This window comes from Mycobacterium kiyosense (assembly GCA_021654635.1).
GTDB classification, from domain to species: Bacteria; Actinomycetota; Actinomycetes; order Mycobacteriales; family Mycobacteriaceae; genus Mycobacterium; species Mycobacterium kiyosense.
Window position 1 is genome coordinate 2532431 of record AP025179.1, and the last position, 115343, is coordinate 2647773.

Sequence of the window (115343 nt, forward strand, 5' to 3'; positions counted from 1 at the left end):
CGTCGTGGCCGCAGGTGCTGGGCTGCCTGACCGGCGGGCGCAACCTGACGCGCCGGCAGGCCGCGTGGGCCATGGACCAGATCATGGCTGGCCAGGCGCGGCCGGTCCAGATCGCCGCGTTCGCCGTGGCGCTGACGATGAAAGGCCCGACGGCCGACGAAGTCAGCGAACTGGCCGGGGTGATGCTGCACCACGCCCGCCCGATGCCCGCGCTGCCCGAGGACGCCGTGGACGTCGTCGGGACCGGTGGCGACGGCGTCAACACCGTCAACCTGTCGACCATGGCGTCGATCGTGGTGGCGGCCGCCGGGGTGCCGGTGGTCAAACACGGCAACCGCGCGGCCTCCTCGCTGTCCGGCGGTGCCGACACGCTGGAGGCGCTCGGCGTGCGCATCGACCTGGGTCCCGAACAGGTCGCGAGCAGTCTGCGCGAGATCGGGATCGGGTTTTGCTTCGCCCCGCAGTTCCATCCGTCATATCGGCACGCAGCGCAGGTGCGCCGCGATATGGGCGTGCCCACGGTGTTCAATCTGCTTGGGCCACTTACCAATCCGGCCCAACCGCGGGCCGGATTGATCGGCTGCGCCTTCGCCGAGCTCGCCGAGGTGATGGCGGGCGTGTTTGCTGCGCGCCGGTCCAGCGTGCTGGTGGTGCACGGCGACGACGGGCTCGACGAGCTGACCACCACCACCACGAGCACTATCTGGCGGGTACAGGCGGGCACCGTGGACAGGCTGAAGTTCGACCCCGCGGGCTTCGGGTTCGCCCGAGCCGACCTCGACGAATTGCGCGGCGGCGACGCCGAGACGAACGCCGCGGAGGTGCGCGCGGTGCTGGCCGGGGAGCACGGGCCGGTGCGCGACGCGGTGGTGCTCAACGCCGCGGGCGCGCTGGTGGCGCACGCCGGGTTATCCAGCCGCGCTGAGTGGTTGCCGGCGTGGGAGGACGGTTTGCGCCGGGCCGTCACCGCGATCGACAGCGGGGCGGCCGAACAGTTGCTCGCGCGTTGGGTGCGGTTCAGTCAGCAGGTGTGAGTCCAATTGCTCGGCAGCCAGTTTCGCCGAACGGGCCGCTGCCGCCCATCGGGCCCACGGGCCGGCCGACCGCAGCGGTGAGGCCCAGCCGGCGTCCTGCGCGCCGGTGACGCGGACGATCCGCACCCCCGGCGCGGCCAGCCAGCGGGCGATCAGCGCGGTCTCCTCGACCAGCGCACCACCGAGCGGGGCGGCGGACGGCAGGATCGTCTGGGCGCCGGCGGCGATGGCCTCGACCACGGGCATCGGCGGCACCCCGCGCCGCGCCACGCCGGCAGCGGCGAGTTGGCCGTGGCGGATGACGACGAGTTCGTACCCCTTATCCCCGTCTGGTGCTGCGGCGATCAGCTCGGGCAGCGCGGCCAGGGCGCGCAGCCGCTGACCGCGCCACAGCACCTCGACGGCGGTGCAGATGTGGTCGCGCAACCGTGCCGCGCTCTCGTAGTGGCGGCGCTCGGCCAGTGCCGAGACCTGGTCGACGGCCGCGGCCAGCGCGGTGTTGTCGGTGCCGTCGATCAGCGTTTCGACGCGCCGCGCCGCCGCGGCGTACTGCTCGGCCGTCGCGTCCCGGGCCGCCGGGCAGGGCGACACCTCGAGTTCGGGACAGGCCGGCCCGTGCCGGGCCGACCGCGCCAGCCGTTTGGTGCAGGTCCGCACGCCGGTGAAGCGGGCGAGCAGGGCAGCGGTGTCCGCGGCGTCCGTCCGGGACCGGAACGGGCCGATGGCACGGTCGTGGCGCGGGTTGCGCACCACCGAGAGCCGCGGGAACGCCTCGTCGGTGAGCACCACCCACCACCACCGGTGCGGAAACCGCGACCGGCGGTTGTAGGGCGGGGCGTGGGCGGCCAGCAACCGAAGTTCCCGCACTCCGGCCTCCAGCGGGTGTGCGCATTCGACGTGGTCGACCGCAGCGGCGAGGCTGACCATCTCTTTCATCCTGCCGCGCGGATCGGCGCCGGTGAAGTACTGGCTGACCCGCCGTCGCAGGTCGACCGCGGTGCCGATATAGAGCACCTCGCCCGACGGGCCACGGAACAGATAGACACCCGGCCGGCGCGGCAGCCCGTCGGCCAGCACCCGCTTGCGGCGCTGGGCGGGGGTCACGTCGGGCAGGTAGGACCGCAGGTCGGTATAGGTGTGGATGCCCTGGTTGCCCACCCGCTCGATCAGGGCATGCAGCACGTCGACGGTGGCGCGGGCGTCGTCGAGGGCACGGTGCGTCGGTTGCGTCGCCACCGCGAACAGCCGCGCCAACTCGGCCAGTCGCACGCTGGGCGCCTCCTCCCGGCTCAGCACCCGCCGGGCCAGCCGGACGGTGCACAGCACCTTCGGGCGCGGCCAGTGCAGCTGGCACCGCTCGGCCGCGGCGCGCAGGAAGCCGACGTCGAAGCCGGCGTTGTGGGCGACCAGCACCGCGTCGCCGGCGAACTCGAAGAACATCGGCAGGACCGCATCGATGGTGGGGGCGTCGCAGACCATCGCCGTGGTGATTCCGGTCAGTCGGACGATCTGGGGCGGGATGCTGCGCCCGGGGTCGACGAGGGTGGCGAATTCGCCCAGGACGGCGCCGCCGCGCACCTTGACCGCGCCGATCTCGGTGATGGCGTCCGGCGCGGCCGCGGTGTTGCCGACGGCGCGCCCGCCGGTGGTCTCCAGGTCGACCACGACGAACGTGGTCTCGCGCAGCGGGCGCTCCTGGGGCTGTTGCCATGCCTCGAGTCCGTCGCAGAGCCCGGTGAAGCTGAGCTGAGTCGCACCGGTCGCAGCACCCATGCCGGTGACGTTAGGCAGGCGCACCGACAACCGTCGGCTCCCGCGCCGGACGGCCCGCGCCCGCGGATCCGGAATTGTCCGATGGAGCCAGTTGTCGGTGCCCACCGCTAGCGTGCGGTGCAGCCTGACTTTGCGAGGGAAAGCCGACGGAGAGGACCGACTCAGATGGCACTCAACGGTGCAGCCGGAAGTGAGGGTGCTGCCGGGCCCAGGCCGGGGGAACCGGTGGTCATCGACTGCGACGATTGCGCGGTGCGTGGCTCCGGCTGCCGCGACTGCGTGGTCAGCGTCTTACTCGGCGTGCCCGAAACCCTTTCGTACGACGAGCAAGTCGCGTTGGAGGCGCTGGCCGAGGTGGGTTTGGCGCCGCGGTTACGGCTGGTGCCGATCCGCGGCGGCCGGGTGGTGTCGCCTAAAGGGGTCGCGTGATCGGGTCGTGTAGGGTCGTCGACGGCAAGATCCTTCAATCACATAGAAATGACAGAAATCTTCCCATTTTCTTAACGCCCCCCTTTGGACAAACGTCGATATCGTTTCGTAACCTGTTTGAGACCTAAACCAGCTCGGCGGATAAACGTCGATGGCAGTTTAAGGAAGCAATCTTGAGGCTCGACTGTAGGCATTCGATCGCGCGCGCAATCAAGCGGTCCGCCATCGGTTCGTTAGCGAGCTTCGTCGTGTTGTCCGGCATCACCGCGGGTATTGCGATGGCCGATCCCGCCCAGGACGCAGTGGCGAAGCTGAACGAGCTTTCCCGGCAGGCCGAGCAGACCACCGAAGCGATGCACAGCGCGCAGCTCGACTTGAACGAAAAGCTGGCCGCCCAGCGGGCCGCCGAGAGCAAACTGAACGAAGCCCAAACCGCCGTGCAGGCGTCGAAGGCCCGATTGGCCGCGCTGCAGAACACGGTCAACAAGGTCGCCGCCGCGGTCTACATGGGCGGCCGGACCAACGGTCTGGATGCCATCTTGACCGCGGAGTCGCCGCAGCTGCTGATCGACGGGCTGGCGGTGCAGCGGGTGATGGCGGGTCAGATGTCAGCGCAGATGGCCAGCTTCAAGGCCGCGAACGCAGAGGCCACCAAGGCTGAGCAGGCCGCCGCCAAGTCGGCCGCGGACGCCAAGGCCGCCGCCGAGCAAGCCGCGGCGGTGCGGGCCAACCTGCAACACAAGCAGAGTCAGCTGCAGGTGCAGATCGCCGTGGTCAAGTCGCAGTACGCGGCGCTGACACCGGACCAGCGCACCGCGCTGGCCCAGCCCGGCCCGGTTCCGCAAGGGGCTCCGGGCGCGCCGGGCGCTCCCGGTCCCGAGGCGTTGCCGCCGGGTGCGCCGCCCGCGCCGGAGGGCGCGCCGGCTCCCGAGGCTCCCGCTCCCGGTGGCGCCGGCGGGGTGACCGGAGCGCCGTTCACCGCACCCGAGGGTGGCAGCGGTGATCGCGCGATGGTGGTGCAAGCCGCGTTGACGCAGATCGGCTCGCCCTACGTGTGGGGCGGCGCCGCGCCCGGTGGCTTCGACTGCTCGGGATTGGTGATGTGGGCTTTCCAGCAGGCCGGCATCTCGCTGCCGCACTCCAGCCAGGCGCTGGCCCACGGTGGGCAGCCGGTGTCGCTCGGCGAGCTGCAGCCCGGAGACGTGCTGACCTTCTACTCCGACGCATCGCACGCCGGCATCTACGTCGGTGACGGAATGATGATCCATTCCTCCACCTACGGCCAGCCGGTTCGCGTGGTGCCGATGGACTCCTCCGGCCCGATCTACGACGCGCGCCGCTACTGACGGAATCCTCGCACCGTTGCCGTTCGGCGCGCCTGCTGTTGGCGTGTGCACTGATCGCTGAGTTGGCCACGGCATTCGCGATGTCGATCCATCCGGTGCCGTTGCGACACGCGGCAACTGACTCCGCAGCGGCCCGCGGCGCCCAGACCATGTCAGTCGCCGGTGACCGCGCCGTGCGATTGATCGGCCGGGGCGGACCGAGCACCGACCCGCTGCTGTCGCGGGTGGCCGCGGACATGCCCTCGGCGGTGAATGCCGTCGTCGGCTTCTGGGGAACCGACTGGTCGCCCGAGATCACCGTGGTGGCCACCGATTCCGGCGAACAGTTTCGCGCCGCGGCCGCCGACGACCCCGCCGCGCAGCGTGCCGACATCGCGGCCGTCACAGTCGCCCAGCGGGTCGATCCGGCGCGTCGCACAGTGGTCGGTGCCCGGATCGTGCTGGCGCCGGGCGCGGCCGCAATGAGTGCCGGTGCGTTGCGAATTGTGTTGACACACGAGCTGTTTCACTATGCCGCCCGCGCGGACACCGCGCTGGACGCCCCACGCTGGCTGACCGAGGGGGTGGCCGACTTCGTCGCGCGGCCGCACATCGGGGTGCCTGCCGCGGCGCTGCCCGCGCTGCAATCGCTACCCGCCGACGCCGAGTTGGACACCGGTGAGCCGGAGCTGTCGTTGGCATACGACCGGGCCTGGTGGTTCGCGCGGTTTGTCGCGGATGCCTACGGCGCCGCGAAATTGCGCGAACTCTACCTGGCCGCCTGCGGCGTACGGCACGCCGATTTGCCCACCGCGGTCCGCGACGTGCTGGGCATCGACACGGCCGGCCTGCTGACCCACTGGCAGCGGTGGGCCGCCGAGCCGGCACGCTAACGTAGCCGGGTGAGCCGGGTCCTGCTGGTAACCAACGACTTTCCCCCGCGCCGCGGCGGCATCCAGTCCTACCTGGGGGAATTCGTCGGCCGGCTGGTCGAGTCGGGAGCACACACCGTCACCGTGTATGCGCCGAAGTGGAAGGGCGACAACGCTTTCGACGGATCCGCCGGCTACCGGGTGGTGCGCCATCCCAGCACGCTGATGTTGCCCGTCCCGTCGGTCGACACCAGGATGCGCCGACTGATCGAAGAGCACCACATCGACACGGTCTGGTTCGGGGCCGCCGCGCCACTGGCGCTGTTGGCGCCGCGGGCCCGCCAAGCCGGCGCCACCAGGGTGCTGGCCAGTACCCACGGGCACGAAGTGGGGTGGTCGATGCTTCCGGTGGCGCGATCGGTGCTGCGCCGCATCGGTGACGCAACCGACGTGGTGACATTCGTGAGCCGCTACACCCGGTCCCGGTTCGCCCCCGCCTTCGGGCCGGGCGCGTCGCTGGAGTACCTGCCGCCCGGCGTGGACAGCGACCGGTTCCGGCCCGACCCTGCCGCCCGCGCCGAACTGCGCAGCCGGTACCGGATCGGTCAGCGGCCGACGGTGGTATGCGTGTCGCGACTTGTCCCGCGCAAGGGGCAGGACATGCTGATCAAGGCGCTGCCGTCGATTCGGCGCCGGGTCCGGGACGCCGCGCTGGTGATCGTCGGAGGCGGCCCCTACCTCGAGACATTGCGCAGGCTGGCGCGCGACAGCGGCGTCGCCGAGCATGTGACGTTCACCGGCGGTGTGCCAGCCGAGGAGCTGCCCGCCCATCATGCGATGGCCGACGTGTTCGCGATGCCGTGCCGCACCCGCGGCGCCGGGATGGACGTCGAAGGCCTCGGGATCGTGTTCCTGGAGGCATCGGCCACCGGTGTTCCGGTGATCGCCGGCGACTCCGGCGGGGCTCCGGAAGCCGTGCAGCACAACAAAACTGGCCTGGTGGTAGATGGCAATTCGGTGGCTCAGGTCGCCGATGCGGTCGCCGGGTTGCTGACCGATCCGGACCGGGCGGCGGCGATGGGCGCGGCCGGCCGGGACTGGGTGATGACGCAGTGGCGCTGGGACACGTTGGCGGCCCGGCTCGCCGAACTGCTGCGCGGCGAGGCGGCTGGTCAGTCCTTCTGGTAGATCGCCTCGATCTCGGAGGCGAACTTCTCGGCCACCACGTTGCGCTTCACCTTCATGGTGGGTGTCAGCTCACCGGACTCCTCGGTGAAGTCGACGGGCAGAATCCGGAACTTGCGGATTGCCTCGGCGTGGGACACCTGCAGGTTGGCTTGCTTGATGGCCGCCTCGACCTCGGCGACCAGATCGGGGTCGGTGGCCAACTCACCCACCGTGGCACCGACGGCTTTATGGTGATGGCTCTTCCAACTGTCGAATGCCTCGGGGTCGATGGTGATCAAGGCGCCGATGAACGGTTTGTTGTCCCCAACCACCATCGCCTGGCTGATCAGCGCGTGCGCCCGCAACTGGTCCTCGAGTACCGCCGGTGCCACGTTCTTGCCGCCGGCGGTGACGATGAGTTCCTTCTTGCGGCCCACGATGCTGACGAAGCCGTCCTCGTCGACCGAGCCCAGATCGCCGGTGTGGAACCAGCCGTCGCTGAACGCTTCTTCGGTGGCCTGCTCGTTGTGCCAGTAACCGCCGAACACCACGCCGCCGCGTACCAGCACCTCTTTGTCTTCGGCGAGCTTGAGGCTGTTGCCGGGCACCAGCTTTCCCACCGTCCCGATCTTGAGGCCGTTGATCTGGTTGACGGTGATCGCGGCGCTGGTCTCGGTCAGGCCGTAGCCCTCGTAGATGGTCAGTCCGACACCGCGGTAGAAGTGGCCTAACCGGGCGCCGAGCGGCGCGCCGCCGGACACCGCGGCGCGGCATTCGCCGCCCAGTGCCGTGCGCAGCTTGTGGTAGACGAGCCGGTCGAACAGGGCGTGCTTGGCGCGCAGCACCGGACCCGGTTTGCCCTCGTCCAGGGCGCGACTCCAGTCGACCGCGGCTTTCGCCGCAGCCTTGAAGATCGGGCCTTTGCCATCGTTGAAGGCGTTCTGTTCTGCGGTGTTGTACACCTTCTCGAACACACGCGGAACCGACACCACCACAGTCGGTTTGAATACCGCGAACATCGGCAGCAGGTTCTTGATGTCGCTGGTGAACCCGACAGTGACTTTGCTGGTGAACGCCGACAAGGTCAGTGCCCGGGCCAGAACGTGGGCCAGGGGCAAGAACACCAGCAACTTCTGCCCCTCGCAGAGCAGCGTCGGCAGGCATTCCCGGGTGCCGCGGATCTCGTGCAGCAGGTTGGAATGGGTGAGCTGGCAACCCTTGGGGCGTCCGGTGGTGCCCGAGGTGTAGATCAGCGTCGCGGGGTGATCGCACCGCAACGCCTCCTGGCGGGCGGTGAGTTCGCCCGGATCGACCGATTCGCCGGCCTCCACCAGCACGTCGATCGCCTTGGGTCCCGAGCCGTCGATGTGCAGCACCCGGCGCAGCGCGGGTAGTTCGCCGGTGAGTTGGGTGACGATGGCCGCGTGCGCGTCGGTCTCTGCGAAGGCCAGCACCGCCTCGGAGTTCTGCAGCACCCACCGCACCTGCTCGGCGGAGGAGGTTTCATAGATCGGCACGATGACCCCACCGATGGCAAGGACGGCCAGATCCAGGATCGCCCACTCGTAGCGGGTCGCCGAGAAAATGGACACCCGGTCGCCTGCCTGCACGCCGAGCCCGATCAAACCCAGTGCCACGGAACGGATTTGGGCCGCGGCCTCGGCACAGGTGACGTCGGTCCAGGCGCTGTCTACCTGACGTTGATAGATCACGTAGTCGGGATCGTCGCGTTCGTGTTCGAATACCACGGCGGCGACGTTGTCGTGCTCGTCGACGGTGAAGCGGGCCGGGACACTGTACTGACGCACTTCTTACCTCGCTTGACATCGGGTGGCACCTATTGCTGTCACCCAGCCTAGTGGGCCATTGTCGCAGCGTGGCCGAGGTCGACCAAGGCCGGTCACGGGGGATCATCCGATCGCCGAGCGGGGGATGGGGGCACGCCGAGAGCGCGGTATGTGAAGCTGAGGCGGTGAACAGTATCCAGATCGCCGACGAAACGTACGTCGCCGCCGACGGCGCCCTGGTCGGTGCCGCGATTGCGGACGAATCGAAGTGGCGCCGCTGGTGGCCCGACCTGCGGCTGCAGGTCACCGAAGACCGGGCCGAAAAGGGCATCCGGTGGTCGGTCGCCGGCGCCCTGACCGGAACCATGGAGGTGTGGCTGGAACCGTCGCTGGACGGGGTGATACTGCACTATTTCCTGCACGCCGAGCCGACCGGCGTTTCGGCCGCGGAGTTGGCCAAGCTGAACCTGGCGAAGATGACGCACCGCCGCCGGGTGGCGGGTAAGAAAATGGCGTTCGAGGTGAAGACGACGCTGGAACAGTCACGTCCGGTGGGGGTATCTCCGGTAGTTTAACCGGGTCAATATCGAGCGTTGGAGAGTACCGTTTCTGCCGGGAGACCCGGGGCACTCCCGCGAATGAACGGGGTCGACCCGGGTACGGGGAAAGGGAAGTAGCCAGGTGGCGGACAAGACGGAGCAGACAATCCACATCGACGCGGATCCGGCTGAGGTGATGAAGGCGATCGCCGACCTCGAGTCCTACCCGGAATGGATCAACGAGTACAAAGAGGTCGAAGTTCTCGAGGCCGACGCCGACGGCTACGCCAAGAAGGCGCGCATGTTGATGGACGCGACCATTTTCCGCGACACCTTGATCATGAATTACCAGTGGCCGGCTGACCGCAAATCGCTGAGCTGGAGCCTGGAATCCAGTTCGCTGCTCAAGTCGCTGGAAGGCACATATATCTTGGCGCCCAAGGGTTCTGGCACCGATGTCACCTATCAGCTGTCGGTCGACCTGGCCGTCCCGATGATCGGGATGCTCAAGCGTAAGGCCGAGCGCAGGATCATCGACGGCGCGCTGAAGGATCTGAAGAAACGAGTCGAGGGCTGAGCGATTCCGCCGCGCCCGCCCCGGCCCGGATCAGTCTTTTCGTCGGTAAGGGCGGGGTGGGAAAATCCACCCTGGCATCGGCTACCGCGGTAGCTGATGCCAGCGCTGGTCAGCGCGTGCTCGTCGTGTCGACCGACCAGGCGCACTCGCTCGGCGACGTGTTGGGCGTTCCCGTCCCGCCCACCGGTAGCGGTGAAACGGTGCGGGTGCTCACCGATCTGGAGACCGGAGGCGAGCAGGGCAGCGGCGGATTCCTCGACGCCCTGGCGCTGGACACACTGGCGTTGCTGGAGCACAGGTGGCGTGAAGTCGTCGACGCCCTCGACGCGCAATTTCCCGACTCCGAGTTGAGCAGCATTGCCCCCGAAGAACTCTCGGCGCTGCCCGGCATCCAGGAAGTGCTCGGCTTGCACGCCGTCGGCGAACTCGCCGCCTCCGGGCGGTGGGACCGGGTGGTGGTCGACTGCGCTTCGACCGCCGACGCGCTGCGCATGTTGACCCTGCCCGCGACGTTCGGGCTCTACGTCGAACGCGCGTGGCCACGGCACCGCAGGCTGACCGACGACGGCCGCTCCGGCGCGCTGGTCAACCTGCTGGAACGCATCAGCGTCAGCGTCGACGAGCTCAATTCGCTGCTGGCCGACGGTGATTCGGTCAGTGCGCACCTGGTGCTGACCCCTGAGCGGGTGGTCGCCGCCGAGGCCGCCCGGACCTTGGGTTCGCTGGCGCTGATGGGGGTGCGGGTGGAGGAACTGCTCGTCAATCAGGTCCTGGTCCGGGACGAGACATATGAATACACCAGCCTGCCCGACCATCCCGCGTTCTACTGGTACGCCGAACGCATCTCCGAGCAACGCGCGGTCCTGGACGAACTCGACGCCACCATCGGCGACGTGGCCCTGGTCCTGGTGCCGCACCAGCCCGGCGAGCCGATCGGACCCAAAGCGCTCGGCGGGCTGCTGGACGGTGCTCGTCGTCGCCGCGGCGGGGACCCACCCGGGCCGCTGCGCCCCGCCGTCGACCTGGAATCGGGGTCGGGACTGGAATCGGTGTACCGACTGCGGCTAGCGTTGCCGCAACTCGATCCCGGATCGCTGACATTGGGACGATCGGACGACGACTTGATCATCAGCGCAGGTGGCGTGCGGCGCCGGGTTCGGTTGGCCTCGGTGCTGCGGCGGTGTACGGTGCTGGACGCACAGCTGCGGGGCAGTGAGCTGACAGTGCGTTTCAGACCAGATCCGGAGGTATGGCCGAAGTGAGTAGGTCTCATACTGACGTCGGATCCGAACTGCGCCGGCTGGCGCAGGCCATTCTGGACGGGATCGACCCGAAAGTGCGGGCAGCCGCCCTGCTGGCCTCCAGCGGTGGAACCGGCAAGTGCCAGCAGGTGTGGTGTCCGGTGTGCGCGCTGGCCGCGGTGGTGACCGGCGAACAGCATCCGTTGGTGACGGTCATCGCCAGCCACAGCGTCGCGCTGCTGGAAGTGGTCCGCGCCATCGTCGACGATATCGGCGACGCCGCCGCCTCGCCGGCGCCGGACGACGACCCGCCGGGCGGCGGTGCGGACACCGAATCCACCACGGTGAAAACCAACGGCAACGGCGGTGCCAAGACGCGCTACCAGGCCATCCCGGTGACGCTGCAGGAATGACCCACCGGTTGCGAGGTGGTCCCACACATGCTCGGTGGGTACAGTTGGCGCAGACACCGTCCGGTGCGGGGTGAGAGGGAGGGCCATGTGGTACTACCTTTTTTAAGTACGTACTCCTCGGTCCCTTGCTGTCCGTGATCGGTCGCCCCAAAGGTCGAAGGGCTGGAACACGTTCCGAGTTCGGGGCCGGTGATCCTGGCCAGTAACCACCTGGCGGTGATGGACAGCTTCTTCCTGCCGCTGGTGGTGCGGCGTCGAATCACCTTCCTGGCCAAGTCCGAATATTTCACCGGCACCGGCCTCAAGGGCTGGTTCAACCGCTGGTTCTACACCGCCGTCGGGCAGGTGCCCATCGACCGCACCGACTCCGAGGCAGCGCAGGCCGCGCTGGAAACCGCCAAGCAGGTGCTGGCCCAGGGCAAGCTGCTCGGCATGTACCCCGAGGGCACCCGCTCACCCGACGGCCGGCTGTACAAGGGCAAGACCGGGCTGGCCCGGCTCGCCCTGCAGACCGGAGTTCCGGTTATCCCGGTCGCGATGATCGGTACCAACGTCGTCAACCCGCCCGGCACCTCGATGCTGCGGTTCGGCCGCGTCACCGTCCGGTTCGGCAAGCCGATGGACTTCTCCCGGTTCGACGGGCTGGCCGGCAACCACTTCATCGAGCGTGCCGTCATCGACGAGGTGATGTACGAGCTGATGGGCCTCTCCGAGCAGGAGTACGTCGACATCTACGCCGCCAGCGTCAAGGACGGCAGCGCCGCCGACGAGGACGCGGACGGTTCCGAGTCGACGTCGTCAGATGCCGCGCGAATCCCCGAGACGCAAGCCGGTTAGCGGCCCGATAAGCCGGAGGTGCCTGGTTAGGCGGCCGGGACCGGTACGGGTTGCCGTTGCGCCGCACGCGCGGTGCCCACTCGCGCGGTGACGGTGGCGCCGGCGACGACGATCACCGCCAGCGCCCACCACACGTAGGACATGCCGAGCAGCTGCCGCCACCACGAGGCGCTGGTCTCGTGGTGTTTAGGCAGCAGGTCGATCGGAGTCCACCTCATCAACGCCATCCCCGCCGCGGTGACCACGGCCAGCGCGACATTGCGGCGACGCCAGGCCAGCACACCGGTCACCAGCACCGTGGGCAGCATCCAGACCCAGTGATGTGACCAGGAGACCGGTGACACCACCAGCCCGAACAGGGCGACGCATACGATCGCCAGCGTCGGCTCGTCGGCCCGCAGCACGCGGCGCATCGCCCAGACGGTCAGCGCCAGCACGGCCACGCACGCCAGCATCCACAACGGCATGCGGGCGTGTTCGTCGAGCCCGAGCCGGGCCAGCGCGCCGGCGATGTTCTGATCGGTGTTCAGCGCCGCCTCGCCGATGCGGTCGGTGTGGCGCAGCGTGTGCGTCCAGTACTCCCACGAGTCGCGCCAGGCCAGCGCGAACCCGAGCAGCGTCGCGGCGGCGAAGCTGGCCAGCGCCACGCACGCGGCCCGGGTGTCCCGGCGCAGCAGCAAATACAGCAGGAACACCGCCGGAGTCAGTTTCAGCGCGATGCCCAGCCCCAGCAGCAGCCCCCGCGGCCACGGGGTGCGGCGGGGAACAGTCGGCGACCACCAGCGTCATCAACACGGCGTTGATCTGACCGAACGCGAAGTTCGAGCTGATCGGCTCCGCCCAGATCGACGCGGGCGTCACCACGATCACCGCCAACCAGGCGCGCCGCAGCCACGCCGGGCCGGGCAGCAACGCCGAGGTCTCCCACACGTCGAGGCGGGTCAGCACGATCGTCGTCGACACCAACAGCACCACCAGCGTCACCGCCGTGATCACAACACTGGCGGTCGGCATGCCCAGCCAGGCGAACGGGCTGAACACGACCGCAGCCAGCGGGGGATAGGTGAACGGCAGATCCACGATGGGTGTGTGGAACAACACATTGCCGTGATACAGCGGCCGCCCGTCCAGCCAGGCCTGGCCGCCCATCTGATAGACGTCGATGTCGATGCGGTACGGGATGTGCCCGAACAGCTCCCAGCACGTGTAACCCAGCGCCGAGGCGGCCAGCAGCCAGAGCAGGCACCACAGGCAGACCCGCCCGAGTCGACTGCCCAGCTCGGGCGACCGCCATCTTGTCATGTCGGTGACAGCCTAATCGTTACCGCGCGGTGCTTTCCCCGGCCAGCGCGGCTTTCGGCGTCCGACGGGCCGGCGGGCGTAACTTTTTAGGGTGCATCGTTGGCTGCAGCACGACATCATCGACCGCGGCCACCTGCCGTTGCTGTGCTGCCTGGTCGCGTTCATCCTGACCTTCTTCGTCACCAGGACCTTCGTGCGGGTCATCCGCCACCGCGCCGACCGCGGCCGCCCGGTGCGCTGGTGGCAGCCGCGCAACATCTACGTCGGATCGGTGCACATCCACCACGTCGCCGTCGGGGTGGTGCTGGTGATGCTGTCCGGGCTGACCCTGGTGACCTTGACGATCAACGGTCAGGAACCGCAGGTCAGCTTGGCGGCCATCCTGTTCGGGATCGGCGCCGCGCTGGTGCTCGACGAGTACGCGCTGATCCTGCACCTGTCCGACGTGTACTGGGAGGAGGACGGGCGCACCTCGGTGGACGCGGTGTTCGCCGCGGTGGCGGTGGCCGGACTGCTGATCCTGGGCCTGCACCCGTTGATGTTCCTGCTGCCGATCCGCTACGGCGGCGAGTGGGTGGTGCTGCGCAGCACGCTGGCCGTGGCGTTGGTGTTCACCCTGCCGCTGGCGGTGGTGGTGGTGCTCAAGGGCAAGGTGTGGACGGGGCTGCTCGGTATGTTCCTGGTGGTGCTGCTGGTGGTCGGGGCGGTCCGGTTGTCGCGGCCGCACGCGCCGTGGGCCCGCTGGCGCTACACCAGCCGACCCAACAAGATGCGTCGCGCGCTGCAGCGCGAACGCCGGCTGCGCCGGCCGGTGGTGCGGGTCAAACTGCTGCTGCAGGGCGCCATTGCGGGCACGCCGCACCTGCCCGACGAGCGGGAGGTCGACGCCCAGCTCGACCTGGATGTGCATCCCGCCCCACCGCCCGACGGCATCGAGCCCACCCTGGTCGCCGAGCCCGCCGCAGGCACGCCCGGGGCGCGCCGCGCCGGCTGACTCGATAAGCTGCGACGTGCGGTATTTCTATGACACCGAGTTCATCGAGGACGGCCGCACCATCGAGTTGATCTCGATCGGCGTCGTCGCCGAAGACGGCCGCGAATACTACGCAGTCTCCACCGAATTCGATCCCGAACGGGCCGGCAGCTGGGTGCGGGCCAACGTGTTGCCCAAGCTGCCGCCGCCGGCCTCGGCGCTGTGGCGCTCCCGCAACCGGATCCGCGCCGACCTGGAAGAGTTCTTCCGGGTCGGCGGCTCGGACCCCATCGAGCTGTGGGCCTGGATCGCGGCTTACGACCACGTGGCGCTGTGTCAGCTGTGGGGGGCGATGCCCGCGCTGCCCCGGGCCATCCCGCGATTCACACGGTAGCTGCGCTGAACGCCAACTGTGGGAAGAACGCGGCAGTCCGCGGCTGCCGCCACGGTCGCGCGACGCGCACGACGCGCTGGTGGACGCGCGGGATCACTTGCGGCGCTTCCGGATAATCACCGCTGAGCAGCGTTCGCCCTGATCAGCCCGGCCGAGTGGCCACAGCTACGATGGACCGATGAACTGGACCGTCGATATTCCGATCGACCAGCTGCCGCCGCTGCCGCCGCTGCCCGCTGACCTGCGCGCACAGCTGGACACCGCGCTGGCCAAGCCGGCCGCCCAGCAACCCAGCTGGGACGCCGACCAGGCGGCGGCGATGCGCACGGTGCTCGAAAGCGTTCCGCCGGTGACGGTGGCCTCCGAGATCGTCCGGCTGCAGGAACAGCTGGCGCAGGTTGCCCGCGGCGAGGCCTTCCTGCTGCAGGGCGGCGACTGCGCCGAGACGTTCACCGACAACACCGAACCGCACATTCGGGGCAACATCCGCACCCTGTTGCAGATGGCGGTGGTGCTGACCTACGGCGCCAGCATGCCGGTGGTCAAGGTGGCCCGCATCGCGGGCCAGTACGCCAAGCCGCGGTCGGCCGACATCGACGCGCTCGGGCTGAAGTCCTACCGCGGCGACATGATCAACGGGTTCGCCCCGGATGCCGCGGCGCGCGCGCACACGACCCGTCGCGGCTGGTGCGGGCCTACGCCAACGCCAGCGCCGCGATGAACCTGGTGCGGGCGCTGACGTCGTCGGGCTTCTCCTCCCTGCACCTGGCGCACGACTGGAACCGAGAGTTCGTCCGCACCTCCCCGGCCGGCGCCCGCTACGAGGCGCTGGCCGCCGAGATCGACCGGGCGCTGCACTTCATGAGCGCCTGCGGGGGTGGCCGACCGTAACCTGCAGACGGCCGAGATCTACGCCAGCCACGAGGCGCTGGTGCTGGACTACGAGCGGTCCATGCTGCGGTTGTCCGATGTGGAAGACGGCGAGCCGCAGCTGTACGACCTGTCGGCGCACACCGTGTGGATCGGCGAGCGGACTCGTCAGCTCGACGGCGCGCACGTCGCGTTCGCCGAGGTGATCGCCAACCCGATCGGCGTCAAGATCGGCCCGACGATGACGCCGGAGCTGGCCGTCGAATACGTCGAGCGGCTCGACCCGCACAACAAGCCGGGCCGGCTGACCCTGGTGAGCCGGCTGGGCAACAACAAGGTGCGCGACGTGTTGCCGCCGATCATCGAGAAAGTGCAGGCCGCGGGTCACCAGGTGATCTGGCAGTGCGACCCGATGCACGGCAACACCCACGAGTCCTCGACCGGGTACAAGACGCGGCACTTCGACCGGATCGTCGACGAGGTGCAGGGCTTCTTCGAGGTGCACCGGGCGCTGGGCACCCACCCGGGCGGCATCCACGTCGAGATCACCGGCGAGAACGTCACCGAATGTCTCGGCGGGGCGCAGGACATCTCGGACACCGACCTGGCGGGCCGCTACGAGACGGCCTGCGACCCGCGGCTGAACACCCAGCAGTCGCTGGAGCTGGCCTTCCTGGTCGCGGAGATGCTGCGCGACTGACCCGGTTCGTCGTGCGTCCTCGCGCGGGGGCCACCGCACGGCGAAATTCCGGCCTCGGATTCGCAGCCGGGTTGCATTCGCGGCGGGGCGGTTGGGCCGCGACCGTTACAGCAGGCTGGCGAGGTGGATACCGAGCCGCCAGCAGCCGCTGGCGACCAACCCGGCCAGCGTGATCACCACCGCCAGCCAGACCAGCACCATCCGGCGGTAATGCTGTCGGGCGTAGGTGAACTCGTCGATCGGGATCCCGGCGAACTGTCCCGAATCGGGCGGAGATTCGTCCCGCTCCGGGCTGGCGGCGGGTGCCGCCGCGGCGGGCTGGGGGACGCGGGCGAATTGACGCGTGGAATGGTGTACCGGCGGCGCGGCCGACACCGGCGGCTCGGGGCGGCGCTGCGCCATGCTGCTGTGATGCAGTGCCGCGCAACGATGTTGGGCGGAGTTGCGCGGCGCGGGCACCCGGAAACCCGGCAATCCCAGCTCCTCGGCGATCGCGTCGACGTCGGCGGCCATTTCGATGGCGTCGGCGTAGCGCTGGGCCGGGTCGCGGGCCGTCGCGCACGCCACGAAGTCGTCGAACTGCGCCGGCACCCCGTCGATCGCGGCGCTGGGCGGCGGCACGTCCCGGTCCAGCCGCTGATACGCCACCGACAGCGCGGTGTCGCCGGTGAACGGCGTGCAGCCGGTCAGCAGTTCGTAGGTGAGGATCCCCACCGCGTAGACGTCGCTGCGCGGTCCGGCGTTGCCGTCGCGCACCTGCTCCGGCGACAGGTAGGCCGCGGTGCCCAGGATGACGCTGGTGGAGGTGATGCCGGCGGCCGCGACGGCGCGGACCAGCCCGAAATCGGCGATCTTGACCTCGCCGTCGTCGGAGATCAGCACGTTCTCGGGTTTGATGTCGCGGTGCACCAGTCCGGCCCGGTGCGCCGCGGACAGCCCGCCCAGCACCGGCCGCAGCACCGCCACCACGGCGTGCGGCGGCATCGGGCCGCGCTCGTCCAGCAGTTCACGCAGGGTGCCGCCCTCGATCAACTCCATCACCAGGAACGGGTGCCGGCCGTCCTGCCCCTGGTCGTAGACGGCGACCAGGCCCGGGTCCTTCAACCGGGCCACAGTGCGCGCCTCCAACTGGAAGCGGGTCAGAAACTGCTGGTCGGCGGCGTAGCGCGCGTCCATCACCTTCAACGCGACGGGCCGGTCCAAGCGGGTGTCGTGCCCGCGGTACACCGTCGAGGTCCCGCCACTGGCGATGGTCTCCTGCACCAGGTAGCGCCCGTCGAGCAACGCACCGGTCAACGGGTCCGCGGGTCCAGCCACGCTGGCAATCGTAGGGTGGGGGAGCGATTGGGTCGCAGAACCTGTGCGTAACGCGCACACTTGCCGGCCCGCCAGGTTCTAGACTGACGTGCGTGGGCAGCATTCCGGCCGGCGACGACGTCCTGGATCCCGACGAGCCAACCTATGACCTGTCCCGGGTCGCCGAACTGCTCGGCATACCGGTGAGCAAGGTCCTCCAGCAGCTCCGGGAAGGGCACCTGGTGGCGGTGCGCCGTGACGGCAGCCTGGTGGTGCCGCAGGTCTTCTTCACCACCACCGGCCAGGTGGTCAAGAGCCTGCCGGGGCTGCTGACGATCCTGCACGACGGCGGGTACCGCGACACCGAGATCGTGCGCTGGTTGTTCACCCCGGACCCGTCGCTGACCGTCACCCGCGACGGCTCGCGGGACGCCCTGAACAATGCGCGCCCGGTAGACGCGCTGCACGCGCACCAGGCCCGCGAGGTGGTGCGGCGCGCCCAGGCTATGGCGTACTAGCCGCAGCCGGCTCCGTCACCTCGGCCGCCGGCTCGCGGTACAGCAAATACCAGGCGGCCAGCGCAAATGCGGTCGCCAGCCCGACGTGCAGCCAGGAATACATGCCGTGCGAACCGTCGGGTTTGAAGATCACCATCACCCACGTCGAGAAACCCGCGATGGCAGCCATTGCCCGGCGCGACTGCGCCAGCGGCGCCAGCACCGCCAGCGGCCAGGAGTAGTACCACGGCAGCGCGGCCGGCACGAACAGCACGACGATCAGCATCGCCGCGAAGATCCCGGTCAGCGCGGCGCGGTCGTCGCGCCGGAACCGCCACCACAACACCGGCAGCGACACCGCGATGATCACGATGCCGATCAACCGGGCGATGCGCAGCACGGTGTAGAACTGCACCGCGAAGAACCCGCTGGTGAAGGCGTGAATCAGGTTCGCCGCCGCGGTCGGCACGGTCAGCCAGTTGATGATCTTCACCGAACCGGCCAGCGCCGTCATCCAGCCCAGGCCCACCCCGGCCGCCAGCGACAAGCCCCCGAACACCGCGACACAGATCAGCAGCGAGGACAGCGCCGCGACACCGAATGCGGGCACGCCCCCCCAGCCCCGGTCTTCACGCAGATGCCGCATCCACACCCAGCACAGGAACGGCAACGCCAGCCCGGCAGTGGCTTTGACCGCGATCGCGACGGTGAGCAGCGTGATGCCGGCGACGTGGTGGCGCTGCAGGGTCAGCGCGATACCGGCGGCCATCAGACCCACCATCAGCATCTCGTTGTGCACCCCACCCATCAGATGGATGAGCACCAGCGGGTTGAGGACGCAGATCCACAGCGCCTTGGCGCCGTCGGTGCCGACGTGGTGCGCCAGCCGGGGTGCGGCCCAGATCAGCAGTGCCAGCCCGGGCAGCATGCACAGGCGCAGCAGCATGGTTCCGGCCACCACGTTGTTGCCGATGAGCATCGTGACCAACTTGGCCACCAGGATGAACGCCGGGCCGTAGGGCGCGGTGGTGATCGTCCAGATCGGGCTCACGTTGTCCAGCAACGAATTCGGGTTACCGACCGGCCCCACCGCGTACGGGTCCAGGCCGTCGCGCAGCAGCGCGCCCTGCGCCAGGTAGGAGTAGGTGTCCCGGCTGAACACGGGCACCGAGACCAGCAGCGGCAGCAGCCAGAACGCGGTGGTGGCCCGCATGGTGAATTCGGTGGCTCCGCCGGCGAGTGCCTGTCGACCCAGGCGCAGCCAGGCGACCAGCATCAGCACCACGCCCGCCCACAGCAGGATCGAGGACAACACCAGGCCGTGGCCGAACCGCAGCCAGGATAGGTGCATCGTTTCCAGCAGCGGATCGTGCTGGCGGGTGCTGCCCGCTCCCGACGCGCCCAGCGTGATGAGTACCGCAGCCAGGAAACCGAGTCGCGCCGGCCCGGCCTCGGGACTGGTCGCGAAGCTGCGGAACTCCGAAAGACGTTGCCGCACCGATTCATTGCTGGCAGCGGTGGTGGTCATCGGGTTCAGGCCGACCGGTCGGTGGCCAGCTGGGCCAGCTCGGACAACCCGGTCTTGGCCGACGCCGTGATCGGCGCCGACGCCAGCGTGGCCAGCGCCCGTCCGGTGAGCTCGGCGATGCGGTCCTCCGCCGCGGCCAGCGCCCCCACCCCGGCGATCACCGCACGCAGTTCGTGCACCTGGGCATCGGTCAGGTCGGTGCCGATCGAGGATCGTAACAGGTTGGCCGCCAACGGATCCGACTTCTCGGCTAGCCGGGTCGCCTCGGCCAGTAGCACGGTGCGTTTGCCCGACCGCAGGTCGTCCCCGGACGGTTTGCCCGTCACCGCGGGGTCGCCGAACACGCCGAGGACGTCGTCGCGCAGCTGGAAAGCCACCCCGAGGTCGGTGCCGAAACTCTGGAACGCCGCGGCGATGTCTGGCCGGTCGGCGGCGGCGGCCGCACCGAGCTGCAAGGGCCGGGTGACGGTGTAGCAGGCGGTCTTGTAGGTGGCTACCTTCATCGCGGCGGCGACCGACTCCTCGGCCGATGCCGGCGGCGCTGCTTCGGCGATGATGTCGAGGTACTGCCCGCCGAGCACCTCGGTGCGGATGTCCGACCACACCCGCTCGACGCGCACCCGGGCGCCCGGGTCCAGGGCGGTGCGCGCCACGATGTCGTTGGCCCAGGCATGTGTGATGTCGCCGAGCAGGATCGCCGCCGAGACGCCGAACTGATCCGCCGGGCCCTGCCATCGGCGTTCGCGGTGCAGGGCCGCGAAGTGCACATGGGCGGTCGGCCGACCGCGGCGGGTGGCGGACCCGTCGATCACGTCGTCGTGCACCAGCGCGAAGGCGTGCAGCAGTTCGAGTGCCGAAAACAGCAGCAGCACTTCGGGATCGGGCGGCTCGGTGGTCACCGCATCCCAGCCCCAGTAGGCGAACACCGGTCGCAGTCGCTTGCCCCCGGTGAGCGCGAAATCCTCGAGCCAGCCGGTCAATTCGTGGTAGTCGGCGCCGAGAAAGCTCGATTCGCTGCGACGGCCGCGCAGGTACTGCCGTAGTTGGTCGGTGACGGCGTCAGCCACCTTGTCGGTCACCGATGTTTCCAGGCTCAGCGCGGCGCCCCTTTCTCGATCGGCATGCCTCTGGCCCGACAGTGTATGCCGCGCCGGTGCTGGTGGCGTCCCTCAAGCGCGGGTAGCGCACGCCCCTATGCTGTCGTGGGGTCTGGAAAGGGTTTGCGCGGCGCAGCGCGAGTACGAGTCATCGATCGAGAACGAGGAGCCGTGTGACGCTCAACACCATCGCGCTGGAGCTGGTGCCGCCCAACGTCGAGGACGGCCGCCAGCGGGCCCTGGAAGACGCGCGCAAAGTGGTGCGGTACTCGGCGGAATCCGGTCTGCAGGGAAAGCTCCGGCACGTCATGATCCCGGGGATGATCGCCGAGGACGACGATCGCCCGGTGCCGATGAAGGCCAAGCTGGACGTGCTGGACTTCTGGTCGATGATCAAACCGGAGCTGCCGGGCCTGCGCGGCCTGTGCACCCAGGTCACCGCGTTCATGGACGAGGCGACGCTGGGGCAGCGGCTGGCGGCGTTGACCGGCGCCGGCATGGAGGGTGTGGTGTTCGTCGGCGTGCCGCGCACCATGAACGACGGTGAGGGCTCCGGGGTGGCACCCACCGACGCGCTGTCGATTTATCGCGACGCGGTGCCCAATCGCGGGGTGATCGTGATCCCGACCCGGGAGGGTGAACACGGTCGACTGAACTTCAAATGCAACCAGGGCGCCACCTACGGCATGACCCAGTTGCTGTACTCCGACGCGATCGTGGGCTTTTTGACCGAGTTCGCCAAAACGACCGAGCACCGGCCCGAGATCCTGCTGTCGTTCGGTTTCGTCCCCAAGGTGGAGTCGCGCGTCGGCCTGATCAACTGGCTGATCCAGGACCCGGGCAACGCGGCGGTGGCCGCCGAGCAGGAATTCGTCAAGACGCTGGCCGCCAGCGAGCCGCCGCGCAAGCGCGCGCTGCTGGTCGAGCTGTACAAACGGGTGATCGACGGCTTGGCCGAGTTGGGCTTTCCGCTGAGCATCCATCTGGAGGCGACGTACGGGGTTTCCGGCCCGGCCTTCGACACCTTCGCCGAGATGCTGGCCTACTGGGCGCCGGGCGATTAGCGCGCGGTGTCAGCTTGAGGATTGGTCGCTGGGTGTGCTGAACCGGGGCGAGCGGTCCCGGCTGACCCAGGCCAGCAGCGCGACCACCCCCGCGGCCGCGAACGCCGCGATGCCCAGCCAGATTCCGGCTCCGGTGAACGATCGGGTGTTGGGGTCGGTGTAGCGGGCGGTCGCGGTCATGGTGCTCACCACGCCCGGCTTTGAGCTTCCACTGCACCACCTCGGGTTCGATCCGGTCGCCGTTGGTGGAGGTGACGGTTCCCGGGAAGGCGACGGTCAGCTGGACGTCGGCCTCGGGGTCGGTCAGCGAGGTCAGGTCGGCGCGGCCTTCCAGCATCACCAGGTTGCCGTTGCGGCGCAGCGACAGATTCACCCCGGCGGCATCGGAGTTCAGGTGAGCCAGCTGGGGCAACTCGGCGAAGGTCAGGTCGGAGAAGACCGCCTGCGACCCCACGTAGCCGTCGCTGTCGTAGTTGGAGACGGCGACTTTCTGGCTGAACGGCAGGTTGGTGTCCAGCCTGGGGGCCGGTGTCCTTGTTGTTCTTGGGTTTTGCGGCGGCGATGATCTCGCCGGACACCTGGTCGTCGGGCGAGATGGTGAGCGAGGCGCGGACCCGCAGGCAGCCGGTGGCCAACGGCACCAGCATCAGCAGCAGCACGATGGCCAGCATGCGGCGCCGGTCCCGCTGCGCCCGAAGGCGGGCGGGGGACACGGTTGGCGGGGGAGAGCTCACGCGCACCAGGTCATCGTGCCAGACCCGGTGCGCCGTTCTGCTCAGCCGCCCGGTTGCGACACGGCCGGTGCGCCGCTAGAGCGGCAGCGGGCGGCCCAGGATCGCGAACGCCCTGGGGTCCCCGACGAAGTGGTAGCTGCGGATGACGTCGGTGAAACCCAGCCGGCGATACAACCGCCAGGCCCGGTTGGCTTCACCGTTGGTCTCCGGAGTGGAGAGCAGGACGTTGGCTTCGGAGCGACCGGCCAGCAGGCGCCGGGCCAGCGCCTCGCCGACGCCGCGACCCTGGGCGCGGGGATGGATGTGCAGCTCGGTGAGCTCGAAGTAGCTGTTCATCAGCCGCTCGATCGCGTGCGGCGGAAAACCGCTGCGCTGCAGGCCCAAAATCACCTGTTGTTGCCACCACTGGCCGGGCGCCCCGGGGTAGCCGTAGGCGATACCGACCAGCGGCGCGGCGCCCAGCTCACTCACCGAGGGTTGGTGGGTCGCATCGGCGGTGGCCAACTCGACGGCGGCGACGGCCTGCCAGCCGCTGCGCCGGGTGTGTTCGAGCCACATCGCGGCGCGCTGGCTCTCGGTGCCTTTGGGGTAACGCATCGCGTCGACGTACACGCGCAGCGCATCGCCGAGGCGACGTTCCATTTCTTGCGGCGGCAGATCGATGAGGAATGTCGCCAATTCGCGGTGTCCTCCTCGTCTGCGGGTCGGCGGTGGAGCGGCTCGTGTGTGGTGGTTCCAGTATCGGACCCGGCGCTCGGGCCGTGGCGAGCGGCCGATGTGACGTGCTGCACGCCCGGTTGTCGCGGGCCATTTCGTCACAGTGGTCGGCGCCGGGATAGAATCGCCTGCGAATCAGTGGTACCGCGTAGATTGACCTCGTATCATCGGAGTTAATTGCCCCGCAACGGGCGTGCGTGTGCTATCGGTTGCTATGTGACAGTGTTTCGGCAAGGAGGGACGAATGCCACTCTCCGATCATGAGCAGCGAATGCTCGACCAGATCGAGAGCGCTCTCTATGCCGAGGATCCCAAGTTCGCGTCCAGTGTGCGCGGCGGGGGCTTTCGCGCCCCGACTGCGCGCCGGCGCCTGCAGGGGACGGCGCTGTTCTTTGTCGGCCTGGCGATGTTGGTGTCCGGGGTGGCGTTCAAGGCCACGATGATTGGGACCTTCCCGATTTTGAGCGTGCTGGGATTCGTCGTCATGTTCGGCGGCGTGGTGTACGCCGTCACCGGCCGGCGTCTCACCGGGAAGCCGGATCGCGGGGGAGCCACTGCGATCTCGCGTCCGCGTCGTTCCAAGGGCGCGGGCAGCTCGTTCACCAACCGCATGGAGGAGCGTTTCCGCCGCCGCTTCGACGAGTAGTCAAGCGCGACAACAGATGACGGGGCTGCCGAGAGGCGGTCCCGTTTTCGTTGGCTAGCTGGTGGTGCGGCCACCATTGCAGATCCGGGAGTGCTGGACCCGCCCGACGGGCCGTGCGACTTCAACTCGTGTCCGGTTCGTAGCGCACTTGTGCCCTGCCTGCCCCACCGCGCCCCACCGGCCCCCATTCGTCGGTTTTGCGCCTGTGAGCTGCGATTTCGCACCGCTCATCCGGTGGCGTGGCGGCCCTGAATTCGGCTTGAACGCGGGACGGGTGGGCAAAACGCCACTCCGGGACGCGCGGAGGGGGCGTTTATGGGGAGAAGTGGGGAGTTGTGGGGTATGGTGGCCGAAGTGTTTGGGTGAGAAGCAAGTTGGAGGTGCCCCAGTGTTTCTCGGCACCTACACGCCCAAGCTCGACGACAAGGGGCGGCTCACGCTGCCGGCCAAGTTTCGCGACGCACTGGCAGGGGGGTTGATGGTCACCAAGAGCCAAGATCACAGCCTCGCCGTCTACCCGCGGACGGAGTTCGAACTGCTGGCCCGCAAGGCCAGCAAGGCCCCGCGCAGCAACCCCGAGGCGCGTGCGTTTCTGCGTAACCTGGCCGCCGGCACCGACGAGCAGCACCCCGACGCGCAGGGCCGGATCACGCTGTCGGCCGACCACCGGCGCTACGCGGGCCTGTCCAAGGACTGCGTGGTGATCGGGGCGGTCGATTACCTCGAGATCTGGGACGCGCAAGCCTGGCACGACTATCAGCAAATCCATGAAGAGAACTTCTCCGCGGCCAGCGATGAAGCACTCGGCGACATCTTCTGAGGTGCATGCCTGTGCACCGTGGTCTCTGCCCGAACCGACCCTGGCGTACTTCCCCAACGCCAGGTGCGTGCTTTCGGACAGGGACCTCGGTGCACGGGCGGGACGGCAAGTAGTCGCACACAGCCCGGGAGGTCTCGCGGTGGCTGACCAGCCGGCCTCCGGCACAAGCGATTTCGGCCATGTACCGGTCCTGGCGCAGCGCTGCTTGGAATTGCTCAACCCGGCGCTGACCCGCCACCACCCGGACGGTTCCGGTGCCGTCCTGGTCGACGCCACCCTGGGCGCCGGGGGGGCACGCCGAACGGTTCCTCACCGCATTGCCGGGTCTGCGACTGATCGGGCTGGACCGCGACCCGAGCGCGCTGGACATCGCCGGCACGCGGCTGGCCCCGTTCGCCGACCGCATCACTCTGGTACACACCCGCTACGACGGCATCGCCGATGCGCTGGCCGAATCCGGTTACGGCACAGTGGAATCGGTCGATGCGGTGCTGTTCGATCTGGGTGTCTCGTCGATGCAGCTGGACCGCGCCGAGCGGGGCTTCGCCTACGCCAAGGACGCGCCGCTGGACATGCGGATGGACCCGTCGTCTCCGCTGACCGCGGCAGACGTGGTCAACACCTACGACGAGGCCGAGCTGGCGGGCATTCTGCACCGCTACGGCGAGGAGCGATTCGCCCGGCGCATCGCGGCGCGGATCGTGCGCCGGCGCGCCCACACCCCCCTTCACCACGACGGCCGAACTGGTCGCGCTGCTTTACGAAGCGATCCCGGCGCCGGCGCGGCGTACCGGCGGCCACCCGGCCAAGCGCACCTTCCAGGCACTGCGCATCGCGGTCAACGACGAGCTGGAGTCGCTGCGCAGCGCCATTCCGGCGGCTCTGGACGCGCTGGTGGTCGACGGCCGCATCGTGGTGCTGGCCTACCAGTCGCTGGAGGACCGGATCGTCAAGCGCACGTTCGCCGACGCGACCGCCTCCCGGACACCGCCGGGGCTCCCGGTCGAACTTCCCGGCCATGGGCCGCGATTCCGGTCGCTGACGCACGGCGCAGAGCGGGCCGATGCGACCGAGATGGAGCGCAACCCGCGCAGCACCCCGGTGCGGCTGCGGGCCCTGCAACGAGTGGACCACGCGAGGGGGAAGGCACAGCCATGAGCAGACAGCGCGAGGCGACCAAGCGCCGCGACAGCGAGCGTCGCAGTTGGCGCGCCGGCGCCGGCCGCCCCACCGCGGCGGACCCGTCGGCGCGGCGGGGCCGGTCGCGCACGCCCGCGGCGCCCAACCGCGAGGCCCGGGTGCCGCGGTCGGGGCCGCAGACCTCGCCGATCACCCGACCGGTGGACCGGCCGGCCCGGCCGAAGAACAGCAGCCAGGCCAAGGCACGGGCAAAAGCGCGGAAAGCCAAGGCGCCCAAAGTTGTTCGGCCCAAGTTGACCGAACGCCTGGCTGCCCGGCTGGCCGAGATCGACCTGCGGCCGCACGTCCTGCTCAGCAGGGTCCCGTTCGTGGTGTTGATCATCGGTTCGCTGGGCGTGGGGCTGGGTCTGACGTTGTGGCTGTCCACCGCCGCCGCCGAGCGGTCCTATCAGCTCAGCGACGCCCGGGACCGCACCCGGATGCTGCAACAACAGAAGGAATCGCTGGAGCGCGACGTGCGGGACGCGGAGTCGGCGCCGGCGCTGTCGGAGGCGGCACGCAAGCAGGGCATGATCCCCAGCCGCGACACCGCCCACCTGGTCCAGGCTCCGGACGGCAACTGGGTCGTGGTCGGCACGCCCAAGCCGGCCGAGGGCGTCCCGCCGCCGCCGCTGAACACCAAGCTGCCCGAGGAGACGCCGCAGCCGCCGAAGCCGCAGGCGCCGCCCCCGGAGGTCGCGGTCCGGGTGCCCAGCCCCAACGATCCGGCCGCGCCTGCCCGGTCAGGGCCGCAGGTGCTGCTGCGCGGACCGGACGGTACGCCGACGCTGGCGGGGCCCCTTCCGCAAGGCCAGCTACCCGGAGTCCCCGGCCAGCTACCCGCAGTGCCCGGCCAGCTACCCGCAGTCCCCGGTCAGCTACCCGCAGCGCCCGGCCAGCTACCCGGGGTCGCCGGGCAGGTGCCCGCCGCGCCAGGATTGACCCCTGCCGCACCGGGCGGGCAGGTGCCCGGCCAGGTGCCCGCGCCCAACTCGGTGCACTCGGGGCTGCTGCCGCCCCCGCTGTCACGGCCCCGGCTCCGGCGCTGCCGGCAGCGCCGCCCCGGTGTCCGCACCGCCGCTGGTGGTGCTGGCCCCGCCGGCGGCCCCCGCGCCGGCCGACACTGAACAGCCCGCGCCCGGGACGCCCCGATGAGCCGGGGCGACGCGCGGCGCGCCGAGCGCGGTCCGCGTCAGCCGCGCGAGGCCAAGAAGGGCCACCAACCCGCGCGGGCCCGGCGAAGCGACCGCCCGGACGTCCGGGAATCCCGCCGATTCCGCAAAGCCGGGAAAGCCGAAGCCAAACCCACACCGGTTGCGGGCGGCGGCCATTCGGCGAAGTTGCGCCGCACCCGCCAGGCGGTCCAGGTGGGCAACCGGGGCGCGTCGTTCGTGTTCCGGCACCGCACCGGCAACGTCATCATCGCCGTGCTGATGGTGGTCGCCATCAGCCAGCTGTTCTACCTGCAGGTGTCCAACGCCGCGCAGCTCAACGCCCAGGCCGCCGGTCAGCTCAAGGTCACCGACATCGAACGCGCGGTCCGCGGCGCCATCATCGACCGCCACAACGACCGGCTGGCCTTCACCATCGAGGCGCGCGCACTGACCTTCCAGCCCAAGCGGGTCCGCCAGCAGCTGGAAGAGGCCAGGAGAAAGGCGCCCCAGGCGCCCGACCCGCAGGAGCGGCTGGCCGCCATCGCCAAGGAGATCGCCGGCAAGCTGAACAACAAGCCGGACGCACCGACCCTGCTGAAGAAGCTGCAGAGCAACGAATCGTTCGTGTATCTGGCTCGGGCCGTCGACCCCGCCATCGCGAACGCGATCTCGGCCAAGTACCCCGAGGTCGGCTCCGAACGGCAAGACCTGCGTCAGTACCCCGGCGGTTCGCTGGCGGCCAACATCGTCGGCGGCATCGACTGGGACGGGCACGGCCTGCTGGGGCTCGAGGACGCCCTGGACGCCATGCTCGCCGGCACCGACGGTTCGGTCACCTACGACCGCGGCTCCGACGGCGTCGTCATCCCCGGCAGCTACCGCAACCGGCACCGGGCGGTGTACGGGTCGACCGTCCAGCTCACCCTCGACGACGACATCCAGTTCTACGTCCAGCAGCAGGTGCAGCAGGCCAGGGACCTGTCCGGCGCGCACACCGTCTCGGCTGTCGTGCTCGACGCCCACACCGGCGAGGTGCTGGCCATGGCCAACGACAACACCTTCGACCCGTCGCAGGACATCGGCCGCCAGGCCGACCGGCAGCTGGGCAACCTGCCGGTGTCCTCGCCCTTCGAGCCCGGCTCGGTGAACAAGATCATCACCGCGTCCTCGGTCATCGAATACGGCCTGTCCAACCCCGACGAAGTCCTGCAGGTTCCGGGCTCCATCAACATGGGCGGGGTCAACATCCACGACGCCTGGGAGCACGGCGTGATGCCGTACACCACCACCGGGGTGTTCGGGAAGTCGTCCAACGTCGGAACCCTGATGCTGGCCCAGCGGGTGGGTCCGGAGCGCTTCTACGACATGGTCCGCAAGTTCGGGCTGGGGCAGCGCACCGGCGTCGGGCTGCCCGGTGAGAGCGCCGGGCTGGTGCCGCCGATCGACCAGTGGTCGGGCAGCACCTTCTCCAACCTGCCGATCGGCCAAGGCCTTTCGATGACCCTGCTGCAGATGGCGGGCATGTACCAGGCGATCGCCAACGACGGCGTGCGGATCCCGCCGCGCATCCTCAAGGCCACCATCGCGCCCGACGGCACCCGCACCGAGGAGCCGCGCCCGGAGGGCGTTCGGGTGGTCTCGGCCCAGACCGCCCAGACGGTGCGGCAGATGTTGCGCGCCGTCGTCCAGCACGACCCGATGGGCTACCAGCAGGGCACCGGCCCGGCCGCCGCGGTGCCGGGCTACCAGATGGCCGGCAAGACCGGCACCGCCCAGCAGATCAACCCGGCGTGCGGCTGCTACTTCGAGGACGTCTACTGGATCACCTTCGCGGGCATGGCCACCGTCGACAACCCGCGCTACGTCATCGGCATCATGATGGACAACCCGCACAGCAACGCCGACGGCACGCCCGGACACTCCGCCGCGCCGCTGTTCCACAACATCGCCGGCTGGCTGATGCAGCGCGAGAACGTGCCGCTGTCACCGGATCCTGGACCGCCGCTCACCCTGCAGGCGATGTAGCGGCCCCCGCTGCCTTCTGCAGACCCGGCGCGCGCAGCGAAAACCCCACCCGCGGATAGGTAGGGTGTCAACGCTGGTCGTGGCTGAGGGAGGTGAATGAGTGGTGCCCACTGCGCGGCGTCCCAGTGCGGTCCCCGGAGCTCGGTTGCCGGCGCTGGCCATGCAGGTCGGGGCCGTATCGGCGGACGGCGCGGCCGTCGTCCCGGACGTGCCCATCACCGGCGTGACGTTGCGCGCCCAGGAGGTGCGACCGGGCGATCTGTTCGCGGCGCTGCCCGGGTCGACCACGCACGGCGCCCGGCACGCCGGCCAGGCCCTGGAACGCGGTGCCGTCGCCGTGCTGACCGACGCCGCCGGGGCGGCCGAACTGGCCGGCGTCCCAGTGCCGGTGCTGGTGCATCCGGCGCCGCGCAGTGTGCTCGGCGGGCTCGCCGCCACCGTGTACGGGCGGCCGTCGGACCGGGTGACGGTCATCGGCATCACCGGCACCTCGGGCAAGACCACCACCACGTATCTGGTCGAGGCCGGCTTGCGGGCCGCCGGCCGGGTTGCCGGGCTGATCGGCACCATCGGTGTCCGTATCGACGGCGTCGACGTCCCCAGTGCCCTGACCACCCCGGAGGCGCCGGCGCTGCAGGCGCTGTTCGCGGCGATGGCTGAGGGCGGCGTCGACACCGTGGTGATGGAGGTGTCCAGTCATGCGCTGACCCTGGGCCGGGTGGACGGCACCGGGTTCGCCGTGGGCGCCTTCACCAACCTCTCGCGCGACCACCTGGACTTCCATCCGACCATGCAGGACTATTTCGAGGCCAAGGCGCTGCTGTTCGACCCAGCCTCGGCGTTGCGGGCCCGCGAGGTGGTGGTGTGCGTGGACGACGACGCCGGGCGGGCGATGGCCGCCCGGGCCGGCAACGCGGTCACCGTGAGCGTCACCGACCAGCCGGCGCAGTGGCGCGCCGTGGACGTCACCCCACACGGGGCCGCCGGTCAGGAATTCACCGCCATCGATCCCGCCGGCGTGCACCACCGGGTCGGGATCGATCTGCCGGGCCACTACAACATCTCCAATTGTCTTGTCGCGCTGGCGATTCTGGACCTGGTCGGAGTTTCTCCGGAACAGGCGGTGCCGGGACTGCGCGAGATCCGGGTGCCGGGCCGGCTGGAACGGGTGGACCGCGGCCAGGACTTCCTGGCCCTGGTCGACTACGCCCACAAGCCCGGCGCGCTGCGGGCGGTGCTGAGCACGTTGCTGCGGCCGGACCGCCGGCTGGCGGTGGTGTTCGGCGCCGGTGGCGACCGCGACCCGGGCAAGCGTGCCCCGATGGGCGGGATTGCCGCCGAACTGGCCGACTTGGTCGTCATCACCGACGACAACCCGCGCAGCGAGGACCCCGCCGCCATCCGGCGCGAAATCCTTTACGGCGCAGCGCACGTCGGCAGGCAGGCCGACGTCGTCGAGATCGCCGACCGGCGCGCGGCCATCCGGCACGCGGTGGCCTGGGCCGGCCCGGGCGACGTGGTGCTGATCGCCGGCAAGGGGCACGAGACCGGGCAGCGCGCAGCCGGCGAAGTCCGCCCGTTCGACGACCGGGTTGAACTCGCCCGCGCCCTGGAGGACCTGGCGTGATCGATTTGACCGTCGCCGCGATCGCCGAGATCGTCGGCGGCACACTGGCCGACATCTCGCCGGAGCAGGCCGCGGCCACGCACGTCACCGGCACCGTGGAGTTCGACTCGCGTGCGGTCGGGCCGGGCGGACTGTTCCTGGCGCTGCCGGGTGCCCGCGCCGACGGGCACGACCACGCCGCGGGGGCCGTCGCCGCCGGTGCGGCGGTGGTGCTGGCCGCCCGCCCGGTCGGGGTACCCGCGATCGTCGTCGAACCGGTCACCGCGCAGGACGGTCGGGCCGGGGTGCTCGAGCACGACACCGACGGTTCCGGTGCGGCGGTGCTGGCCGCGCTGGCCAAGCTGGCCGCCGCGGTGGCCGCCGACCTGGTCGCCGGGGGCCTGCGAATCATCGGGATCACCGGATCCTCGGGCAAGACGTCCACCAAGGACCTGGTGGCTGCCGTACTCGAGCCGCTGGGCGAGGTGGTCGCGCCGCCCGGTTCCTTCAACAACGAGCTGGGTCACCCCCTGGACGGTGCTGCGCGCGACCCGCGACACCGACTTTCTGGTGCTGGAGCTCTCGGCGCGCCATCCCGGCAACATCGCCGCGCTGGCGCGGATCGCGCCGCCGTCCATCGGGGTCGTCCTCAATGTCGGCACCGCGCACCTGGGGGAGTTCGGTTCCCAAGAAATGATCGCGCGAACCAAATCCGAACTGCCACAAGCTGTTTCGTCGTCCGGGGGTGGTCGTGCTCAACGCCGACGACCCGCTGGTCGCCGCGATGGCACAGGTCACCGCCGCCCGGGTGGTCCGAGTCGGCCGCGGCCAGGGCGCCGACGTCTGGGCCGGCCCGACGACCCTGGACGACCGGGCGCGAGCCCGCTTCACTTTGCATGCCGGCGACGCGCAGGCCGAAGTGCAGCTGGGCGTGTCCGGCGACCACCAGGTGAGCAACGCGCTGTGCGCGGCGGCCGTCGCGCTGGAATGCGGTGCCGACGTCGGGCAGGTGGCGGCTGCGCTCGCCGCGGCCGGCCCGGTCTCGCGGCACCGGATGCAGGTGAGCACCCGCGCCGACGGGGTGACGGTGATCGACGACGCCTACAACGCCAACCCCGACTCGATGCGCGCCGGCCTGCAGGCGCTCGCCTGGATCGCCCGCGGCGGGCAGGACCGTCGCGGCGATCCGCGACGCAGCTGGGCGGTGCTGGGAGAGATGGCCGAGCTCGGCGCGGACGCGATAACCGAGCACGATCGCATCGGCAGGCTCGCGGTGCGATTAGATGTGTCTCGACTTGTTGTCGTGGGAACCGGGAGGTCGATGAGCGCCATGCACCACGGAGCGGTCATGGAGGGCTCATGGGGGTCGGAGGTAATCAGCGTGGCTGACCGGGACGCTGCCCTGGAACTGTTGCGCGCCGAACTGCGACCCGGGGACGTGGTGCTGGTCAAAGCGTCCAACTCGGCCGGGCTGGGGGAGTTGGCCGACGCGCTCGTCGCCGAGGGCGGGAGCGCACGCCGGTGAGGCAGATCCTGATCGCCGTCGCCATCGCGGTGGCCGTGTCCATCCTGCTGACCCCGGCGCTGATCCGGCTGTTCACCCGGCAGGGGTTCGGCCACCAGATCCGCGAGGACGGTCCACCCAGCCACCACACCAAGCGCGGCACGCCGTCGATGGGCGGGGTGGCGATCCTGGCCGGTATCTGGGCCGGTTACCTGGGCACCCACCTGCTCGGCATGTTCTTCGACGGCGAAGGCATCTCCGCCTCCGGATTGCTGGTGCTGGGCCTGGCCACAGCGCTGGGCGGCGTCGGTTTTCTCGACGACCTGATCAAGATCCGCCGGTCCAGGAACCTGGGACTGAACAAGACGGCCAAGACGGTCGGGCAGATCACCAGCGCCGTGCTGTTCGCGGTGCTGGTGCTGCAGTTCCGCAACCCGGCCGGTCTGACCCCGGCCAGCGCGGATCTGTCCTACGTGCGCGAGATCGCCACCGTCACCTTCGCCCCGGCGCTGTTCGTGCTGTTCTGCGTGGTGGTGGTCAGCGCCTGGTCGAACGCCGTCAACTTCACCGACGGGCTGGACGGGCTGGCCGCCGGCTGCATGGCGATGGTCACCGGCGCCTATGTGCTGATCACCTTCTGGCAGTACCGCAACGCGTGCGTCACCGCGCCCGGGCTGGGCTGCTACAACGTGCGCGACCCGCTGGACCTGGCGATCATCGCGGCGGCCACCGCGGGGGCCTGCATCGGGTTCCTGTGGTGGAACGCCGCGCCGGCCAAGATCTTCATGGGCGACACCGGGTCGCTGGCGCTGGGCGGCATCATCGCCGGGTTGTCGGTCACCAGCCGCACCGAGATGCTGGCCGTCGTACTGGGTTCGCTGTTCGTCGCCGAGGTCACCTCGGTGGTGCTGCAGATTCTGGCGTTCCGGACCACCGGACGCCGGGTGTTCCGGATGGCGCCGTTCCATCACCATTTCGAGCTGGTGGGCTGGGCCGAAACCACGGTGATCATCCGGTTCTGGCTGCTCACCGCGATCACCTGCGGCCTGGGCGTGGCCCTGTTCTACGGTGAGTGGCTGTCCACGATCGGCGCCTGAGATGCTGGCCCCGTTGGCCCCCGGCGCGCCGGTCCTGATCGCCGGCGCGCGGGTGACCGGTCGCGCGGTGCTGGCCGCGCTGACCCGGTTCGGCGCCGTCCCGACGCTGTGTGACGACGACCCGGCGATGCTGGCCGGATTCGGCGACGTCGCGACGCTGGACCCGGCGGCCGCGATCCAGCGGATCGGGCATTTCGCGCTGGTGGTGACCAGTCCAGGGTTTCAGCCGAGCACGCCGGTGCTGGCCGCGGCGGCCGCCGCGGGCGTGCCCATCTGGGGCGACGTGGAGCTGGCCTGGCGCCTGGACGCGGCCGGCCACTACGGGCCGCCGCGGCGCTGGCTGGTGGTGACCGGCACCAACGGCAAGACCACCACCACCTCGATGCTGCACGAAATGCTGATCGCCGGCGGGTTGCGCAGCGCGCTGTGCGGCAACATCGGCGACCCGGTGCTCGACGTGCTGGATCAGCCCGCCGACGTGCTGGCCGTGGAGCTGTCCAGTTTCCAGCTGTTCTGGGCGCCGTCGTTGCGGCCGGAGGCCGGGGTGGTGCTCAACATCGCCGAAGACCACCTGGACTGGCACGGCACCATGGCCGACTACACCGCCGCCAAGGCGCGGGTGCTCACCGGCCGGGTCGCCGTGGTCGGGCTCGACGACGCCCGGGCGGTCGCGCTTAGGGACACCGCGCCGGCGCCGGTTCGGGTCGGGTTCCGGCTAGGCGAGCCCGCCGCCGGGGAACTCGGCGTGCGGGACGGATACCTGGTGGACCGCGCGTTCGCCGACGATCTGCGGTTGCTGCCGGTCGATTCGATCCGGGTGCCCGGCCCGGTCGGCGTGCTGGACGCGCTGGCGGCGGCCGCGCTGGCCCGCGCGGTCGACGTGCCGGCGGCCGCTCTCGCGTCGGCGATCGAAGCGTTCCGGCCCGGCCGGCATCGCAGCGAGGTGGTCGCCGTCGCAGGCGGCATCACCTACGTGGACGACTCCAAGGCCACCAACCCGCACGCCGCGCAGGCGTCCGTGCTCGCTTTCCCGCGGGTGGTGTGGCTGGCCGGGGGTCTGCTCAAAGGCGCATCCGTGGATGCCGAGGTGGCCCGCATCGCATCGCGGCTGGTGGGTGCGGTGCTGATCGGACGGGACCGCGCCGCGGTTGCCGAGGCGTTATCGCGACACGCGCCCGATGTCCCCGTAGTACAGGTGGTGACAGGCGAGGATGTTGTGATGCATGAGGCTGCTGGGGTTTCTGTTACCAAAGTGAAACAAGTTGCGCAGACTGATGAACCGCTCGGGTCTCGGGTGATGGCCGCGGCCGTCGCCGCCGCCCGCGAACTGGCCCAACCCGGCGACACGGTGCTGCTGGCCCCGGCCGGCGCGTCGTTCGACCAGTTCACCGGCTACGGTGCCCGCGGCGACGCCTTTGCCGCCGCCGTTCGCGCCTCGGTGCGGTAGGCGGGATGGGTATCGCGCTGACCCGGCTGCTGGGCCGGGGTCGCGGCTCGACGGAGACCACGAACGCCGCCGGCACCGAGGGCGCCGAAGGGGCCTCCGACATTCCGGCCAACCCGGACACTGCCGTCGCTCCGGACACTTCGGGCGCGCCGGACACCGCGGCGGTCGACCCGTCGCAGCCGGCGACCGCACCGGCGGCCAGCAAAGCCGGCAAACCCAAAGCCGACCCGTCGGGTCCGCGCAGCCGGTTCGGCGCCTGGCTAGGCCGGCCCATGACCTCGTTCCACCTGATCATCGCCGTCACCGCGCTGCTGACGTCGCTCGGTCTGATCATGGTGCTCTCGGCGTCCGGCGTGCATTCCTACGGCAACGACGGTTCGGCGTGGGTGATCTTCGGCAAGCAGGTGATGTGGACCGTCGTCGGGCTGATCGCCTGCTACGCCGGACTGCGGATGTCGGTGCGGTTCATCCGGCGCATCGCGTTCATGAGTTACGCGGTCACCTGCGTGCTGCTGGTCTTGGTGCTGATCCCCGGAATCGGCAACCTGGCCAACGGATCCCGCAAATGGTTCGTCATCGCAGGCTTCTCGATGCAGCCCTCCGAGCTGTCCAAGATCGCCTTCGCCATCTGGGGGGCGCACCTGCTGGCGGCCCGGCGCGGGGAGCGGGCCTCGCTGCGCGAGATGCTCGTTCCGCTGGTCCCGGCCGCGCTGATCTCGCTCGGTCTGATCATGGCCCAGCCGGACCTGGGGCAGACCGTGTCGTTCGGCATCATTCTGCTGGGCCTGCTCTGGTACTCCGGCCTGGACCTGCGGTTGTTCATCAGCTCGCTGGGCATGGTGGTGGCGGCGGGCGCCGTGCTGGCCATGTCCGCCGGCTATCGCTCCGACCGGGTGCGGTCCTGGCTGGACCCCGAGAACGACCCGATGGACACCGGCTACCAGGCCCGACAGGCCAAATACGCGCTGGCGCACGGCGGCATCTTCGGCGACGGCCTGGGTCAGGGCGTGGCCAAGTGGAACTATCTGCCCAACGCCCACAACGACTTCATCTTCGCGATCATCGGCGAGGAACTCGGCCTGATCGGGGCGGTGGGCCTGCTCGGGCTGTTCGGGTTGTTCGCCTACACCGGGATGCGGATCGCGCGCCGTTCGGCCGACCCGTTCCTGCGGTTGCTGACCGCCACCACCACGCTGTGGGTGCTGGGCCAGGCGTTCATCAACATCGGCTACGTGATCGGGTTGCTGCCGGTCACCGGGCTGCAGCTACCACTGATATCCGCCGGTGGAACATCAACGGCCGCAACGCTTTTCATGATCGGCATCATGGCCAACGCGGCCCGGAACGAGCCGGAGGCGGTGGCCGCGCTGCGGGCCGGGCGCGACGACAAGGTCAACCGGTTCCTGCGGCTGCCGGTGCCCGAACCCTACGTTCCGAGCCGCCTGGAATCGTTCCGGGACCGCAAGAAGCCGCCCCGACCCAAACCCGCCAAGCAGGCCAAGCAGCCGCCCCGCCCGGCGCCCCGGCGCGCCGCTCGCTCGACCCGGCAGGCACTGCCGCGCACCGCGGAACGCTCGGCTCGCCGGTCTGCGGGCACCGGGCAGGCGCGGGCCAGGCATCATGGATCTGGCCAGCGCTACGCCGGCCAGCGTCAGACAGGGCGTGCTCGCGCATTGGAAGGTCAGCGTTACGGGTGAACGACAAGGTCAGTGAGTCGGCCGGCGGGTCGGGGGCAGGTCCCTCGCCCGCCGGTGCCGCGTCGTCGTCCTTCGGGGCCGCCGGGACGCTGTCGGTGGTCCTGGCCGGCGGCGGCACCGCCGGGCACGTGGAGCCCGCAATGGCCGTCGCCGACGCACTGACCGCCCTGGACGCCTCGATCCGCATCACCGCACTGGGCACCGCGCGCGGTTTGGAGACCCGGTTGGTGCCCCAGCGCGGCTACCAGCTGGAGCTGATCACGCCGGTGCCGCTGCCGCGCAAACCCAGCGGCGACCTGGCCCGGCTGCCGCCGCGGGTGTGGCGCGCGGTGCGCGAGACCCGGGCGGTCCTCGACCACGTCCACGCCGACGTAGTGATCGGCTTCGGCGGATACGTCGCGCTGCCGGCCTACCTGGCCGCCCGCGGGCGCCCGGGACGCCGGCGGATACCGGTGCTGATCCACGAAGCCAACGCCCGGGCGGGCCTGGCCAACCGGGTCGGCGCGCGCTCCGCCGACCGCATCCTGTCCGCGGTGCCACACTCCGGTCTGCGCCGCGCCGAAGTGGTGGGCGTGCCGGTGCGCGCGGCGATCACCGCGCTCGACCGCGTCGCGTTGCGCGCCCAGGCACGCGCCTACTTCGGGTTCGCCGCCGACGCGCGCGTCCTGCTGGTGTTCGGCGGCTCGCAGGGCGCGGTCTCGCTCAACCGCGCGGTGTCGGGGGCCGCCGCGCAGTTGGCCGCCGCGGGGATCTCGGTGCTGCACGCGCACGGACCGAAGAACACCCTGGACTTGCGCACCCCCGACCCGGGCGACCCACCGTACGTCGCGGTGCCCTACCTGGACCGGATGGATCTGGCCTACGCCGCCGCCGACCTGGCGATCTGCCGCTCCGGTGCGATGACGGTCGCCGAAGTGTCGGCCGTCGGCCTGCCGGCCATCTACGTGCCGTTGCCGATCGGCAACGGTGAGCAACGACTCAACGCGCTGCCGGTGGTCGACGCCGGGGGCGGCATGATCATCGCCGACGCCGCCCTGACCCCGGACGTGGTGGCCCGCGAGGTGTCCGGGCTGCTCACCGACCCGCCGCGGCTGGCGGCGATGACGGCGGCGGCCGCGCAGGTCGGACACCGCGACGCGGCCCGTCAGGTCGCACAGGCCGCGGTCGACCTGGCACTGCGGGGGGTGCGACGGTGACCGCCGGGCAGCTGCCGCCCGAGCTGGCGCGGGTCCACATGGTCGGCATCGGCGGGGCCGGAATGTCGGGTATCGCCCGCATCCTGCTCGATCGCGGCGCCCAGGTGTCGGGATCGGACGCCAAGGAATCGCGCGGCCTGCACGCCTTGCGGGCCCGGGGCGCCACCATCCGCATCGGGCACGACGCGTCATCCCTGGACCTGCTGGAAGGTGGCGTCACCGCGGTCATCACCACGCACGCCGCGATCCCGAAGACCAACCCCGAGCTGGTCGAAGCCCGGCGCCGTGGCATCCCGGTGCTGTTGCGCCCCGTGGTGCTGGCCAAGCTGATGGCCGGGCGCACCACGCTGATGGTCACCGGCACCCACGGCAAGACGACCACCACGTCGATGCTGATCGTGGCGCTGCAGCACTGCGGCTGCGACCCGTCCTTCGCGGTCGGCGGGGAGCTGGGGGAGGCCGGCACCAACGCCCACCACGGCAGCGGCGACTTCTTCGTCGCCGAAGCCGACGAAAGCGACGGCACGCTGCTGGAATACACCCCCAACGTGGCGGTGGTGACCAACATCGAGTCCGATCACCTGGACTTCTACGGCAGCACCGACGCCTACGTCGGGGTGTTCGACTCGTTCGTCGAGCGGCTGGCGCCCGGCGGCGCGCTGGTGGTCTGCACCGACGACCCGGGCGCGGCGGCGCTGGCGCAGCGCAGCGCGGAGCTGGGCATCCGGGTGCTGCGGTACGGCTCGTCCGGGCCCGACCTGGCCGCGACTCTGGTGTCGTGGGAGCAGCTGGGCACCGAAGCGGTCGCAACCATCCAGTTGGCTCCCGACATCGACCCGCCGGCCCCGCAGCGGGTGATGCGGTTGTCGGTGCCGGGTCGTCACATGGCGCTCAACGCGTTGGGCGCGCTGCTGGCCGCGGTACAAGTGGGCGCCGCGATCGACGAGGTGCTGGACGGGCTGGCCGGTTTCGAGGGCGTGCGGCGTCGCTTCGAGCTGGTCGGCAGCGCCTACTCGGTGCGCGTGTACGACGACTACGCCCACCATCCCACCGAGATCGCGGCGACGCTGGCGGCGGTGCGCTCGGTGGTCAAGCAAACCGGCAGTGGACGTTCCGTTGTCGTGTTCCAGCCCCACTTGTATTCGCGGACAAAGGCCTTCGCTCGTGAATTCGGCCAGGCACTGGACGGCGCGGACGAAGTGTTCGTGCTCGACGTCTACGGGGCGCGCGAGCAACCGCTGGCCGGGGTGAGCGGTGCCAGCGTCGCCGAGCACGTCAGCGTGCCGGTGCGCTACCTGCCGGACTTCTCGGCGGTCGCCCAGCAGGTGGCCGCCGCGGCCGGCCCGGGCGACGTCATCGTCACCATGGGTGCCGGCGACGTGACGATGCTCGGGCCCGAGATCGTCGCCGCGCTGCGGGCGCGGTCCAATCGCAGCGCACCCGGGCCGGTGTTGCAGTGAGCGAGCCCGACGAGGGCCGCCCCGCCGAACCGGCGGACCACGCAGAATCCACCGAAGCGGCCACCGAGCCGATCGCGACCGCGGCCGCACCCGCCCAGGGCGCGCCGCCGGAACCCGACGAAGAGGATTTCGAGGGGCCGCGGCGGCGCGCCCGGCGGGAACGTGCCGAGCGCCGCGCGGCGCAGGCCCGCGCCACCGCGATCGAGCATGCCCGCCGCGAGGCCAAGCGCCGGGCCCGCGGCGCTGTACTGCCCGAGCCGAAACCCGTTGGGCGCGGGGTGGTTCGGGGCCTGAGGATGCTGCTGGCCACGGTGGCGCTGCTGGTGATCGGGATCGGGCTGGGACTGATCCTGTACTTCACGCCGGCGATGTCGGCGCGCACCATCGTGGTCACCGGGACCGGCGTGGTGACCCGGGAGGACGTGCTGGACGCCGCACAGGTGCGCATCGGGACGCCGTTGTTGCAGATCAACACCAATCAGGTCGCCGACCGGGTGGCCGCGATCCGCCGCGTCGCCAGCGCCCGGGTGCAGCGCGAGTATCCGTCCGCGCTGCGCATCACCATCGTGGAGCGAGTTCCGGTGGTGGTGAAGGACTTTCCGGACGGTCCACACCTGTTCGACCGGGATGGCGTCGACTTCGCGACGGACCCGCCGCCGCCGGCTCTGCCGTATATAGAGGTCGACAATCCCGGGCCGACCGACCCGGCCACGCTGGCCGCGCTCAAGGTGTTGCTGGCGCTGCGTCCCGAGGTCGCCAGTCAGGTGGGGCGCATCGCGGCGCCGTCGGTGTCCTCGATCACGCTCACGCTGTCCGACGGGCGGGTGGTGATCTGGGGGACCACCGACCGGGCCGACGAGAAAGCCGAGAAGCTGGCGGCGCTGCTCACCCAGCCGGGGCGTACCTATGACGTGTCCAGCCCGGACCTGCCGACGGTCAAGTAGCGCGTCCTTCCTCGCCTCTGTCGCCGAACGTCACGCTGGCGTGGCAGTCGGTGCCGACCGTCACGCCAGCGTGACGGTCGCCGCCGGCAGCGTGACGGTCGGCACCGGCAGCGTGACGGTCGCCGCCGGCAGCGGCCAGCGCGAAACACCGGCAACCGCGGAATCCGCGGAAAATTCACGCGCGGCGCGTCGGCGCGCCTGCACGGTTAGCGTCCGTCGTACCCATACGGTTCTGGTTACGCGGAACTACTTGACATAACTCTAACTCTATGGTTGAGGTTGAGGGTTTTGCAAGCAGACACACCGCAAAGAGACCCAGGGGAACTAAGCCCATCAGGGAGGAAGACGAATGATGACCCCCCCACATAACTATCTGGCCGTCATCAAGGTCGTGGGCATTGGTGGTGGCGGCGTCAACGCCGTCAACCGGATGATCGAACAGGGCCTCAAGGGCGTGGAGTTCATCGCGATCAACACCGATGCGCAGGCTTTGCTGATGAGCGACGCCGACGTCAAGCTCGACGTCGGCCGCGACTCCACGCGCGGACTGGGCGCCGGCGCCGACCCCGAGGTCGGCAAGAAGGCCGCCGAGGACGCCAAGGAGGAGATCGAGGAGCTGCTGCGCGGCGCCGACATGGTGTTCGTCACCGCCGGCGAGGGCGGCGGCACCGGCACCGGCGGCGCGCCCGTGGTGGCCAACATCGCCCGCAAACTCGGGGCCTTGACCGTCGGGGTGGTCACACGCCCGTTCTCCTTCGAGGGCAAGCGGCGCAGCAACCAGGCCGAGAACGGCATCGCCGCGCTGCGCGAAAGCTGCGACACGCTGATCGTGATCCCCAACGACCGGCTGCTGCAGATGGGTGACGCCGCGGTATCGCTGATGGACGCGTTCCGCAGCGCCGACGAGGTGCTGCTCAACGGTGTCCAGGGCATCACCGACCTGATCACCACACCGGGCTTGATCAACGTCGACTTCGCCGACGTCAAGGGCATCATGTCGGGTGCGGGCACCGCGCTGATGGGCATCGGGTCGGCGCGCGGCGAGGGACGGTCGCTCAAGGCGGCCGAGATCGCCATCAACTCGCCGCTGCTGGAAGCCTCGATGGAGGGCGCGCAGGGCGTGCTGATGTCCATTGCCGGCGGCAGCGACCTGGGCCTGTTCGAGATCAACGAGGCGGCCTCGCTGGTGCAGGACGCCGCGCATCAAGACGCCAACATCATCTTCGGCACCGTGATCGACGACTCGCTGGGCGACGAGGTGCGGGTCACCGTCATCGCCGCGGGCTTCGACGCCGGCCCCGGCCGCAAGCCGGTCACCGGCACCGAGACCGGCGGCGCCCACCGCATCGAGACGGCCAAGGCCGGCAAGCTCACCTCGACGTTGTTCGAGCCGGTCGACGCCGTCAGCGTCCCGGTGCACACCAACGGGGCGACCTTGAGCATCGGCGGCGATGACGATGACGTCGACGTGCCGCCCTTCATGCGCCGCTAGGGTCTCGATCAGCTTGCCAGTCCGCGACAAACCGGCCACGAAACCCATGGGTCGGACGTCGGTGCCCACTGGCCGCCATGGGATTCCGGATACTGGCCGGGTGAGTGTTCGCATCCGCCGGGTGACCACCACCCGGGCGGGCGGCGTGTCGAAACCGCCGTTCGACAGCTTCAACCTCGGCGACCACGTCGGTGACGACCCGAAAGCCGTCGCGGCCAACCGGGCCCGGCTGGCCGCGGCCGTCGGGCTGCCGGACCGGCGGCTGGTGTGGATGCAGCAGGTGCACGGTGTGCAGGTGGAGGTGGTCGACGGGCCACGTGACACCGCTGTCGCGGACAGCGACGGCGTGGTGACCGCCACACCGGGGCTGGCGCTGGTGGTGCTCACCGCCGACTGCGTGCCGGTACTGCTCGCCGACGCGCGGGCGGGTGTGGTGGGCGCGGTGCACGCCGGCCGGGTCGGCGCCCAACGCGGGGTGGTGGCGCGCGCGGTTGAGGCGATGCAGGGCCTCGGCGCGCACCCCGGTGACATCTCCGCGCTGCTGGGCCCGGCGGCATCCGGGGCCCGCTACGAAGTGCCGGCCGCGATGGCCGACGAGGTGGAGGCGACACTGCCAGGCAGTCGCACCACCACCGCCGCGGGCACCGCCGGGCTCGACCTACGGGCCGGGATCGCTTGCCAGCTGCGCGCATTGGGCGTCACCTCCATCGAGGTCGACCCCCGCTGCACCATTGCCGATCAAACGTTGTTCAGCCACCGGCGCGGCGCGCCCACGGGTCGGCTGGCCTCGTTGGTGTGGATGGAATGACCGCGGTGGCAGTGGACACCCCCGTGCGGGGGGACAGTGGCGATCGGCAGACGGAGTTGACGCGGGCCCTGGCCGCGGTGCGCTCGCGGCTCGCGGCGGCCGCCGCGGCGGCGGGCCGCAGCGTCGGCGACATCGAGTTACTCCCGATCACCAAGTTCTTCCCGGCCACCGACGTCGCGATTCTGTCCCGGCTGGGGTGCCGGGCCGTCGGCGAGTCCCGGGACCAGGAGGCCACGGCGAAGATCACCGAAGTTAACCGGCTGCTGGCCGCCGCCGCCCACGACGGCGGCGCGCGGGACCTGCAGTGGCACATGGTGGGCCAGATCCAGCGCAAGAAAGCCCGATCGGTGGCGCGCTGGGCGCACACCGCCCACTCGATCGACGGGCCGCAGCTGGTGAGCGCGCTCGACAGGGCAGCCACCGGCGCCCTGGCCGAGCATCGCCGCGAGCGTCCGCTGCGGGTCTACGTCCAGGTGAGCCTGGACGGCGACGACTCACGCGGCGGTGTGGATGTCGGCGACCCCGGCGCGGTGGATCGGATTTGCGCCCAGGTGCAGCACGCGCAGGGCTTGGAACTGGTCGGTTTGATGGGCATCCCGCCGCTGGACTGGGACCCCGAACAGGCCTTTGACCGGCTGCAATCGGAGCATCAGCGGGTACTGCGGCAGTTCCCCGAGGCGGTCGGGCTGTCCGCCGGCATGTCCGGCGACCTGGAAATCGCCGTCAAACATGGTTCGACGTGTGTGCGTGTCGGTACCGCGCTATTGGGCCAACGGCGGTTACGGTCACCGTGAATAGTCACTCGAGTCACACCTTCATCACAGACAACAAATATCCCAGGCTAGAAGGGGTCGTACGGATGAGCACACTGCACAAGGTCAAGGCCTACTTCGGTATGGCTCCGATGGAGGAATACGACGACGAGTATTACGACGACCGAGCGCCGTCACGCGGGTATTCGCGGCCCCGGTTCGACGACGAATACGGTCGTTACGAAGGACGCGAATACGACGATCCGCGTCGCGACCCGCGCGCAGAGCTGCGCGGGGAGCCCGCGGACTACCCGCCGCCGAGCAGCTACCGCGGCGGCTACCCCGATGAGGGGCGCTTCGCAACGGGCGGGTTCGACCGTCCGGACCTGGGCCGGCCGCGGCTGGGATCGTGGCTGGGACGCGGCGGTGCCACCCGTGGCGCGCTGGCGATGGACCCGCGCCGGATGGCGATGATGTTCGAGGAAGGACACCCGCTGTCGAAGATCACCACGCTGCGGCCCAAGGACTACAGCGAGGCGCGCACCATCGGCGAGCGCTTCCGCGACGGCACCCCGGTCATCATGGACCTGGTGTCGATGGACAACGCCGACGCCAAGCGGTTGGTCGACTTCGCCGCCGGCCTGGCCTTCGCGTTGCGCGGGTCGTTCGACAAGGTGGCCACCAAAGTGTTCCTGCTTTCACCCGCGGACGTCGACGTATCCCCGGAGGAGCGGCGCCGGATCGCCGAAACCGGCTTCTACGCATACCAATAACGCGTAGTCGCCCCCCGACCGCAACACCGCACAGCCCGGTAGGCCAGCACCCGGCCGACCGGGCTGCGTGCGTCTGGGTCCGCCACGAGATGTGGGCCACGCGGCCGGGTCGGTAGGCTTGGCTTGCCGCCGCCGCGGCGGCGAATATTTCTTGTTGACATCGTGAAGGTCGGGCTTTCGTTGGTTGTGTTGCTTGAGATCGTCGGGTACGCGCTCCTCGCCTTCTGGTTGCTGCTGGTGTTCCGGGTCGTCATTGAGTGGATCCGCGCCTTCAGCCGCGACTGGCGGCCGACGGGCCTGACCGTGGTGATCCTCGAGGGCATCATGTCGATCACCGACCCGCCGGTGAAGCTGCTGCGCCGGCTCATCCCGCCCATCGCCATCGGCGCGGTCCGCCTGGACCTGTCCATCCTGGTGCTGCTGCTGGTCGCATTCATCGGCATGCAGCTGGCCCTGGGCGCGGCGGCCAACGCCGCCCTGTCCTAACCGCGACGTAGCTAAGCGACGTTTCGGCCACGATTAGGCGTCAGCTTTGACGCGCGTATTTTTTAAAAATCTAAGAATGTGATTTATTGGCTGCAGAGCTCGAAAGGGAATTGCATCCAGCCCTTATTTATTAGTCCAATCGGCAACCGCCGAGTCTGGTGTGACAGGATGGACGGCAGTTGCGCGACGGCTAGCACTCCGTTCTACACTTTCCAGATCGTTTGACCGTCCAGGAACTCGAGGGGACAAAGAATGCCGCTTACACCTGCCGACGTCCACAATGTGGCGTTCAGTAAGCCGCCCATCGGCAAACGCGGGTACAACGAAGATGAAGTTGACGCCTTCCTTGACCTGGTGGAGAACGAGCTGACCCGGCTGATCGAGGAGAACGCCGATCTGCGTCAGCGGATCGCCGAGTTGGACGAGGAGCTGGCCTCCGGTGGTGGCAGCGGCGCTGCCGCGCCGACCGTCGCGCAGCCGATCCAGGCCTTCGAGGCCGAGCCCGAGCCCGTCAAGGCGGCCCCGGCCCCGGCACCCGCGACCTCCTCCAACGAGGAACAAGCGATGAAGGCCGCTCGGGTGCTGAGTCTGGCGCAGGACACGGCGGACCGGCTGACCAGCACGGCCAAGGCCGAGTCGGACAAGATGCTGGCCGACGCCCGCGCCAACGCCGACCAGATCCTCAGCGAGGCCCGGCACACCGCCGAGACCACCGTCGCCGAGGCGCGCCAGCGCGCCGACGCGATGCTCGCCGATGCCACGGCCCGCTCCGAGGCGCAGTTGCGCCAGGCGCAGGAGAAGGCCGACGCGTTGCAGGCCGACGCCGAACGTAAGCACTCCGAGATCATGGGCACCATCAACCAGCAGCGCACCGTGCTGGAAGGCCGCCTCGGCAGGCTGCGGACATTCGAACGCGAGTACCGCACCCGTCTGAAGACCTACCTGGAATCCCAGTTGGAGGAGCTCGGCCAGCGCGGGTCGGCGGCCCCGGTCGACTCCAGCGCCGATTCCGGCGGGTTCGACCAGTTCAACCGCGGTAACTGAGCCGCGCCCCATCGATCCCGCCCGCGGATAACGGCCGGGACACGCGACGGGCTTGCCGTTCGGCGGTATCGGTCCTGGTAGGTTGGGCAGTCGCGACACGCCGGCTGGAGGGATGACCCATGCTGATCATTGCGCTCGTCTTGGCCCTGATCGGGCTCGTCGCGCTGGTGTTCGCGGTGGTGACCAGCAACCAGCTGGTGGCGTGGGTGTGTATCGGCGCCAGCGTGCTTGGGGTGATCCTGCTCATCGTCGACGCCATCCGGGAACGCCAGCAGCGCGATTCGGGGACCCGAACCGAGGAACCCGACGACCAGGTCGACGAGGTCGACGACGAACCGCTGGACTATCCCGAAGAAGCCGAGGAAGCTGAGACCGCCGCGCACAGCGGCGCAGATGCCACCCCCTCGCCGGCCGGTGAATCCAGCGTGGCCGGCGACGACGCCGCCAAATAGATCAGCGGGGCGTGGCCAGCAGCTCGCGAACTTCGTCGTCGCTGACCTGGTGGAAATCGGCATAAACCTGGCCGACCGCGTCGAAGTCCGCGGGCCGCGTTGCGCACACCACGTCATCGGCTTCACGCGCCAGCATGCGGCAGGCTGACTGCGGCCCGACGGGCACCGCGACCACCACCTGCTGCGCCCCGGCAGTGCGCACGGCCCGCACCGCGGCCAGCATGCTGGCGCCGGTGGCGATGCCGTCGTCGACCAGGATCACCACCCTGCCGCGCGGGTCGGCCACCGGCCGCCCATCCCGGTAGACGCGCTCTCGCCGCTCGAGTTCGACGGTCTCGGCGTCGATCACCGCGCGCACCTGCTCGTCGCTGATGTGCAGGTGGGCCACCACGTCGTCGTTCATCACCACCCGGCCGCCACTTGCCAGCGCGCCCATCGCCAATTCCGGCTGGAACGGCACGCCCAGCTTGCGTACCAGGAAAACGTCCAGTTCGGCGCCCAGCGCCGTGGCCACCTCCCACGCGACCGGGACGCCGCCCCGGGCCAGCCCGAGGACCAGTAGGCCGGGTGTTCCGCGGTAGGAGGCCAAGGCGTCGGCCAGCACGCGTCCGGCCGCGCGGCGGTCGCGGAACCTGCGGGGCGGGGTTCGCCGAAGAAAGCTTCTCGGTGGGGTCACGGTCGCACTTCCGGCTGTGCTGGGCAAACCCAAGCCTACGACCGAGCGGCGTCGCCGAGGAAGCTTCTCCACCGATCGTCGAAGTCCGACATCGTCGCGCACCCAGGCCATGGCGCCCGGGTCCGGCCGCCGGAGCGACATCTTCGGGAGTGACGCGTCGCGCCGGCGCCGTAGCAGAGGTTCACAGCCAGCGAACTCGCGAGCGATGATGCTGCCCCCGCGCGCACTGCGGGTTAACAGGTCGACGGCGCGCTTCAAGGTCGCTTGGTTTCGGTGAGATCGCTTCTCCCGCAGGAGATTTCCGTTTTGAGGTCGGAGTCGTTGATTGACATCCGCACCGGATTGTTCGCTGCCAGAATGCGTCGGTGACTGCCGAGGTGACACTGCGAGGTGTACCTGGGCCCGTTAAATCCGGATTACCGACGTATTTCCGAAACATTGTGGGAAATCCTGGTTCCCGCGCTGGCAGGCGCGCTTAATGAAGAGGTCATCCACTGCCGACCGGACTCCGAAACGGTCGGCCCAGTCGTTAGGAGACCTCATGTCTTACGTGACTACCTACCCCGCGGCATTGCTGGCAGCGGCGGGCGCGCTGCAAGACCTCGGGACCACGCTGGCCGCCGAGACGCCGCCGCCGCGCCACCGACCACCAGCATCGCGCCAGCCGCAGCCGACGAGGTGTCCGCGCTGCAGGCCGCGCAGTTCGCCGCCTACGGCTCCTGGTATCAGCAGGTCAGCGCGCAAGCCAAAGCCGTGCATCAGCAGTTGGTCAACACCTTGGGGGCCAATGCGAACGCGTACGGCGAGACCGAGGCGGCCAATCAGAGCGCGGCGGGCTCGCAATCGCTGTCCGGCCTGAGCAACGCGGCATCCGGGGCGGCCGCCACCCCGGCGGCGACAACGCCCGACGACTCGATCATCGGTACTCCCTTCAACTACTTCCAGAACGTCGGCGCGGCTGCGTCGGACTTCATCGCACTCGGCCAGGGGCAGTTCCTGCCGGGTTCGGTGAGCTGGAATCCCGCGATGGCCGACCTCCCGCCGTTGGGCCTCGCCGCGGCGCCCGAGTTGCCGGCGCCGGCCGTGGCCGGCGCGCCGGTAGCCGCGAGCGTCGGCGAGGCTGCGTCGCTCGCCGGGATGTCGGTGCCGCCGAGCTGGGCGGCGGCCGGCGTGCCTGCGGCCGGTGTTACGCCCGCAACGCTGACCGGCGCGGGCTGGACCAGCCCCACGGGGCACGCGGCGCCGATAACGACGGTGCCCGCCGGCGTGCCGTCCATGGCGTCGGCCGGGCGTTCGAATGCCGGGTTCGGGGCGCCGCGCTACGGACTCAGACCGATCGTGATGCCCAAGCCGACCGTTGTCTGAATCTGTCTGAAGCCCCCAGTTCACTCTCACCAGAAAGGGCCAGAAAATGGCTTTTGATTTTGGCGCGCTGCCCCCGGAGATCAATTCGACCCGCATGTACACCGGTCCGGGAGCGGCCCCGATGATGGCCGCCGCCGCGGCCTACAGCAACCTCGCCGCCGAACTGAGCTGCACGGCCACGGCCGCCGAGTCGGTGATCTCGACGTTGACCGACGACGAATGGCGTGGCCCGTCCGCGGCGACCATGGCCACCGCCGCCGCACCCTACGTGCAATGGCTGCAAACCACCTCGGCGTCGATGCAGCACGCGGCCGAGCAGGCGATTGCGTCGGCGGCCGCCTACGAGGCCGCGTACGCGATGACGGTGTCGCCGGCGGCCGTCGCGGCCAACCGCGCCCAGCTGGCGGCGCTTGTCGCCACCAACATCCTGGGGCAGAACACGCCGGCGATCGCGGCCCTCGAAGCGCTCTACGGCGAGATGTGGGCCCAGGACGCCGCCGCGATGTACGGCTACGCCGGATCGTCGGCGCTGGCCGCGCGGTTGACCGCGCTGACCACGCCGACGCCGGCAGCCGGCGCGGGTGCCCTCGGCGCACCGAGCGCCGCGGCCGCTCAGACCGCCGGCACCTCGGCCGGGCTACCGGCGTTGGTGTCCAGCATGCCGAATGCTGTTCAGTCACTGGCCAATCCGGCGGCGGCCGCGCCGGCGTCGGCCCTCGGCGACTTCTTCAGCGACAGCCTGGTGCAGAACATCCCCAACGGCATTATCGACATGGCATCGTGGAACGGCTTCAATGCGATCGTTACCGCCGTGCTGTACTCGCACACCTTCGATGCGGGCCTGATCGGCAGCCAAATCCCACCGGAGCTGGGCGCCATCGGGATCGGGCCGGCTCAGATGGCCGCGGGCCTGGGTTCCGGGGGCGCGAGTGCCGCGCCGGTGTCCGCGGTGGCCGCCCAGGCGGCTACGGTCGGCAAGCTCTCGGTGCCTGCCGCGTGGTCGGCGGCCACGCCGGCCGCCCCGGCCGCTGCGTCATTGGCCGGTTCGGGCTGGGCGGTGCCGGCGGAGGAGGGAGCCGGGGTGACCAACGTGGCCGCCGGCATGCCGGCCTACGCCTCGGCCGGCCGCGGTGGCTACGGTGCCGGCCCGCGCTACGGGATCAAGCCGACGGTGATGCCCCGGCAGGTGCTCGTGTGATCGTGCCGGGCGCCGACGTGGACCAGCCCCATCGGTCCGACGAGCTCAGCGTGTGATCCGCGAACCGCTCGTCAACACCATCGCTCGCGCCTGGAATGAACGCGGGCATTCATTCCACTCGGCCCAGTGGGCCGGGTGTGCCGCGGTTGCGTAGAGCCCTGGTCTAGAACGGCCTACGAAGGCGGCGGGGAACTTGTCACGACGCGTCCCGACCGTCATGGTCGCCGGCTGCCGCGACCCTGCGAGCCCAGCCCACACCGGAAACTCATAAGCAGTGCAAATGAGCTCCCTGATCAATTCTGATTGAGTACCGAGTTCATTCAAAACGAAGTACTGTGCGGGAGGGGTGCCAGCGTCTGCTCCACCGCCAATCCGAGTCGTCGGGAGTTCGGATGTCTTTCGTCTTTGCGCAACCGCAGTACCTGGCCGGGGCAGCAGCCGATCTGGCAAAACTCGGCTCAGCGATCGGCACGGCCAATGCCCAGGCCCTTGCTCCAACCTCAAATCTGCTAGCTGCCGGCGCCGACGAAGTCTCGGCAGGTATCGCCGCGTTGTTCAGTTCGCACGGTGCGGCCTACCAGGCGCTCAGCACTCAGGTAGACACCTTCCACGAGCGGTTTTTCCAGCTCCTGAATGCCGCCGCCGTCGAGTACTCCGCCGCTGAGGCCGCGAGCGTGAACCCTTTGCAGACCGTCGTGGACGCGTTGTTGGGGGTGATCAACGCACCTACCGAATTGCTGTTGCAGCGCCCGTTGATCGGCGACGGGACCAACGGCGCAGCCGGGTCCGGGCAAGCTGGCGGGGCCGGCGGATTGTTGTGGGGAAACGGCGGTACGGGCGGTTCGGGAGCGCCCGGGCATGCCGGCGGCGCAGGAGGCGCGGCAGGGCTGTTGGGCAACGGCGGGACCGGCGGGGCCGGCGGTGCCGGGGCCAACGGCGGTGCCGGCGGTACCGGCGGTTGGTTGTGGGGCAACGGCGGTGGCGGTGGGCTCGGTGGTACCGGAGCCGCCGGTGGTGTCGGCGGTAGTGCACTGCTGTTCGGCGACGGCGGCGTGGGCGGCATGGGCGGCGCCGGTGCGGCCGGGGCTGCTGGGTCCCCCGGCCTCCAGGGTGGTTCGACCATGACCGGGGGCGACGGCGGCCCCGGCGGCAACGGCGGGACTGGCGGCGCCGGTGGCCGCGGCGGGCTGTTGTTCGGCAACGGTGGAGCTGGTGGCCAAGGAGGGTTTGCCGGCGTCGGAGGTGACGGCGGTCGGGGAGCTGACGGCTACCTCGGCCACATCAACGCTGGTGATGGCGGCCACGGCGGCGACCCGGGCGGCGTAGGTAGCGGTGGTCCCGGCGGTGCCGGCGGTCTGATCGGTCACAGCGGGGCCAACGGGGCGGCCGGCACGATCGTCGCCGGCGGCAACGGCGGCAACGGCGGCAACGGCTACGACCCCGGCTCGACCAACAACGGCAATGGCGGCAATGGCGGCAACGGTGGGACAGCCGGGTCAGCCGGCAACGGTGGCAATGGCGGCAATGGCGGCAACGGCTACACCAACCTGGTCGGCAACGCTGTCGTGGCCGGCAATGGCGGAGCAGGGGGCACCGCTGCCCACGGCACGGGCGGCAACGGCGGCAACGGCGGCGATGCGTGGGTCACCAACAGTTCGTCTTCGGCCACCGCCACCGCGGGTGTCGGTGGGGCGGGTGGTGCCGGCGCCAACGGCGGCAACGGCGGCAGCGGCGGCAGGGGATCGATTACGGTTCCGCGAGTGTCACGGGTGGCAGGGGCGGCGACGGTGGCGCCGGCACTGCCGGTGCCGGTGGCTGGGGTGGTGGCGGCGGCGAAGCCGGTAACAACACCGTCGGCACAGCGGGCAATGTCCAAGGCGGAGCGGGTGGTAACGGCGGCAAGGGCACCACGAGCGGCGGTGCCGGCGGCAGGGGAGGCCAGGCCTACAGCGAGGGAAATGGAATGGTCCTGGGCGGCCATGGCGGCGACGGCGGTGTGGGCGGTAGCGGCGCCGGCGGTTCGGGCGGACCGGGTGGGGATGCCGAGTTTGCCGTTGGCGGTGCCGCCGTCGGCGGCACCGCCGGGAAGGGCGGCTCCGGTGCTGTTGGCGGTAATGGCGGCTACGGCGGCGACGCGTTGGCGGAAGGACCCAATGCCAGCGCCAATGCCTGGGGCGGCGGGGTGGGGCTGGTGGCGCCGGCACCGTGGGTGCCGGCGGTAACGGTGGGGCCGGCGGTACGGCGACCATTGACCTTGCTACCGGTGTCAGCGACGCGGTGTCCGGAGGCGGCGGTGCGGGCGGCGCCGGCATTACTGCCGGAGGCAACGGAGGGTCAGGCGGGCCGGCCTACAACCACGGAAATGGGGGTGCCAATGGCGGCGCGGCTGGTGACGGCGGAAACGCATCGGGGCCCGGCAGCCGGGGCGGTAACGGCGGGGACGGCGGCGATGCCTATGCACACATCCTCGCCTACGCCCACGCCGCCTCCGGCGGCAACCCCGGCAGTGGTGGCCCGGGCGGCTCCAGCGGATCGCACGGCGCGTACGGTGCCAACAGTCAGCTGTGAACCGTAGTCAGGTGTCGGAACCTCGTCACCAGGCCGACGACCGGCTTTAGATCGTCGACTCTGCGTCGAGCGCGCGTTCCATTCGCACTTCTGCGCCGTGGACGCAGGATCAATGACGTCAGCAGGGGACGGACTGCCCGGACGGCACCGAATACGTCGTGGAGGTTTACCGCTACAACGGTCGCGTCACCGTCGCCCGCCTCTGCCATCGGAACGACAGGGAGCGGTAGCCGGGCGTGTTCGCAGTTGATTAAGAGTCAGCGGTTGCCAGCAATCTCTGCGTTAGCGGCGCCACCGCGAAGACGCGAAAGTAGCTCCACTGCCCGGTGTCTTCGACGGTCGCCGCGTTCGGCTTCGTCCGGCTTCGTCCGGCGCGTGACGTGTCAATCACCGGCCCTTCTCTATGTCACCGATCGGCTTAAGTCAAACAACCAGAACTCTGTTTCTAAGCAAATGGTTGTTTGACAAGTGGTCGCTGCTAGAGTATTGGCGTGCTGTCTGCTTCGATTCCCGCCCGCTTGGTCGACGCCGGCGTTCAGGTTGTGACTGGCGACGCACACAGCATCACATACCGGATAGACGGCCGCGCCGTGGTAGCGGACCTAGCACTTGCAGAACGTGTTCCATCTCCGGCTGCCGTCCTCGGTCATGTGCGCCGCCATCCCGGCCGCCGCGTCTTCGTGGTTTGCGAGACCATCTCGGACGAGGCACGTTCAGCGCTCCTGGCTGACACCGACGTAGATCTCAGCGTCGGCAGTACCGGCGAACTGGTGCTCTCTGGGCGAACGTACCGAACGCCCACACCAGGACGGCCACACCGCGCAGCCAGCGAGCGCGCTTGGCGCAGGCGGGCGGCCGAACGGGTCTGTGTGCTTACGTGCGACCAGCTCCGCCAACGCGACATCGCTGACGCCATCGCCGTTAGCCAGCAGGCGGTGTCCAAGATGACCGAGAAGGATCCGCTGCCGGGCACGCCCATGACCTCGGCTGCACGCCGGGAAATCCTGATGAAACTGGCATCGGTACCCGCAGACAGTGGACTCGTCGAAACGTACTGGTATGGAATGGATCCGGTAGTGGAGCAGGTGCGCAGCGCGACCCGACTCGGCGCGGAGCTCACCGTACGGATCCTTGCCGGCGGCGAGGTCGCCGCCGACGTCCTGCAACCGTGGCGGGTACCAACCAGAGGTCTGGTCTACGCCGAAGAACTGGTTGACCTCTCCGAGTTCGGTCTGGTGGAGGCCACCGCCGAGGAGGCGACCTTGACTGTGCGGGTTCCTGCCGATCCGACAGTCTGGACGACCGCGTCCTGGTGGCTGCGGGTTAGTGATAGGCAGCGTTCCGACATCATCACCGTGGATCCAGTGATTGCGCTTCAGGACCTCAGCGACGGCGTCGATCTCGGCGACGGTGCGCCGCAGCGTCTCGGCGACTGGATCGTGCACCGGTGACCGGAACAGCATCGGTCGTGATGGCATGCACCGCGGTGGCCGAAGACAACGGGATGCGTGCGCTGCACGACGTGGCCGCTGTCGCCGCCGACATCGAGTACCGCGTCATCGGCGGCCACATGGTGCGGCTGCTGCGGCATGTCTACAACGTGCCAGGCATACCGCGGCTGACCTCCGACGCTGACACGGGGATCGACGTAAACGTGGCGACCATGGGCGACCTCCACGATCGACTCACCGCGCTGGGGTACATCGCTGAGTGCGGCAACCGCTACGAGCGAGGTGCGCAAGCGGTCGACCTCCTGGTTCCTGCCGCAGCCAAACCGGGCAAGCAGATCATCGGCGAACGAGCCTTCGACGGAGCGCCAGGACTGCGCGTGGCGCTGGCCCTGCCGCCGATCAAAGTCGCTGTTACAGCGCGGCTCACGGACGGCGACATGATTCAGTTCGAAGTTCCGGTTCCCGACGTCGAGGCAGCATTCGTGCTGAAAATGCTGGCACGTACCGTTCGCGACTCCGAACGTGACCTCCAGGACATCGAGACACTGCTGGAGATCGTGGGGTCACAACCCGAATACCGCGCATCACCGTGGCGCCTGGACGACCCGCAGATCATAAAGGCTGGCGAGCGCGGTGATGCTGCGCATGTGGCAGCGCAGATGATCTCCAGTCCGCCGACGAGGGTGCCGGCCAGAGTGCGGGCGCTACTCCGGCGCCATGTCGCCATCGTGTCGCGATGATGTAGCGGCATGCTGCAGGTCTTCGCACTTCGGGTCGTGTCGGTGTCCAGTGCCATTGTGAACGGCCTGAGACAGCGGGAGCCAAAAAGAGTGCTGAGCAGGAGCACGGAAATCCGCCGCGCAGGTCCATCCAGCAACCGAACCCGAGCCGGCCGGGCCGTGCGCCGACCGCTTCCAGATCCTCGCACTCGACGGCTGAGGCGCGAAGGCGCTGTTCACCGCACATGTGCTTGCGCGTTTGGAGCAGGACTCGGGCGTCATGATCTGCGATTCGTTCGATCTCATCGCTGGGACTTCGGCGGGTGGCATCGTCGCACTGGGACTCGGTGCGGGCCTCAGGCCGAGCGAGATCGTTTCTCACTACGAAGAATTGGTTGAAAAGGTCTTTCCGGCATTCAGGCGGCGAGTATGGCGTCGGGCACGCCAACTGAGATCGCCCATCTATGACGCGAAAGCGCTGCGGCGAGCATTGACCGGCGTCCTCGGTACGCGGCTGCTCGGCGACAGCACCAAAATCATCACATGCCTGTAGCTAATAAATTGTGTCCGAGGGGGGACTTGTCCGCCTACGACACGCGTAACTGAGTTCGCAGTTGGGTGTGGCTAGCTTTCGCTCGGGCAGTCAAGGGTGAGGTTGGGTGTGGTTGATCGGCCGGGCAGGATGCTCGGCTTTCACGCGATGAAGAGTGCGTTCGGTTTGGTCGGTGGGCCGTCGTGTTCCGGCAGGCTGATTAGTCGCCGTGAGCGGCAGGCTTTCGTGTGCGCCGTGATGGCGGCCCAGGGCGAGCGGGCGGCAAGCTAGGTTGCGCCGTCGAGCGGCATAGCTCAAAAAGCCGTCACCGTTCGCCGCTGAGCCTTCCTCGACGATAGCGCTGTTCATCGAAGGGTTGTTGGGTTCTGAGTAGCCGGTATGTCAGGCGGCATGCGTGACGTGCAAGTGCGACGCGGGCCTGGATCGGGGCCATCCCGCGCGCCCGCAGTTCGGCGTCGCGTTCGGCAAACGACGGCGAGCATTGAGAGAGTCCCCAGGCGATTCCCATTAGGGCATCGCGGTGCTCGGCGAGTCCCTGTCGAGAGATCCGGCCGCGCCGGTACAACGTGGCCGATTGATAGAGCGCTGGTGCCAAACCCGTTGCCGAGTAGAGATGTTCAGCGTCGGGGAACGCCTCGATCGGAAGGCTGTGTGCGGCTAAGGCTGCCGCGCGGATCGAAGCGACACCGGGAAGGGTGGTCAGGATCTGGCCGTCAGTATCGGCGAGCAATGTCACGATTTCGAGGTCGATGGCACCGATGTCGCCCCGGAGACGGTGATATCGGTCCAGGTCGCGGGTTAAACGGTGAGCACGTCGATCGGCGTCGGCCGGCGGAGGCAGACATCCGCGCCACCGCTGAAGCCAGTATTGGGCGGTATTCGTCGTCAGCCGCCCCGGTGCCCGGCATAGCAGCGATCGCAGTTGTGGTGGCCGTCCTGAAAACGCCGCAGCGCATGCCAGCACCGCCAGACCAGTGGGCGTCTCCAGCGCCAAGGATCGTCCATGACCCGATGGCGCCGACAAACCCGGACATAAGCATTGAGCTGGTCGTGCAACCGCTGCTGAGCGACCTTGCGGTCGGTCACCAACCCACGGCGATGCCGGACCGCGGCACGCAGCGCCTCTACCGACGACTGCTGGCCGTAGCGTCGACCGCCGCCTTGACGTGCCATGTACGTCAAGGCCGCGCAGTCGCGGTCGTCGGTCTTGAACCGGCCTGAACCCAGCTGGCCGGTTTCTAGGGGTCGTCGCAACACTGCTGGTTAATTGGTCTTTAGTAGATCACGTAGACGTTCGGCTGGTGTGTCCCAGTCGAGCGTTTTGCGTGGGCGGCCGTTGAGTTGCTGGGCGACGTGTTCGAGGTCTTCGGGCCCGAACACGCTCAGGTCGGTGCCTTTGGGGAAGTACTGGCGCAGCAGTGAACTGGTCCCGAAAAGTTGGACTCGGTAATAGGACTCTAGGCGATTGCGGATTGTTGGGCGCGGTATTCGTCGGGGCTGAGATAGTCGAGCCGTTGCTGGATTCTGGTGGTGTTCCACCAGTCCAGGTAGGCAGTTAGGCCGGCGTGGAACGCGTGGAGGCTTTCGGGCTTCTGGATGCGGAACCATTCCTCTTTGAGGTGACTGAAGAATGCTTCCATGACGGCGTTGTCCAGGCAGGTGCCTTTGCGGGACATCGACTGAGTGAGACCGGCGCGGTGCAGCGTGTCGCGCCAGAGGGTGTGGCGGTATTGGAATCCTTGGTCGGAGTGGACGATCGGCTTCTCAGTCGGGCTCAACGTGGCGATGGCGGCGCGTAGGGCTTCGGTGACCATCTTCACGCTCGGAGAGAGCCCTGCTGTGGCAGAGATGATGCGGTTGTCGTGCAGATCCAGGACAGGTGACACGTAGACCTTGGTGCTGCCGACGGTGAACTCGGTGACGTCGGTGACCCACTTCGCGTGAGGAGACTCTGCTTTGAACTGGCGGTTCAGTATGTTGTCGGCTGCTTGGCCCACGTCGCCGCGGAACGCGTTGTAGCGTTTGCGGCGCCTTACCGGGCAGCGCAGCCCGAGCTGGCCCATGAGCTTAAGGACCGTTTTCTTCGACACCCGCCAGCCTTGGCGAAGCAGGACCGCGAGGATACGTCGGTGCCCGTAGGCGCTTTTCGCCGCGTAGAACGCATCTTTGATGGCCTTCTTGAGATCGGCCCTGGCGTCCTCACCGTCGAGCCGGCGCCGGTGATCGTAGAAGGTGGACCGAGCAAGGCCCGCGATCTGCAGCAAAAAGGGGCAGTGGGTAGTACGCCTTGAGATCGTTGACAGCGCGCACTTTCAGCGTTGTCCCGACGGCCTCAAGGCCCGCAATTTTCCCAAGTACGCGACCTCAGCGCGCAACCGTTCGTTCTCCCGACGCAGTGCCTCGGTCTCGTCTTCTGGAGGGGAATCTGCACGACGGGTCGGGGGCCTGCCGCGTCGCTTCGGACGCAGCCCATCAGCACCGTCGCGTCGGAAGATGCTCGTCCAATTCGCGACGGTGCTCGGGGACGGGAGATCGAACTCCTCGGCAAGAGCACGACCAGACTCGCCCCTGGTATGTCGGAGCACGATCTCGAGCTTGGTGTCGAAGTCGTATTGTTTGCGGTCTCTGGTCACCAGGGCCCCCGGTCCTCGTAGTTGCCATCGCTGGTACAACATTTGGACCGGAGCCCCGGCAAGGTCAAGGGACAGGGCTACCGACTTCGCGGTGAAGCCCTGCTCGAACAGTTCGACAGCCGACACGGCGTCGCAGTGACTCAACGTGCTTTTCGAGTACATCTGACTACTCCCTGCAGAAGGAAACCTAAATTAGGTGTCCAACTTTTCGGGACCACTTCAGCAGGCCGTTGGTGTTCTCGTTGGTGCCGCGCTGCCAGGGGCTTGCCGGGTCACAGAAGTAGACGGCCATGTCGGTGGCCATCGAGAACCCTTTGTGGCCGGCCATCTCGGCCCCCTGGTCCCAGGTCAGCGATCCCCGCAGATGCGTCGGTAGGGTCATCATGGTCGTGATCAACCCGTCACGGACCGCTTCGGCGCCATGGCCATCGGGCAGGTGCACCAGCATGGTGTAGCGGGTCGTGCGTTCGACGAGAGTGCCGATTGCGGTCTTGTTGAGTTCACCGGTGATCAGGTCGCCCTCCTTAAGTTGTTTGAGGGGTGTTTTGGGGCTGTCGTAGGGTCCTGTTCACCCTCGGGTGGCGGGTATGGCTTAGGTCTCCCTGCCGCTGGGACGGCTCACTGGGAATGGCCGCCCGCTGCCTGCTGATGACTCGACCGCTGATTGAGAATTGCGACATTGATCGTTGGTTAAGGACGTGTCGGCATGGTCATCGCCAGGGCTTTCATTCGGCGACGACGAGGAGATGACATATGCCGACGATATGGGCCGGTATTGATGCCGGGAAGCGCACGCATCACTGCGTGGTGCTTGATCAGACCGGCAGCACATTGCTTTCTACGCGGGTCGACAATGACGAGACGGCGCTGTTGGCGCTGATCGACGTCGTCGTTGGCATCGCGGCCGGCGGGCAGCTGTGTTGGGCAACGGACTTAAACGCTGGTGGCGCGGCGATGCTGATCGCGTTGCTGGCAGCACAGGATCAGCAACTGCTTTACCTTCCGGGCCGGATTGTGCATCACGCGGCGGCGACCTATCGAGGTGACGGCAAGACCGACGCCAAAGACGCCCGGATCATTGCCGATCAGGCTCGGATGCGTACTGATCTGCAGCCGGTGCGTAGGGCTGATCCGATTGCCACCGATCTTCGGTTGCTGACCGCACGGCGCACTGACGTGGTCTGCGACCGGGTGCGGGCGATCAACCGTCTCCGAGAGACAATGCTGGAGTACTTCCCGGCCCTTGAGCGCGCCTTCGACTACTCCAAAAGCAAAGCGGCGCTTACCCTTTTGTCGGGATATCAGACCCCCGAGAGCCTGCGGCGGATCGGTGTCGCACGGCTTACCGCGTGGCTTAAAGCACGTGGTTGCCGCAACAGTGCCGCCGTTGCGCAAGCCGCTGTCGATGCCGCCCATGCCCAACGAAGCGCACTGCCCACCCAGAGGGTCGGGGCCTTATTGGTAGCGCGGCTGGCGGCAGAGATCTCCGCGATCGACGATGAGCTCAAGCAGATCGAAACCGATATCACCGACCGCTTCGCACGACACCGCAGCGCCGAAATCCTCACCAGCATGCCCGGGTTCGGGCCCGTCCTTGCCGCCACATTCCTTGCCCAAATCGGCGGTGACCTCGAGGGCTTTGACAGCGTCGACAGGCTGGCCTGCGTCGCCGGGCTAGCTCCGGTGCCCCGCGATTCCGGACGCATCAGCGGCAACCTGCACCGCCCGCGGCGTTTCAACCGCCGGCTGCTGCGAACGTGCTACCTGGCCGCCCTGTCCAGCCTCAAAAACAGTCCGGCCTCTCGCGCCTTCTATGACCGAAAACGCGCCGAGGGCAAGTCACACAAACAGGCGCTGATCGCCCTGGCCCGGCGCCGAATCAACGTCATCTGGGCCATGCTGCGCGACCACACCCACTACCAGGAGCCTCAGCCCGCCAACGCGGTATTGGCGGCTTGACAACAGCATTGAGATTCCCAGTGCCCGGGCACCGCCCGATCGTCAATGTCTGGCCGGTCGGCGATCATGATCATCGGATCAACGAACCGTTGGTAGCGCTCACCGGGTTTACGACGTGGTTTGCGGCATGTGCGGCCCGACCGAAGCGCTTGAGCCACTTCTTTTTTCAACCCACCACGGGCCTGGAAATACAGTGCTTGGTAGATCGTTTCGTAGCTCACCCGCATGCTCTCGTCGTCGGGAAAATCCTTGACCAGACGATGCGAGATCTCTTCCGGGGACCACCGCTTGGCCAGCCCCTGTTCGACCTCGTGCCGCAGCTTCTGGTTGGTGACCAGTTTGGCCTGCTTCGGGCGGGATCGAGCCGCTGCGGCGGCCGCATCGGCCTGGTACGGCAAATACAAGCCCGCGACACGGTGTGCAGCGACTTCGCGGGACACCGTCGACTTGTGCCTGCCGATCACCTCGGCGATCGCGGTAAGGGTCTGTCCGGCCGCCAGCCCGTCAGCGATGACCAGCCGATCAGCCAACCGCAGACACCTGCTGACTGATTCTTCACCAGCTACAAGACCCTGTTCTGCAATGGTTTTCACCGGTCGTATGTACCGCGTCACGGTGTTGACATCGCTGACCCTGCCATCAGGACGCACCCGCGTGTTGGCGACCCGGTGGATGCCGTTGCGCCAATCCCGGGCCGTGCGCTCGTTAACGCCGACCTCCCGCGCCGCCCGCGCCGCCGACCACCCGGCATCGAGCAGTTCCAAGAACCGGGCCCGCTCAGCAGGCTTACCCCGCACGCGCCGTGCGGCATCCACCAAACCCGCCTCAACGAGCATCCGCCGGGCCGTGGAATGAGCCACCCCGACCGCCTTGGCCGCTGCACTCACCGAGCCCGTCTCGGTGAACACCGCCACCACCTGGGCCTGATCGACACCACTGACATCCGGTCGAGCCGCGCCCATCGGACGGCCCGAGGCCCGCAAGATGGCATACCCCCGCTGGCGCGACAGCCCCAGCGAAACCGCCGCCTCCCGCACCGGCACACCCGCATCAACGAGCTTTGCTAGCTGATCCCCAAACCGAACACAGTCCTCCGAAAACGACACGGTCGCCGCAACCTCTCACATTCATGAGTGTTGCGACGACCGCGTGAACCCGCCCTGCGTACGAGCAGATTTCGTGTTCACGTCCCAGGGCGTGGTGTAAGTAGCCGGGGGTGTGTCGGTCGCTGATGTAGAGGGGCCATCGCGTGAGTCTCTGTGGTGAAACGACCAAGGATCACTGCCGAGAGGAACATCGCGATGGCCCTGGACATGCGGGGCGATTTTGCGGTCCGTTGCGCCGACGCAGACTACGAGTCCACGATCATCGGAATGAGTTGATCCTTGGTTGCTGCCCTGGCTACTCGGAGAGGTCGTTGAGGATCGCTAGATTGTGTTCGAACGGGCCGCTTGATCGGAATTGTTGAATCTCAACGCTGCCGTCCGGGCTGAACTTGACGTCGCACCGCCATTCGTCAGCCAATACGAGCACGCGGACTGACGCCGGTTTGCGCTTTGATCTCGTTATGGCAGGCCAACTCTTTCGAGACGATCGAGTAGCTGGGCGAGGAGCGGGTACCACTTCGCGTCGAGGCGGCCGGCCGCGGACTTGCCCCGCCTAAACGACACGAGTCGTGATCTTGCAATTGGGGCGCTGAATGCACCGCACGCAGGCGCCGGGTAGTAGGCCAAAGCCGTTGCGATATCAACCAGACGAGAATGTAGTCAATCGGAGTTACGATTCGCTTTTTGGGCAGCGGCCGGAAAATTGGGGCTTATAAACGGTTTCACAATCCGGGCAGCGTGTGCCGACGAGGTGCCCGCATTGGCCCAATTAACGTCCGAATACGTTGCTACCAGTTACAAGTGGGCTGACCGTCTCGGCGCGGGGGGGAGCGCCAGTGAAAGTCGGGCGCTCATAGCAGTTGATGCGGACGGTTGTATCCACGGGGTTCGAGTCCGAGTGCGGCTCGCAGCGCAGCGACCGACGGCGCCCCGGGCATGCCATCGTTCTCGGACTCGTAGAGGCGGCAGGACACGCTGGGCAGGTGACCGGGGGCGGCGAAGGGGTCGTGGCCGTCGACGAGCAAGGTGGGTGAGCCGGTCATCCCCGCCGCCGATGCCGTGGCCGGATCGTCGATCACGCGGTGGGTGATCTCGACGTCGAGTTCCTGATCGGCGGTGGCCTGCCTGATGCGTTCCTCGAGAACGGGCACGTTGGGGCAGTCGCGGACCTGCAGAATTTCCAGTCTCATCAGTGATCTCCATCCTCGTGCAGGGTGTGCAGCAGCGGGCAGGATCGGTCGTTGCGGACCCGTTCGCAGGTGTCGACAAGCTCTGACAAAGACCGCTGCATGCGTTGCAGGTCGGCGATCCGCTCGGCGAGCGCGACTATCCGGGTTTGCGCCAGTGCGCGCGCCGCGTCGCAGTCCTCGGGCCCCACCCTGAGCCAGATGCAGCATCTCCGCGACCTCTTCGAGGCTGAACCCGTGGTCGTGGGCTCGCTTGATGAACCGCACCACGGCCACAGCGTCGGGCGGGTAGGCCCGATACCCCGAGTGCGACCGTGGTGGTTGCGCCAGCAGGCCCCGGCGTTCGTAGTACCGCAGAGTCTGGACGTTCACGCCGGAGCGGATTGCCAGTTCGCTACTGCGCATGCCGTCATTCTCAACCCTGTACCCGGGTACAGGGTCAAGTGAGGTTCGCTCACCCGGCCACTGGTCCTACCACTTTCCGGCCTACCGGGCTATTGCGAAGACACCCAGGGTGGGCCGGATTGCATCATGGACGATCGTTTCCGGCACAACCCCCGGACAGATCGATAACCAGGTACTACGCCATATCCGTTGGTTTTCCGGCGATTACTACCGGAATCTTTGGGTGCGGACATCATGGGAGGCGGTAGCGGATCAGGCGTGAGCTGTTGGTCACCACAGCTACCGATGACGCGTTGTGCAGGATCGCGGCCAGCACCGGGGACAGGGCGCCGCCGGCTCCCATCAGCAGGCCGGCAGCGTTGACTGCGATGGCCATCTCGTAGTTCTCTCGGATGACCTGAACTGCCCTGCTACCGAGGTCGCTGACGTCGAGTAGGCGATGCAGATTGTCATTGGCCAACGCCACGTCGGCGGTCTCCACGGCGACATCGGTACCGGCCAGCCCCATGGCGATGCCGATATCGGCGGTGGCCAGCGCGGGGGCGTCATTGACGCCGTCGCCGACCATTCCCACGACATGACCCTCGCCCTGCAGGGTGCGCACCACCTCAAGTTTGTCGTCAGGCAACACTTCAGCGCGCCACTCATCGATACCGAGTTCGTTGGCGACCGCCTCGGCGGTGTCGGGATGGTCCCCGGTGAGCATGACGATGCGGCGTATACCGTTGGCGCGCAGTTTGTTTAACACTTCAGCTGCCTCGGGTCGTACCTCGTCGCGCAGGCTGATCAACCCCACCAACTTCCCGTCGACGGCCAGCAGCAGCGGGGTCTCGGCCTGTTTACGCAGCTTGTTGAGCCATTCTGTGGCCTTTTTCGACACGCGGACGCGTTCGCTGCGTAGCAGCGACGGGCTGCCCAGTAGCAACACCCGTCCGTCGGCCCAGGTACGCATGCCCAGGCCCACCAGGACTTCGCACTCTTCGTGCGGCGGAATGCTGATCCGGCGTTCCTCGGTCGAGCGGATCACCGCCTCAGCTAAGGGGTGACGCGAATGAATCTCTGAGCTGGCCGCATACGCCAGAACGTCTTCAGGCTCCCAATCCTTATGCAAAGCAACGATATTGGTGACGACCGGTCGACCGACGGTCAGGGTGCCGGTCTTATCGAACACGATCGCGTCCACCCGGCCCGCCTGCTCAAGATGCGAGCCGCCCTTGATCAAAATGCCCCGGCGCGCGCCGTTGCCGATCGCGGCGCTGATCGCCGTCGGAGTGGAAAGGCCGACCGCACACGGGCAGGCGATCAGCAGCATGGTCATCGCGCGCCGCGCGTCACCGGTCACGACCAAGGTCAGTGCCGACAAAATGAACGACGCCGGAACAAAGCGGCGCGAGAAATTCTCCCCCACCGTCTGAATCGGCGCCCGATCGTGTTGGGCTTCCTCGACCCTGGTGATGATCCGCCCGATCACGGTCTCGCTGCCCACCGCGGCAGCGCGCACCACCAATTGTCCGCGCACCACTACCGAACCTGCGTGCACCTGTGCTCCCGCGGTAACGCTGACCGGCAGGTTTTCCCCGGTGATTGCCGACTGATCGACAATCGCCTCCCCGTCGATCACCTCGCCGTCGACCGGTATGGCCACGTGGTCGTGCACCACCACAGCATCGCCGATCTGCACGGTGTCGATGGGAACCTGGACCTCGGTGTCGTCATCGAGGCGAATCCAGACGGTGTCCTGGGTACCGCGCAGCAGCTCAGCGATGGCACGTCGCGTGCGGCGCACCGTCAGATCCTGTAGATACTCACCGATATTGAGTAGCCATAACACGGTCAGCGCGACCACGTTCTCGCGCAACACAAGACTGGCGATGGTCGCCGCCGACACCAACGCATCGGTGCCCGCGCGGCCCGAACGCAGTGAACGCAGCGCGCCACGCAGGAAGGGATAGCCGGTGAAGATGGTCACCCCTGTTGCCACCAGCTGCCCGCTCGCACCCAGCAGCGGTGGCCGCCCAAAGCCGTAGCGGCGGATACCCAACAAGGTCAAGGCCAGACCGCCGATCACCATCCGCAGCACATCGGTGTTACGGACATCTGATGAGCGCGGACTGCGAGCCGGAATGAGATTGTCGGCGACGTGCGCGGCCCCGGAGATGGCCGACAGGACCGACGGTTGGTCGCAGCGTTTCGGCGAATACCACACCACCACAGATCCGGTACGCGGGTAAGCGTGCACGGCCCGCACACCGGGCTGGCGGCCGACGGACTCGTCGACCGCTACCGCACGACGCGCGTTCGCCTGGACCCACGGCACCAATACCCGTATCCGCCCAGCAGCATCCGAGACGACCACCAATTCGGGGTCGATCACAGCGCTCATAGCGCGGATCAGTGGTCGTGATCGTGGACGGCGCTTACCGCCGGAGGGGGCGATTCTTCGCCGATCCGTGCGCGCGCCTCGGCGACCACGTCGGAAACCTTCAGTCGCGCTGATTCAGCCGCCGTCTCCGCGCGTCGCGTCCCGCGCAATCCCAGTTCAGTCACGGCCACCGCACTGCGGCGAACCGGCGCCTTTCCTACCGCCCTCTTGACCACTTCAAAGGCGCTGACGCCGACCAGCCCAGTGAACACCGCAGCCCCAGCTTTCGCTACCAGCCCATGCAACATCGGCCCACCGCCCTCCTGTATCGCCATCGACGCAGGTCACCACCCGCCAAAACTACGTTAACATTGCCATATTAGAATGTAAACATCTGAGGCTCTGCGTCGGTGGAGCACGGGTCTTGCTTTGTTCAGTCGGCCGGTGGCGTGCAGGCCGCCGCCTTGACCTGGGCGACCTGCACCGCGCTGCACACCGGTGGGCGGTCGCAGCGTGGCGCGGCGCGCCGTGACGCCAGCTCCCGTGCCGCGCACCAGCGGCGGCGCCACTTGCACACGGTGTCCTCGCACACCCGGAGCGACGGCGCGATGCGCGCGCTCTACTGTCTTTGGGCGGCGGCGAGCACGTTCTGCGCGCGCGTCACGAGGCGTTGCTCGGTGCGCCTGGCCCGGACAAGGCGAGTCAGTGCACGTCGTTGCGAACCGGTCAACGTGATCCGGTCTGGGACGACGGTGACATGGTGTGTGGTCCATAAGACGAAGTTCCCACTGGTCACGTCAGCCCCACCTATCACATAACCGTGGTGCCCAACGACACGCCGTAGGGCACGATCACGGACCATGGCCGCACCGCCCGCTTCGACGAAAGCATCCCTGCGGCAACGGGTTGTCCGCCCGCGCGCGCCAGCGTTGGCCGCAACTGGACGGGGTGGACGTCCGATTTTGTGGCGCGTTCGCCTACGGCACCGCGCGTCTGCCCGACGGTGACACCATGCCGCTGATGCGGCTGCGTTACGGCGGGTTGGCGGCCCGCTGGGGATTCGCGGTGTACCTGGCCAGTAAGAACGCCCGCCAAGAATCGATCCTGCCGACCAGCCACACGGCCGGCGCACCCGAAGACGCTCTCGACACCGCGTGCGGCCTCTACCTCGGCGACCTAGCCCCGTGGATCTGACCCCCAACGAACCTACGAGCGGAACCACTAAGACTAAGCCTCAGGATGGCCGACATGGCATGTCGTGGATCGTCTCGGCTTGGTCAACCTCTGGCGACAGGTCCGCACTGAAGGTCTTTTGTCTGCGCTGCGTGCGCTGCTACATTCGAGCCACTGTGCTTAGCAACAGAGGTAGGCAACCCTCGGCGCGATCGGTTATCGCCATCGCGGCGTTACTGTGGCTGCTTAGTGGCAGCCTCGGTGAGCTGCAGCGGTCGGTGACCGCCGCCCCGGACACAGCGCACACCGCCGCCTCCTCCCTAGGCCAAGCGGTGGCCGTCAACGCCGACCACACCCATGCCGATCACGGCTCGTCGACGGCGTGGCCCGAGCTGTTCGCGACCTCGCTTGACCCCCGGTGGGTGACCACGCTGGTCGCGCTCGGGACGCTCGCGCTAGTGGCTATCGTCGCCGCTTTATTTGCTGATCGAGTGCTGGCTCCTGGGCGAGGCCCGCCTTGCGGCATCACCACTGCACGCTCCGGTCAAGACCTTCTGACGCGGTTCTGCCTGTCCCGTCGCTGACCGGACAGCCGTCAGTTCGCGGCGCATTACAGAACATCCCTGGCCAAACCACATCTTCTGGACAAACTCGATACTGCGATGTGGACCGTCCGAGACATTCGCTGCTGAACGCACTTTGCACCATCTAAAGCCACTGAATACCGGCATGCTCGGTCGTCTGCGAGGGGGAAGCATGCTTTCTGAGAGCACTAAGCCGGAATGTACCGAGGGCTCGCCGGTGAATCTGCCGTCGAGTCGCAGCATCACGCGCGGTGCCGACGAGCTCCCCCCCGACCGCCCTGAATGAAAGGACCCACGAGCCATGGATTTTGGGAGCTATCCGCCGGAGGTCAACTCGGCCCGCATGTACACCGGTGCCGGGTCAGGACCATTGTTGGCCGCTGCCGAGGTGTGGGATGGGCTCGCCGCCGACCTGCATTCGGCAACGAATTCGTATCAAGCGGTGGTATCGGGATTGACCGCTGGTCCCTGGTTGGGGCCGACGTCGGCGGCGATGAGCGCTGCGGCCGCGTCGTATGTAGCGTGGTTGCAAGCCACCGCAGTACAGGCCGAAGAGACCGGCGCACAAGCCAGGTCCGCGGCCACTGCCTACCAAACCGCGTTTTCGGCGACGGTTCCGCCGACGGTGGTGGTGGCCAACCGCAGTCAGCTGATGGCCCTGGTCGCGACCAATCTGTTCGGAAGAAACAGTCAGGCGATCGCGGCCACTGAAGCACAGTACGGGGAGATGTGGGCCCAAGACGTGGCGGCGATGTACGGCTACGCAGCCTCGTCAGCCTCGGCGACGGCGCTGACGCCGTTCAACCCACCCCCGCAGACCACTAACGCGGGCGGTCCGGCCAACCAAGCCGCCGCCGGCCAGCCCACCGGCATCGTGGAGAGCACGGTCCAGCAAGCCTTCTCCGCGGTCCCCAGCGCTCTGCAGAGCCTCGCAACGGCGGCCCCGGCAGCTGCCGCGCCGGCACCAGTGGACTCGCTGAGCGTGCTGGCCGACCTGTTCACCATTTCCTTCGGCATAGCAGCGGCCTTCGCTACCATTCTTATCGGCGTACCGTCCGGTGTGATCGGGGTGATCGGTCTTCCGGTGTCCATCATCGGCGCCGAGACTGGTATTCACACCGACGAGATCATCAGCGGCTGGGAGGGCGAGGAGCCCTTTCCAGGCACTGAGCCAGCACCGGTGAAGCCGTTCCCGGCGCCGCTGCTCAACTTGCCGGAAGGCACGGTGCCGGCGCCGAGGCTGTCGGCCGGTCTGGGCGAGGCCAGCACCGTCGGAGCCTTGTCCGTGCCACCGACCTGGGCTGCTGCCACCCCGGCGGTGCGCGCCGTCGCATTCACGCTGCCGGCGCTGCCAGGAAGCGCGGTCAGTGCCGCTGCGGTCCACGCGCCAGAAGCCGGCTCGGGCAGCATGCTCAGTGAGATGGCACTGGCAGGGATGGCCGGGCGGGCCATGGCCGGAACCGTAGGTACCGGAGCCGGAAAGGCGGCGCGAGGCGCCCGTGCGGCGGCGCGCGCCGGAGCTGGGGCGGTCACCGTTGATGGGGCGGCCGCCGGCGAAAAAGACAAGGCACCGCAGGATAATCCACGCGCGGTGGTGACCGGCGTGGCGGCTGAACTCCGCGAATTCTCCAAGCTTCGCGACGAGGGGATTCTGACCGACGAGGAATACACCGAGCAGAAGAACCGTCTGCTGGGTCGCTGAAACGCTCAACGCCGTTCTGGGCGGACACGTCGGTCATCTGAAAGAGGTATGTAGTCATGGATTTCGGGATCTATCCGCCGGAGATCAACTCCGGTCGGATGTATACCGGTCCGGGACCGGGGCCGATGCTGGCCGCTGCGCAGGCCTGGGGCAGCTTGGCCGACGAGCTGTATACGACCGTGAACGGATTTCAGTCGGTCGTGTCGGAACTTACCGAAGGGGCGTGGTCGGGTTCCTCGTCCGCCGCTATGAGTGCCGCCGCCGAGCGTTATGTCCAGTGGCTGAGCGCCACCGCCGCGCAAGCCGAGGAAACCGCGGCCCAAGCCCGCACGGCGTCCGCCGCTTACGAGGCGGCGTTCGCAGCCACGGTGCCGCCACCAGAGATCGCCGCCAACCGCAGCCTGCTGGCGGTGCTGGTGGCAACCAACTTTCTGGGACAGAACACAGCGGCGATCGCTGCCACCGAAGCGCTATACGCCGAGATGTGGGCCCAGGACACTGCGGCGATGTACACCTACGCAGGTTCGTCAGCGGACGCGGTCGTGCTGACGCCGTTTACCTCCCCGCACCAGAACACCGACCCTAGCGGGACGGCCAGCCAAGCCGCCGCGATCAGCCAAACCGGCATCTTCGCCGGCAATGCGCTGGATGCCATGTGGGTAGTGCCGCAGGGGTTGTCCGCGGCGGCGACACCGGCCCAGGCCGACCCGCTCACTACGCTGGCCATCCTGAGTTCCGTCTTTCTCCTTGCACCAGCCGACTTAACTGACTTTCTCGTGCTCGCACCGACAGATCTGCTGACCGCGTTCGGGGATTTTCCTGCCTCCGCTTTCAACAGTGCCTCGGGTCTCGTTGACGATGACACCGTCAGCGGCTGGAACGGGGAAGAAGCCTGGCCGGGTACCGGACCGGCGCCTGTGCAGCCGTTTCGCGCGACTCTTCCGAACCCACCCACTGGCGGGTTCCCTGCGTCGACGATGTCAGCGGCCGTGGGCAAGGCCAACTTGATCGGCGGATTGACGGTGCCACCGAACTGGACCGTCGCCGGACCCGAAGTACGCCCGACCGCGCTGAGCACACCGCTGTCGAGCGCGAACGCGGCAGCGGGGCCGGCAGCAGAATTCGACGCGGCAAACACGTTCAACCAGATGGGAATTGGCGGAATGGCCGGACAGGCCATGGCAGGCCCGCCAGCCGCCGCAAACCATATGAAGAACGCCAGCTCGGCGCGGCTCACCGGTCGCACCGAGGACGCACCGGCCGACGACGACGCCGAGGCCTCGCCCGCGCCGCGGACGGTCATGACCGGCGTCGCCGCCGCGATCCGCGATATCGCCGTACAGCGCGCCGTTGGACGGCTGAGCGAACAGGAATACACCGAGCAGAAGAAGAGACTGCTCGAAATCTCGTTCGGGCAGTAGGTCAGTCGGCGATCGACAGCGCGATGCCGTCCAGGATGTCGTGCTCGCTGAACCGTCAACTCCTCGATGCCGGCCCGCTCCCGTAATGCAGGGGCCAGCTCCTCGATCACGATCACGTCGACCCGACCCTCGTGCATCGGCCCCAACGCGGCCCGCTGGGCGGCCCGCGGCATCGCGATCAGCCCATCGCAGACGGTGAGCAACCGGTCTACGTCGACACGAAGGAGGTGAATGGCCGCAGAGTCATAGGCCGTCATGTCATGGGCGAGCGCAGCGACCGGCGTCATCGTGCCGGGCCAGCCCGACCCCACTACGCGCCCGTTCCACCGGCACGATGCGCACCGCGTTCCCGAGCCGGTCGCGAACCATCGCGGGCCGCCGCCACCTCGGCGACCGCGGCGGGTCGGAGTGCAGGCACCGCTCGGTCAGCCGGACACAACCGATGTCGGCGGAGAAGCTCGCGGTCACCGTCTCGGTGCCCAGTACCACCTTGGTCGACCACCGCCCAGGTCGACGACGACGAAAGCCTCTGTTGCGGAGTTCAATTCGCTGACCGCACCGCGGAACGACAGCTCAGCCTCCTCAAGGCCGGTGATCACTTCGGCGACGGCGCCGTCCATGACATCACCGAGCACCTCGGCAGTCATCGCGAAGATGACATCACGATTACCGGCATCATGGGTGGCCGATGCCCCGCGACCATCCGATGCCGGTCCACACCATGGGCGGTGACAGTTCCGCGTAGTTGGTCAGCGCGGACCGGGTGCGCTGCAACGCCTCCGGCGCGAAATCCCCGGTAGCGTCCACGCATTGGCCGAGCCGCATGATGCGCATCTCGCGAAGCACGTCGATCAGCTGCCCGTGGGGCGGCGCCCTGGCCGGAATCGCCCTGACGGTGTTCTGGCCGACGGCGCCGCGCTGGGTGGGCGTGCCCTTGTATCTGCTGCTGGGCTGGGTGGCGGTCGGTCACACCGGGATGATTCTCCACAACGCCGGGGTGGCTGCGATGGTGCTGCTGGCGGTGGGCGGTGTCCTCTACAGCATTGGTGCGGTGTTCTACGCACTGCGTCGGCCCGACCCGTGGCCGTCGACGTTTGTTTATCACGAAGTTTTCCACGCCTGCACCGCAGTCGCGGCGATCTGCCACTACATCGCCACGTGGCTCGCGGTCTTCTGAACTACCCGAACATTTCGAGTGTCAGTATTGCCCGCTGGACGTCGATAAAGCACTTTGTGGCCAGCGGCAATGCTCCTGCAGGTTGATCGACCCGGATCGGTAGCCTGCAGGAAGGCTTATCGAGGGTTTATGAAGAATGATGATGATGCTAAAACCACGTGGTTGTTCTTGGACTCTCCACATGGGCCCGGTCGTTCTTCTGGTACGGCCGGGAGCGGGCCTGGGCGATGTCACGGGCCTGCAGCCACCCAGCGAATTCATGATTGATGAACTCGCCACCGCAGTTGAATCGAAGACCACCATCGGGAACGGGAACCGCTGCTGCAGTCCCTCGACGCCCTCGGTGATCCACTTGGATGCGTTGTTGCGGATCGAGGTGTTCTCAGTCCAGCCGGTCACGACATCGGTCATCGTCAAGGTGCGGGCGAACTCGCCGATCAGCGTCGGGCCGCAGTGCGCCACGGTGTCGGCCTCGATCACCCCCCCGGTGCATCGGGCGCCTCGTCGGCGCAGGTGCGGATCGTGATCGAATTACGCAGCAGCGGAGACGGTTTCGTCGTCGAAATGCCCTTGATGCGCATCCTGTCCCGTGCCGGATTGAGGTAGCGGTCCACGGTGTCCGCGCTCATCGCCTTCAGCTCGACCAATGCCGCCTCGGTGGCGAACGGCTTGTCCAAGTCGCCGGCGGCGCCCAGCAGCGGCAGCCACAGCTCCAGCATCACCACCAGGTACTTGCCGCACGGCATGCCCATCAACGCCCACACGTGGGCCAGCAGCGCCCTGGCGTCGTCGCTGAAGCCGCGCGGGCGCAGCGTGCGCCTATCGACCTGCTCGGCCGGATCCGGCAGCCGCGGGCCGGTCAACGCCCGCCGAGCTGTCGAGCCGCCCATCCCCGTAGTGGCCACCACCCGATCCAAAATCCTGCCTTTGTCCGCCTTTGCCGCCTTGCGGTACTGGACCTGCAGCTTGTTGGTTACCTGCCGTCTCGCGGCCATATCGATCTTGCCCTCCACATCGGGCAAGCCTTCCCGGCCATACGCTCAAAGTAGGTGAGGCACCACCACCGGCTACGCGCTCAAAGTAGGTGAGGCACGCCGCTGAATTGACGGCCAGATTGGAATTGGGTGCTAAATTTGACCTTCATGTTCTCTGGAGCGCACAGGCGGGTGGTGTGGCGATCGGTTGTCGCCCTTTTCGCCGCGCTTTGGCTGCTTACTGGGGGCGTCGGTGAGTTCAAGCACACCGCGCCATCGACACCGGACACCGCCCATGCCCTTCTGTCCTCCTTCACTGGTTCGGTCGTGGTCAATGGCGATCCCACGCATCTCAGGCAATGTCCATGTCCGTCGCCGCAATGCCCCGAAGTGTGTGCCGCGGCGATTCTGCCCCAAATGACGCCGGGTCTTGTCGCGCTCGGGATGCTGGCGGCGCTGGCCGCTGGTGCGGGCTGGGTTTTCGAGCACATGCTGCAGTCCGGGTGGGGTCCGCCCCGTGGGCTAGGCGTCATTTGGACTGGCCAGGATCTTTTGACCAGATATTGTCTCGCACGCCGCTGACGGTATGGCGTCACATCGTTGGGCGCTGCACGAGGCTAGTTGATCGCTGACCCTGTCGGCGGCTGCGCTGCCTGACTGCGTGGCTGTAGCGGCTAGCAACCGTCGCTTGTGTCGGTCCGTTCGGCAAACGGATCTCGCGCCCAGTGATCTGACGCATGCCCCTGCGGCGCAGATCATTTTGCTGGTTCGGCGTGTCCGACAGCGCCCGATCGCGCCGGATGGGTCCGTTCGTCCACCCAGAAGTCTGCGCGAGAAGGAGAATTTTGTGTCCGTTTCCCCAGCTAGGCCACCGCTGCTGTCGGCAGCGCTGGCTTGCCGCATCACCTTTGAGGCGCCGCTGATCGTGTCCGCGATTGTCATTGCTCTGATGACCGCGGCGCTGCCACGGCGTCGAATTTCGGGCTGCAATGTCGGGTCGCCGAGACATCACCGACCCTCGCCGTCACGCCGCTGACTGATCGGAGCCACAACGATGGATTATGGGCTGCTGCCGCCGGAAATCAACTCCAACAGAATGTTCCGCGGTCCCGGTTCGGAATCGCTGTTGGCCGCCGCCGCGGCTTGGGAGGCGCTCGCGGAAGCTCTTTTTTCCGCGGAGATCTCCGTCCTCTCGACAATCTCAGGCTTGGGCAACGACTTCTGGCAGGGGCCTTCGGCCTCGTTAATGGCCGACGCGGTCAGGCCCTACTTGCAATGGATCGCCCTCACGGCCGCACGCGCGCACCGCACCGCCGCGCAAGCCAGGTCGGCAGCGGCGGCCTATGGAATCGCCCTGAGGCAGACGGTGCTGCCGATGCAGATCATCGCGAACCGCAAGCGGTTGCGGTCACTTACCGCCGCCAACCACCTCGCTCAACACACGCCTGCCATCGCCGCTGTGGAAGCGCGCTACAGCGAAATGTGGGCTCAGGACGCCGCCGCGATGTACAGCTATGCGCGTAATGCCGCGGCCGCGACCGAGCTCGATCCTTTTCCCGTGCCCGATGTCGAGCTCATCGGTGTCGGGCCCGGAGAGCCAGGTGACACTCTGGCGTTGCGGCGAATCAAAACAGATGCGCAGTTGTATCGCGCCGTGCCTTGTGCGTTGGAGAGCCTCGCATCACCGACATCGCACTCACGTGGCACGCCGCAGCCGACACCAGATTCCGGTGCCGATCCCGATTCTGATAATGCAGGGCTGACGTCGCCGATGTCGGCCGTCTGGGCACTGATCTCGAGGCTGGCAGGAGCTGACAGTGATCGTAGTGACACAGTCGGTCGGACAAGGGGCCGGCCCGTGCCGGTGCGGGCTTGGTTCAGCGGCTGCCGCGTGCCCCCGCGCAGCCGGTTGAGCACTTATTCGGGCAGGCGGGCCGCGCCAGGGGAGCAGCCCGACCTGAAACCCGCGGCCGCGGTCGGGGAGCTCTCGGTGCCCCAGGCCTGGGTAGAGAAGGCCCCGCCACGGCCTGCGCCGACCGTTCCGCCGCTCGCCAGCCGTTTCACTTCGGCCTCGGACCGCAAGCCATGAATTGTCGCGCCGACAAGCCGGCGCGACTATAACTGGCGCGTCGAACTCACGCCCCTCAGGATCGCCCCCGACTCGGTTGGAGACTCAACACCATCATGGACAGTACCTGTTCTGACCCACGTCAACTCACCCTGACCACGGGTCACGCCAAAGGAGCTGACTGGCACTGGGCCGCTCGCTGGGCGCGCCGGCTGGCCTGGATCAGCCTCGCCCTGGTGGTCGCCGAAGGAGCCGTCGGCCTGTGGCAAGGCATCGCGGCCGGATCCATCGCGCTGACCGCGTGGGCCCTGGGCAGCGCCCCCGAGGCGGTGGCCAGCCTGGTGGTGATCTGGCGGTTCAGCGGCGCGCGAACTTTCTCCGAGACCGCCGAGCTGGGCGCTCAACGCGGCGTGGCGGTGTCATTTTGGCTCACCGCCCCCTACGTCGCCGCCGAATCCGTCCATCACCTCCTCGGCGACCATGAACCCCACATCACATCGATCGCCATTGCGGTGACCGCGGCCGCACTGGTGCAGATGCCGGTCCTTGGGTGGGCTCAGCACAGACTCGGCGCTCGTCTGGGGTCAGCGGCTACAGTGGGCAAAGGCACCCAGAACTATTTGTGTGCCGCCCAAGCCGGCGCAGTCTTTGTCGGTCTGGCCACGACGGGCCTGTGGGTCGGCGGGTGGTGGTTGGATCCTGCGATCGGTCTAGGCATCGCCGGTATCGGTGTCTGGCAAGGCTTACGCTCGTGGCACGGACAGGGTTGCGGATGCTGAAAGCGGCAATAGCAACAAACCGCACGATCACTGCCCGGGTAGTCACTATTCAACGTATCGATTGCTTGGCCCCTATTTCTCGAGTCGACAACAAATCGTATGCAGGAGTTGTACTTTGATGCTTGATGATTCATCGCGTCGCGATCGTCGTTCAACGCGGCAATGTGAACTTTGCGTCCCGAGTCTCCGGTTGCGGTCGCAGTCTCGGTTGCGTATCCCGGAGTGCGCAGGCTGCGGGGAACCGGCGTTGAGTCGCGCTGATCTTGAGGCGCTGCGCGAGATCGGTGCAGCGGCAGGACCGGGGCGGCGGCGACCGAGTTCGCCGCAACCGTCTATGGGTAAAATCTTGGGCAGTGAAGCCCGGCTATCGTGGGTCCTGGCCGCTGTGGCGGGATTGATCGGGGCAGCGGCCTTTACCCACTCTGCCGGCTACTTCGTCACCTTCATGACCGGCAATAGTGAGCGCGCAGTCCTGGGATTTTTCCGCAATGAACAATGGCTTTCGATCACGGCAGCGCTGCTGTTGGCGTCGTTTGTCGGCGGCGTGGTGATCGCGTCGCTGTGTCGACGGCATCTGTGGCTGGCGCATCCCCACGGCTCCACGGTGTTGGCCGCATTGTTCCTCGTTACGGCCGCCGCTGTGGACGTCATCGTGGACGGATGGTCAACACATGACGTGTCTTTCGTGCCAGTTATTTTCGTTGCTCTGGGAATTGGTGCCCTGAACACCTCGTTCGTCGACAAAGGTGAGGTATCGATCCCGCTTAGCTACGTGACAGGCACTCTGGTTAAGCTGGGTCAAGGTATCGAGCGTCACATCAGCGGCGGGCGGGCCACCGACTGGCTCGGATACTTCCTGTTGTGGGCCAGCTTCGTCGCTGGGGCAGTGATCGGAGGATGCATCAGCCTGGTGGTGAGCGGGTCGCAGATGCTGGCGGTCGCCGCCGCGGTATCGGTAATCACCAGCGGCCACACGTATTTTCACGCCGACCGCCGAGCCCTGCGACGATAGCACCGCAATGCGTACACGCGCAGTGGGCCCAGGCACAGTTGTCGCCGACCCTCATAGATTGGCGGGATGAGGTTAGCGACATCGCAACGCATTGTGGCAACAGACCCCGGCATGCGCCAGACACGCCGCAATAGGCGCAGAGCTGTCGCCGCGCAAGCGTGGAAGACAGCCCGAGTAACGTCATGGTTGCGAGCACTGGCTGCGGACGCCTCCGCGTCTCTTATCACCTGCTGCGCAATCGTTTTCGTCTGTGCATGCGCACATCCGGGCGCACCGGCGAGGCCCCGCACAAATCCCACTGCCGGGATCGCCATCGACGCGTTGATTATCAGCGTCGACGATGTGCGCCGCATCGCCATGTTCGATGGCCTCACCCAACAACCGCAGCTGGAGATGACTCAACCACCCACGCCAAACCCGAACGCTCCCATCGCATGCCAAGCAGTAGGAAACACCAACCGCACCTTCGGGAACAACTGGATCATATTCCATGCGGTGTCCTACACCGCAGCCGTCGGTAGCGCAACCCCTGCCTTCCACACCCGCGTAATCGCCCTGGTACGTCAAACCATCGCCGCGTATCCCAGCAGCGACGCGGCCCACACCGCGCTTGATGGCCTTGTCTCCGCACTCGCGGAATGCGCTGCGTTGCACGCCAACGCCGACTATCAATTCACCATGGAGATGCTCGACCCCTCAACCGCGACGCTCAAGTCCACCGACAACACCTGGACCGAAACGTACCGCGTGAAGTCCTCCGTTTTGATCGACGTCTTGGTCTCCGGCCTACCGAGCCATGGCCCGACCGCGAACTCCATCCTGTCAGCGATCACCGATCGTGTGACCTAACCGCCACGCTCACGTGATCAATCAGCGCGCTGACGTGCAATAGGAGGCGCACAGGACCCGTTGCGCAGCCCGAGGGTTGCTGTCAACTGAAGTGAGGGTATTCGCCGATAGGGCTGTTCCGCACAAACAGGAGACCCTGATGAACCCCAAGTTCGACTTCCTGTCTGAGCGCTGTACCGCCAACCGGATGTTGCTCATGATGCGATGAAGGGGCGGGGCCTCCGCTCGCCTGCTGCGCAATCGTGCAAGTCGGACCCCTTGGACGCCCGCAGAATCGCAGCCGCGGTTTTGTCCCTTGAACCTGAGCAGTTGCGCCGGCCGCGAAGTGGCGACGGTGTTCGGGCTGCATTGCGGGTTTTGGTCACCGCCCGTGAGCACATGACGACTGAACGCACCGCGGCCGTCAACGCACTCACCGCGCTGCTGCGGATGACCACCCTGGGTATCGACGCTCGTAAGCCATTGACCGCCAGGCAGATTGGTGAGGCCGCCCGCTGGCGCACCCGGGCCGAAGATCTTGCCACAAGCACCGCTCGCGCCGAGGCAGTCCGAATGGCCAAACGCGTGGTCGCCCTCAACGCAGAGCTGGCAGCCAACCAAGCGCAGATGATTGATGCGATCTGAACCATCCTGGGTTTCATGCACCCTCGGGGTTCTGTGAGCCGGCCGGTTGGTCGGTCACAAGTTCGGAATAGTAGCGGGCTTCGGCTTCGGCGGGTGGGATACGCCCGAGGCGGTGCATGAGGCGCTGCTGGTTGTACTTATGTGGGTGATCTTGTCAAGGCAGCCGTTCAGGATGCGTCGGTGTCGAGTCGGTGGAGGATGCCGTCAAAGATGTTCTGGCGTCCGATTTGACCCTTTTGGGCTGCGTCGTCGCGTTGCCGTTGGAGGGTGGGCCGGAACTCGATGGTGGTGACGAAGAAGCTGCACGATTCACAGATCGATTCGAAGTGGCAGTCCATCTCCACGGGTCGAGCGCAGTAGCCGTTGCCGAGCATGCGCCGATGCATCTCGGTGCGCAGCTTGCGCATTTCGCGGCTCTCGTCATCGCCGGCGAGCTCGCGGGGCTGGCCATAGAGGGCCTCGACTTTTTCGGTAACGGCGAAGTACTCGTCGGCGACGGTCTTGTCGGCGATGCGCGCGTAGATCATGGTCATGGCGAGGGTCTTGTGTCTGACCCGAAAATCGGATGGTGAGTGGGCAGCCGAAGGCACCCGACGGGAGCCGGGTCATGTTGTGGCGTTGTCGATTTAGTGTCAGGCCGCGTTGTCGGTGATGACCGCTTTACCGTCCCGGATGGCGATGTGCTGGCCGGTGAGCGCTTGGAGTTGGGTGGCGAGGTCGCGGGCACGGCGGTGTTTGTTGATCCGGGATTCGTAGTAGCCGGGTCCGAGGTCGCAGAATCGGGCTTGTGGATCGGAGAGCAGGTGATAGATGACGGTCAGCACCGAGTTGCCGGTGGCCACGATCGCCTTCTGCTTGCCGCGGCGTCGCGCCAGGCGCCGATAACGGGTGCCCAGGAAGGTGTCGGCGCGGGAGTTGGCGAACGCGATGCGGCCAAGAGTGCCGGCCAGCCACGGGTTGCCTTTGCCGCGGCCCTTGCTCATCGACTTACCGGCCGACTCGTGGGTCTGCGGGCAGAACTTGGCCCACGACACCAGATGCGCGGCCGTTGGGAACCGGGTCATGTCGACCCCAGTCTCAGCGATGAGTTCGGCGGCGGCAACGGTGTTCACGCCGACAATGTCAGCGAGCCGGGCTGCCTGTCGGGAGAAAGGGTCGATCGCCTCCTCGATCCGGGCGTCGAGTGTGGCGATCTGCGCGCCGATCCGGTCGCTGTTATCAAGCATCATCCTCAGAATCGTCGCGTGGTGGTCGGTGAAGAATCCGCGTAGCGCCTCTTCGAGCTGGTCGGTCTTCTTCCGCGCACCGCTTTTGGCCAGCCGGGCCAGCGTCCGCGGATCCCGCTCTCCGGCGATCAGGGCTTCCATCATCACCCGCCCGGATACGCCGTGCAGGTCCGAGAGCACCGACGAGATTTTGATCTGGGCGTCCTCGAGCAGCTTCTCAACCCGTTGCTGCTCACGGGTGCGATCCTGCACCAGAGCCCGACGGTAGCGCGTGAGGTCGCGTAGCCGACGGATCTCGGGCGGCTGCACCAGTGACGGGCGGCACATCCCACGCTCGGCGACTTTGGCCAGCCAGACCGCGTCGGCCCGGTCTGTCTTCGCCCGACCTGGCACTTCTTCACCTCGCGGGCGTTGACCAGCCAGCAGTCAAACCCCTCGGCCTCCAGAAGGTAGTACACGCCCTTCCAATAGGTGCTGGTCGATTCCATCACCACCCGCTGCACCTGCCAGTGCCGCAACCAGCCCGCCAACGCCAACAGCCGTGTGGTCGTCGTACCGTAGCTGCGCAGCTCCTGCATTCGTCTGCCGGCCCGTTGTGCTTGCGGCACCCGCACACACGCCTCCAGAACAGCCTTGCCCAGATCCAGCGCCGCGACCCGCTCCACTAGCAGTTCGACATCATCGACCTCGTCCATAACGAAAATCCTTCCCGGAAACCGATTACATGAGCGCGGCCGCCCGCAGGAACCGAACAGGGATAGAAAAGAGTCGGACCCTCGTGCTCATGGCAACAATGCGCAGCCCCACCATCGGCTCCCCGGATCAAACTGATATACGGGCTCACCAGCGCCAAGAATGATCGACCTCGGCGAGCGACCGCACCCGATTTTCCCGCATGCGCGGGCGTCCCCGGAAGGGGACCACACAACTGATATACGGGTGATCTGCGGCGGGTGATCTACCCGGGCGTGGGCCGGTTGACCGACGAGCCAGGAGACCCCGATGGACCAGTTCAGGCCGTGCTTGATTCGTCACCATCGTGGGGTGGAGCTCGTCGCGATCACCCTGGGGCATCCGCTGCTGGATGACTATCTTGCCTTCGTTGGGGCGCGAGCTCGGACCAATACCTGGCTGGCGGTGGCGTCGGATTTGAAGATTTTTTTTGGGGTGGTTGCGAAGGAGCCAGCGCAGGTTGATCGCGGCAGATGTCTTCGCGTTCTTGGCATCTCAACGCACTTCCCGCTTGGGCGAGCGGGTGGTGCGATTGGAGGATGGCGAGCCGGGCTTGGCGGCGCGCACGATCGCCCGCCGGTTGTCGAGTGTGCGTGGTCTGTACGCCTACCTCGCGGCCCGAGGTGACACCGGCGTGAGCCGCAACCCGGTTCCGAGCAGCCTGGCCGCCCGCCGCCCCGGTGCTCGGCGCGGCAAGGGCGGTGTGCCGTTGATCCGCACGCCGCGGACGCTGCCGCGGGTGCTGGCGCCAAGCGAGGTCGACGCGCTGCGGGCGGCGTTGCGCACTCACCGTGACCGGGCCATGGTCGAGGCGATGCTGTTGGGTGGCCTGCGACGTTGCGAGGTACTGGGCCTGCGCCTCGACGACGTCAACGCCGGCCAGCGGCGGGTGTTCGTGGCCGAGGGCAAGGGCGGGCGGCAGCGGATAGTGCCGGTATCTGCGCGGTTTTTCGCCTCGCTCGGGGACTATCTGGACCACGAGCGGCCGCGGGCGTCGACCGACCGGGTGTTCGTGGTGTTGAAGGGACCGCGGCGCGGTGAGTCGTTGACTGCGGCGGGCCTGGACGAGATCCTCGACGGTGCGCGTGGGCGCGCCGGGCTGACGCAGGCGACGTGCCATCAGCTGCGGCACACGTGTTTCACCCGGCTGCGGGAGGCCGGGATGGCACTGGAGGCGATCCAAGCCCAGGCCGGCCACTCCTCGATCGTCTCGACCCGCATCTACCTGCACCTGGCAAACGACTGGTTGGAGCGGGAGTACCTGCGCGCCGCCGAAGCGATCGAGGCGCAGGTCGTCGCGTCCGGCGAGGCGGCCGAGGAATGAACGGTTCACCGGCACATCGCCCCAACATCGAGGAACTCGTCGAGGCGTATCGGGTCGACCTCGTGGCGGCCGGAATGTTCGCCGGACACCCGGTGACCTCGGTGGCTCGCATGTTCTTCACCCGCGTGGGTGTGGCGGGCTGGTCCGTGTTGCCGCTGGCAACCCAGTGTGCATTGCCGCTGAAGGATCGACGGGTGGTCGGTTGGTTGATCGTGACGGGACGGCTGCGGCCCAGCCCGGACTATCTTGTGGCGTGCCGGCCCTACCTCGGCGAAGTCGCCGCCCATCATCACCGCGGGTTCCACGAGCGGTTTGTCGCACGCTCCGCTGAGCTCGGGTTCGGCCCTGTGGCGACCCGCCTGCAGTGGTCGGCGCTGGCCAAGGTGGCAGCGCTGGCCGGGCTGACTCCCCAGTGGCTGACTCAGCCGGTGATCGACGCACAGCGAAAAGCTTTGACCGCCGCGATAACTCGCCACCGACCCGACAGTCATGGCGCCAAGGCACTGAGCGCGGCGCTGTTCGGTGCGCAGACCACTTTGTTCCACCTCGGCGTCCTTGACACCGCTCCCCGCAAAACCAACCCGGACCGCTCGGCCGAGCGGGCCGCCCAGTGGGCTGCGGTTCCGCCACGGCTGGCGGCCACCTTGACCGGTTACATCGCCCAGACCCGGTTGTCGCTGCGGGCCTCGACGATGGTGCGCGTCGAGGGCGTGCTGCGGGAGTTCGCCGGCTGGCTGGCCGTGAACGCCCCCGAGGTGCTCTGCGTCGCCGACCTGCGTCGGGTACACATCGAGGCCTACAAGCTGCACCTGTCCACCCGGCCCTCGGCCCGTGGCGGCAGGTTGTCCAAGACCGGTCTCGCCGAACACCTTGGCGCCCTGCGCACCTGCTTCGAGCGGCTCACCGAATGGGACGGCGACGACATCCCCGCCCGCGTGCTCATGTTCCCTGGCGACCTGCCACTGCGCGACGACCCGCTGCCCAGGTTCCTCGATGACGCCGCCTTCACCAAGCTCCTGCAGGCCGCACGCGCCGCCGACGACCCGTTCGTGCGACTGTGCGTGGAGTTCCTGGCCCGCACCGGACTGCGCAAAGGCGAATTCCTCGATCTCACAGTCGATTCCGTCGTGCAGATCGGGGCCGCGTACTGGTTGCACGTGCCGCTCGGCAAACTGCGTACCGACCGCTACATTCCCTTGCATCCCCAACTCAAGGATCTTCTCGACACCTGGATCGCCACTCGGCCCACCAGCTTGCGCAGCCGCTACCTGTTCGTCGAGTACGGCCAACGCATCGGCCAAGGCCGCGTCGACCGGGCAGTCGCCAAGGCCGCGAAAGCAGCCTGGCATCGGCCATGTTTCGCCTCATCGCCTCAGGCATACCTTGGCGACCCAGGCGATCAACCGCGGCATGTCCCTCGAAGCCCTGGCCGCATTGTTGGGGCACCGATCGATGCGGATGACCCTCGTGTACGCCCGAATCGCCGACCGTACTGTCGCCGACGAATACTTCTCCGTCAGCGAAAAAGTCGAAGCCCTCTACGACCAGCCGCGAACACTGCCCGCCGAAGCCGAAGGCGCCGAAATGCGCAAGCTCCGAGTCGAGATGCACCGCCGCATGCTCGGCAACGGCTACTGCGCCCGACCCGTCGGCCTGGACTGCCACTTCGAATCCATCTGCGAATCCTGCACTTTCTTCCAGACCACCATCGAGTTCCGCCCGACTCTGCAGGCACAACGCGACGACGCCGCCGAGAAAGGACAACTCGGCCGCCAGAAAGTGTTCGATGGGCTGCTCGCCCGACTCGATCAGACCGCTTCCTGACCAGACGTACTTGACAAGATCACCCGCATAATGTCCGAGTAGGGCCGCGATGGCGTCGAGGCTCATGCCCCGGTTCACGGCCTGCGTGGCTAGGGTATGGCGCAGCTGATGGGCGGTGACGTTGCCGATTCCGGCGGTGTCGGCCAGGTGCCGCAGCGCTTTGGTCACGCGATGGGAGCTGATGGGCCGGTTATGTTCGAGCAGAAGGCGATTGGTGCGCAGTCCGGTGGGTCGGTGGTGGCTGATCCAGTCGTCGAGCAGCTCTTTGAGTTGCGGGTGCAGCGGGATGTAGCGGTCATTGTGCAGTTTGCCGATCGGGATCCGCAGCCAGTAAGCCGAGCCGATCTGCACGACCGCATCGGCAGTGAGGGCCAGCAGCTCGCTGCGGCGGATCCCAGTGCGGGCAAGCAGCTCGACGATCAACCGAGACAACGGGTCCGGGTCGGCGCGGGTGGCGCGCAGTAGCTTGGCCGCAGCGGCGTCATCGAGGAAGCGCGGCAGCGGTTTGTCGATGATCGGGAGGTCCCCAGGGAACATCAGCGGCCGCACCGGCGGGTTCGGGTAGCCCCATTCGGTAATCCGAGTGAAAAAGCAGTGCAGATTGATCAGCGCGTTCTTGATGCTGACCCGGTTGAGCGGCTTGCGCGTGGTCGGCCGGGGATGGGTGCACAGCCACGTCTTGAACGCTTCGATGTGTTCACGGTGCAGGTCGGCGCAGCTGCCCACCTCGGGGTGGGTGTCGGCCAGCCAGGTGCCGAACTCGCGCAGATCGTGCTCGATGGCCTTGACGGTGCTCGGTCGCAGACTCAGCGTGACCTGGGCGACATAGCGCTGCGCGGACTCTGCGAATCTCGTTGCCACCGTTGCCCATCCGGTCACCGAGACCGGCGGGCTAGTTGTCGGCGGCCGCAATGTGGAGATCTGGCCGGCGTGGAACAGCGTCAGCCGCAAGCGGTGAAAGACCGACGCCACGTTGCGCCCTGCGCTGGGCTTGCCGCGACGGGCGTAGGCGGTGGTCATCGCGATGCGGGCGGCATCGAAGTGCTCATCGGTGACCGCGCACGGCGACCTACCGGTGATCGCGGCGATCTTCGCCAGGATGTTCCACTGCGCCGCGGTATCGCTGTTGGAAACACCGATCCTCGAACAGTTTTCGACGAACCAGTGATAGTCCGCGGCGCAGAACCCGCGGGCCGGGATGCCCGGCCGCAGATCGCTGCAGCTGAGCAGTTCGGCATCGACGATGATGCGCCCGGTGACCATCAGCCAGGAGGTAAACGATCGTGCCTTGGCGACCGCGTCGAGCTGCTGGTCCGCGGTGAGCCCGCCCCAGCCGCCGGCACGGGCGATTTTGGTCTGGCAGGTATGCGCGGCCTGGGTGGTCGATCGTCCCGTCTTGCGTCCTGCGGCCCGCATCGCGGCCAGATAGTCTTCGACGATCGACGCGTCGTCTACGGCCAGCGACAGCGGCGCGGGCGTCACGGCGCCTGCACAGCTTGGGCGTCGATCGCCTCGACCGCCCGCCGGTATTCGCCGGCAAGCCAATCGTTGGCCAAATGCAGGTAGACGCGGGTGGATTCGATGGAGCGATGGCCGGCCTGGGCCTGGATCGCCTCCCAATGCCATCCCGGCCTCACGTAGGCGTGTGAAACAGGTATGCCGCAACTGATGACAGGTCAGATGGGCGATACCGGCGCGCCGGCGGGCGCCAGCGATGATCTCGTCAAGCCCGGCTGCGCTCAACGGCCGTCCACGGCGCTGGCCCTTGAGCACCACGAACACCTGATCTGCCGCGCAGTGGGGCGGGCGTTCGGTCTGCAAATAGTCGGCCAGGGTGGTGAAGAACCGAGCTGATACCGGCACGATCCGCTGATGGCCGCCCTTACCCTCAGCGATGAACAACCGCTTCTCACCGGGCCGCACGTCACCCAACCGCAGCCCGAGCACCTCGCAGCGCCGCAGCCCGCCCAGCAGCATCGCCTCCACCATCGCCCGGTCCCGACGCGTGCGAAGCGCAGCCATCAAGGCGTCTACCTCGCCCGGGTCGATGACCCGCGGCAGCGTGCGTGGCGTGCGGATCAGCGGCACCCCACGCACCGCACGGCTCGGGGTGCGAGTCGACAACCCACGGGGCACGGGGTTTCTGGCAACGACACCACGAACGATCAGGTACTCGAACAACCCAGTGACCGAGGCCAGGCGCCGCTTGATCGTGCGCGCCGACAGGCCCGCTTCACCGTCTTCGATCCGCACCACTTCCGCGCCGCGGCGCGGCTGGCGCTGCGTGACGATGAACGACAACACGTCCGCAATGTCGACATCCTCCGGCGCCTTGCCCACCACCAAAAAGAACACCTTCAAATCGAACGCAGTGGCCAGCACCGTATTCGGACGCGCTCGAGAGGCCACGGTGCCGAGATAGTCGTCGAGCAGTTGATGACCCAGTCGCGGGACGCCGCCACCGGCCGGTCGAACCAGGCACGGCACGCACACGACAACCTCCCGACCACAGCATCGGCGCTGGCCCGGCCGCATCACAGAAGACACGCCGAGGATCACCCGCATATCCAAACCAGGCGACGTAGTCGGCGGTGATGTACTCGACATCGCCCAGTGCGTTCAGCGGGCCGCGGCGAAACGGCGAATCCGCCCGGATGCACTCGTTCTTGTAGAGTCCGATCGTGGTCTCGGCCAACGCGTTATCCCGCGTCGTCAACTGCGCTTGATCCGGTAGGTGATCAGCGAATTGTTCGGGTGACGCACCCGTTTCATCCGTGGTTTGTACTGCAGCCGTAGATCGTGATCATTGGTTTTCTCGTCGTCGGTAGTGGGATTGGCGGGCTCGGTATTGGTGTTGTCGTCGCCATCGTGACCAGGCCAGCAGGCTGGTGATGGTGCGGTTTGTGGTCAGTAGTAGGGCGTCGAAGAGTCGGCGGAATTCGTTGACGGTCAACGTGATCAGCCCGGTGGGTGTGGGTGTGGTGTCGCGTTCGATTGCGGTGGCCACGGCCAGGAAGGCGTGGGCGAGCATGGCCAGGGTGGTCCAGCGGTGCCAGGATTTCCAGCGCCGGACCTGGTGCTGGTCGATTCCAACCAGGCCTTTGGCTGCTTGGAAGGATTCCTCGATGCGCCAACGCTGGCCGGCAACCTGCACCAGGGCGCGCAGCGGCACGGGTTTGGGGCTGTAGCAGCGTAGGTAGGCGTGCTCGCCGGTGGTGTCGTTGCGCCGGATCAGCAAATGGTGCACACCAGTATCGGTGTCGTCTTCGGCCAGCAGGCGAAACCAGGCCCAGGAATACAGCCGGGGACCGTGGGCTCCATCGCCGGCGGAGTGTTTCTGCCAGGCGTGTGCCGGTATCAGCGCCGGGAGGGCATCGACGCGGATCGCACCGGCGTGGGTGGGCACACGTCGGTTGGCCGCGACCCCCAGCACATAGCCCAGCCGGTGGCCGCGAACGGCCGCCCGCAGTTGGGGGTCGGCGCCATAAACTTCGTCGCCGGCCACCCACGCCGCAGGAACTTCGGCGGCCACAGCACGGTCGATCAGCGTGATAGCCAGGGCAGGCTTGGTAGCGAAACCCCGCTTATCAGAGGGGATTCCGGCATCAGCGCAGCGATCCGAGTCCTGGGTCCACGATTTGGGCAGATACAGCGCCCGATCGATCAGCGCGTGTCCACGCGGGGCGGCGTAGGTCAGATACACCGCGACTTGTGAGTTCTCGATACGCCCAGCCGTACCCGAGTATTGGCGTTGCACCCCGACACTGTGGGTGCCTTTCTTGATGTCGCCGGTCTCGTCAACGACCAGGATCGCGCCGCGATCACAGAAGGCGTCGATGACGTAATCACGCAGATCATCGCGCACGGCATCAGCATCCCAGCTGGCCCGTCCCAACAGGTGTTGCAGCCCATCGGGGGTGGCCGCACCGCGGTGCTCGGCGATGGTCCAGCAATTTCTTTCTGTCCAACCCAGAGACCATCCCGGCCATCAGCTCACCGGCATGACGCAGCGGCTCATATCGGGCGAAACGCGGCGCGATCCGATCAATCACCGCTGAAAACTCAGACAACCACCGATCCAGGTCTACGCTATGAACCGCGGCGACCGCGGCCAATTCAGATGTCTTCACAAACTCCGAACAATGCCGCGGTCACCGCCCTGACCAGCGCAGACACGCCCAAACCACACCAACCACGATCTACGGCTGCAGTATTTGGTCGCGAGTTCGTGTTCCTTGCGGTTCGGCAGACGTGGTCGGAGGATCGGGTGTTCTTCCTCGACGGGGACGGCCGGCAGTTCTCGCTGCCAGTGGGCTGGACGGATGCGGCCGGGCCGGACGCGTTCGTCACGATGGCCACGGGTCGGTGCCCGTTCCGGTTCGCCGATCTGGTTGAACTGCGGCGGTTGATCGACGGCCTGTCCGACGACCGACTGTAAAGACGATTATGCCGCTATTGTTAATCAGATTATGCCGCCGGAGTTGTCGGCCCTCCACTTGGACTTGGCGTAATCGCGCCGTCACAGGTTGTATAAAGGCGATTTGGCTATGCCTCGGGCGTGTCGAACACCGATTCGGCCGCATAAGACGGCATAATCATGCTTACATCAAAGTTAGGGAGGTGGTTGTGGCGCGGAAGCGGGAGCCGGATGCGAAGGTGGCGGCGCTGGCCGAGACACGGACTCTGAATCCTCGCCCGGAGGCGGTGGAGGATGAACAGTTCGGGTCCTCAGAGTTCTTCGATGCCCGGGATGTGGTGCAGGTCAAATACGAGATGGTGCGGCGGGTGCGGGTCGACCGCGCGCCGGTCACGGCCGCGGCGGCTGCGTTCGGGTTCTCCCGGCCGTCGTACTACGAGGCCGCCGCAGCGGTGGACCGCGAGGGGCTGGGTGGGCTGGTGCCGGCCAAGCCCGGCCCGCGGCGCGCGCACAAGCTCACCGACGAGGTCATCGCGTATGTGCAGCAGCTACGCGAGCAGGATCCAGGCATGGTTTCGGCGCAGCTCGCCGCCGCGATCGCCGCGAAGTTTGCGATCAGCGTGCACCCGCGATCGGTGGAGCGGGCGCTGGCTCGCGCTGAAAGTTCCAAAAGTGGAGACGGGCAATGACATCGACGATACCGGCGGTGATGGATCCGACGTCGTGGACGGGTATGAGCAGCTGCGCCGCCGAGCGCTTTGCGGCGACACCGACGGATGGCGGCTGGGGCTGGCGGTGCTGCAGCAGCGCGGGGTCGCCGCATGGCTGCGGGTGCGGCAAACGAGCGTCCCGACGGTCTCGCCGCCCACGCCGGCCCGGGCTGGGTCGCCCATCGCCGGAAACGCCGACGCCGAACTGGTCGGGCTGCTGGCGTCGATGGCACTGGCTGTCGCGACGCGGGGATAACCGGCGGTGAGCGAGCAGACCGCGGCGAAGGTGACCGGTGCGCACCTGGCCCGCACCGCCTACCTGTATGTGCGCCAGTCCACGCTGCGCCAGGTGCTGACCAACACCGAATCCGCCACCCGCCAGTACGCGTTGCGGCAGAAGGCGATCGCGCTGGGCTGGGACGCCGAGCGGATCGTCACCATTGACACCGACCAGGGCCAGTCCGGCGCCTCGGCAGCCGACCGGGAAGGATTCCAGCGCCTGGTCGCCGAGGTCGGCATGGGCCGCGCCGGGATCGTGTTGGGCCTGGAGGTCTCCCGGCTGGCCCGCAACAACGCTGACTGGCACCGACTGCTGGAGATCTGCGCCATGGCCGCAACGCTGATCTGCGACGAGGACGGGCTCTATGACCCGACCGACTTCAACGACCGGCTGCTGCTGGGGCTCAAGGGCACCATGAGCGAGGCCGAACTGCACTTCATCCGGGCCCGCCTCATCGGCGGGCAACTGTCCAAGGCGCGCCGCGGCGAACTGCGCATGCCCCTGCCGGTCGGGCTAGTCTACGACCCTGCCGGGCGCATCGTGCTCGACCCCGATACCGGTGTGCAACAAGCCATCCGGCACGTGTTCACCCTGTTTGCCCGCACCGGCTCCGCACGCGCGATCGTGCAGCAGTTCAATGCCGACGGGCTGCTGTTCCCGGTGCGGGTACGCACCGGGGCCCACACAAGGGTGAGCTGGCCTGGATGCCGCTGCAGCACTGGCGGGTGCTGCGCACCCTGCACAATCCCCGCTACGCCGGCGCGTTCGCTTACGGCCGCCGCCGCGAACGCATCAGCACCAACGGCAAGAAAACCTTCCGCTCCCTGCCGCGCGAGCAGTGGATCGCGCTGTTCCCCGACGCCCACCCCGGCTACATCAGCTGGCAGCAGTACGAAACCAACCAGCGGCTGCTGCTGGCCAACGCCACCGCGCACGGCCAAGACCGCGCCGCCGGCCCCCGCCCGCGAGGGCACCGCACTGCTGCAGGGCCTGGCGATCTGCGGGCGCTGCGGACGGCGCATGACGGTGCGCTACCACACCCGCCGCGGCGTCGAGGTCCCCGACTACCAATGCATGAACCGCTGCATCCAAGACGGCACCGCCCGCTGCCAAACCATCCCCGGCGCAGTCATCGACGACGCCGTCGGCACCCTGCTGCTCGACACCCTCACCCCGCATGCGCTCGAGGTCGCCCTGACCGTGCAGGCCGAACTCGACAGCCGCGCCGCCGAAGCCGACGCGCTGCGCCGACAAGCCGTCGAACGCGCCCGCCACCGCGCCGACCTGGCCCGCCGCCGCTACCTGGCCGTCGACCCCGACAACCGGCTGGTCGCCGACAGCCTCGAAGCCGATTGGAACGACGCGCTACGCGCCCTACAGGCAGCCCGCGACGACTACGACCGCATCACCGCCGCCCCAACAGCCACCCTCACCGACCACGTGAAACAGCAAATCCATTCACTGGCAACCGATTTCCCCGCCCTCTGGGCCAACCCGCACACCCCCCAGCGCGACCGCAAACGCATGGCCCGCCTCCTGGTCAACGACGTCACCCTGCACAAGACCGATCGCATCCACCTGCACATACGTCTACGCGGCGGACAGACTCACAGCCTCGCCATTGCAATACCACCGACATCTTGGCAGGCCCGCCAGACCCGCCCCGACACCGTCGCAGCACTCGACCGGCTCCTGGACACCCACACCGACGCCGAGGCCGCCGAAGCGCTCAACGCCGCCGGACACCGCTCCGGCGAGAACAAGCCGTTCACCGCCGGCATCGTCGTTCACGTGCGCCACAAGTACGATTTGCCCAGCCACGCCGACCGGCTCCGCGCCCAAGGCCTGCTCACCGCAACCCAACTCGCCCAGCGCCTCGAAGTGCACCGCAGCACCGTCAAGAGCTGGACCAAGGCCGGGATCCTCAACTCCCACAAGGCAAACGACAAGAACGAACGGCTCTACGAACCACCCATCCCCGGACACCCCAACCTCACCGCCCGACAAGGCAGCCCGCTGAGAAAACGAGTTCCCACCCAACCCACAACAGGAGGTGCACTATGAAGCCAAGCCTTTGCTGGACGGTTCGATGATCCGGGCCAACACCAGATCGCGAAACACTTTGTCGCCCTTGGTTGCTGTCAACGGCAACCGAAAACTGACCAGCTGTCGGCAAGCCGCGCAGTGGTCAGTATTCAGTTGCCGCCGACAGTTGCTGACTCGAATCCCAGAATCCGATACGCCGAGCACAGCGCATCCCACAGGTGACGCATCTGCGAGGAGACAATCGGCAACGGCTCAGACCCCGGCGGCGCGACTACCCCCAGATCCAGAACGGCCTGCCCCGCTGCCAACCGCTCGGCCGCCGCGGCCTTCAACGCCGCCAGCCCCGCCTCGCCGTGGGCCGAACCGATGTGCTCGATCTGGCGCGACCCCCGCCGCGAGGACCACACGATCTGCACCGCCAGCGCGCCCGAGGCCGTCTTCACCGGTGCGGATATAGGCCACCAACGCAGACTACGACCCACAATTAGTGCGCAAATCCGCACCGCATCACCCCGAAAACAGCAGGTCAACGCGCCACAAAATCATGAACCATCAGAAGTGAGCCAAGTCAGGTTGCAGGTCGCAAAAGGGTGTTACTGGGTGAGCCCCATCGGGTGTCCGAGCCAGGCCAGTTCGCGGGCAAAAGCGGCCGAGAACGCGCGCCAGTCGTGCCCTCCCGGTACTTCGAGATAGGTAGTGTTCATTCCGGCCGACGTCGCGACGTCGTAGACCCTGCGGACCTCACTTTTGGTCTCGCGGTCATCAACGCCGATAACGATGGCCCCCGCGCTGGCGGGGTAGCGATGGTCGCGCAGCAGCTCAAGTGGGTTTATCCGACGAAACGCTGCCTGGTCCCCACCGAACGCCTCGGCCACTGTGCGGGCCCGGTCGCCCAGGGTAGGTTCGCCACCCCCGGCGATGTCGAGGAAGGTCGGGTACACCTCGGGGTAGTTAGTGGCCATCTGCAACGCGCAGGTTCCACCGTATGAGGCCCCGCCGATGGCCCACGCTCGCGGCTCGGTATCGACGGTCAAGTTGGCCCTGATCCAGGCCGGCACGTCGCGCGCAAGATAGGTAGCAGCGTTTCCTAGGCGCGAATCGGTGCACAGCGGGTTACGGAAGGGGCTTCCGGTGCCGTCGACTACTACCACCACCGGCGCCAGGCCGCGGTTGGCGTTGGCGAACGCATCCATGGTTTGCACAAGTCTTCCGCCGGCCAGCCAATCTTGCGGTCTTCCGGGCTGTCCGGGGACCAGAATCAGGACCGGCAGCTGAGGCCGCGGGTCAGCGAAGTATGCGGGCGGCAAATACAGTTGAGCGTTGCGGGCGGAGAATCCCGACACCAGTGCGGGGATCGGCGCCCAGGATAGTTTTCCGCGTGACGGCAGCCCGGGCGGCGGCAACCAATGCGCCGCGACCGGGCTCACATCGGCCAGCAGCCGCGGCCGAGTTGCGACGTCAGATATTGCGATGTAGTCGAAGCGGCGCATTTCCAGCGCGTCGGCCAGGGTGGGATAGGCGCCAAACATCATATTGATCTCGTTGACGCAGGCCGCCACGACCACGGCCGCTGAAATTATACCCGCGCCCGCGCGCCGCCGACCCGAAGGCGCAAACAACACACCAGCAATGACGATAACCATCGCGAACACCGCCGCGCTGGCCCACATGTAGATCGCCGGCTGCAGTCGGTCGGGAAACAACTTCCACACATTACGTACCAGATAGACGACGGTCGCTGTGGTAGCCACCGCAACGAGGAGGCACAATGCGAGTAGTACTGCCTTAGCCCGCCCACTGCGGCGCGCCCCCACCACCTGTGCCAGCAGCAACCCGGCAAGCCCGATAGCAGCGATACGCAGCGCGACCGGCAACACGCCGGAGAATAACGACCAGTTCAACATTACCGCGGTCCAATCCGCCACGACGAACGCGCCGGAGAATCGCCGTGGCCAGATGCGCGCAGGCCGAGATGCCCGGAGGTGGGGGTCGCAATGCCGTGAAGCCGCCCATCGCCTTCTGATCGATCCGACCTTGTTCTAGAAAGCCGGGCCCGTGACCGCATCAGCGCGGGAATGATCACGGCGGCGGCTAACGCAGACGCGGTTTCGCCGCCGATGATTTTCACCGGCGCGACGCCTTCGGTTTCGTGCGACTGGATGGAGGCGTTTGCCGCGTTGGCCATCGCAGATGTGGCCGCCGTGATCATCGCGAAAAAGGCACGGCGCGTCCGGTACCTGCAGGCGGTGGACATTGCGACGCTAGCGCGGCGATTTGCCGCGGACCGCCCTGATCGTTGACCACGCGCGCCATCACGATCCCAGCGTCGACCCAGTGGTGGGTCAACCACGGTTTGGTCGGCACTCGGAGCCGCAGAACCACATATCGATGCCCTCATCGCGGCCAGTCAATCATCCTCGCGCGTGATCTTGGGTAGTCAACGTCACGCCGCCAACACCGGGTGATCGGCCACGCCGCAACCGCGAGACCGGTGCGAACAGTTTGACCGCGGGATGGGTGGTTTGTCCGATCTTCCCTAAGATATTTACTCGAAAATCGGGTGTCCATGGAGGTCTTGCACGTCGGCTGCGGCAGAGGATGGCTGCGACGACCCAGAGGCTGAGCGAGCACCCTGGGTGCCACCGAATGGGTCCTCGCAACAAAAGGGTTGGACCAAAGTCCACACCCGGGAATGCCTGGTTTCTTTAGCGCGCTTTCCGTGCGAGTGGTTAGCAATCGAAGCCCGTTGATCGGTACCGAATCGCACGGCCACCACGAGTACGCCGACACGTTAGCGCCACCGCGGTAATGCGGTTCCCGCTGGCGGGCGTCGCTGCGGTCTTAGGGTGGCGCCCGTCACCACCAAGTTGGTCTTGCCGACGGTGACGTTGCCACCCTCGCGCAAGAGTGCGCGAGTTGCGGGTACGCCGTTGACGGACGTGGCGTTTGCGCTGTTCACGTCGCGTATTTCCAGACCCGCCGTGGTCGACTCCAACACCGCGTGTACGCGCGATGCGAAAGCGTCGTCGACAACGAGTTCATTGGTCACGTCGCGACCCACCGTTTCCGGCGCCACTAAGCTTTGTGGCGGCGGCGGGCCCATCGTGTGGGCGAGCCGGTCGACTTCTAGTTGTTCCCAACACGGCTGCGGCCGCGTGAATGGCGCCGTACTGGCAGCCTGAGCCCTGCCGTAGGTGATCGTCGGGGCAATCCGTTTGAGCGTGGGCAAGCTCGGCGGTATTGATGCTGCGAAGCGGTTGCCCACTCCGAAGGTTAGCCGCGGTCCTTGCGGACTTCCTAGCGTGACGGTTTGTCGGTCGCGGATGGCGAGCGGTCCGACGCGAACACCGCCGAGAAACACGCCGTACCGGCTGGTGTCGACCACTCGCCACTGCGTGCCGTCGAATCGCAGAATCGCGTGGATGCGCGAAACCAGCTGACGAACAGCTGGTTGGCCGTCATGCAGCCAGATGTCGCAATCGCGGTGGCGACCAACGGTGACCTCACCGCAATAAAAGGTGTACATCGCCGAGGCAAGCCAGACGGTCAGCGGCGGTAGTAGTTTTCCCTCGCTCACTATTTGCCCTCCAGGCGCGCTACGGCGATCAGCCCAGTGGCATTCGGCACACCGGAAGTCGGCTGGATCATAGGGTCGGCCGCCGTGATGCGATACGCGTGCCCGGCTGCGATCGGCACGTATCTACAACTATGATTCGCCAGTGCCCATTTTCGCCAGTTCCCATCGGTGAGCCGTGATGGGCCGGAATGGTCCGGGTGGGGGAGTAGCCAAGCAGTAGTGGACTTCGTTGCACGCCCATTGCTGACGCTGCATTGCTGGAAGAACGAGCAATTGCGGCGGAACGGCATAACTGTGGGCTGTTGTCAGTTGAAGTGAGAGTTTCCACCCAAAGGCCTGGTCGGCATATAGGAGAGACCGTCCAGGACCCCGAGTTCTATTTCTTTGTCGAGGGCAGGGCTGCCAGGTGCATGTGGTTCCCGACAGTCGCCCCTGCAGGCAAGGACACCGAAGGATGGGGTTTCAGTGGCGATTGCCGGCGCAAACCCGAGAAGGCAAGAGACGATCAGTGCTCCGTTGATAATGGTTTTCGCAATCATTGAATAAGTTCCCCTCGGATGAGCCATCGTGTACTACTGTAGTCAAATTCTGCCGACATCGGTGCCATACGCAAGTTGACGGTCACTTACGTTGCCAAACCGTTGAACACCGAGTCACGGGCCATGTTGCGTTGCATCGCGGTGTAGGGGGGGGCCCGCGTCATTATCGGATGATCACGACAGGGCACGGGGCGTGCTGGGCGCATTGGGTGCTTACCGAACCTAGCAATAGACCTGTGAACCCGCCACGGCCGCGGGAACCCACGACCAGCAGGTCGGCGTCGCGTGCCGCCGCGGTCAGCGCCCGCACCGGGGATGCCTCCTCGACGACGCGCTCCACGGCGTCGGCGTCAGCTCCCAACGCTGCACGAACAGCGGTCTGAGATAACTGCTCGGCCTCCTGCTGCAACGCGCCATGGGCGGCTTGGGCGGCGAGGTGGGCGATCTCGCCGCCCTGGAAAGGAAACGTCCAAGCATAGACGGCCCGCACCACCGCCCCGCGCAGGCGCGCTTCATCCAGGGCCCAACGCAGCGCCTTGCCGGATGCGGGGGGAGCCGTCGATTCCAACGACGATGGCGGCCATAGCACCTCAATTCGTTTTGTTTCGTCTTGTTCGGTTAATGATGCCGGGTGGGGTAGACAAGTGTCCGACTGTTCGGTGCCACCCCATGGCTTTGGTGCTCGCCTCGTGTCCGTGGCGGGTGTAATCATGAGCCACTGTGACGAGGTGTCAACACGCCCTCTGTAGTCGATTGGTGAAGACACATCGACCGCGCTGCCCTCCCGCGCCTTCACCACCCTCCTACCGCTCGCGGCCAAGCGCTGCCATGTCAACCCACCACTCCGACACGATGTCCGTATCAGTCCGGCTGTTCTGGGGAGCGGTGAACCGGTCCGTGCGGTGCGGCGCAATGCTCGTCGCGGCCCTGACCGCCGGCTGCGGCCGCGCCCGCGTGGTCGACCTGCAAGGTGGTGTGGTCGAGGTGATACTCGGCGAGCAGGAGGTTTTCAATGGCATCTCGCGTAGCGTGGCAGTCGACATCGCCGACCAGCACGTGCGCCGACAGCGACAACTGACCCGACGTAATTTGCCAAACGTGCAGATCGTGCACCTCAATGACTGTGTCGATGGCAGCGATGCGCTGCCCGATGACCCTCGGATCCGCCTCAGCAGGGGCCGCTTCTAAAAAGATGCGGCCCGACTCGCGCACCAGCGTCCACCCGGCGCGCGCCATCAACGCCGCTACCAGCAGCGCGGCGATTGCGTCCGCACGGGCAAATCCAGTGACCCACACCACCGCACCAGCGATCGCGGTTCCGATAAACGCATACAGGTCGTTGAGAATGTGTTGGAACGCCCCCCTGGACGTTGAGGCTGCTGCGGTTGGCGCGGCTAATACTCCACGCCGCCGCAATATTGATCACGATCCCCACCAGGGCGGTGAACAGCACCAACGGTCCCGAGAACCTGTGGTGGGTCGATCAACCGGCGCACCGATTCGTAGACAAACCAGACCGCCAGCAGCAACAACGTGATCCCGTTGGCCTGCGCCGAGAGAATCTCCACCCGTTTGAAACCGTAGGTGTATCGGCCCTCGGCGGGCCGCGCGGCCAGCCGGATGGCCACCAAGGCCAGCACAATCGAGCCCGCATCGGTGAGCATGTGGCCGGCGTCGGAGATCAACGCCAACGAATGCGCCAGCACACCGACGACCACCTCGGCGGCCATGAACCCGACAATCAACACCAACGCGATGGCCAGCCACCGCCGATCCGCGTCCGCGGACACCTCATGGCTGTGAACGTGCCCGTCCTCATGTCCCACGCTGCAGAACCCTCCACCCGTTCGGCTCGTTCGCGTCTGCCACCGTGGTGGCGTTGCGTCTGGTCACGGGGAGGACGCGACAGATTTCGGATCACGAACCCCCGATACAAACATTAGCTCATATGCATGTGCGAATACTAGGAGTCCTCGCCGTCGTTCCAGTCCCGCGCCGAGCTCGCTACGCCTGCCGCCGGCCGCGCGACTCGACATTGACTCCCTGACTAGTCAAACTCCGGATCGGCCGGGCACCCCGGCGCGGCATTGCGGCCATCCGAGGGATATCGCCGTGGGCTTGGCCTCAGAAAGAAGGCAGACCGGTCCGAATCGGACAACGTTGTCGAGGACCAGACGGCGATTCCCCTCGATCATGCCGTAGTCGGCGTGTCCTGCGACGTTACCGGCGTCGGTCTCAGAATGCCGAATCCCGTTGCGCAACGGCTGCGGATGCATGTTTAGCTGCTCGGCGCCGCCGCCGGGTCACCGGCCTGGGATTCGACTACCGATATATCCACAACGCACGTCCCGATTCATCGGCACCGACACGCTCACGCGACTCGGCCACGCACTTGCCCGTTCCCACCGAGACGTCGGCTTGTATTGTTCTCCGATTTGCAGGATCAAGCCTCCCTCGCGACTTCCGCGAAAGCGGGAAGCCGGGCGCTGCCGATGCCGTTAGCCGATGGTCGCTGGTGGTACCACCGTCAGGCGGGGCATGAACCGGGGGATCAGGGCCGACGGTATTGCCCATGTTGCCTCCGGTGCGCTCGGCCGTGCCCGCCAGCGGCGCGCCCAGCAGGCTGGGCGGATCGCTTCCCGTGGCTGCCGGGGCGGCACCCGAACTGATCTCGGGCAGTGTCGCCGCCGCGGGGCTGACCGCCGGCGCCGCCGCGACCCAGGTCTGCGGCACCGACAACGCACCGACCGCGGCCGCGCGACCCACCCCCGCTGAACCCGCTGCTCCGCTCAGTCCTGCCGAGCCAAAGGACCCCAGTGCGCCCGGACCGAGCCCGCTGGCCAGGCCCGATCCCGAAGCCGTATCGGTGGCCGCGCTAATCCCCGGCATCAACGACTTCACCTGGTTCGCATTCGAGAGCAGCGCACTGGAAATCTACCCGATCCGGCTTGTATTGGACAAGACCGGATTGACGGTACTCAGCGACGAACCCAGCGACGCCAGCGACGGTGTGGACCCGGTGGACGATGCGGACGACAGCGGCGAGGCGAGCTGCTGCAGCGCCGTGGGCACCGTGGCGATCACCTGGGACAGGACCGCCTGGGTGTTGGTGCTGGCGGCGGTGCCGGTGGCTTGGGCGACCGCGGCGCCTTGCGCGGCCAGCCCGGCCGGGTTGGTAGTGGGCTGCGGCGGGCTGAACGGGGTCAATGTCGCAGCACTCGCCGAGGCGCCGGCGTAGCCATACATCGCGGCGGCATCTTGGGCCCACATCGCCGCGTAGTGGGCTTCGGTGGCCGCGATCGCCGGCGTGTTTTGCCCGAGCATGTTGGTGGCGATCAGCGACGTCAGCAGGCTGCGGTTGGCCGCGATCGCCGGCGCCGGCACCGTCATCGCAAATGCCGCCTCATAGGCGGTGGCCGCGGCCCTGGCCTGGGTGCCCGTCTGTTCAGCCGGGGCGGCGGTGGTGGTCATCCACGCCACGTAGGGGGCGGCCGCAGCGGCCATTGACACCGACGCCGGTCCCAGCCACGGCCCACCGGTCAGACCTGCGATCACCGAGCGGTAGAAGCTGGCCGCGGAACCCAATTCGGCGGCCAGCCCGTCCCAGGCCGCCGCAGCGGCCAGCATCGACCCCGAGCCGGGACCGGCATACATTCGCGCGGAGTTGAGCTCCGGCGGTAGCGCCCCGAAATCCATTGCTGCACTTCTCCTTAGCCCGCTGCGGCCGCGTTGGCGGCCTCGGTGGCCGCATACGCGCCAGCACTGGCGCCCATCGCGACAGTGAATTGGTCATGCATCGCCGCGGCGTGGGCGCTGACCTCCTGGTAGAGGCTCGCGTGCGCGGCGAACTGCGTCGCGGTCAGCGCCGACACCGCGTCAGGTGTCTCTGGCAGGAGCTGCGGGAGGGCCGTCTGTTGCGCTTGGAGGCGCAGTGGTCACCGTAGAGACGGATGTCGATCGAGTCGAGCGCAGGTTGGCCGCGGGTGAGTTGAGCTGCCCGGCGTGTGGTGGGGTGCTGGCGGGTTGGGGGCGGGCCAGGCCGCGAGAGCTTCGAGGTGCGGACGGGCCGGTGTGGTTGTGTCCTCGCCGGTCGCGGTGCACCGGCTGTGGGGTGACGCATGTGTTGTTGCCTTTGACGGTGCTGCTGCGCCGCGCCGATGTGGGTGCGGTGATCGTGGCGGCGTTGGTGGCCAGGGCGGTGCGCCGGGTGGGTTTTCGTCGGATCGCCGCCGAGCTGTCGCGCCCGCCGGAGACGGTGCGGGGCTGGCTGCGTCGCTTCGGTGCGCGGGCCGAAGCGGTGCGGTCGGTGTTCACGGTGTGGCTGCGTGCGGTGGATGCCGACCCGGTTATGCCTGAGGCTGCCGGGGGCGGGTTCGCAGACGCGATGACGGCGATCGCCGCGCTCGCCGCGGCCATTGGGCGCCGGTTCGTGGTGTCTGAGGTGTCGCTGGCCGAGGCCGCGGTGGCGGTGTCAGGTGGGCGGTTGTTGGCGCCGGGCTGGCCCGAGAGGCCAGTGCAACACGAGTCGACCCTGCCGCTGGTGCCGATCACGCCGTAAACCTTTCCGCTGTCATGTGTTTGAAAAGACAGCTAAGGGAGGACCGCCGGTGGTCGGGGATGATGAGGTGAAGGTGCGGGCCGAGCGGGCCCGGGCGATCGGGCTTTTCCGGTACCAGTTGATCCGGGAGGCCGCCGATGCGGCGCATTCCACTAAACAACGCGGCAAGATGGTGCGCGAGCTGGCATCGCGCGAGCACACCGACCCGTTCGGGCAGCGGGTGCGCATCAGCCGCCAGAGTATTGATCGCTGGATCCGCGACTGGCGTGCCGGCGGGTTCGACGCGCTGGTGCCCAACGCGCGTCAGTGCACCCCGCGCACCCCGGCCGAGGTGCTGGAGCTGGCGGTGGCACTGCGGCGGGAGAATCCGCAGCGCACCGCCGCGGCGATCCGCCGGATCCTGCGGACCCAGCTGGGCTGGGCACCCGACGAACGCACCCTGCAACGCAACTTCCACCGGCTCGGCCTCACCGTCGCAACGGCCGGGTCGGCGCCGGTGTTCGGGCGGTTCGAGGCCGAACACCCCCACGACCTGTGGACTGGGGATGCGTTGCACGGCATACGAATTGCTGCCCGCAAGACGTACTTGTTCGCGTTTTTGGACGATCATTCCCGCTGCTGCCCGGCTACCGGTGGGGCTATGCCGGGGACACGGTGCGACTGGCCGCCGCGCTGCGCCCAGCGCTGGCCTCCCGCGGTGTCCCCAAGGCGATCTACGTCGACCGCGGCTCAGCGTTCGTCGATGCGTGGCTGTTACGCGCGTGCGCTAAACTTGGTGTGCGCCTTGTTCATTCGACGCCATACCGGCCGGAGGGCCGGGGCAAGATAGAACGGTTTTTCAGGACCGTGCGCGATCAGTTTTTGGTTGAGATCACCGGCGAACCCGACACTATCGGCCGCCATCATGTGACCGACCTGGACGAGTTGAATCGGCTTCTCGCGGCCTGGACCGAAACGGTCTATCACCGCACGATCCATTCCGAAACCGGGCAAACCCCGCTGCAGCGCTGGTGCGCCCCTGGGCCGGTCGCCCTGCCCGCCCCCGAAGCGCTCACCGAGGCGTTCCTGTGGGAGGCGCACCGGCGCGTGAGCAAGACCGCCACCGTGGCACTACAAGGCAATTCCTATGAAGTCGACCCGGCACTGGTCGGACGCAAGGTCGAGTTGGTGTTCGACCCGTTCGACCTGACCCGCATCGAGGTCCGCCTGGCGGGCGTGCCGATGGGGCTGGCGATCCCGCACCACATCAGCCGCCATTCCCATCCCAAGGCCAAACCCGAAACCCCCACCGCGCCAACCCAACCGTCCGGGATCGACTACGCGCAGCTGATCGAGACCGCGCACGCGGCCGAACTGGCCCGCGGCGTCAACTACGCCGCCCTCACCGCAGCCGCCGAGGCCAGCGGGGAGATCCCCGGACAGCTCGACCTGCTCACCGGCCAGGAGGCCCAACCGAAATGATGCCCAACCTGATCTCCTACTTTGGCTTTTCCCGCACGCCTTTTGGCCGCGATCTGGCCCGGGGATGTTGCACCGCCACAGCGCCCACAACGAAGCAGTCGCCCGCATCGGCTGGTGCATCGCCGAACGGCGCATCGGTGTGATCACCGGCGAAGTCGGCGCAGGCAAGACCGTGGCCGTGCGTGCCGCGCTGGCCGCCCTGGACCGCAGCCGCCACAGCATCATCTACCTGCCCGACCCCACCGTCGGCGTGCGCGGCATCCACCACCGCATCGTCGCCTCCCTGGGCGGCCAACCCCTGACCCACCACGCCACCCTGGCTCCCCAAGCCGCCGACGCACTGGCCGCCGAACACGCCGAAAGGGGAAGAGTCGCCACCGTCGTGGTCGAGGAGGCCCACCTCCTCGGCCACGACCAATTAGAGGCCATCCGCTTGCTCACCAACCACGATCTCGATTCGTCGAGCCCGTTCGCCTGCCTGCTCGTCGGCCAACCCACCCTGCGGTGGCGGATGAAACTCGGCGTGCTCTCCGCGCTCGACCAGCGCATCGGGCTGCGCTACACGATGCCGCCCATGACCGACAAAGAAACCACCAGCTACCTACGCCACCACCTCAAGCTGGCCGGACGCGACGACACACTGTTCTCCGACGACGCCGTCGGCTTGATCCACCAGACCAGCCGCGGCTACCCCCGCGCGGTCAACAACCTCGCACTCCAAGCCCTCGTCGCCGCGTTCGGCGCCAACAAAGCCATCGTCGACGAATCCTCCACCCGCACCGCCGTCGCCGAAGTCACGGCAGACTAGACACCAACCCGACACCCTGAACACCACCGACCCCGCCGGACATCGCCCGGCGGGGTCATTTCATGCCCCCACATCCTCACCGCCAACGCCGCCATCATGCTCATGCTGAATGCCGGGCAACACTATTGCCGCACCACCAATACGTGTGCACCAAACACCGCTACTGGATCGGGCCACCGGATGCCGGCCAGCCAGCCACCCCACGTTAAGCGGCAGGCTTGGCCGACGGCCGGCGGCTCGGTTCTTGTCTCATGGTGCGATCCTGATAATGCCTGGCGGCATGGGTCGCGTGGGCGACGGCTCCGCCGGGCCGCGACCGCCGTTGGCGCCACCACCGCCGCCGCCGCCACCGCTGCCGGCGCCGTCGCCACCGACGCCACCACCGCCAGCAGCACCCCCGGCTGAGGAGCAACAACGGGAGGTTCCACCTGTTGTGGTGGGGGCGGCTCCTGGGGTGGAGGTGGGGCTCCTGGGGTGGAGGTGGGGGCTCCTGGGGTGGAGGTGGGGGCTCCTGCGGCGGAAACGGCGGCTGCTGAGGCACAGGCGGCGGCTGCTGCTTTGGTGGCTGCGACGGCGCGGGCGCCCGTGGTGGTATGAGGATGTTCGCCGGTGGCGCCGGAATCTGCGGCGGCTTCGGCGCGATCGTCTCCCCTGCGGGAATGGCTTCGATCAGCGGAGCGAGCACATCGCTAGGCGCGTTGCAGTCCGATCGGTCGCCCCAGTTGTGGCTCGCAACGATGACGCCGCCGACGATCGAGTGCGGTAGCCGCACCGCACTGGTGGGTGTGCGTTGCTGCCATGCCGCCTGGGTGTTGATCATGTCCGAAACCGGCGGTCGGTCCCACAAATCGCAGTCCGAGGTGATTACGTTGTGCGTGTACGTAGCGAACAGGTGTGTGGGTTCATGTATTCGCGGAACGCGAGTAGCGCTGAAAGAAGCGATTTTGTCCTGGTGGAACGGGCAGTAGACCTGCACGGCCGCAGTGACGAAGCGGGAGAAGGTGCGCGTGAGGCGGTCACGAGGGTATCGGCGCAGGCTCGGGTCATTGTTGACCGCAAAGGTCGTCATCGACTCGACGACTCCATCCACCGGCATACCGCCGTCGAGCCGGCCACAAACTTGATGGGCTGTGGCGATCAGGCTTGGCGCGTTCGCGAGGGCGGGTATGCCATGTTGATCAAGCAATGCCAGAAACTGGTCGTCCTGGTTCGGGTCGGCCGCTGCTGGGCTGCCGCCCAGGATTGCGGCGCCGATGAGTATCACGGTGGCGGTAGCCATGGCTCCCGCGCGGCTAGCGGTGCCGGTGAACATGACAGTGGTTTCCGTTCTCTAAGGCCGTCGGGTTCGCGTGGTGATTGGTCGCACTGTGACGGTCAGCGCGGCGCCAGCCGCCAGGTTGAGGACTGCAAGCACGCCTCGGCGTCGAAGATCTGTCATCATTTCCTGATCGCTTTCCGCAGGCGCGCAATCCAGCGGTTAAAGCTGGTTGAGGCGGGTCGCGGGCACCAGGAGCAGGCGAAATGAGTGTCGCGGTGTGTCTGGTGCTGTGTCGCTTCGCAGTCGCGCCGCTTCGGGCCTCGGGTGCTGATGCGCTTGACTCGAACGGGCACTGTGCCGCAGTTAGGGGCCTCGACGAGCGGGCACAGCACGCCCTCAATCGCGGCCTTGCAGGCCTGGCAACAGATTTCGGATACCGAAACGACCACTATGCTCACCGCGATTACCTCCGATGCTGGCCGCGCCCTATGGCCGCCACCTAACACCAAATCAAGTGTTATCCTTCCAGTACGCTGGAAGGTCAAGGAGTGTTACATGCGCATTGGCGAGCTGGCGAAACTCGCCAACACCAGCACCAAGACCATTCGCTTCTACGAGGATTCGGGCCTGCTGCCGCAACCCCCACGCCGCGCATCCGGGTATCGCGACTATGGACCCGAGATCGTGGATCGGCTCCAGTTTATCCGTCGCGGCCAAGCGGCCGGACTGACCCTGCAAAAGGTGCGCCAGGTCTTGGCGATCCACGATCGTGGCGAGGTGCCGTGCGGGCACGTTCGGCAGGTCCTCAACACCCGCCTCGACCAGGTCCGAGCGCAGATCGCCGAACTCGTCGCCCTCGAAGGCCACCTGCAAACCCTTCTCGACCGCGCATCGCGTGAAGCGGCCACCGAACACGACGATTCCACGGTCTGCTGGATTTTAGAATCCGACTCCGACGCGCCCGCCGCCAGCGAGTTCAGCGACTCCCACGACCCAAACCGGCCATGTGCCACGTAGCGGACGGTACGTCACGTGTATCGAGCTGAGTAGCGAAAGCTGTTCGCTCCCAAGCTATTCAGCTACGGCCGGCCGGGGCCCTCGGGCGGATTGTCCTGGCACGACTTTAAAGCCCGTTTCGGCACGCAGTGATCCCCCGGTGGGGCTCCTCACAACTCCAGTCCCTGGCTTCGCTTTGAGCGGATCACACAGCCCACCCTCACCGGGGATGGCAGGAGGGGCCCCGGCTTTACGGTTCGGCGCCCCTCGAGTCCAGGCCTTGGCCGGGCGCCCTGTGCACGACAATGCTCGCCGTGACCGGCATCACCAATAAGAGCCTGCGCGCCTTGATGACCGGACTGCTCGGCGGCATGACCTACACCATGAACCAAGCCAGCTACGACCTGGCCCGCCTTAGCCTTGCCTTAGCCTGCCTTACTAAGAATCGCTACCGGCTCACCGGCGACGGGCTGCGTACGCGATCGTCTACACCAAAAGCCACGATCGCCTACTAGCGAAGCACGGCAGACGTTGTGAGCGCGGCGATCGGAGTCGTGCGGGACAAGACCTCCGATCAGGCTAAGAGTCAATAGGCGGCAGCGACTTTGGCGTGGGCTATCGCAAAGGATCGGTTGCGATAGACCCATTGGCGTTGGTGACAGCGTGACGGATCCCCGCAGGTCGCGGGCTATCGAAGCTCGTCACGAAAACACGCTCACGCAACGCCTCGCGCGAGACGGGATTCGATAGAGTCCGACCGGGGGCCAAGATCGGATACGCGCGGGTGTCTAGCGCAGACCAGAACCCGCAGCTGCAACTCGACGCCCTCGACGGGGCCGGCTGCCTGAAGGTCTACACCGACCACGCCAACGGACTGGTCGACACCACCACCGCCCACGGCGCCCTAGTCTTCGGCATGTTCGCCCTGATGGCCGAATACGAAGCCGCACTGATCCAGGAACGCACCCACGCCGGCTTGGCCGCGGCCCGCGCCCGCGGGCGACGAGGGGGTCGCACCCCCAAGATGACACCGGCCCTGATCGGCAAGGCTCAACGGATGTATGACTCCCGCCAATTCACCATGGCCGAGATCGCCGCATCCTGCTCGGTCAGCCCCATGACGATCTACCGCCACATCCGCACCGATCAATCTGCGACGAAACCAGTTGATGCGTAAAAGTTTTCGCGTCTTCTAGGCAGCCGCGTCGACCGTCTGCGGGAACGCCTTGACCTCGTCGAAGGCACTCCCTTGTTGCAGGCAATGGTAGAGCTGACCCAGGAGCTTGTTGAACAGGTGCCGGTTTGGCCGCGGCATGCCGGTCACCGTGTTCTCGGCGACGTCGGTAGTGCAGGCGGGCGGGTTCGCAAGTGCGTGGCGGCGGCGAACGCCCAGACCCACCCGGTGTTGGCCAACCGGTCGTTCTTGATGCGACGGTGACTGATGCAGATGGAGCGCCCCGAGGCGCGGGTAACCGGCGCGGATCCGGCGTAAGCCTTCAACGCCCGGGCATCGACGAACCGGCCCCGGTCATCGCCGATCTCGGCAAGCACCCGGGCGCCAGTGGAGTCAGCCAGACCCGGGAAGCTGGTGATCACGGCGTAGTCCGGATGCTGCTGAAAGGCCTCGGCAGCGGCCTGACCAAGGTCCATGACACTCGCGCAGGCGGTGTTCAGCGCCGCCAGCAGCGCCAGAGTCTGGCGTCCCATCGCCGTCTCAACCACAAGTGGTTGGCGCAGTTGAGGTTTGCGCAGCGCTGCCTTGAGCTCGACTGCGGTCGGGTCGATGTTGCGGCTGCGACCGGCCCGGCGCAGTGCCGCCGCGATCCGGCTCACCGACAGCTTGGCCGCGGCCGCCGGTGTCGGCGCGATCCCCAGCACGGCGCGGACCTCCGGGCTGCTGATTCCCAGGGCGAACCGATCCGTGAACACGGCCAGGAAGGTGGGATAGAACTCCCGCAGCACCGACCGTAATTGGTGGTGCGCCTTGGTCCGTGCCCAGATCGCGTCCTGATGGGCGCGGGCCAGGACCGCTATGGCCTGGCACAGTTCACTGTCCTTGGGCAGCTGGCGGTGCAGATGGGCATCGACACGCAAGATGTGGGCCAGGGTCATGGCATCGGCGTGATCGGACTTCGACCGTGCCACCGAGTGACGCTCTCGGTAGCGGGCCACCGCGAGCGGGTTGATCGCGTACACCGCCCGACCGGTCGCGCGCAGCGCACTGACCAGCAGTCCGCGCGGGGTTTCGATTGCCACCGGAATGGGGTCTTCGGCCCCGTCGCCGGCGGCGGTGAGCACCTCGACGAGCTCGGCGAACCCGGCCGGATCATCGGTGATGCGTTTCTTGGCCACCAAGTGACCGTCGGCGTCGATGATGGCGACGTCGTGGGGTGATGTCCCAGGAGCGGTGTAAAAGGGGCGTCACGTAGGCTCCCTGTTTTGCGTTGGTGATTTTATGCGATCGCTGACGAATTGGATGCCGCCACGGCGAGCATGTCTTGGTCTTACTTAGACTGCCTCAATGCTCACTGACGCCGGTTTCGGATTGCCGGTCGAATCCGTTGCAGCAGTTGGAAGTCCCGTCGGTGGCAAGTCGACCGTTGTGTCCGACAGACCGTGCATCCGATCACCCCGGCGCGATGGAAAGGAATCACCGGAATCATCGAGGTTTTAACCCTGTGCTGCTGATGGCTCGTGAATAGATACTCGATCGGACCGCCCACTCCTCGAACGGGAGGACATCTTGACCACGCGACCAGCCCCCGCCGTCAACTGCACCTCGCTGGGTTTTTCTCGGCTGGCACGTGGACCCACGCCCACGGTGCGTATAGCGCGTGGAAGCACGAATGCTTTTCAGCGGTGAGTATTACAAAGCGGGATCGCTCGGGACGTTGAACGCAAGTCTGATTTGCTGTTTTTGCTGACGTTTGGCGATCGAAGACAGTTACGGTGGGGATCTTCAGACCGGCGTCGGCCTGGGCGGTCAAGGCGCGACGCCCTGGAACCGACCATAAGAAAGGTAACAATGGCTCGCGGCGACCGGCCAGATTGGGTTTGGGCGCGACGGTTTCCACGACGTACTACCCGCCCTACCACGTCGCGCGGATCTTCGCGGACGCTGGACCATCTGTCGGATGGCTGGGGTCTCAATGTGGTGACGTCGCTTAACGACTCGGAGGCGCGCAATTTCGGGGTCGACAAGCACCTAGAATGATATCTACTGACCGTGCCGGGATTCACGAGTTCCTTGAGGTCGTGAAGAAGCTGTGGAACTCCTGGGGCGACGATGCCTGCTGCTGGACAAGGCGGGCGGGCGTTTGCCGACCCGGGAAAAGGTCCAATACGTTGGGCACCAGGGCCGGCCGTCGGTTCGCGGCCCGTTGCAGGTCAGTCCCCAGGTCACCGCAGGGCGAGCCGGTTATCCTGCAGGCGGGATTGTCATCATGCGGTCGGCTTCTGCCGGCGGTGGGCCGAAGCGGTGTTTAGTATCTCGCCGAATCTGGACATCATGCGTGCGACCTATCAGGACCTCAAGGCGAATGTCGCCGCCGCTGGCCGCGATCCGGACCAGACGAAGGTTTTCACGGCGATCATGCCGGTCCTCGGAGAGACTGCGGCCATCGCCCGAGACCGGCTGGAATACATCAACTCGCTGGTGCATCCTGAGGTCGGTCTGTCATCTTGCCAGAGTCATAGCGGATTGATCTCTCGGCGTATCCGCTGTTGGACACCGGGTACGCCGATACGTGGCCGACCTTGGTGACCGGCATGTGCCGACCATAGATAAGCCTGGGCGACCGCTGGCGGCAAAGCGACTTGTCGCTCGGGGAACTGGGACATGATACGGGACCGAACGTCGGGTCTGCGCCGCAGTGGGCGGACAACAGCCGAGCACATCGCCGAGCAACTCGTCAGCCATTCGAGGCTGCGCCGCAGACGGGTTCATCATCTCTGCGGCCTATCTGCCCGGCGTCTACGACGAGTTCGTTGATCAGGTGGCCGTTGCTGCAGGAGCGCGGCGCTCCACCGAGTACGAGGGAACTACCTTGCGCGAGCATCTCGGGTTGAGCCGCCCCACCGGTAGGAGCGTGCAATGACCACGACTCCGGTCGAGCGTGATGTCCTGGCCTACAGTAACCGCCCGGTTCCCAATGCGCTGCTGACCGCCTTGGAAGGGGGCTTGCTTGGCGCAGGAGGGCACGCTCCTTGAGGTGCTGAGCGGCGCCCAGGGCGCTTTACACTTCACCTACGACCTCGCTCACCAGGCTCGGTGGGGAGATCCCGCCGTTAGTCAGCGAGGGGCTGCGGGCACCGGGGCGTACCCGCCTGCTGGGCGTCACCCGCTTCGCCGGGCCTCAGGGCTTTTACGTGTGCGCGGACAGTCCGGTGCGGTCGCCCGCCGAGTTGGCGGGCCGCCGGGTCGGGTCTCGGCGGCGGCGATTGCATCTGCGCCGCGAGCTGCGACTATCGCCAGCTCGACCCGTGGCGGCATATTGGGGCTGATCGCCCTGGGCACCTGGGAGGTCAGTTCGTCCACGCGGAGCGCGGCGGTGTGAAACTGGGCGATGTCGACCTGGTCGCCATCGAGACTCCCGGCGTGGATCTGCCCGCGGACCGGTTGAGCGCCGCCACCAGCGTCAAGGGCGCCGATCTGTTCCCCGCGGTGGCCCACCACCAAGCCGGCGTCCCAGACGCTGGCACAGTCGACGCGCTGTTCAGCTGGTTGCCGTGGGCTGCCGAACTGGAAGATCTCTACGGCGCTCGTGTACTGGCCGACCTCAGCGGCGACCAACGCAACCTATACGCCAGCGTCTGACGGTCATGCGCAGTCGGGTCGAGATCTACCCGATCTGGTGCAGCTGCTCGTCGACGCCGCGGTGCGCGCTGGCCAGTGGTCCCGTCACCACCACGACGAGGTGGTGACAATCCATGCCGCCAACCTCGGCGTGGCGCCCGCGGCGATCGACCGAGGATTCGGCCCCGACTTCGCTGAGCACCTAGTGCCACGCCTGGACGAATCCGCCATCAACCTGCTGGACCAGACACAGCGGTTCCTCCTCGACAACGACCTGATCGATCACCCGGTCGATCTTGAGCAATGGGCCGCACCGGAGTTCTTAGCCGCAAGCCTGAACCGATCGACACCAGGAAACGGATCATGACACTGACGACCAACACCGCGAAGCCCCGGCCAGCCGACCTCGCCGACCCCGTTGCCGTAGCGCGTGATCTGGCCCGGACATGGCAGGACGGCCTCATCGAGCGCGACCGTGCCGGCGGATCGGCCACCACCGAACGCGAGGACCTGCGCGCCAGCGGCCTACTGTCGCTGGCAGTTCCGCAACGGTTCGGGGGATGGGGTGCTGACTGGCCCACCATCTTCGAGGTGATCCGCGAGATCGCCAAAGTAGACGGCTCCTTGGGTCATCTGTTCGGGTACCACACCGTGTGCATCGCGTTCATCGAGCTCTTGGGGTCGAGCGAACAGACGGAGCACGTCTACCGCCAGGTGGCGCAACACAACTGGTGGGCCGGCAACGCATCCAGCGAGAACAACAGCCACGTGCTGGACTGGAAGGTCCGTGCCACACCCCACGAAGACGGAAGCTACCGATTTGAAGGCACCAAGCACTTCACCAGCGGCGCCACGGATTCAGACCTGCTGCTCGTCTTTGGAGTAGTTCAAGACGCGTCAGCGCAGCAGGGATCGATCATCACCGCGGTGATCCCGACCGACCGAGCCGGCGTCACAGTCAACGACGACTGGGACGCCCTGGGCATGCGTCGCACCGACAGTGGCACCGTGGAGTTTCACGACGTGGAGGTGCGCGCTGACGAGGTTCTCGGGGGCCCCAACGCCATCATCAATGACTTCTTCCAGTTCCAGCCCGCCAGCCTGTTCGGGCCACTGGTCCAGCTGAGCTTCGCCAACGTCTACCTTGGGATCGCGCAGGGGGCGCTCGACGCCGCGCGCGACTACACCCGACCCCAAGCCCGCCCGTGGACACCAGCCGGTGTCACCCAGGCGGTCGAGGATCCCTACGTCGTGCGCGCCTACGGCGAAATGGGCATTGCCTACCAAGGCGCGGACGCCGCCGCGCGAGACGCCGCGCGACTCAAAGAAACCGGTTCGGGACAAGGCCGACAACTGACCGCCGAGGATCGCGGTGAGCTCATGGTCCGCGTGTCCGGCGTTAAGGCGTTGACCTCACAGGTCGCCCTCGACATCACCAGCCGCATCTTTCGAGGTCATCGGAGCCTGCGCATTACCGACCCCGGTACGGATCGACCTGATTGAGAAACATCCGCACCCATACCCTGCACGACCCGGTTCCTACAAGATCGCCGAATGGTAACTACATACTCAACGGCCGCTACCTGCGCCCGCTTCACGTCATAGCCACGTCTGGGTGGGGGAGAAGGCTCGTTCCCCACCAAAACGAATAGTCGGCCCGTGACAATCGACCCATGCGGTGGCAGTCGACCGGCTGGCGCCACGCCGGTTTCTGGCGTGAACTCCCGAATTCCGTTGCGTGGAGTTCGAAAGTGGGTCATGCAGCGACCTGCGCAGGTTGGCCAGCAGCCGCAGCCCGGCCGGTGTCATGGTGAACCCTCGCCACCCGGCCGAGGCGCGATCGAGCACCGCCCACACCAGCTTCAGACAGGAAACCTCGCCGGGCAGCCGACCGATGACCTTGACCCGGCGGCGGGTCTCACCGAACGTCCGCTCGATGAAATTGGAGTGCCGCACCCGTCCAGTGCTCACGCGGGGAACCGCAGGCCGTCAGCGAGTCACGGTCGCTGGAGCAGAACGCACCGCTGCCGGATAGGAGTCGCGCCAACGCCTCGAACATGTCGAGCCGCTTCGCACATACCCGACCGCGTCGGGGCTGGCCTTCCGATCGTGCCGGCACCTCGAAGATCGACCAGTAGTCGGCCTTGACCTCCGCTTGGGCGTTCTTGGGCACCTTGGCCAACACGTTTCTGGCGCGATGCACCAGACACCGCTGCCGCAGCGCCGCGCCCATGGTGCGCTCGACCGCGCCGATCAACCCGGCCGCACCGTCGCTGACCACCAGCAGCGGACACGCCAACCCACGCTCACCGAGCCCGGTCAAAAACCCCTCCCACGCGTCACCGGACTCGCTTGAAGCGGCCTCCAGCCCGACGAACACCGGGTTGCCGTCGGTGTCGATACCCCACGCGGCCAGCACCGGGTCGGCCGACGCGTTGGCGTGGTATTTGAAGTGGCTGTCGAGGAACAGGTAATCCAGCTCTGATAACGAGCCGGCGAGCGCTCCAGGCCTCGAACTGGTCGCGGATGTCTTCGCAGATGCGCGACACCGTCGATTTCGACACCGCGGCGGTCTCGCCGAGCGCCTCGGTCAAGGTGGCCTGCACATCGCGTGTCGACAGTCCGCGCACGAACCCGGCGATCACCAGCGACTCCAGCGCGTTGGTCTTGGTCACCCCCTTACCGAACAACTGGGAGGCGAAGCGCTCGGCGGTGCCGCGCACCTTCGGCCGCTCCAGCGTCACCGGGCCGGCGGTGGTTTTCACCGTGGTCGGGCAGTACCCGTTGCGCATCCCGGCGCGGGCGCCCGCACTGCCTGCGGCCCGCTCATAGCGGTCCCGGCCCAAAAACGCGGTCACCTCGGCCTCGATCGCGGCCTGCAACAGCAACCGGGCGCCGAGCACCGCGACCTGCTCGATCGCACCCGCCAGGTCCTCGCCGCCGGCGAACACCTCATCAATTTCTGCCTGCAACCGCTGCGCAGGCGATATCCTCTTCGACACGGACGTGGGTTCCTTCCTTCAGACTTGCTGGTCTTCGAGGGAACCTACGTCCGAACCCTTTTACACCGCTGGAGGGACACAACACGTCGTGGTGCGCCTCGGCCCAGTCGATGCCGCAGAAGAGTTTCACGTTGGAATTACCTCCGACCTATAGCGGGTGTTGGTGCTGGTCAGAAACCCCAGCAGGATGTGCAGCGCTCTACTTACGAGGCTCGATGGCCTTCCCTCCGATGAGCTGTTCGCGATCCCAGCGACCCGCACGGCATCGGTCTTCGTTGAGGGCTTCAGCGCCCGTAAAGACTGAGACGTTGCCTCCGTGCGAGGGGCTTGAACCACGACGCCAATCCCACCCAAAGACGACCTCGCGACCCCGACGCGACACGCTCGGTCTTGTCTGAGGACTCATCACGGTCCCGAAATGGGAAAGGCATTGCCACAGCATGGCCGCGAGGGACGAACACCCGACGAGATCCGCGGCCTCCACCAAGATCAGCGGCTGTTCGCTTCTAAGTAGAAATGAGACACCACGAGCTGGGGCTGGCGCCGCCCCTGGTGGACGCGATCAGCGCTGCGGTGCTTCCCCTTCCCTCACGTCAGCAGCGTGTCCGCCACCGAGGTGTGATCCGTCGAGCCGGACTTGGTGGTGCGGCAGGCCTGCCCTTGTGCCCCGGTAGGCTGTGGGAGTCGTCAGCGGCGTGGGTGGCTACCAGTTGCTTGATCTGGTCGAGCGCTTCCTGTATGGTCCGCGCCCCCAAGGCCGGAAACTTCGCTGCGCAGGCGGCGTTCTTCCGGTGCTGCGGGCAGCGGACGATGTGGGCGGTACAGCGGTCAAGCATTCGCAGAACTCCTTGGTGGTGATGCTCAGAAAGTTAGCGGCGTGAACGGTGCTGATCCGTTGCGACGGTTAGCTCTCTGATCGCAGATCTGTTTGCAGCCAGCGTGGGCTCAGCCGGGCACTGCACGAGCCGAACAGGCCAAAGCGGATGCCGAAAAGAAAACCGGAAACAACCCGGTTCGGCCTTCCGCCAGTGTACCGGGCAGGCTGGAAGGACGTTCTGTTGTGGCCAGCGGTGTCTTCGGCTGCGACCAGGTATTCGGCAGCGACGTCGGCGCCGCGTACGACCGGCACCGACGGGAGAACCGTGCGCGCGGACCGCAAACCCAAACCCTCGAGTGAGACGAGATCTGATCTACTTTCGCTTCCCTACAAAAAGGCAGCGGAAGAAAAGCGTGTGAAGTCGTCGTGACCCGGCCCCAACCTCGCGGATCGATCACCCCAGGGCCGAACAGCGTGGGCCTTCGATATCTCCGGCTCAGGCTAGGGCAAAGCTCTAAGGGCGCTACCGGCCTGCCATTGCGTCCACGGCACACTCCAGTCACCGTTGTTCGGCAACGACAGTGGCGGGCCGCCGGTGTTGCGGACCTCGACGATGTCGCCGGGTTGGGGAAAAGCCGAAGAACCATTGGGCGTTGTCGCCGTTCAGGTTCAGACAGCCATGGGAAGTATCGGTGTTGCCTTGGGCCCACACGGTGCTGTCGAGTTGGTGCAGATAGATGCCGTCGGGGCTGATGCGGGTGGCGTAGTTGATGGTCTCGCGGTAGCCGAGGCGGGAATTGACGGGCAAGCCGTAGGTCGACGAATCCATCACGACCGGATTGGCCTTATCCATCACCGTGTAGACCCCGGGTGGGGTCCAAAACGTGAGGGTTTGGCCGGCGACGGTTTCGGTGCCGCCCATACCCATCGAGGTGGGCATGGTGCGCACCAAAACGCCGTTGTCGTAAACGTTGACCTGTTTAGTGTTGTCGTCGGCGATAGACACATGCGCATCACCGATGCTGAACGACGTCTGCTTGTCCGCTTGGCCGTACAGTCCGCTACCTAGCGGCGCGCCATAAATGTTGGCCGCCACGGTGATTTTCGTGCCCGCCGCGTAGTAGTGCTCCGGGCGCCAATGGGCGTTTTGGTCATCGACCCAATACCAGGAGCCGTCGACGGCCGGAGCGGTCGTCACGGTCAGTCGGCGCTGCGCGGCCGCGCGATCGGTGATGGGTTCGTCAAAGTGGGCGACAATGACCGTTCCCACCCCGTAGATGCCGCCGTCATGCAGCGCCGCACCCGAGGTGGTGGTCAGCGACACCGCGGCCTGATTACTGGGTATGAGCGTGGTGAACCTGGACATCTGCGACGCGGGAGTTCCCGTCGGCCCGCGACTGGCCACGGTAATGGTGTAGGTGCGGCCGTAACCCAGCGGCACACTGGGCTTCCACACTAGATTGTCGGGAGTCATGACACCCGGCACCTGCGTGTTCTGGTCATTGACCATCTGCACCTCGGTCAGAATGCCGGTGGCCGCGCTCACCGTGACCGCGCCCAGCGGGTCGACGTTCACCGCGTTAAGGCCTGGGGTGACGGTGATGACTGCAGGCGTTTCACGGCGCGGGGCCGCCTCGGTGGGCAGCGCACCGTTGTGGCCATCGCCTCGCCCGATCACCACCACGGCCACAACGGCCATCACAATCACGCTGATCACGGCGACCGCGAGGAGGCCCATGCGAGTTCGTCGACCGATAGGCACCAGATGCCTCCTGTCCTTTCTCATCTTCGTTATCACCGGCGCCGCCCACTCAATGTGGCCGGCAAGCAGGGCAGCAGCACCGTGGGCACCGAGTCGATCAAAGCGGTCCGCGAGATCGTCGACGACTCAGCGTCGCCCACAGGACTCCAGGTGTACGTCACCAACCCGGCAGCACGATTAGCCCTGGCCTGCTGTTCGACACCCTGCTCGTCCGCTCCTGGATGACGCCATTCTAAGGCGGCGCCTGGACGCTGGTCCTTGGTGGCCACCACCAGCGCGGCAACGCCCGAGCCAGCTACACGCTGTTGTCGGACTTCCCTTCGCGGCCGCAATCGAAACTGTGCTCGCGGCTTCGGTCGCGGCTAAGGTGCCGATCAAGCGCGCGTTGCCGCTCGATCTGCAGATCCACGATCTCGTCTTGCCCATGCCGGTAGGCCACCCGCCGGCGTTGTACGGCGTTCGCGCGCCGGGCCAGCAGCGTTCGCGGCCATGCCAGGCCAGGATCGGGCCCAGCAGCCCGATCGGCTTGTGCGGGTAATTCGGGATGCGCCGAGCCCGGCCAAGGGGTCACGTGATGCCGCCGGGAGCTGGAAGCTTGCTCAGGTCGCGGTAGATGGTGGTCGGTTGACGCCGAACTCGGCGGCGATCTCGGCGACGGTGTAGCGATGGTTCCCGTCTTGGCCGAGCTCGTCATACATCTGCCGAGCCAGCTTGACCTGCCTAGGCCCAAGTTTGGGCTTTTGCCCGCCGGTGCGGCCGCGGGCCCGCGCAGCGGCCAGGCCGTCCATGGTGCGACATCAAGGCGTGCTCGAATTCGGCGATGGCGCCCAGGATGTGGAAAAACATCCGTCTCAGCGCGGTGGTGGTGTCGATGCCCTGATCGAGCACCACCAAATCCACTCCGCGGGCCTGCAGCGTGGCCGACAGCTCGATTAGATGCGCCAACGAACGGCCCAGCCGATCAAGCTTGGTGATAACGAGTTGGTCGCCGGTGCGGTTGGCCGACAGCAAAGCTTTGTCGAGCTCCGGCCGGGCGGGCCAGCTTGCCCGAAGCCTTATCCAGGAAGATCTATCACAGCCCGCCGCGGTGAGCGCATCGCGTTGAGCCTCGGGATGCTGGTCGCGGTGGAGACCCCGGTCATAGCCGATCCGCATGGGCCGGACCGTATCGCCAACCACCGACAGCGTGACGGTGGCGCGGCCACGGCAAGCGTTACATATTTGTCCAGCGCAAACGCACAGGCTGGCAGACCGTCGCGCGAACGATCGTTACCTAAACGTCCTGGATACACCAAGGTGGTGCTGTAAAACGATGCGGTTTGAGGGATCGTGACAGGGTGGATCATCGACCACCTCGACCTGCCGTCTCGGCGGAGCCGGCGCAATGGCTGATCGACCGGGTCATCCCCGGTGCGCGCCCTAGCCGGCCTTTTTGACCATGGTCTTGCCACAGCAGCAGCTCGGAGCGTGCTGGCCAGTGCATGTCGGCGGCGCCGCCTTGGTCACGGTTAGCTCGCAGCCGCAATCGCTGTCCGGACACCGGTAGAGCTCTCCCTCGCGGAACGGCATGCTCATCACCTGTTTCGTCGGTTTTCTGGACGTCCCCGACGGTAGAACCCATCCCTTGGGGCAAGGTCAACAATGGGGTGAGAGGAGATTTCGATTATGGCGCCGCAGGGATTGACCATCGGACAGGCCGCCAACGCCGCGGGCCTGACGCGCAAGGCCCTGCGGATGTACGAGGCCAAGGGGCTACTGCCCGCCACCGAGCGGACCGCGGCCGGCTACCGGCTCTACGACGAGCGCGACGTCGAGCTGCTGACCTTCATCCGCCGGGCCCGCAGCCTTGGCCTACATCTGGAGAACATCCGCGAAGTCCTCGCGATCCGCAATGGCGGCATCCCGCCTTGCGACGCGGTCTGCGTCCTCGACGCCCGCATTGCCGAGGTTGACACCGCCATTGCCGAGCTGCACGCTCTCCGCGAAACCCTCGCCGCCACTCGGAGTCGAGCCGCTGCTTGCACCGACGAACAGCCGGCATCGTCTGCCCAATCATCGAGGAAGCCTAGGCTATGGATCGCAAGGTCCGGCGGAGTTCACGTCATCCCGGGGGCGGAGTTCATCGTCATCCCGGGGGCGAACGCCGCGGAATCCATTTGGCCGCCGCCGAGACCGGGCGCCAGACACGTCATTTGGGGACTGCGATACATACTGGCTGGGCCCCCAACGGTGCCAGCAATATTTCGCGGACACACGCCGGTTCAGATTAAAGGTTGCGTCCGAGTTCGTGGACGGATCACGTCCCCAAATCTCGGACATAACCATGCTGGAATTTGTTGAGAGACAGGATCCATCCGATCACGCTCGGTTCTTTGGAACCGAGACTGAAACCGCGGGGTCGGCGACCTGATGTCCTCGTCGGGTGACCAACGCTGACTGAGTCCGCAACACGCAGCCAAACGGCTTCACTGGGCGCAGGTAGCGACATAAGGCACCGACACCCATACCCGGACGGGTATATCTTGGTTAACGTAGAGTCGGGAGGGTCTCCTGGCCACCAGCGGGGACTTCAATTTGATAGCCCGGCGTCATCGGCGCGGGCAACCCGTCGAGACAAAGTAGGAGCGATTATGGTGCAGGACCAGCTAGATGAGGTGTCAAATGAGCGTGGGGAATTCGGGGATGCCTAAGCCGCAAGGGTGGCCCATCGAGCGGATTACTGGCCTGATGGCCGGCGCTTTCGTGCTCACCAGCTTGGCCCTTGGGCGCAGGTTTTCAAGTCGCTGGCGGATCTTCACGGCATTTGTTGGCGCGAACTTGATACTCAACGCGGTGAGGGGCTGGTGTCCGATGAGCGTGCTGCTGCATCGCCTAGGCGTCCCGAGCACGGCTGAATGTCCACCAAAGATCGATCCTGA

The 115343-nt window shown here is 67.3% G+C and carries 84 protein-coding genes and 37 pseudogenes (2 of these 121 running past the window's edge); 78 read left to right on the forward strand and 43 right to left on the reverse strand.

Annotation, left to right across the window (positions count from 1 at the left end; translation table 11 throughout):
- Window positions 1–1034 carry the 3' portion of an anthranilate phosphoribosyltransferase gene (gene trpD / locus L6444_RS11990; protein ID WP_236982852.1) on the forward strand. The gene continues 52 nt to the left of window position 1, outside the view, so only the last 1034 of its 1086 coding nucleotides appear in the window; its start codon lies off the left edge, out of view; its stop codon occupies window positions 1032–1034.
- Here trpD and L6444_RS11995 read toward each other — a convergent pair.
- Window positions 972–2807, reverse strand: a pseudogene (locus tag L6444_RS11995) (DEDD exonuclease domain-containing protein); the annotation flags it as partial. The gene trpD and the pseudogene L6444_RS11995 sit on opposite strands and share 63 nt — an antisense overlap.
- A gap of 165 nt (window positions 2808–2972) precedes the next feature.
- Here L6444_RS11995 and L6444_RS12000 point away from each other — a divergent pair.
- The 4 genes from L6444_RS12000 to pimB all read left to right on the forward strand — a co-directional run bounded on the left by L6444_RS12000 (window position 2973) and on the right by pimB (window position 6621).
- The gene (locus tag L6444_RS12000; protein ID WP_236982854.1) at window positions 2973–3236 is read left to right on the forward strand and encodes a hypothetical protein; all 264 of its coding nucleotides are present in this window, start codon (window positions 2973–2975) and stop codon (window positions 3234–3236) included.
- Between the two features lie 173 nt (window positions 3237–3409).
- On the forward strand, window positions 3410–4582 hold the full coding sequence (gene ripC / locus L6444_RS12005) for a peptidoglycan hydrolase RipC (protein ID WP_236982856.1): 1173 nt from the start codon (window positions 3410–3412) through the stop codon (window positions 4580–4582).
- Between the two features lie 80 nt (window positions 4583–4662).
- A complete protein-coding gene (locus L6444_RS12010) occupies window positions 4663–5454 on the forward strand; it encodes a hypothetical protein (RefSeq protein ID WP_370653186.1) in 792 nt (263 codons plus the stop codon).
- A gap of 9 nt (window positions 5455–5463) precedes the next feature.
- Window positions 5464–6621 (forward strand): GDP-mannose-dependent alpha-(1-6)-phosphatidylinositol monomannoside mannosyltransferase, encoded by a 1158-nt coding sequence (gene pimB, locus L6444_RS12015; protein WP_236982864.1) that lies wholly within the window; start codon window positions 5464–5466, stop codon window positions 6619–6621.
- On the opposite strand, the gene L6444_RS12020 is transcribed toward pimB, so the two are convergent.
- Entirely contained in the window at window positions 6606–8408 is a 1803-nt protein-coding gene (locus tag L6444_RS12020; protein ID WP_236982866.1) for an AMP-dependent synthetase/ligase, read from the reverse strand. The genes pimB and L6444_RS12020 overlap by 16 nt on opposite strands.
- A 164-nt stretch (window positions 8409–8572) precedes the next feature.
- Between L6444_RS12020 and L6444_RS12025 the strand changes: the two genes are divergently transcribed.
- From L6444_RS12025 to L6444_RS12045, 5 genes and pseudogenes are all read left to right on the forward strand, one after another.
- Window positions 8573–8962 (forward strand): polyketide cyclase / dehydrase and lipid transport, encoded by a 390-nt coding sequence (locus tag L6444_RS12025; protein ID WP_236982868.1) that lies wholly within the window; start codon window positions 8573–8575, stop codon window positions 8960–8962.
- Between the two features lie 106 nt (window positions 8963–9068).
- Window positions 9069–9503, forward strand: coding sequence for an SRPBCC family protein (locus L6444_RS12030; protein WP_236982870.1), 435 nt, complete (start codon window positions 9069–9071; stop codon window positions 9501–9503).
- A complete protein-coding gene (locus L6444_RS12035; protein ID WP_236984039.1) occupies window positions 9500–10765 on the forward strand; it encodes an ArsA family ATPase in 1266 nt (421 codons plus the stop codon). The genes L6444_RS12030 and L6444_RS12035 overlap by 4 nt, the downstream gene beginning before the upstream one ends.
- Window positions 10762–11157, forward strand: coding sequence for a hypothetical protein (locus L6444_RS12040; RefSeq protein ID WP_236982872.1), 396 nt, complete (start codon window positions 10762–10764; stop codon window positions 11155–11157). The genes L6444_RS12035 and L6444_RS12040 overlap by 4 nt, the downstream gene beginning before the upstream one ends.
- Window positions 11158–11242: 85 nt before the next feature.
- A pseudogene (locus L6444_RS12045) lies at window positions 11243–11994 on the forward strand (lysophospholipid acyltransferase family protein).
- Window positions 11995–12020: 26 nt separating this feature from the next.
- Here L6444_RS12045 and L6444_RS12050 read toward each other — a convergent pair.
- Window positions 12021–13296 (reverse strand): annotated as a pseudogene (locus L6444_RS12050) (glycosyltransferase 87 family protein).
- 91 nt (window positions 13297–13387) lie between these two features.
- Between L6444_RS12050 and L6444_RS12055 the strand changes: the two are divergent.
- The 3 genes and pseudogenes from L6444_RS12055 (at window position 13388) to L6444_RS12065 (ending at window position 16233) form a co-directional block, all read left to right on the forward strand.
- Window positions 13388–14290 carry a hypothetical protein gene (locus L6444_RS12055; RefSeq protein WP_236982875.1) on the forward strand — a complete coding sequence of 301 codons (903 nt, stop codon included), beginning with the start codon at window positions 13388–13390 and terminating at the stop codon, window positions 14288–14290.
- Window positions 14291–14306: 16 nt separating this feature from the next.
- Window positions 14307–14805: pseudogene (locus L6444_RS12060) on the forward strand (polyadenylate-specific 3'-exoribonuclease AS).
- A gap of 36 nt (window positions 14806–14841) precedes the next feature.
- A pseudogene (locus L6444_RS12065) lies at window positions 14842–16233 on the forward strand (class II 3-deoxy-7-phosphoheptulonate synthase).
- A gap of 105 nt (window positions 16234–16338) precedes the next feature.
- Here L6444_RS12065 and L6444_RS12070 read toward each other — a convergent pair.
- Entirely contained in the window at window positions 16339–17550 is a 1212-nt protein-coding gene (locus L6444_RS12070; RefSeq protein ID WP_236982884.1) for a protein kinase domain-containing protein, read from the reverse strand.
- Between the two features lie 92 nt (window positions 17551–17642).
- On the opposite strand from L6444_RS12070, the gene L6444_RS12075 reads away from it, so the two are divergent.
- The gene (locus L6444_RS12075; protein WP_236982892.1) at window positions 17643–18047 is read left to right on the forward strand and encodes an Rv2175c family DNA-binding protein; all 405 of its coding nucleotides are present in this window, start codon (window positions 17643–17645) and stop codon (window positions 18045–18047) included.
- On the opposite strand, the gene L6444_RS12080 is transcribed toward L6444_RS12075, so the two are convergent.
- Both L6444_RS12080 and idsA2 read right to left on the reverse strand, forming a co-directional pair.
- Window positions 18034–19554 (reverse strand): alpha-(1->6)-mannopyranosyltransferase A, encoded by a 1521-nt coding sequence (locus L6444_RS12080; protein WP_236982894.1) that lies wholly within the window; start codon window positions 19552–19554, stop codon window positions 18034–18036. The genes L6444_RS12075 and L6444_RS12080 overlap by 14 nt on opposite strands.
- A gap of 5 nt (window positions 19555–19559) precedes the next feature.
- The gene (gene idsA2 / locus L6444_RS12085; protein WP_236984041.1) at window positions 19560–20621 is read right to left on the reverse strand and encodes a bifunctional (2E,6E)-farnesyl/geranyl diphosphate synthase; all 1062 of its coding nucleotides are present in this window, start codon (window positions 20619–20621) and stop codon (window positions 19560–19562) included.
- Between the two features lie 203 nt (window positions 20622–20824).
- Between idsA2 and L6444_RS12090 the strand changes: the two genes are divergently transcribed.
- Window positions 20825–21715 (forward strand): mycobacterial-type methylenetetrahydrofolate reductase, encoded by an 891-nt coding sequence (locus L6444_RS12090; protein WP_236982895.1) that lies wholly within the window; start codon window positions 20825–20827, stop codon window positions 21713–21715.
- Window positions 21716–21724: 9 nt separating this feature from the next.
- Here the strand turns inward: L6444_RS12090 and lppM are convergent.
- Both lppM and L6444_RS12100 read right to left on the reverse strand, forming a co-directional pair.
- Window positions 21725–22386: pseudogene (gene lppM / locus L6444_RS12095) on the reverse strand (lipoprotein LppM).
- A gap of 138 nt (window positions 22387–22524) precedes the next feature.
- Window positions 22525–23127, reverse strand: a complete 603-nt coding sequence (locus L6444_RS12100) for a GNAT family N-acetyltransferase (RefSeq protein ID WP_236982896.1) — start codon at window positions 23125–23127, stop codon at window positions 22525–22527.
- A gap of 283 nt (window positions 23128–23410) precedes the next feature.
- Between L6444_RS12100 and L6444_RS12105 the strand changes: the two genes are divergently transcribed.
- The 13 genes and pseudogenes from L6444_RS12105 (at window position 23411) to L6444_RS12165 (ending at window position 39941) form a co-directional block, all read left to right on the forward strand.
- On the forward strand, window positions 23411–23812 hold the full coding sequence (locus tag L6444_RS12105; protein ID WP_236982897.1) for a DUF3040 domain-containing protein: 402 nt from the start codon (window positions 23411–23413) through the stop codon (window positions 23810–23812).
- 388 nt (window positions 23813–24200) lie between these two features.
- The gene (gene mraZ, locus L6444_RS12110) at window positions 24201–24632 is read left to right on the forward strand and encodes a division/cell wall cluster transcriptional repressor MraZ (RefSeq protein WP_236982898.1); all 432 of its coding nucleotides are present in this window, start codon (window positions 24201–24203) and stop codon (window positions 24630–24632) included.
- Window positions 24607–25790 (forward strand): annotated as a pseudogene (rsmH, locus tag L6444_RS12115) (16S rRNA (cytosine(1402)-N(4))-methyltransferase RsmH). Before mraZ ends, rsmH begins: the two are co-directional and overlap by 26 nt.
- Window positions 25787–26966, forward strand: a pseudogene (locus L6444_RS12120) (hypothetical protein). Before rsmH ends, L6444_RS12120 begins: the two co-directional pseudogenes overlap by 4 nt.
- Window positions 26963–28990 (forward strand): peptidoglycan D,D-transpeptidase FtsI family protein, encoded by a 2028-nt coding sequence (locus L6444_RS12125; protein ID WP_236982899.1) that lies wholly within the window; start codon window positions 26963–26965, stop codon window positions 28988–28990. The pseudogene L6444_RS12120 and the gene L6444_RS12125 overlap by 4 nt, the downstream one beginning before the upstream one ends.
- Before the next feature lie 160 nt (window positions 28991–29150).
- Window positions 29151–30617 carry a UDP-N-acetylmuramoyl-L-alanyl-D-glutamate--2,6-diaminopimelate ligase gene (locus L6444_RS12130; RefSeq protein WP_236984043.1) on the forward strand — a complete coding sequence of 489 codons (1467 nt, stop codon included), beginning with the start codon at window positions 29151–29153 and terminating at the stop codon, window positions 30615–30617.
- Window positions 30614–32121: pseudogene (locus tag L6444_RS12135) on the forward strand (UDP-N-acetylmuramoyl-tripeptide--D-alanyl-D-alanine ligase). Before L6444_RS12130 ends, L6444_RS12135 begins: the two are co-directional and overlap by 4 nt.
- On the forward strand, window positions 32118–33197 hold the full coding sequence (gene mraY / locus L6444_RS12140; RefSeq protein ID WP_236982900.1) for a phospho-N-acetylmuramoyl-pentapeptide-transferase: 1080 nt from the start codon (window positions 32118–32120) through the stop codon (window positions 33195–33197). The pseudogene L6444_RS12135 and the gene mraY overlap by 4 nt, the downstream one beginning before the upstream one ends.
- A gap of 1 nt (window position 33198) precedes the next feature.
- Window positions 33199–34644 (forward strand): UDP-N-acetylmuramoyl-L-alanine--D-glutamate ligase, encoded by a 1446-nt coding sequence (gene murD / locus L6444_RS12145; protein WP_236982902.1) that lies wholly within the window; start codon window positions 33199–33201, stop codon window positions 34642–34644.
- Between the two features lie 5 nt (window positions 34645–34649).
- The gene (gene ftsW / locus L6444_RS12150; protein ID WP_236982904.1) at window positions 34650–36341 is read left to right on the forward strand and encodes a putative lipid II flippase FtsW; all 1692 of its coding nucleotides are present in this window, start codon (window positions 34650–34652) and stop codon (window positions 36339–36341) included.
- Window positions 36338–37537, forward strand: a complete 1200-nt coding sequence (murG, locus tag L6444_RS12155; protein WP_236982906.1) for an undecaprenyldiphospho-muramoylpentapeptide beta-N-acetylglucosaminyltransferase — start codon at window positions 36338–36340, stop codon at window positions 37535–37537. The genes ftsW and murG overlap by 4 nt, the downstream gene beginning before the upstream one ends.
- Window positions 37534–38997, forward strand: coding sequence for a UDP-N-acetylmuramate--L-alanine ligase (gene murC, locus L6444_RS12160; protein WP_236982908.1), 1464 nt, complete (start codon window positions 37534–37536; stop codon window positions 38995–38997). The genes murG and murC overlap by 4 nt, the downstream gene beginning before the upstream one ends.
- Entirely contained in the window at window positions 38994–39941 is a 948-nt protein-coding gene (locus L6444_RS12165) for a cell division protein FtsQ/DivIB (RefSeq protein ID WP_373877362.1), read from the forward strand. The genes murC and L6444_RS12165 overlap by 4 nt, the downstream gene beginning before the upstream one ends.
- A 60-nt stretch (window positions 39942–40001) precedes the next feature.
- Here L6444_RS12165 and L6444_RS12170 read toward each other — a convergent pair whose 3' ends face one another.
- Window positions 40002–40145, reverse strand: coding sequence for a hypothetical protein (locus L6444_RS12170; RefSeq protein WP_236982910.1), 144 nt, complete (start codon window positions 40143–40145; stop codon window positions 40002–40004).
- A 148-nt stretch (window positions 40146–40293) separates the two neighbouring features.
- Here L6444_RS12170 and ftsZ point away from each other — a divergent pair, with 148 nt between their 5' ends.
- From ftsZ to L6444_RS12205, 7 genes are all read left to right on the forward strand, one after another.
- A complete protein-coding gene (ftsZ, locus tag L6444_RS12175) occupies window positions 40294–41433 on the forward strand; it encodes a cell division protein FtsZ (RefSeq protein WP_180919026.1) in 1140 nt (379 codons plus the stop codon).
- A 100-nt stretch (window positions 41434–41533) separates the two neighbouring features.
- Window positions 41534–42241 (forward strand): peptidoglycan editing factor PgeF, encoded by a 708-nt coding sequence (gene pgeF, locus L6444_RS12180; protein ID WP_236982914.1) that lies wholly within the window; start codon window positions 41534–41536, stop codon window positions 42239–42241.
- Window positions 42238–43035 carry a YggS family pyridoxal phosphate-dependent enzyme gene (locus L6444_RS12185; RefSeq protein WP_236982915.1) on the forward strand — a complete coding sequence of 266 codons (798 nt, stop codon included), beginning with the start codon at window positions 42238–42240 and terminating at the stop codon, window positions 43033–43035. Before pgeF ends, L6444_RS12185 begins: the two co-directional genes overlap by 4 nt.
- A 65-nt stretch (window positions 43036–43100) precedes the next feature.
- A complete protein-coding gene (locus tag L6444_RS12190) occupies window positions 43101–43766 on the forward strand; it encodes a cell division protein SepF (RefSeq protein WP_236982916.1) in 666 nt (221 codons plus the stop codon).
- A 180-nt stretch (window positions 43767–43946) separates the two neighbouring features.
- Entirely contained in the window at window positions 43947–44252 is a 306-nt protein-coding gene (locus L6444_RS12195; RefSeq protein ID WP_236984047.1) for a YggT family protein, read from the forward strand.
- A gap of 252 nt (window positions 44253–44504) precedes the next feature.
- Window positions 44505–45296, forward strand: coding sequence for a DivIVA-like cell division protein Wag31 (gene wag31, locus L6444_RS12200; RefSeq protein WP_236982918.1), 792 nt, complete (start codon window positions 44505–44507; stop codon window positions 45294–45296).
- Between the two features lie 119 nt (window positions 45297–45415).
- Window positions 45416–45748, forward strand: coding sequence for a hypothetical protein (locus tag L6444_RS12205; protein WP_236982920.1), 333 nt, complete (start codon window positions 45416–45418; stop codon window positions 45746–45748).
- 1 nt (window position 45749) lies between these two features.
- On the opposite strand, the pseudogene L6444_RS12210 reads toward L6444_RS12205, so the two are convergent.
- Window positions 45750–46441, reverse strand: a pseudogene (locus tag L6444_RS12210) (phosphoribosyltransferase); the annotation flags it as partial.
- Window positions 46442–46965: 524 nt separating this feature from the next.
- On the opposite strand from L6444_RS12210, the pseudogene L6444_RS12215 reads away from it, so the two are divergent.
- The 8 genes and pseudogenes from L6444_RS12215 to L6444_RS12255 all read left to right on the forward strand — a co-directional run.
- Window positions 46966–47258, forward strand: a pseudogene (locus tag L6444_RS12215) (PE family protein); the annotation flags it as partial.
- Between the two features lie 21 nt (window positions 47259–47279).
- Window positions 47280–47789, forward strand: coding sequence for a PE/PPE C-terminal domain-containing protein (locus L6444_RS30535; protein ID WP_373877363.1), 510 nt, complete (start codon window positions 47280–47282; stop codon window positions 47787–47789).
- 46 nt (window positions 47790–47835) lie between these two features.
- A complete protein-coding gene (locus L6444_RS12225; protein WP_236982922.1) occupies window positions 47836–48987 on the forward strand; it encodes a PPE family protein in 1152 nt (383 codons plus the stop codon).
- Window positions 48988–49379: 392 nt separating this feature from the next.
- Window positions 49380–51209, forward strand: coding sequence for a PE family protein (locus tag L6444_RS30540; RefSeq protein WP_459551922.1), 1830 nt, complete (start codon window positions 49380–49382; stop codon window positions 51207–51209).
- Window positions 51193–51555 carry a hypothetical protein gene (locus L6444_RS12240; RefSeq protein WP_236982924.1) on the forward strand — a complete coding sequence of 121 codons (363 nt, stop codon included), beginning with the start codon at window positions 51193–51195 and terminating at the stop codon, window positions 51553–51555. The genes L6444_RS30540 and L6444_RS12240 overlap by 17 nt, the downstream gene beginning before the upstream one ends.
- A gap of 518 nt (window positions 51556–52073) precedes the next feature.
- The gene (locus tag L6444_RS12245) at window positions 52074–53006 is read left to right on the forward strand and encodes a hypothetical protein (RefSeq protein ID WP_236982926.1); all 933 of its coding nucleotides are present in this window, start codon (window positions 52074–52076) and stop codon (window positions 53004–53006) included.
- Entirely contained in the window at window positions 53003–53746 is a 744-nt protein-coding gene (locus tag L6444_RS12250; protein WP_236982928.1) for a hypothetical protein, read from the forward strand. Before L6444_RS12245 ends, L6444_RS12250 begins: the two co-directional genes overlap by 4 nt.
- Before the next feature lie 238 nt (window positions 53747–53984).
- Window positions 53985–54278, forward strand: a complete 294-nt coding sequence (locus tag L6444_RS12255) for a patatin-like phospholipase family protein (protein ID WP_236982930.1) — start codon at window positions 53985–53987, stop codon at window positions 54276–54278.
- 304 nt (window positions 54279–54582) lie between these two features.
- Here the strand turns inward: L6444_RS12255 and L6444_RS12260 are convergent, their stop codons facing one another.
- The 5 genes and pseudogenes from L6444_RS12260 to L6444_RS12275 form a co-directional block, all read right to left on the reverse strand.
- Window positions 54583–55272, reverse strand: coding sequence for a transposase (locus L6444_RS12260; protein WP_236982932.1), 690 nt, complete (start codon window positions 55270–55272; stop codon window positions 54583–54585).
- 269 nt (window positions 55273–55541) lie between these two features.
- A pseudogene (locus L6444_RS12265) lies at window positions 55542–55706 on the reverse strand (IS30 family transposase); the annotation flags it as partial.
- Window positions 55707–55735: 29 nt separating this feature from the next.
- Window positions 55736–56542 (reverse strand): IS3 family transposase, encoded by an 807-nt coding sequence (locus L6444_RS12270; RefSeq protein WP_236982934.1) that lies wholly within the window; start codon window positions 56540–56542, stop codon window positions 55736–55738.
- A gap of 48 nt (window positions 56543–56590) precedes the next feature.
- The gene (locus tag L6444_RS30545; protein ID WP_068031316.1) at window positions 56591–57073 is read right to left on the reverse strand and encodes a helix-turn-helix domain-containing protein; all 483 of its coding nucleotides are present in this window, start codon (window positions 57071–57073) and stop codon (window positions 56591–56593) included.
- A 55-nt stretch (window positions 57074–57128) separates the two neighbouring features.
- A pseudogene (locus L6444_RS12275) lies at window positions 57129–57434 on the reverse strand (IS30 family transposase); the annotation flags it as partial.
- A gap of 230 nt (window positions 57435–57664) precedes the next feature.
- Between L6444_RS12275 and L6444_RS12280 the strand changes: the two are divergent.
- Window positions 57665–58870, forward strand: coding sequence for an IS110 family RNA-guided transposase (locus L6444_RS12280; protein ID WP_156298129.1), 1206 nt, complete (start codon window positions 57665–57667; stop codon window positions 58868–58870).
- Here the strand turns inward: L6444_RS12280 and L6444_RS12285 are convergent.
- From L6444_RS12285 to L6444_RS12315, 7 genes and pseudogenes are all read right to left on the reverse strand, one after another.
- A pseudogene (locus L6444_RS12285) lies at window positions 58843–59628 on the reverse strand (IS30 family transposase); the annotation flags it as partial. The gene L6444_RS12280 and the pseudogene L6444_RS12285 sit on opposite strands and share 28 nt — an antisense overlap.
- Window positions 59629–60827: 1199 nt before the next feature.
- The gene (locus L6444_RS12290; RefSeq protein WP_236984052.1) at window positions 60828–61166 is read right to left on the reverse strand and encodes a thioredoxin domain-containing protein; all 339 of its coding nucleotides are present in this window, start codon (window positions 61164–61166) and stop codon (window positions 60828–60830) included.
- The gene (locus L6444_RS12295) at window positions 61166–61354 is read right to left on the reverse strand and encodes a MerR family transcriptional regulator (RefSeq protein WP_236984671.1); all 189 of its coding nucleotides are present in this window, start codon (window positions 61352–61354) and stop codon (window positions 61166–61168) included. Before L6444_RS12295 ends, L6444_RS12290 begins: the two co-directional genes overlap by 1 nt.
- A gap of 73 nt (window positions 61355–61427) precedes the next feature.
- A pseudogene (locus L6444_RS12300) lies at window positions 61428–61568 on the reverse strand (MerR family DNA-binding transcriptional regulator); the annotation flags it as partial.
- A 232-nt stretch (window positions 61569–61800) separates the two neighbouring features.
- A complete protein-coding gene (ctpC, locus tag L6444_RS12305) occupies window positions 61801–63951 on the reverse strand; it encodes a manganese-exporting P-type ATPase CtpC (protein ID WP_236982938.1) in 2151 nt (716 codons plus the stop codon).
- Window positions 63952–63959: 8 nt separating this feature from the next.
- Entirely contained in the window at window positions 63960–64238 is a 279-nt protein-coding gene (locus tag L6444_RS12310) for a DUF1490 family protein (RefSeq protein ID WP_156781429.1), read from the reverse strand.
- A gap of 125 nt (window positions 64239–64363) precedes the next feature.
- Window positions 64364–64522 (reverse strand): hypothetical protein, encoded by a 159-nt coding sequence (locus L6444_RS12315; RefSeq protein WP_236982939.1) that lies wholly within the window; start codon window positions 64520–64522, stop codon window positions 64364–64366.
- Window positions 64523–64836: 314 nt separating this feature from the next.
- Between L6444_RS12315 and L6444_RS12320 the strand changes: the two genes are divergently transcribed.
- The 4 genes from L6444_RS12320 (at window position 64837) to L6444_RS12330 (ending at window position 68810) form a co-directional block, all read left to right on the forward strand.
- Entirely contained in the window at window positions 64837–65124 is a 288-nt protein-coding gene (locus L6444_RS12320; RefSeq protein WP_236982940.1) for a hypothetical protein, read from the forward strand.
- 59 nt (window positions 65125–65183) lie between these two features.
- On the forward strand, window positions 65184–65687 hold the full coding sequence (gene lpqS / locus L6444_RS31070) for a putative copper homeostasis (lipo)protein LpqS (protein ID WP_459561278.1): 504 nt from the start codon (window positions 65184–65186) through the stop codon (window positions 65685–65687).
- A gap of 301 nt (window positions 65688–65988) precedes the next feature.
- Complete coding sequence (locus tag L6444_RS12325; RefSeq protein ID WP_065136430.1) at window positions 65989–67389, forward strand: PPE family protein, SVP subgroup; 1401 nt, start codon at window positions 65989–65991, stop codon at window positions 67387–67389.
- Between the two features lie 56 nt (window positions 67390–67445).
- Window positions 67446–68810 carry a PPE family protein gene (locus L6444_RS12330; RefSeq protein WP_236982941.1) on the forward strand — a complete coding sequence of 455 codons (1365 nt, stop codon included), beginning with the start codon at window positions 67446–67448 and terminating at the stop codon, window positions 68808–68810.
- Between the two features lies 1 nt (window position 68811).
- Here L6444_RS12330 and L6444_RS12335 read toward each other — a convergent pair.
- Window positions 68812–69695 (reverse strand): annotated as a pseudogene (locus tag L6444_RS12335) (Ppx/GppA phosphatase family protein).
- Here L6444_RS12335 and L6444_RS12340 point away from each other — a divergent pair.
- Window positions 69670–69987: pseudogene (locus L6444_RS12340) on the forward strand (hemolysin III family protein); the annotation flags it as partial. The pseudogenes L6444_RS12335 and L6444_RS12340 overlap by 26 nt on opposite strands.
- A gap of 21 nt (window positions 69988–70008) precedes the next feature.
- Here L6444_RS12340 and L6444_RS12345 read toward each other — a convergent pair.
- Both L6444_RS12345 and L6444_RS12350 read right to left on the reverse strand, forming a co-directional pair.
- Complete coding sequence (locus L6444_RS12345) at window positions 70009–70467, reverse strand: hypothetical protein (RefSeq protein ID WP_236982942.1); 459 nt, start codon at window positions 70465–70467, stop codon at window positions 70009–70011.
- A 125-nt stretch (window positions 70468–70592) separates the two neighbouring features.
- Window positions 70593–70877: pseudogene (locus L6444_RS12350) on the reverse strand (integrase catalytic domain-containing protein); the annotation flags it as partial.
- A gap of 252 nt (window positions 70878–71129) precedes the next feature.
- On the opposite strand from L6444_RS12350, the gene lpqS (L6444_RS31075) reads away from it, so the two are divergent.
- The 6 genes from lpqS (L6444_RS31075) to L6444_RS12375 all read left to right on the forward strand — a co-directional run bounded on the left by lpqS (L6444_RS31075) (window position 71130) and on the right by L6444_RS12375 (window position 76293).
- Window positions 71130–71543: a putative copper homeostasis (lipo)protein LpqS gene (gene lpqS / locus L6444_RS31075; RefSeq protein ID WP_459561287.1), complete on the forward strand. Its 414-nt coding sequence runs from the start codon at window positions 71130–71132 to the stop codon at window positions 71541–71543.
- Between the two features lie 472 nt (window positions 71544–72015).
- A complete protein-coding gene (locus tag L6444_RS12355) occupies window positions 72016–73050 on the forward strand; it encodes a PPE family protein (RefSeq protein ID WP_236982943.1) in 1035 nt (344 codons plus the stop codon).
- A 95-nt stretch (window positions 73051–73145) separates the two neighbouring features.
- A complete protein-coding gene (locus L6444_RS12360) occupies window positions 73146–73808 on the forward strand; it encodes a cation transporter (protein ID WP_236982944.1) in 663 nt (220 codons plus the stop codon).
- A gap of 334 nt (window positions 73809–74142) precedes the next feature.
- Window positions 74143–74820: a YoaK family protein gene (locus L6444_RS12365; RefSeq protein ID WP_236984054.1), complete on the forward strand. Its 678-nt coding sequence runs from the start codon at window positions 74143–74145 to the stop codon at window positions 74818–74820.
- 111 nt (window positions 74821–74931) lie between these two features.
- Window positions 74932–75669: a sensor domain-containing protein gene (locus L6444_RS12370; protein ID WP_255731295.1), complete on the forward strand. Its 738-nt coding sequence runs from the start codon at window positions 74932–74934 to the stop codon at window positions 75667–75669.
- A gap of 204 nt (window positions 75670–75873) precedes the next feature.
- On the forward strand, window positions 75874–76293 hold the full coding sequence (locus L6444_RS12375) for an IS110 family transposase (RefSeq protein ID WP_370652853.1): 420 nt from the start codon (window positions 75874–75876) through the stop codon (window positions 76291–76293).
- A gap of 13 nt (window positions 76294–76306) precedes the next feature.
- Here the strand turns inward: L6444_RS12375 and L6444_RS31080 are convergent.
- The 3 genes and pseudogenes from L6444_RS31080 to L6444_RS12385 form a co-directional block, all read right to left on the reverse strand.
- Window positions 76307–76444, reverse strand: a pseudogene (locus tag L6444_RS31080) (IS3-like element ISMysp3 family transposase); the annotation flags it as partial.
- 16 nt (window positions 76445–76460) lie between these two features.
- Entirely contained in the window at window positions 76461–76826 is a 366-nt protein-coding gene (locus L6444_RS12380; protein WP_236982948.1) for a hypothetical protein, read from the reverse strand.
- Between the two features lie 99 nt (window positions 76827–76925).
- Window positions 76926–78214 (reverse strand): annotated as a pseudogene (locus L6444_RS12385) (IS110 family RNA-guided transposase).
- A gap of 497 nt (window positions 78215–78711) precedes the next feature.
- Here L6444_RS12385 and L6444_RS12390 point away from each other — a divergent pair.
- The 3 genes and pseudogenes from L6444_RS12390 (at window position 78712) to L6444_RS30105 (ending at window position 81399) form a co-directional block, all read left to right on the forward strand.
- Window positions 78712–79575 (forward strand): tyrosine-type recombinase/integrase, encoded by an 864-nt coding sequence (locus L6444_RS12390; RefSeq protein WP_236982950.1) that lies wholly within the window; start codon window positions 78712–78714, stop codon window positions 79573–79575.
- 941 nt (window positions 79576–80516) lie between these two features.
- Window positions 80517–80849: pseudogene (locus L6444_RS30100) on the forward strand (tyrosine-type recombinase/integrase); the annotation flags it as partial.
- A 109-nt stretch (window positions 80850–80958) separates the two neighbouring features.
- Window positions 80959–81399 carry a site-specific integrase gene (locus L6444_RS30105; RefSeq protein WP_255731297.1) on the forward strand — a complete coding sequence of 147 codons (441 nt, stop codon included), beginning with the start codon at window positions 80959–80961 and terminating at the stop codon, window positions 81397–81399.
- A 39-nt stretch (window positions 81400–81438) separates the two neighbouring features.
- Here L6444_RS30105 and L6444_RS12400 read toward each other — a convergent pair.
- The 3 pseudogenes from L6444_RS12400 to L6444_RS12410 form a co-directional block, all read right to left on the reverse strand.
- Window positions 81439–84006 (reverse strand): annotated as a pseudogene (locus L6444_RS12400) (tyrosine-type recombinase/integrase); the annotation flags it as partial.
- Window positions 83969–84103, reverse strand: a pseudogene (locus L6444_RS12405) (IS3-like element ISMysp3 family transposase); the annotation flags it as partial. The pseudogenes L6444_RS12405 and L6444_RS12400, both read right to left, overlap by 38 nt.
- Window positions 84104–84202: 99 nt before the next feature.
- Window positions 84203–85448 (reverse strand): annotated as a pseudogene (locus tag L6444_RS12410) (IS701 family transposase).
- A gap of 71 nt (window positions 85449–85519) precedes the next feature.
- On the opposite strand from L6444_RS12410, the gene L6444_RS12415 reads away from it, so the two are divergent.
- The 6 genes and pseudogenes from L6444_RS12415 (at window position 85520) to L6444_RS12440 (ending at window position 88870) form a co-directional block, all read left to right on the forward strand.
- Complete coding sequence (locus tag L6444_RS12415; RefSeq protein WP_255731185.1) at window positions 85520–85837, forward strand: DUF5372 family protein; 318 nt, start codon at window positions 85520–85522, stop codon at window positions 85835–85837.
- 188 nt (window positions 85838–86025) lie between these two features.
- Window positions 86026–86505 (forward strand): helix-turn-helix domain-containing protein, encoded by a 480-nt coding sequence (locus L6444_RS12420; RefSeq protein WP_236982954.1) that lies wholly within the window; start codon window positions 86026–86028, stop codon window positions 86503–86505.
- Window positions 86489–86782: a hypothetical protein gene (locus L6444_RS12425; RefSeq protein WP_236982955.1), complete on the forward strand. Its 294-nt coding sequence runs from the start codon at window positions 86489–86491 to the stop codon at window positions 86780–86782. Before L6444_RS12420 ends, L6444_RS12425 begins: the two co-directional genes overlap by 17 nt.
- Before the next feature lie 93 nt (window positions 86783–86875).
- Window positions 86876–87235: pseudogene (locus L6444_RS12430) on the forward strand (recombinase family protein); the annotation flags it as partial.
- 275 nt (window positions 87236–87510) lie between these two features.
- Window positions 87511–87660, forward strand: a pseudogene (locus tag L6444_RS12435) (hypothetical protein); the annotation flags it as partial.
- A gap of 166 nt (window positions 87661–87826) precedes the next feature.
- A complete protein-coding gene (locus L6444_RS12440; RefSeq protein WP_236984056.1) occupies window positions 87827–88870 on the forward strand; it encodes a helix-turn-helix domain-containing protein in 1044 nt (347 codons plus the stop codon).
- Between the two features lie 9 nt (window positions 88871–88879).
- On the opposite strand, the pseudogene L6444_RS12445 reads toward L6444_RS12440, so the two are convergent.
- Window positions 88880–89314 (reverse strand): annotated as a pseudogene (locus L6444_RS12445) (hypothetical protein); the annotation flags it as partial.
- Between the two features lie 131 nt (window positions 89315–89445).
- Complete coding sequence (locus L6444_RS12450) at window positions 89446–90729, reverse strand: alpha/beta hydrolase (RefSeq protein WP_236984058.1); 1284 nt, start codon at window positions 90727–90729, stop codon at window positions 89446–89448.
- A gap of 198 nt (window positions 90730–90927) precedes the next feature.
- Here L6444_RS12450 and L6444_RS12455 point away from each other — a divergent pair, with 198 nt between their 5' ends.
- On the forward strand, window positions 90928–91152 hold the full coding sequence (locus tag L6444_RS12455; RefSeq protein WP_236982957.1) for a hypothetical protein: 225 nt from the start codon (window positions 90928–90930) through the stop codon (window positions 91150–91152).
- A 491-nt stretch (window positions 91153–91643) separates the two neighbouring features.
- On the opposite strand, the gene L6444_RS12460 is transcribed toward L6444_RS12455, so the two are convergent.
- The 5 genes and pseudogenes from L6444_RS12460 to L6444_RS12480 form a co-directional block, all read right to left on the reverse strand.
- Window positions 91644–92429, reverse strand: coding sequence for an FHA domain-containing protein (locus L6444_RS12460; protein WP_236982959.1), 786 nt, complete (start codon window positions 92427–92429; stop codon window positions 91644–91646).
- Between the two features lie 702 nt (window positions 92430–93131).
- On the reverse strand, window positions 93132–93557 hold the full coding sequence (locus L6444_RS12465) for a universal stress protein (protein WP_236982961.1): 426 nt from the start codon (window positions 93555–93557) through the stop codon (window positions 93132–93134).
- A gap of 272 nt (window positions 93558–93829) precedes the next feature.
- Window positions 93830–94758 (reverse strand): annotated as a pseudogene (locus L6444_RS12470) (cation diffusion facilitator family transporter).
- Window positions 94759–95290: 532 nt separating this feature from the next.
- Window positions 95291–96664 (reverse strand): annotated as a pseudogene (locus L6444_RS12475) (PPE family protein).
- A 14-nt stretch (window positions 96665–96678) separates the two neighbouring features.
- Window positions 96679–97006: pseudogene (locus L6444_RS12480) on the reverse strand (PE family protein).
- Here L6444_RS12480 and L6444_RS12485 point away from each other — a divergent pair.
- From L6444_RS12485 to L6444_RS12495, 3 genes and pseudogenes are all read left to right on the forward strand, one after another.
- Window positions 96900–97526: a hypothetical protein gene (locus tag L6444_RS12485; RefSeq protein ID WP_236982963.1), complete on the forward strand. Its 627-nt coding sequence runs from the start codon at window positions 96900–96902 to the stop codon at window positions 97524–97526. The pseudogene L6444_RS12480 and the gene L6444_RS12485 sit on opposite strands and share 107 nt — an antisense overlap.
- A 49-nt stretch (window positions 97527–97575) precedes the next feature.
- Window positions 97576–98987: pseudogene (locus L6444_RS12490) on the forward strand (DDE-type integrase/transposase/recombinase).
- Window positions 98984–99795: pseudogene (locus L6444_RS12495) on the forward strand (ExeA family protein). The pseudogenes L6444_RS12490 and L6444_RS12495 overlap by 4 nt, the downstream one beginning before the upstream one ends.
- A gap of 249 nt (window positions 99796–100044) precedes the next feature.
- Here L6444_RS12495 and L6444_RS12500 read toward each other — a convergent pair.
- Window positions 100045–101107, reverse strand: a pseudogene (locus L6444_RS12500) (DUF732 domain-containing protein).
- A 501-nt stretch (window positions 101108–101608) separates the two neighbouring features.
- On the opposite strand from L6444_RS12500, the gene L6444_RS12505 reads away from it, so the two are divergent.
- From L6444_RS12505 to L6444_RS12515, 3 genes are all read left to right on the forward strand, one after another.
- Window positions 101609–102070 (forward strand): heavy metal-responsive transcriptional regulator, encoded by a 462-nt coding sequence (locus L6444_RS12505; RefSeq protein ID WP_236984060.1) that lies wholly within the window; start codon window positions 101609–101611, stop codon window positions 102068–102070.
- Window positions 102071–102363: 293 nt separating this feature from the next.
- On the forward strand, window positions 102364–102564 hold the full coding sequence (locus tag L6444_RS12510) for a hypothetical protein (protein ID WP_236982965.1): 201 nt from the start codon (window positions 102364–102366) through the stop codon (window positions 102562–102564).
- A gap of 269 nt (window positions 102565–102833) precedes the next feature.
- Window positions 102834–103226 (forward strand): recombinase family protein, encoded by a 393-nt coding sequence (locus L6444_RS12515; RefSeq protein WP_236982967.1) that lies wholly within the window; start codon window positions 102834–102836, stop codon window positions 103224–103226.
- A 15-nt stretch (window positions 103227–103241) separates the two neighbouring features.
- Here L6444_RS12515 and L6444_RS12520 read toward each other — a convergent pair.
- Window positions 103242–104425: pseudogene (locus tag L6444_RS12520) on the reverse strand (IS110 family RNA-guided transposase).
- Window positions 104426–106601: 2176 nt separating this feature from the next.
- On the opposite strand from L6444_RS12520, the gene L6444_RS30550 reads away from it, so the two are divergent.
- From L6444_RS30550 to L6444_RS12535, 3 genes are read left to right on the forward strand one after another with little or no spacing between them, the layout of a single operon-like run.
- A complete protein-coding gene (locus L6444_RS30550) occupies window positions 106602–106865 on the forward strand; it encodes a hypothetical protein (RefSeq protein WP_459551923.1) in 264 nt (87 codons plus the stop codon).
- Between the two features lie 37 nt (window positions 106866–106902).
- Window positions 106903–107211: a hypothetical protein gene (locus L6444_RS30555; RefSeq protein ID WP_459551924.1), complete on the forward strand. Its 309-nt coding sequence runs from the start codon at window positions 106903–106905 to the stop codon at window positions 107209–107211.
- Entirely contained in the window at window positions 107208–108347 is a 1140-nt protein-coding gene (locus L6444_RS12535; protein ID WP_236982971.1) for an acyl-CoA dehydrogenase family protein, read from the forward strand. Before L6444_RS30555 ends, L6444_RS12535 begins: the two co-directional genes overlap by 4 nt.
- A 188-nt stretch (window positions 108348–108535) precedes the next feature.
- Here L6444_RS12535 and L6444_RS31085 read toward each other — a convergent pair.
- A pseudogene (locus L6444_RS31085) lies at window positions 108536–109846 on the reverse strand (IS256 family transposase); the annotation flags it as partial.
- Between the two features lie 695 nt (window positions 109847–110541).
- Here L6444_RS31085 and L6444_RS12550 point away from each other — a divergent pair.
- The gene (locus L6444_RS12550; protein WP_236982975.1) at window positions 110542–110727 is read left to right on the forward strand and encodes a hypothetical protein; all 186 of its coding nucleotides are present in this window, start codon (window positions 110542–110544) and stop codon (window positions 110725–110727) included.
- A gap of 437 nt (window positions 110728–111164) precedes the next feature.
- Here L6444_RS12550 and L6444_RS12555 read toward each other — a convergent pair.
- Window positions 111165–112362: pseudogene (locus L6444_RS12555) on the reverse strand (L,D-transpeptidase).
- Between the two features lie 111 nt (window positions 112363–112473).
- Between L6444_RS12555 and L6444_RS31090 the strand changes: the two are divergent.
- Window positions 112474–112599, forward strand: a pseudogene (locus tag L6444_RS31090) (MMPL family transporter); the annotation flags it as partial.
- Between the two features lie 546 nt (window positions 112600–113145).
- Here L6444_RS31090 and L6444_RS12560 read toward each other — a convergent pair.
- Window positions 113146–113580 carry a recombinase family protein gene (locus tag L6444_RS12560; protein ID WP_236982977.1) on the reverse strand — a complete coding sequence of 145 codons (435 nt, stop codon included), beginning with the start codon at window positions 113578–113580 and terminating at the stop codon, window positions 113146–113148.
- A gap of 510 nt (window positions 113581–114090) precedes the next feature.
- Here L6444_RS12560 and L6444_RS12565 point away from each other — a divergent pair.
- Together L6444_RS12565 and L6444_RS12570 are read left to right on the forward strand one after the other, a co-directional pair.
- Window positions 114091–114765, forward strand: a complete 675-nt coding sequence (locus L6444_RS12565; RefSeq protein ID WP_236982979.1) for a MerR family transcriptional regulator — start codon at window positions 114091–114093, stop codon at window positions 114763–114765.
- Window positions 114766–115107: 342 nt separating this feature from the next.
- Window positions 115108–115343: the 5' portion of a YgaP family membrane protein gene (locus tag L6444_RS12570; protein WP_309297910.1), read on the forward strand. Its footprint extends 7 nt past the window's final position; only the first 236 of its 243 coding nucleotides appear in the window; its start codon is at window positions 115108–115110; its stop codon lies beyond the right edge, outside the window.

Excerpts from the sequence above, each read along its gene's own strand:
- L6444_RS12000 (WP_236982854.1), top strand. The coding sequence starts at position 2,973 with ATGGCACTCAACGGTGCAGCCGGAAGTGAGGGTGCTGCCGGGCCCAGG.
- L6444_RS12010 (WP_370653186.1), top strand. The coding sequence starts at position 4,663 with ATGTCGATCCATCCGGTGCCGTTGCGACACGCGGCAACTGACTCCGCA.
- L6444_RS12080 (WP_236982894.1), bottom strand. The coding sequence starts at position 19,554 with ATGACCACCACCGCTGCCAGCAATGAATCGGTGCGGCAACGTCTTTCG.
- L6444_RS12105 (WP_236982897.1), top strand. The coding sequence starts at position 23,411 with ATGCCACTCTCCGATCATGAGCAGCGAATGCTCGACCAGATCGAGAGC.
- L6444_RS12125 (WP_236982899.1), top strand. The coding sequence starts at position 26,963 with ATGAGCCGGGGCGACGCGCGGCGCGCCGAGCGCGGTCCGCGTCAGCCG.
- L6444_RS12130 (WP_236984043.1), top strand. The coding sequence starts at position 29,151 with ATGCAGGTCGGGGCCGTATCGGCGGACGGCGCGGCCGTCGTCCCGGAC.
- murD (WP_236982902.1), top strand. The coding sequence starts at position 33,199 with ATGCTGGCCCCGTTGGCCCCCGGCGCGCCGGTCCTGATCGCCGGCGCG.
- ftsW (WP_236982904.1), top strand. The coding sequence starts at position 34,650 with ATGGGTATCGCGCTGACCCGGCTGCTGGGCCGGGGTCGCGGCTCGACG.
- ftsZ (WP_180919026.1), top strand. The coding sequence starts at position 40,294 with ATGACCCCCCCACATAACTATCTGGCCGTCATCAAGGTCGTGGGCATT.
- L6444_RS12185 (WP_236982915.1), top strand. The coding sequence starts at position 42,238 with ATGACCGCGGTGGCAGTGGACACCCCCGTGCGGGGGGACAGTGGCGAT.
- L6444_RS12190 (WP_236982916.1), top strand. The coding sequence starts at position 43,101 with ATGAGCACACTGCACAAGGTCAAGGCCTACTTCGGTATGGCTCCGATG.
- wag31 (WP_236982918.1), top strand. The coding sequence starts at position 44,505 with ATGCCGCTTACACCTGCCGACGTCCACAATGTGGCGTTCAGTAAGCCG.
- L6444_RS12205 (WP_236982920.1), top strand. The coding sequence starts at position 45,416 with ATGCTGATCATTGCGCTCGTCTTGGCCCTGATCGGGCTCGTCGCGCTG.
- L6444_RS12225 (WP_236982922.1), top strand. The coding sequence starts at position 47,836 with ATGGCTTTTGATTTTGGCGCGCTGCCCCCGGAGATCAATTCGACCCGC.
- L6444_RS30540 (WP_459551922.1), top strand. The coding sequence starts at position 49,380 with ATGTCTTTCGTCTTTGCGCAACCGCAGTACCTGGCCGGGGCAGCAGCC.
- L6444_RS30545 (WP_068031316.1), bottom strand. The coding sequence starts at position 57,073 with ATGTACTCGAAAAGCACGTTGAGTCACTGCGACGCCGTGTCGGCTGTC.
- L6444_RS12280 (WP_156298129.1), top strand. The coding sequence starts at position 57,665 with ATGCCGACGATATGGGCCGGTATTGATGCCGGGAAGCGCACGCATCAC.
- L6444_RS12290 (WP_236984052.1), bottom strand. The coding sequence starts at position 61,166 with ATGAGACTGGAAATTCTGCAGGTCCGCGACTGCCCCAACGTGCCCGTT.
- ctpC (WP_236982938.1), bottom strand. The coding sequence starts at position 63,951 with ATGAGCGCTGTGATCGACCCCGAATTGGTGGTCGTCTCGGATGCTGCT.
- L6444_RS12310 (WP_156781429.1), bottom strand. The coding sequence starts at position 64,238 with ATGTTGCATGGGCTGGTAGCGAAAGCTGGGGCTGCGGTGTTCACTGGG.
- lpqS (WP_459561278.1), top strand. The coding sequence starts at position 65,184 with ATGTCGTGGATCGTCTCGGCTTGGTCAACCTCTGGCGACAGGTCCGCA.
- L6444_RS12325 (WP_065136430.1), top strand. The coding sequence starts at position 65,989 with ATGGATTTTGGGAGCTATCCGCCGGAGGTCAACTCGGCCCGCATGTAC.
- L6444_RS12330 (WP_236982941.1), top strand. The coding sequence starts at position 67,446 with ATGGATTTCGGGATCTATCCGCCGGAGATCAACTCCGGTCGGATGTAT.
- lpqS (WP_459561287.1), top strand. The coding sequence starts at position 71,130 with ATGTTCTCTGGAGCGCACAGGCGGGTGGTGTGGCGATCGGTTGTCGCC.
- L6444_RS12355 (WP_236982943.1), top strand. The coding sequence starts at position 72,016 with ATGGATTATGGGCTGCTGCCGCCGGAAATCAACTCCAACAGAATGTTC.
- L6444_RS12360 (WP_236982944.1), top strand. The coding sequence starts at position 73,146 with ATGGACAGTACCTGTTCTGACCCACGTCAACTCACCCTGACCACGGGT.
- L6444_RS12365 (WP_236984054.1), top strand. The coding sequence starts at position 74,143 with ATGGGTAAAATCTTGGGCAGTGAAGCCCGGCTATCGTGGGTCCTGGCC.
- L6444_RS12370 (WP_255731295.1), top strand. The coding sequence starts at position 74,932 with ATGCGCCAGACACGCCGCAATAGGCGCAGAGCTGTCGCCGCGCAAGCG.
- L6444_RS12375 (WP_370652853.1), top strand. The coding sequence starts at position 75,874 with ATGAAGGGGCGGGGCCTCCGCTCGCCTGCTGCGCAATCGTGCAAGTCG.
- L6444_RS12380 (WP_236982948.1), bottom strand. The coding sequence starts at position 76,826 with ATGACCATGATCTACGCGCGCATCGCCGACAAGACCGTCGCCGACGAG.
- L6444_RS12415 (WP_255731185.1), top strand. The coding sequence starts at position 85,520 with ATGTCTTCACAAACTCCGAACAATGCCGCGGTCACCGCCCTGACCAGC.
- L6444_RS12440 (WP_236984056.1), top strand. The coding sequence starts at position 87,827 with ATGACGGTGCGCTACCACACCCGCCGCGGCGTCGAGGTCCCCGACTAC.
- L6444_RS12455 (WP_236982957.1), top strand. The coding sequence starts at position 90,928 with ATGATCACGGCGGCGGCTAACGCAGACGCGGTTTCGCCGCCGATGATT.
- L6444_RS12505 (WP_236984060.1), top strand. The coding sequence starts at position 101,609 with ATGCGCATTGGCGAGCTGGCGAAACTCGCCAACACCAGCACCAAGACC.
- L6444_RS12535 (WP_236982971.1), top strand. The coding sequence starts at position 107,208 with ATGACACTGACGACCAACACCGCGAAGCCCCGGCCAGCCGACCTCGCC.
- L6444_RS12560 (WP_236982977.1), bottom strand. The coding sequence starts at position 113,580 with ATGCGGATCGGCTATGACCGGGGTCTCCACCGCGACCAGCATCCCGAG.
- L6444_RS12565 (WP_236982979.1), top strand. The coding sequence starts at position 114,091 with ATGGCGCCGCAGGGATTGACCATCGGACAGGCCGCCAACGCCGCGGGC.